General features: G+C 39.2%; 103 protein-coding genes and 2 tRNA genes (1 of these 105 cut by a window edge). 26 read left to right on the top strand and 79 right to left on the bottom strand.

All coding sequences use genetic code 11. From position 1 onward, the window contains the following. On the bottom strand, positions 1–470 hold the 5' portion of the coding sequence (locus tag EHQ43_RS16750; RefSeq protein WP_244242865.1) for a TetR/AcrR family transcriptional regulator. It extends 175 nt beyond the left edge of the window; only the first 470 of its 645 coding nucleotides appear in the window; it begins with the start codon at positions 468–470; its stop codon lies beyond the left edge, outside the window. Between the two features lie 50 nt (positions 471–520). Between EHQ43_RS16750 and EHQ43_RS16745 the strand changes: the two genes are divergently transcribed. After that, positions 521–913, top strand: a complete 393-nt coding sequence (locus EHQ43_RS16745; protein ID WP_135771781.1) for a DoxX family protein — start codon at positions 521–523, stop codon at positions 911–913. A 32-nt stretch (positions 914–945) separates the two neighbouring features. On the opposite strand, the gene EHQ43_RS16740 is transcribed toward EHQ43_RS16745, so the two are convergent. Both EHQ43_RS16740 and EHQ43_RS16735 read right to left on the bottom strand, forming a co-directional pair. Then, positions 946–1,515, bottom strand: a complete 570-nt coding sequence (locus EHQ43_RS16740; protein WP_135754899.1) for a hypothetical protein — start codon at positions 1,513–1,515, stop codon at positions 946–948. Next, on the bottom strand, positions 1,512–1,967 hold the full coding sequence (locus EHQ43_RS16735) for a MarR family winged helix-turn-helix transcriptional regulator (protein WP_135741690.1): 456 nt from the start codon (positions 1,965–1,967) through the stop codon (positions 1,512–1,514). The genes EHQ43_RS16740 and EHQ43_RS16735 overlap by 4 nt, the downstream gene beginning before the upstream one ends. Positions 1,968–2,308: 341 nt before the next feature. Here EHQ43_RS16735 and EHQ43_RS16730 point away from each other — a divergent pair, with 341 nt between their 5' ends. Then, the gene (locus EHQ43_RS16730) at positions 2,309–2,719 is read left to right on the top strand and encodes a hypothetical protein (RefSeq protein ID WP_135741689.1); all 411 of its coding nucleotides are present in this window, start codon (positions 2,309–2,311) and stop codon (positions 2,717–2,719) included. 110 nt (positions 2,720–2,829) lie between these two features. Here EHQ43_RS16730 and EHQ43_RS16725 read toward each other — a convergent pair whose 3' ends face one another. From EHQ43_RS16725 to rlmN, 11 genes are all read right to left on the bottom strand, one after another. Continuing rightward, complete coding sequence (locus EHQ43_RS16725) at positions 2,830–3,345, bottom strand: Lsa16 family lipoprotein adhesin (RefSeq protein ID WP_135771780.1); 516 nt, start codon at positions 3,343–3,345, stop codon at positions 2,830–2,832. A gap of 10 nt (positions 3,346–3,355) precedes the next feature. Beyond that, positions 3,356–4,606 carry a hypothetical protein gene (locus EHQ43_RS16720; RefSeq protein WP_135741687.1) on the bottom strand — a complete coding sequence of 417 codons (1,251 nt, stop codon included), beginning with the start codon at positions 4,604–4,606 and terminating at the stop codon, positions 3,356–3,358. A gap of 8 nt (positions 4,607–4,614) precedes the next feature. Continuing rightward, positions 4,615–5,202 (bottom strand): c-type cytochrome, encoded by a 588-nt coding sequence (locus EHQ43_RS16715; RefSeq protein WP_135771779.1) that lies wholly within the window; start codon positions 5,200–5,202, stop codon positions 4,615–4,617. After that, on the bottom strand, positions 5,199–5,765 hold the full coding sequence (locus tag EHQ43_RS16710; protein ID WP_015678821.1) for a DUF3341 domain-containing protein: 567 nt from the start codon (positions 5,763–5,765) through the stop codon (positions 5,199–5,201). The genes EHQ43_RS16715 and EHQ43_RS16710 overlap by 4 nt, the downstream gene beginning before the upstream one ends. A 1-nt stretch (position 5,766) precedes the next feature. After that, a complete protein-coding gene (nrfD, locus tag EHQ43_RS16705; protein ID WP_015678751.1) occupies positions 5,767–7,140 on the bottom strand; it encodes an NrfD/PsrC family molybdoenzyme membrane anchor subunit in 1,374 nt (457 codons plus the stop codon). A gap of 19 nt (positions 7,141–7,159) precedes the next feature. Further along, positions 7,160–10,285, bottom strand: coding sequence for a TAT-variant-translocated molybdopterin oxidoreductase (locus EHQ43_RS16700; protein WP_208731128.1), 3,126 nt, complete (start codon positions 10,283–10,285; stop codon positions 7,160–7,162). Between the two features lie 24 nt (positions 10,286–10,309). After that, the gene (locus EHQ43_RS16695) at positions 10,310–10,822 is read right to left on the bottom strand and encodes a cytochrome c3 family protein (RefSeq protein WP_135641262.1); all 513 of its coding nucleotides are present in this window, start codon (positions 10,820–10,822) and stop codon (positions 10,310–10,312) included. A 247-nt stretch (positions 10,823–11,069) separates the two neighbouring features. Next, positions 11,070–13,070 carry a methyl-accepting chemotaxis protein gene (locus EHQ43_RS16690; RefSeq protein WP_135771777.1) on the bottom strand — a complete coding sequence of 667 codons (2,001 nt, stop codon included), beginning with the start codon at positions 13,068–13,070 and terminating at the stop codon, positions 11,070–11,072. Positions 13,071–13,285: 215 nt separating this feature from the next. Then, the gene (locus EHQ43_RS16685) at positions 13,286–14,992 is read right to left on the bottom strand and encodes an ArnT family glycosyltransferase (protein WP_135771776.1); all 1,707 of its coding nucleotides are present in this window, start codon (positions 14,990–14,992) and stop codon (positions 13,286–13,288) included. Next, a complete protein-coding gene (locus EHQ43_RS16680; RefSeq protein ID WP_135741682.1) occupies positions 14,989–15,276 on the bottom strand; it encodes a Cys-rich protein in 288 nt (95 codons plus the stop codon). The genes EHQ43_RS16685 and EHQ43_RS16680 overlap by 4 nt, the downstream gene beginning before the upstream one ends. After that, a complete protein-coding gene (gene rlmN, locus EHQ43_RS16675) occupies positions 15,260–16,321 on the bottom strand; it encodes a 23S rRNA (adenine(2503)-C(2))-methyltransferase RlmN (RefSeq protein WP_135741681.1) in 1,062 nt (353 codons plus the stop codon). Before rlmN ends, EHQ43_RS16680 begins: the two co-directional genes overlap by 17 nt. Before the next feature lie 251 nt (positions 16,322–16,572). On the opposite strand from rlmN, the gene EHQ43_RS16670 reads away from it, so the two are divergent. Continuing rightward, positions 16,573–17,853, top strand: coding sequence for a sterol desaturase family protein (locus EHQ43_RS16670; RefSeq protein WP_244242864.1), 1,281 nt, complete (start codon positions 16,573–16,575; stop codon positions 17,851–17,853). On the opposite strand, the gene EHQ43_RS16665 is transcribed toward EHQ43_RS16670, so the two are convergent. After that, positions 17,837–19,831, bottom strand: coding sequence for an LTA synthase family protein (locus EHQ43_RS16665; RefSeq protein ID WP_135771774.1), 1,995 nt, complete (start codon positions 19,829–19,831; stop codon positions 17,837–17,839). The two genes, EHQ43_RS16670 and EHQ43_RS16665, sit on opposite strands and share 17 nt — an antisense overlap. Positions 19,832–19,890: 59 nt before the next feature. Further along, positions 19,891–21,135 (bottom strand): PQQ-dependent sugar dehydrogenase, encoded by a 1,245-nt coding sequence (locus EHQ43_RS16660; RefSeq protein WP_135771773.1) that lies wholly within the window; start codon positions 21,133–21,135, stop codon positions 19,891–19,893. A 70-nt stretch (positions 21,136–21,205) separates the two neighbouring features. Between EHQ43_RS16660 and EHQ43_RS16655 the strand changes: the two genes are divergently transcribed. After that, on the top strand, positions 21,206–21,508 hold the full coding sequence (locus EHQ43_RS16655; RefSeq protein ID WP_135771772.1) for a transmembrane 220 family protein: 303 nt from the start codon (positions 21,206–21,208) through the stop codon (positions 21,506–21,508). A 17-nt stretch (positions 21,509–21,525) separates the two neighbouring features. Here the strand turns inward: EHQ43_RS16655 and sufB are convergent, their stop codons facing one another. From sufB to EHQ43_RS16635, 4 genes are all read right to left on the bottom strand, one after another. Beyond that, positions 21,526–22,920: a Fe-S cluster assembly protein SufB gene (gene sufB / locus EHQ43_RS16650; protein WP_135636695.1), complete on the bottom strand. Its 1,395-nt coding sequence runs from the start codon at positions 22,918–22,920 to the stop codon at positions 21,526–21,528. Between the two features lie 33 nt (positions 22,921–22,953). Beyond that, a complete protein-coding gene (locus EHQ43_RS16645) occupies positions 22,954–23,547 on the bottom strand; it encodes a peroxiredoxin (protein ID WP_100720598.1) in 594 nt (197 codons plus the stop codon). A 35-nt stretch (positions 23,548–23,582) separates the two neighbouring features. Beyond that, positions 23,583–25,091, bottom strand: a complete 1,509-nt coding sequence (locus EHQ43_RS16640) for an ATP-binding cassette domain-containing protein (protein ID WP_135771771.1) — start codon at positions 25,089–25,091, stop codon at positions 23,583–23,585. A 243-nt stretch (positions 25,092–25,334) separates the two neighbouring features. Continuing rightward, positions 25,335–27,845, bottom strand: a complete 2,511-nt coding sequence (locus EHQ43_RS16635; RefSeq protein WP_135771770.1) for a hypothetical protein — start codon at positions 27,843–27,845, stop codon at positions 25,335–25,337. Positions 27,846–28,007: 162 nt separating this feature from the next. On the opposite strand from EHQ43_RS16635, the gene EHQ43_RS16630 reads away from it, so the two are divergent. Next, positions 28,008–28,412 carry a PaaI family thioesterase gene (locus tag EHQ43_RS16630; protein ID WP_002973585.1) on the top strand — a complete coding sequence of 135 codons (405 nt, stop codon included), beginning with the start codon at positions 28,008–28,010 and terminating at the stop codon, positions 28,410–28,412. Between the two features lie 4 nt (positions 28,413–28,416). Beyond that, positions 28,417–28,503 (top strand) — tRNA-Leu (locus EHQ43_RS16625). 4 nt (positions 28,504–28,507) lie between these two features. Here the strand turns inward: EHQ43_RS16625 and EHQ43_RS16620 are convergent. The 7 genes from EHQ43_RS16620 to EHQ43_RS16590 all read right to left on the bottom strand — a co-directional run bounded on the left by EHQ43_RS16620 (position 28,508) and on the right by EHQ43_RS16590 (position 35,943). Next, a complete protein-coding gene (locus EHQ43_RS16620; protein WP_135771769.1) occupies positions 28,508–29,284 on the bottom strand; it encodes a hypothetical protein in 777 nt (258 codons plus the stop codon). 14 nt (positions 29,285–29,298) lie between these two features. Further along, complete coding sequence (locus EHQ43_RS16615) at positions 29,299–30,630, bottom strand: N-acetylmuramoyl-L-alanine amidase CwlD (RefSeq protein ID WP_425269661.1); 1,332 nt, start codon at positions 30,628–30,630, stop codon at positions 29,299–29,301. A gap of 69 nt (positions 30,631–30,699) precedes the next feature. Continuing rightward, positions 30,700–31,446, bottom strand: a complete 747-nt coding sequence (locus tag EHQ43_RS16610; RefSeq protein WP_135771768.1) for a hypothetical protein — start codon at positions 31,444–31,446, stop codon at positions 30,700–30,702. 66 nt (positions 31,447–31,512) lie between these two features. Next, positions 31,513–32,160 (bottom strand): O-methyltransferase, encoded by a 648-nt coding sequence (locus EHQ43_RS16605; RefSeq protein ID WP_135741670.1) that lies wholly within the window; start codon positions 32,158–32,160, stop codon positions 31,513–31,515. Next, entirely contained in the window at positions 32,157–32,996 is an 840-nt protein-coding gene (locus tag EHQ43_RS16600) for an MBL fold metallo-hydrolase (RefSeq protein ID WP_135754887.1), read from the bottom strand. The genes EHQ43_RS16605 and EHQ43_RS16600 overlap by 4 nt, the downstream gene beginning before the upstream one ends. Beyond that, entirely contained in the window at positions 32,996–34,396 is a 1,401-nt protein-coding gene (locus tag EHQ43_RS16595) for a M16 family metallopeptidase (protein WP_135771767.1), read from the bottom strand. Before EHQ43_RS16595 ends, EHQ43_RS16600 begins: the two co-directional genes overlap by 1 nt. A gap of 2 nt (positions 34,397–34,398) precedes the next feature. Next, positions 34,399–35,943, bottom strand: coding sequence for a M16 family metallopeptidase (locus EHQ43_RS16590; protein WP_135771766.1), 1,545 nt, complete (start codon positions 35,941–35,943; stop codon positions 34,399–34,401). A gap of 21 nt (positions 35,944–35,964) precedes the next feature. Between EHQ43_RS16590 and EHQ43_RS16585 the strand changes: the two genes are divergently transcribed. Both EHQ43_RS16585 and EHQ43_RS16580 read left to right on the top strand, forming a co-directional pair. Next, entirely contained in the window at positions 35,965–36,660 is a 696-nt protein-coding gene (locus EHQ43_RS16585) for a hypothetical protein (RefSeq protein ID WP_135771765.1), read from the top strand. Beyond that, entirely contained in the window at positions 36,661–37,107 is a 447-nt protein-coding gene (locus tag EHQ43_RS16580) for a lipoprotein (RefSeq protein ID WP_135771764.1), read from the top strand. Positions 37,108–37,145: 38 nt separating this feature from the next. Here the strand turns inward: EHQ43_RS16580 and mpl17 are convergent, their stop codons facing one another. The 9 genes from mpl17 to EHQ43_RS16535 all read right to left on the bottom strand — a co-directional run bounded on the left by mpl17 (position 37,146) and on the right by EHQ43_RS16535 (position 46,639). After that, entirely contained in the window at positions 37,146–37,574 is a 429-nt protein-coding gene (gene mpl17 / locus EHQ43_RS16575) for a cell surface protein MPL17 (RefSeq protein WP_135771763.1), read from the bottom strand. An 11-nt stretch (positions 37,575–37,585) separates the two neighbouring features. After that, a complete protein-coding gene (locus tag EHQ43_RS16570) occupies positions 37,586–38,743 on the bottom strand; it encodes a DNA methyltransferase (protein WP_135754976.1) in 1,158 nt (385 codons plus the stop codon). Between the two features lie 76 nt (positions 38,744–38,819). Further along, a complete protein-coding gene (locus tag EHQ43_RS16565; RefSeq protein ID WP_135771762.1) occupies positions 38,820–39,776 on the bottom strand; it encodes an RluA family pseudouridine synthase in 957 nt (318 codons plus the stop codon). Then, positions 39,777–41,036 (bottom strand): PilZ domain-containing protein, encoded by a 1,260-nt coding sequence (locus tag EHQ43_RS16560; RefSeq protein WP_135754882.1) that lies wholly within the window; start codon positions 41,034–41,036, stop codon positions 39,777–39,779. A gap of 2 nt (positions 41,037–41,038) precedes the next feature. Continuing rightward, a complete protein-coding gene (locus EHQ43_RS16555) occupies positions 41,039–43,291 on the bottom strand; it encodes an alpha-hydroxy-acid oxidizing protein (protein ID WP_135771761.1) in 2,253 nt (750 codons plus the stop codon). Next, on the bottom strand, positions 43,288–44,430 hold the full coding sequence (gene mnmA, locus EHQ43_RS16550) for a tRNA 2-thiouridine(34) synthase MnmA (RefSeq protein WP_135771877.1): 1,143 nt from the start codon (positions 44,428–44,430) through the stop codon (positions 43,288–43,290). The genes EHQ43_RS16555 and mnmA overlap by 4 nt, the downstream gene beginning before the upstream one ends. Position 44,431: 1 nt before the next feature. Next, positions 44,432–45,364: a hypothetical protein gene (locus EHQ43_RS16545; RefSeq protein ID WP_135771760.1), complete on the bottom strand. Its 933-nt coding sequence runs from the start codon at positions 45,362–45,364 to the stop codon at positions 44,432–44,434. Beyond that, entirely contained in the window at positions 45,328–45,555 is a 228-nt protein-coding gene (locus EHQ43_RS16540) for a hypothetical protein (RefSeq protein WP_015678884.1), read from the bottom strand. The genes EHQ43_RS16545 and EHQ43_RS16540 overlap by 37 nt, the downstream gene beginning before the upstream one ends. Before the next feature lie 22 nt (positions 45,556–45,577). Continuing rightward, on the bottom strand, positions 45,578–46,639 hold the full coding sequence (locus tag EHQ43_RS16535) for a sensor domain-containing diguanylate cyclase (protein WP_135741658.1): 1,062 nt from the start codon (positions 46,637–46,639) through the stop codon (positions 45,578–45,580). A 167-nt stretch (positions 46,640–46,806) separates the two neighbouring features. Between EHQ43_RS16535 and EHQ43_RS16530 the strand changes: the two genes are divergently transcribed. After that, positions 46,807–46,879: transfer RNA gene (locus tag EHQ43_RS16530), tRNA-Met, on the top strand. Positions 46,880–46,885: 6 nt separating this feature from the next. Here EHQ43_RS16530 and EHQ43_RS16525 read toward each other — a convergent pair. From EHQ43_RS16525 to EHQ43_RS16515, 3 genes are read right to left on the bottom strand one after another with little or no spacing between them, the layout of a single operon-like run. Then, complete coding sequence (locus EHQ43_RS16525; RefSeq protein ID WP_135754878.1) at positions 46,886–47,677, bottom strand: pyrroline-5-carboxylate reductase family protein; 792 nt, start codon at positions 47,675–47,677, stop codon at positions 46,886–46,888. Next, positions 47,658–48,353: a YggS family pyridoxal phosphate-dependent enzyme gene (locus EHQ43_RS16520; protein WP_135771759.1), complete on the bottom strand. Its 696-nt coding sequence runs from the start codon at positions 48,351–48,353 to the stop codon at positions 47,658–47,660. The genes EHQ43_RS16525 and EHQ43_RS16520 overlap by 20 nt, the downstream gene beginning before the upstream one ends. Before the next feature lie 2 nt (positions 48,354–48,355). After that, entirely contained in the window at positions 48,356–49,162 is an 807-nt protein-coding gene (locus EHQ43_RS16515) for a hypothetical protein (protein ID WP_135771758.1), read from the bottom strand. A 69-nt stretch (positions 49,163–49,231) separates the two neighbouring features. Between EHQ43_RS16515 and EHQ43_RS16510 the strand changes: the two genes are divergently transcribed. From EHQ43_RS16510 to nadE, 3 genes are read left to right on the top strand one after another with little or no spacing between them, the layout of a single operon-like run. Next, on the top strand, positions 49,232–49,981 hold the full coding sequence (locus tag EHQ43_RS16510; RefSeq protein ID WP_135741654.1) for a flagellar filament outer layer protein FlaA: 750 nt from the start codon (positions 49,232–49,234) through the stop codon (positions 49,979–49,981). Further along, positions 49,982–51,259: a 3-deoxy-D-manno-octulosonic acid transferase gene (locus EHQ43_RS16505; protein WP_135771757.1), complete on the top strand. Its 1,278-nt coding sequence runs from the start codon at positions 49,982–49,984 to the stop codon at positions 51,257–51,259. Next, positions 51,246–53,189, top strand: coding sequence for an NAD(+) synthase (nadE, locus tag EHQ43_RS16500; RefSeq protein ID WP_135771756.1), 1,944 nt, complete (start codon positions 51,246–51,248; stop codon positions 53,187–53,189). The genes EHQ43_RS16505 and nadE overlap by 14 nt, the downstream gene beginning before the upstream one ends. Here the strand turns inward: nadE and EHQ43_RS16495 are convergent. Continuing rightward, positions 53,186–53,881, bottom strand: a complete 696-nt coding sequence (locus EHQ43_RS16495) for an LIC_20245 family lipoprotein (protein WP_135771755.1) — start codon at positions 53,879–53,881, stop codon at positions 53,186–53,188. The genes nadE and EHQ43_RS16495 overlap by 4 nt on opposite strands. A gap of 42 nt (positions 53,882–53,923) precedes the next feature. Between EHQ43_RS16495 and EHQ43_RS16490 the strand changes: the two genes are divergently transcribed. From EHQ43_RS16490 to EHQ43_RS16460, 7 genes are all read left to right on the top strand, one after another. Further along, positions 53,924–54,664 carry an LIC11073 family putative lipoprotein gene (locus tag EHQ43_RS16490; protein ID WP_135741650.1) on the top strand — a complete coding sequence of 247 codons (741 nt, stop codon included), beginning with the start codon at positions 53,924–53,926 and terminating at the stop codon, positions 54,662–54,664. Continuing rightward, complete coding sequence (gene rsmI / locus EHQ43_RS16485) at positions 54,654–55,376, top strand: 16S rRNA (cytidine(1402)-2'-O)-methyltransferase (protein WP_135754874.1); 723 nt, start codon at positions 54,654–54,656, stop codon at positions 55,374–55,376. The genes EHQ43_RS16490 and rsmI overlap by 11 nt, the downstream gene beginning before the upstream one ends. A 20-nt stretch (positions 55,377–55,396) precedes the next feature. After that, positions 55,397–55,723, top strand: coding sequence for a flagellar biosynthesis anti-sigma factor FlgM (locus EHQ43_RS16480; RefSeq protein WP_135741648.1), 327 nt, complete (start codon positions 55,397–55,399; stop codon positions 55,721–55,723). Between the two features lie 83 nt (positions 55,724–55,806). After that, on the top strand, positions 55,807–56,973 hold the full coding sequence (locus tag EHQ43_RS16475) for an iron-containing alcohol dehydrogenase (RefSeq protein WP_135754873.1): 1,167 nt from the start codon (positions 55,807–55,809) through the stop codon (positions 56,971–56,973). 7 nt (positions 56,974–56,980) lie between these two features. Continuing rightward, positions 56,981–57,226: a hypothetical protein gene (locus EHQ43_RS16470; protein WP_135741646.1), complete on the top strand. Its 246-nt coding sequence runs from the start codon at positions 56,981–56,983 to the stop codon at positions 57,224–57,226. Next, positions 57,223–58,401 carry a flagellar motor switch protein FliG gene (locus EHQ43_RS16465; RefSeq protein WP_135771754.1) on the top strand — a complete coding sequence of 393 codons (1,179 nt, stop codon included), beginning with the start codon at positions 57,223–57,225 and terminating at the stop codon, positions 58,399–58,401. Before EHQ43_RS16470 ends, EHQ43_RS16465 begins: the two co-directional genes overlap by 4 nt. Positions 58,402–58,462: 61 nt before the next feature. Beyond that, positions 58,463–59,134: a hypothetical protein gene (locus EHQ43_RS16460; protein ID WP_135771753.1), complete on the top strand. Its 672-nt coding sequence runs from the start codon at positions 58,463–58,465 to the stop codon at positions 59,132–59,134. Positions 59,135–59,160: 26 nt separating this feature from the next. On the opposite strand, the gene glpK is transcribed toward EHQ43_RS16460, so the two are convergent. After that, positions 59,161–60,657, bottom strand: coding sequence for a glycerol kinase GlpK (glpK, locus tag EHQ43_RS16455; RefSeq protein ID WP_135741643.1), 1,497 nt, complete (start codon positions 60,655–60,657; stop codon positions 59,161–59,163). Between the two features lies 1 nt (position 60,658). Next, positions 60,659–61,615, bottom strand: coding sequence for an MBL fold metallo-hydrolase (locus EHQ43_RS16450; protein ID WP_135741642.1), 957 nt, complete (start codon positions 61,613–61,615; stop codon positions 60,659–60,661). Between the two features lie 42 nt (positions 61,616–61,657). On the opposite strand from EHQ43_RS16450, the gene EHQ43_RS16445 reads away from it, so the two are divergent. Then, entirely contained in the window at positions 61,658–62,008 is a 351-nt protein-coding gene (locus EHQ43_RS16445; RefSeq protein WP_244242863.1) for an STAS domain-containing protein, read from the top strand. A gap of 1 nt (position 62,009) precedes the next feature. Here the strand turns inward: EHQ43_RS16445 and EHQ43_RS16440 are convergent, their stop codons facing one another. The 10 genes from EHQ43_RS16440 to EHQ43_RS16395 form a co-directional block, all read right to left on the bottom strand. Then, on the bottom strand, positions 62,010–62,765 hold the full coding sequence (locus tag EHQ43_RS16440) for a CDP-alcohol phosphatidyltransferase family protein (protein WP_135741641.1): 756 nt from the start codon (positions 62,763–62,765) through the stop codon (positions 62,010–62,012). Further along, positions 62,762–63,787 carry a tRNA (adenosine(37)-N6)-threonylcarbamoyltransferase complex transferase subunit TsaD gene (gene tsaD / locus EHQ43_RS16435; RefSeq protein WP_135741640.1) on the bottom strand — a complete coding sequence of 342 codons (1,026 nt, stop codon included), beginning with the start codon at positions 63,785–63,787 and terminating at the stop codon, positions 62,762–62,764. Before tsaD ends, EHQ43_RS16440 begins: the two co-directional genes overlap by 4 nt. After that, positions 63,788–65,149, bottom strand: a complete 1,362-nt coding sequence (locus tag EHQ43_RS16430) for a S41 family peptidase (RefSeq protein WP_208731108.1) — start codon at positions 65,147–65,149, stop codon at positions 63,788–63,790. A 1-nt stretch (position 65,150) separates the two neighbouring features. Beyond that, a complete protein-coding gene (locus EHQ43_RS16425; protein WP_135771751.1) occupies positions 65,151–65,441 on the bottom strand; it encodes an LA_1448 family UV-C exposure upregulated protein in 291 nt (96 codons plus the stop codon). A 36-nt stretch (positions 65,442–65,477) separates the two neighbouring features. Next, positions 65,478–66,086: a transcriptional repressor LexA gene (lexA, locus tag EHQ43_RS16420; RefSeq protein ID WP_135741637.1), complete on the bottom strand. Its 609-nt coding sequence runs from the start codon at positions 66,084–66,086 to the stop codon at positions 65,478–65,480. 50 nt (positions 66,087–66,136) lie between these two features. Then, positions 66,137–67,318, bottom strand: a complete 1,182-nt coding sequence (locus EHQ43_RS16415; RefSeq protein WP_135771750.1) for an efflux RND transporter periplasmic adaptor subunit — start codon at positions 67,316–67,318, stop codon at positions 66,137–66,139. 6 nt (positions 67,319–67,324) lie between these two features. Continuing rightward, complete coding sequence (locus tag EHQ43_RS16410) at positions 67,325–68,650, bottom strand: TolC family protein (protein WP_135741635.1); 1,326 nt, start codon at positions 68,648–68,650, stop codon at positions 67,325–67,327. Next, positions 68,647–69,270: an inorganic pyrophosphatase gene (locus tag EHQ43_RS16405; protein WP_012388304.1), complete on the bottom strand. Its 624-nt coding sequence runs from the start codon at positions 69,268–69,270 to the stop codon at positions 68,647–68,649. Before EHQ43_RS16405 ends, EHQ43_RS16410 begins: the two co-directional genes overlap by 4 nt. Next, complete coding sequence (locus EHQ43_RS16400) at positions 69,271–72,579, bottom strand: efflux RND transporter permease subunit (RefSeq protein WP_135771749.1); 3,309 nt, start codon at positions 72,577–72,579, stop codon at positions 69,271–69,273. Between the two features lie 73 nt (positions 72,580–72,652). Beyond that, entirely contained in the window at positions 72,653–72,979 is a 327-nt protein-coding gene (locus tag EHQ43_RS16395) for a hypothetical protein (RefSeq protein WP_135771748.1), read from the bottom strand. Positions 72,980–73,132: 153 nt separating this feature from the next. Here EHQ43_RS16395 and EHQ43_RS16390 point away from each other — a divergent pair, with 153 nt between their 5' ends. Next, the gene (locus EHQ43_RS16390; protein WP_039929288.1) at positions 73,133–73,453 is read left to right on the top strand and encodes a bactofilin family protein; all 321 of its coding nucleotides are present in this window, start codon (positions 73,133–73,135) and stop codon (positions 73,451–73,453) included. Continuing rightward, entirely contained in the window at positions 73,441–75,411 is a 1,971-nt protein-coding gene (recJ, locus tag EHQ43_RS16385) for a single-stranded-DNA-specific exonuclease RecJ (RefSeq protein ID WP_135771747.1), read from the top strand. The genes EHQ43_RS16390 and recJ overlap by 13 nt, the downstream gene beginning before the upstream one ends. A 149-nt stretch (positions 75,412–75,560) precedes the next feature. On the opposite strand, the gene EHQ43_RS16380 is transcribed toward recJ, so the two are convergent. From EHQ43_RS16380 to EHQ43_RS16270, 23 genes are all read right to left on the bottom strand, one after another. Next, positions 75,561–76,094, bottom strand: a complete 534-nt coding sequence (locus tag EHQ43_RS16380; RefSeq protein WP_135771746.1) for a cupin domain-containing protein — start codon at positions 76,092–76,094, stop codon at positions 75,561–75,563. A gap of 94 nt (positions 76,095–76,188) precedes the next feature. Further along, a complete protein-coding gene (locus EHQ43_RS16375) occupies positions 76,189–77,631 on the bottom strand; it encodes an NADH-quinone oxidoreductase subunit N (protein WP_135771745.1) in 1,443 nt (480 codons plus the stop codon). 1 nt (position 77,632) lies between these two features. Further along, positions 77,633–79,372, bottom strand: coding sequence for a complex I subunit 4 family protein (locus EHQ43_RS16370; protein ID WP_135771744.1), 1,740 nt, complete (start codon positions 79,370–79,372; stop codon positions 77,633–77,635). A gap of 1 nt (position 79,373) precedes the next feature. Then, on the bottom strand, positions 79,374–81,302 hold the full coding sequence (nuoL, locus tag EHQ43_RS16365) for an NADH-quinone oxidoreductase subunit L (RefSeq protein WP_135754862.1): 1,929 nt from the start codon (positions 81,300–81,302) through the stop codon (positions 79,374–79,376). Positions 81,303–81,306: 4 nt separating this feature from the next. After that, positions 81,307–81,627: an NADH-quinone oxidoreductase subunit NuoK gene (gene nuoK, locus EHQ43_RS16360; protein ID WP_135741627.1), complete on the bottom strand. Its 321-nt coding sequence runs from the start codon at positions 81,625–81,627 to the stop codon at positions 81,307–81,309. After that, positions 81,624–82,241 carry an NADH-quinone oxidoreductase subunit J family protein gene (locus tag EHQ43_RS16355; protein WP_135741626.1) on the bottom strand — a complete coding sequence of 206 codons (618 nt, stop codon included), beginning with the start codon at positions 82,239–82,241 and terminating at the stop codon, positions 81,624–81,626. The genes nuoK and EHQ43_RS16355 overlap by 4 nt, the downstream gene beginning before the upstream one ends. Beyond that, a complete protein-coding gene (gene nuoH, locus EHQ43_RS16350) occupies positions 82,220–83,290 on the bottom strand; it encodes an NADH-quinone oxidoreductase subunit NuoH (RefSeq protein ID WP_135754861.1) in 1,071 nt (356 codons plus the stop codon). Before nuoH ends, EHQ43_RS16355 begins: the two co-directional genes overlap by 22 nt. A 15-nt stretch (positions 83,291–83,305) precedes the next feature. Beyond that, positions 83,306–84,577, bottom strand: a complete 1,272-nt coding sequence (nuoF, locus tag EHQ43_RS16345; protein WP_135741625.1) for an NADH-quinone oxidoreductase subunit NuoF — start codon at positions 84,575–84,577, stop codon at positions 83,306–83,308. A 1-nt stretch (position 84,578) separates the two neighbouring features. Then, positions 84,579–85,067, bottom strand: coding sequence for an NADH-quinone oxidoreductase subunit NuoE family protein (locus tag EHQ43_RS16340; RefSeq protein WP_135636748.1), 489 nt, complete (start codon positions 85,065–85,067; stop codon positions 84,579–84,581). Next, entirely contained in the window at positions 85,067–86,287 is a 1,221-nt protein-coding gene (locus EHQ43_RS16335) for an NADH-quinone oxidoreductase subunit D (protein WP_208731106.1), read from the bottom strand. Before EHQ43_RS16335 ends, EHQ43_RS16340 begins: the two co-directional genes overlap by 1 nt. Positions 86,288–86,303: 16 nt before the next feature. Then, positions 86,304–86,819, bottom strand: a complete 516-nt coding sequence (locus EHQ43_RS16330) for an NADH-quinone oxidoreductase subunit C (RefSeq protein ID WP_135771743.1) — start codon at positions 86,817–86,819, stop codon at positions 86,304–86,306. After that, the gene (locus tag EHQ43_RS16325; RefSeq protein ID WP_135741622.1) at positions 86,816–87,376 is read right to left on the bottom strand and encodes an NADH-quinone oxidoreductase subunit B; all 561 of its coding nucleotides are present in this window, start codon (positions 87,374–87,376) and stop codon (positions 86,816–86,818) included. The genes EHQ43_RS16330 and EHQ43_RS16325 overlap by 4 nt, the downstream gene beginning before the upstream one ends. Next, entirely contained in the window at positions 87,367–87,744 is a 378-nt protein-coding gene (locus tag EHQ43_RS16320) for an NADH-quinone oxidoreductase subunit A (RefSeq protein ID WP_135741621.1), read from the bottom strand. Before EHQ43_RS16320 ends, EHQ43_RS16325 begins: the two co-directional genes overlap by 10 nt. A gap of 115 nt (positions 87,745–87,859) precedes the next feature. Next, entirely contained in the window at positions 87,860–89,119 is a 1,260-nt protein-coding gene (locus EHQ43_RS16315) for a replication-associated recombination protein A (protein WP_135771742.1), read from the bottom strand. 4 nt (positions 89,120–89,123) lie between these two features. Further along, complete coding sequence (locus EHQ43_RS16310) at positions 89,124–89,342, bottom strand: hypothetical protein (RefSeq protein WP_015678894.1); 219 nt, start codon at positions 89,340–89,342, stop codon at positions 89,124–89,126. A gap of 1 nt (position 89,343) precedes the next feature. Further along, entirely contained in the window at positions 89,344–89,928 is a 585-nt protein-coding gene (locus EHQ43_RS16305; protein ID WP_135771741.1) for a VTT domain-containing protein, read from the bottom strand. 65 nt (positions 89,929–89,993) lie between these two features. Beyond that, positions 89,994–90,560 carry an aminoacyl-tRNA hydrolase gene (pth, locus tag EHQ43_RS16300; protein ID WP_135771740.1) on the bottom strand — a complete coding sequence of 189 codons (567 nt, stop codon included), beginning with the start codon at positions 90,558–90,560 and terminating at the stop codon, positions 89,994–89,996. After that, positions 90,557–92,092 carry a (R)-citramalate synthase CimA gene (gene cimA / locus EHQ43_RS16295; protein WP_135741617.1) on the bottom strand — a complete coding sequence of 512 codons (1,536 nt, stop codon included), beginning with the start codon at positions 92,090–92,092 and terminating at the stop codon, positions 90,557–90,559. The genes pth and cimA overlap by 4 nt, the downstream gene beginning before the upstream one ends. Continuing rightward, complete coding sequence (locus EHQ43_RS16290) at positions 92,089–92,364, bottom strand: Smr/MutS family protein (RefSeq protein ID WP_135754857.1); 276 nt, start codon at positions 92,362–92,364, stop codon at positions 92,089–92,091. Before EHQ43_RS16290 ends, cimA begins: the two co-directional genes overlap by 4 nt. Before the next feature lie 21 nt (positions 92,365–92,385). Then, positions 92,386–92,802: a response regulator gene (locus EHQ43_RS16285; protein WP_135741615.1), complete on the bottom strand. Its 417-nt coding sequence runs from the start codon at positions 92,800–92,802 to the stop codon at positions 92,386–92,388. A 15-nt stretch (positions 92,803–92,817) separates the two neighbouring features. Next, positions 92,818–95,523 (bottom strand): HAMP domain-containing sensor histidine kinase, encoded by a 2,706-nt coding sequence (locus EHQ43_RS16280; RefSeq protein ID WP_135771739.1) that lies wholly within the window; start codon positions 95,521–95,523, stop codon positions 92,818–92,820. A gap of 29 nt (positions 95,524–95,552) precedes the next feature. Beyond that, on the bottom strand, positions 95,553–96,614 hold the full coding sequence (gene mutY, locus EHQ43_RS16275; RefSeq protein ID WP_135771738.1) for an A/G-specific adenine glycosylase: 1,062 nt from the start codon (positions 96,612–96,614) through the stop codon (positions 95,553–95,555). After that, positions 96,611–96,895: a hypothetical protein gene (locus EHQ43_RS16270; RefSeq protein WP_100718098.1), complete on the bottom strand. Its 285-nt coding sequence runs from the start codon at positions 96,893–96,895 to the stop codon at positions 96,611–96,613. The genes mutY and EHQ43_RS16270 overlap by 4 nt, the downstream gene beginning before the upstream one ends. A gap of 140 nt (positions 96,896–97,035) precedes the next feature. Here EHQ43_RS16270 and ispG point away from each other — a divergent pair, with 140 nt between their 5' ends. From ispG to EHQ43_RS16250, 4 genes are all read left to right on the top strand, one after another. Continuing rightward, positions 97,036–99,063, top strand: coding sequence for a (E)-4-hydroxy-3-methylbut-2-enyl-diphosphate synthase (ispG, locus tag EHQ43_RS16265; RefSeq protein ID WP_135771737.1), 2,028 nt, complete (start codon positions 97,036–97,038; stop codon positions 99,061–99,063). Positions 99,064–99,106: 43 nt separating this feature from the next. Further along, entirely contained in the window at positions 99,107–100,795 is a 1,689-nt protein-coding gene (locus EHQ43_RS16260; RefSeq protein WP_135771736.1) for a DUF2339 domain-containing protein, read from the top strand. Then, a complete protein-coding gene (locus tag EHQ43_RS16255; protein WP_135771735.1) occupies positions 100,792–102,027 on the top strand; it encodes a hypothetical protein in 1,236 nt (411 codons plus the stop codon). The genes EHQ43_RS16260 and EHQ43_RS16255 overlap by 4 nt, the downstream gene beginning before the upstream one ends. 71 nt (positions 102,028–102,098) lie before the next feature. After that, positions 102,099–102,539, top strand: a complete 441-nt coding sequence (locus EHQ43_RS16250; protein ID WP_135742452.1) for a DUF1499 domain-containing protein — start codon at positions 102,099–102,101, stop codon at positions 102,537–102,539. Positions 102,540–102,641: 102 nt separating this feature from the next. Here EHQ43_RS16250 and carB read toward each other — a convergent pair whose 3' ends face one another. From carB to EHQ43_RS16230, 4 genes are all read right to left on the bottom strand, one after another. Beyond that, positions 102,642–105,953 carry a carbamoyl-phosphate synthase large subunit gene (gene carB, locus EHQ43_RS16245; RefSeq protein WP_135741609.1) on the bottom strand — a complete coding sequence of 1,104 codons (3,312 nt, stop codon included), beginning with the start codon at positions 105,951–105,953 and terminating at the stop codon, positions 102,642–102,644. Between the two features lie 21 nt (positions 105,954–105,974). Further along, positions 105,975–108,233 carry a sulfatase-like hydrolase/transferase gene (locus tag EHQ43_RS16240; RefSeq protein ID WP_167481810.1) on the bottom strand — a complete coding sequence of 753 codons (2,259 nt, stop codon included), beginning with the start codon at positions 108,231–108,233 and terminating at the stop codon, positions 105,975–105,977. Positions 108,234–108,274: 41 nt separating this feature from the next. Then, the gene (locus EHQ43_RS16235) at positions 108,275–113,878 is read right to left on the bottom strand and encodes an alpha-2-macroglobulin family protein (protein WP_135771733.1); all 5,604 of its coding nucleotides are present in this window, start codon (positions 113,876–113,878) and stop codon (positions 108,275–108,277) included. A gap of 177 nt (positions 113,879–114,055) precedes the next feature. Continuing rightward, complete coding sequence (locus tag EHQ43_RS16230; RefSeq protein ID WP_135754850.1) at positions 114,056–115,318, bottom strand: porin; 1,263 nt, start codon at positions 115,316–115,318, stop codon at positions 114,056–114,058. Between the last annotated feature and the right edge of the window lie 25 nt (positions 115,319–115,343).

Here is a 115,343-nt window from a genome sequence, read left to right as displayed (position 1 = left end):
TCCAAGAAAGTTTTGGTGTTCTGAATCCAGGTAGACAAAAGTTCTTTGGCTTTTTTTTGGAATTCAGGATCAATCGAAGACATTTCTTGGCCTAAGTTATTGAGCGGACAACCTCTCGAAACAAATTCATCCGGCCATTCCTCAAAAGTTTTTTTAAATGTGCGAATGATCCCTTCAATAGGATTATCATATTTTTCCAAAGGCACTATCCATCGATCCATAATACCTTTTGATAAAAACTCATCAATGATAGCATAACCAACATGATTCTTGGTCGGAAAATGATAAAAAAATGCACCAATGGTTAAATTGGCTGATTGAGCAATCTCACGAACTCCCACTCCTTGAAACCCATTTTGGTAAATCAATGCAAAAGCAGATTCAATGATCAGTTTGCGAGTTTCTTCTTGTTTTCCCATTCCTAACTCGTTTTTCGATTTCTCATAAAATGAAAATGATATTGACAACATATCACTTGATATGTTTTTCTGGCGAGACCGATTTTTTTGCAGGTGATTTTATGAACGAACTCAACCAATCCCCAACCTACCTCTGGGTTGGACGAATTCTCAGTGGACTAGTGATTGCGTTTCTTCTCTTTGACGCAGGGGGAAAACTAGCAAAAATTGATCCCGTCCTCAAAAGTATGGAGGAACTTGGGCTACCAGTAGCCAGTGCTACAACCATCGGGGTCCTTCTCCTTGTGATTACGGTATTGTATGCCATTCCGCAAACCGCAGCACTCGGAGCCCTACTACTCACAGGTTATTTAGGGGGTGCCGTTGCCATTCACGTACGTGTCGATAATCCATTATGGAGCCACACCCTTTTTCCAGTTTACGTAGGGATTCTTCTTTGGGCAGGACTCACGTTACGAAATCCAAAAGTCAAAAACCTTTTCTGGAATTTTTAAAAACAGAGAATTGAATCCATAGGGTGAATGTTTTATCCATTCACCTTTAAGATTTTTATGGCGAGAGGAATCATCAATATCGAAATTCCAATATAAATAGAAACCCGAAAGTAATTCAGAATGACCCATGTCTTAATTTCATTTGTGCCTTCAAGAGAATGATAACCATCAGTCTTTGCTAAAAATTGAAAACGAATTATTTTCCCAGCAAAATAAACTACAGTCCAAACCCTTACAGCCATGTGAAGGATAAACAAAATGAGCAAACGATAACCGATTCCCTCTATTGGATAACAAAACAAGAGCGATACCAAGAAAATAATTTCATGAATCGAGTGAAACAAAATCCAAAAATATTTTAAATTGGCAGATTTGATCTCCGTATTTAAAATCCGCAAGTTTGATAAATTGCCACTAGCCCAGCGCGGAACAAAAACAAAAGTTTCAAAAATTTGTGCACCATTCATCGAAAAATAAATCAGTACATTTAATACTAAAGAATACTGGGCAATCGACAAAGAATTCTTGGATAAAAAGATCGATAGATCTTGTATCCACATCGTTACCGCAAATCCAAAATAATTTTCTAAAATTCCATTCATATCCCACTCGTTTCCTTTAAATTTTTAGTCACTTTATCCATTATCCCAATCGCGGATTCAAAGTACCGATGGACCACTTCTAACTCACGATCTGAAAAACTAGAAATCAAATGGTCTGTTTCTTTTTGTAATTTTTTAAAGATAGGGGAAAACAGTTGGTTTGCTCTCTCCAAATTAGGAACAATGATAACCTTCCTTCTATCTGATTGCAAAAATTTCCTTTTTACCAATTTCCCTTTCTCTAATCGATCGATGACTCCAGTGATTGCACCAGTTGTCAGACCTGATCGTTTTGCTAGTTCGCCTGCAGTCATCTCACCATTTTCAATCAAGTATCCTAAGTATTTATGATCTGTCCCAGATAACCCAACATTTGTCGCAATGGTTTCGTGCATAGATAGGGCAGTTTCAAAATACTGACGTGTTGTTTTTTTAAAAACTTCAATTTCCATATCAAATCTATATATTTAACCTATTCATTATCTTACTACTAATATATCTTAGATACTAAGATATATTAGTAGTGTAAATCGTAAAATTTAAATTTTTAGAACAAATTCCGGAAAAACATGGATCGACGATTGGGAAAAAATTAAAATTCTCGACGCTTCGGAAATCTCATAAAGATTTCTGAGATCAAAAGTTGGTATTTTCCAAATTAAATTGGTTACAAATAAATTTCAAATTTGTTGGATGGGGATCTATCTCTTTTAATAAAACATCGGTTTATGGGAATCAAGAGAACCACCGATGTTTTTGGCAATGAGGAGAAAACAAAAACAGGATTCAATCAATGTTACAAAGACTTTTTAAACATTTCCAACCCTATACCATTTTTTGTATCGATGCTTTCGGCGCATCTATCTCCTTACTAGTGTTATTTGCGGTAATCATTCCTTATCAGCCTATTTTTGGAATGCCCGTGGATGCCCTTTATAATCTAGGAATTTTTGGTGGGGTTTTGTTTTTTTATTCCAATACCTGCTTTATACAAAGACCAAAACAATGGAAATTATTCCTCGTAGGTGTGATCCTTGGAAACTTAGGTTATTGTGGATTCTCCCTATTCTTACTCATCAAACATTGGAACGTCATCCAAACCATTGGTGCTTTCTATTTTGTTTGGGAAAAAATTGTGATTTTGGCGATTGTTCTTTATGAAGGATTTATCCTCACAAAATCCGAAGAAAGTCTAAAAGCGTAACTGATTTACTGGGAATCATAAAAAAAGACCCTTGGTTACCCTTGGGTCTTTTCCAAAACAACTGCTAAAGAAGTATATCCACGAGCAGTTGTTTTTTTAACAAAAACATATTAGTTTTGTTTTAACATATTTTTGTTTATGTAGGTTCCTTCTTCCAAACCTTTTGTGAGTTCAGAAAGTGGGATCTTTTCTTTTGGAAGGTCCTTAAGATTTGAATACTCAGTCCCTCTCGGATAATGTGCTTTGTCAGCTGGATCATAAAACGGTTTTGAATCCGTTACGAGTCCTTTGGAATATCTCCAAACACTATTTGCAGGATCTTGCCCTACTACAAAACATCTAGGGCTCATAAAACCTTCGTTTTTTGCCGTTTGAACTTTGATAAAGTATTTAGGAGCCCATACGTTGTGGTTACGAGCCTCAAATACTTTCACTACAGTCCCTACGGGAACAAACTCTACCACCTTAGAATTCGAATCTGGTTCTGAATACAAAGGAACAGTAAAATCCAAACTAGCTTTGTTGGTTTTGGCATCACAATTTTTATGCCAAGTTACCTCTGCGTTTTTGGAACAAGCTGTTACGCTCATCCCAACGATCAAGAATGCTACTAATTTCAGTTTCAAAACAATTCTCCTATTGGTGGTGGTGAAGGCACTCATCTAAACGAGGGTCACCAACCGGAACTAAACTATGTTTTTCGAACTTTTTGAAGACAAAGAAACCAAAAAGACCAACCACTCCCACAGTGCCACCAAACGCTAACACAAAGTGAAGGATCGAGAATTTTTCAAAATTTGCAGGGAATACTAACCAAAAAAGTTCAAAGAACTGAACTGTCAGGATCCAAGCTGCCAATTTCCAAAGGAAATCAATGTTTCGTTTGTTAGGACGATTCAGTAAAAGTAGGAACGGAATGACAAACTTCACAAATGGAAGGAGTAATGTTGTATAACCCCAACCACCTGTCATACGCATTTCGTAAAAGAAAGTTTCTTCCGGGATGTTTGCATACCAAATGAGCATAAACTGTGAGAAACCCACGTAAGCCCAAAACGTTGTCATACCAAGTAAAAACTTTGCGATGTCATGATAGTGGTTTTCGTTGACTGCTTCGCCGAGGTATCCGTTTTTCTTCAAAATCGCAATGACAATCAAATACGATGCAAGAGAAGTTTGGAAAGCACCTGCAAAGGCATATACACCAAACATGGTTGAGAACCAGTGTGGGGAAAGTGACATGAGTAAGTCGAATGACATAAGGCACCATGACAATGCGAAGAAGAGGATGAATCCTCCAGAAATTTTGGCAAGAGTCTTAGTTGTATCAACTACCTTATCTTTATCTTGGCCTACAGATTTTCCATGGAAAATGTAAGCAAACACAGACCATACACCTATGAATAATACACATCGAATGATGAAAGCGGTTGGATTTAAATAACCAGCTTTGTGGTGGATGAGGTGGTCGTTTTCACGAACGCCAGCATCTGCCCACTCATACAAATCATGCATTCCAAAGATCACTCCCACAAGAAGAAGCCCTGCCACAGGAGCAAAGAGTCCGTATGTTTCGAAAATCCTTCGAACAGTCACAGACCACTGAGATCCTGTTAAGTGTTGGATCGCCGTGAAGAAAATCCCTGTGATAGAAAGTCCAATGACAAAGTATGCACCAATGAGTAAAATATGGTAACCTAAATTCGTATGGTGGAAATGACCTGCCTCATCCATATGGCGAGACGTTTCATGACCAAACCCAAAAAAGGCGATGAGAAAACTCACCACTCCTACTCCGATCATGGCAATGAGTGCATTACGAACGGACACTGGCAGTTTGAACTGCAATAATGTTTCGTCTAGTTTCGCTGCTTTTGTAGAGCTCATAATTTCCCCTAGTTCGCCTTTTTATTTTTCACTTCATATTCTTGAAGTTTACGGATGTAAGCGATGAGCTTCCATCTGTCTTCTGGTTCGATTTGGTAAGCATAACTTCCCATCAGACCTCGACCCATTGTAATGATATGGTAGATTTGTCCATCGGACCAACCGCGGATTTTATCAGAAACAACTGATGGAGGTGGTTGTTGGAACTTTGGAGCCGGTCCAACAACAGATCCATTTCCTAAACCTTGTACTCCATGGCATGGTGTACAATATGTTTGGTAACGTTTTTCTCCAATCATCAAATCTCCTAAACTTACCTTTGCGATAGGATTCTTTAATCCTTTATCCGCACCAGGAAGTGTGTCGGGAGTTGCTTCCGCTGCATATGGGTATGGAAAGTATCCGACTGGGATCGCACCTTTTGGTGGAATCCTTGAAGCAGAACCATTCGAAGCAAAAGAATCTGCTTCTTGTGATTCTCTAGCAGGAGAATCATACATGTTCGGAAAGTATTCATAAACAGGAGTTTTATAATCACAGTTTGCGAAAAAAACGACTGCTACGAGTGCGAAAACTCGAAAGATGTTTTGTTTCATTTTTGGTTCTCCGGTTTCACAACAGTTACTTCGGACCCGCCAAGGCTTTTGACAAACGAAACCACATCGGATTCGTTATACCCTTTCGCAGACTTTGGAATCCAAAGACCGAATTTATGAGACGTCAAATCCGGGTGAAGGATACGACGAGTTGCTTTGGGAATACCGCTTAAAAAACATAAAGCAGCGACTGTATAAATCCCTGCGGAGAATACAGTTAATTCAAAGATGATTGGCACATAGGCAAACCATGCATTGAGAGATTTTCCCGAAATATTGAGAGGCCAGTCATGTGCATGAGTTAGGTATTGGAATAAAATTCCAATTGTGCATCCAAAAATCCCAGCAAAGAAAGTGATCCAAGGAAGACCCGATCTAGGTGTTCCCATGGCTTCGTCAATTCCGTGCACTGGGTAAGGAAGGATACAATCGAATCCGATATAATCCTTCTCCTTCGTTTTTTCCGCAGCATGCATAATGGCTTCAGGAGTGTCGAAAATCCCGAGCACACCTTCGTCCATTTCTTTGTATTTGTGAAACTGTTCTAATTTTGGAAGATACATACTAGTGGTGTGCTCCTTCTTTTTGTGGCATCACTGTTTTTACTTCTGCAATCGCAATCACTGGCATGATTCGGCACCAGAGAAGGAAGAGAGTAAAGAAGATACCAAACGTTCCGATTAACATAGCGTAGTCGAAAAGTGTTGGCGTATACATGGCCCAACTGGATGGTAAAAAGTCACGGTTCAGTGTCATCATGATCACAAATCGTTCAAACCACATACCTACGTTTACCACAAGAGAGGCTACAAACATCACAGGGATGTTGTAACGAAGTTTGCGGAACCAGAATACCTGTGGTGACAATACGTTACAGGAAATCATAATGAAGTAAGCCCAACCATATGGTCCAAATGCTCTGTTCCAGAATGCAAATCCTTCGTATTCGTTTCCAGAATACCAAGCGATGAAAAACTCTGTTCCGTAAGCAAGACCAACGATAAGACCTGTCACCATCATGATTTTGTTCATGTTGTCCAAGTGTTTCATTGTGATGTAGTTCTTTAAGTTGAACACTTCACGTGCAATGACCATAAGAGTTACCACCATGGCAAATCCGGAGAAAATCGCACCGGCAACGAAGTATGGAGGAAAGATGGTCGTGTGCCAACCTGGGAGGATGGAAACCGCGAAGTCGAAGGATACAATTGTGTGCACCGAAAGAACGAGTGGAGTGGAAAGAGCAGCTAAAATCATGGAAACGATTTCCAGATGAGACCAAGCTCTTGCCGAACCAACCCAACCAAAGGCTAGGATGTTGTATAAGTTCTTTCTCCAAGTTTCTGTCGCACGATCTCTGAGGGTTGCAAGGTCAGGGATAAGACCCAAATACCAGAAAACCATCGAAATCGAAAGGTATGTGGAAACCGCAAATGTGTCCCAGATGAGTGGGGAACGGAAGTTCACCCAAAGTGGACCTCTTTCGTTTGGATATGGAAAGAGCCAAAATCCAAGCCATGGACGACCCACGTGGAGGATGAGGTTCGATGCCGCTACAAGAACGGCAAAGATTGTCATCGCTTCCGCAGCACGGTTAATCCCTGTTCTCCAACCTTGACGGAACAGATATAAAACGGCAGAAATCAAAGTTCCTGCGTGACCAATACCAATCCAGAATACGAAGTTAACGACGAAAAATCCCCAACCAACTGGGTTGTTGATCCCAAGGAGGTAAAGGCCTTCGTAAAACAAATAACCGATAATGGCTACGTCGATCAGGGTGATCGTAAGAACCAATAGGAAGGTATTCCACCAAAGTTTGGTTGGGAAATCTTCGTTTGGTTTTGCGATATCAACGGTTACATCTTTAAGCGATTTCCCGCCTGTTACCAGGTCGGGGATATCTAATTTATCTCTAACTGCTTGTGTTAATGACATTCCCTTTGTGTTCTCCCTGTTAAACTTCGTTTCGAACTCGGGTCAAATAATTGACAGCAGGTCCGATGTTTAGGTATTCCAGAAGTTTGTAAGACCTAGGGTCTTTCAAGAGCTTCGCTACTTTTGATTCAGGATCGTTTACGTTACCGAACACAATGGCACCAGAGGCACAAGTTTGTTCACAAGCGGCTTTCACTTCCCCATCTTTCAGAGTGCGCCCTTCGTTTTTCGCTGCGATTTTTTTCTCAGCAACTCGAGAAGCACAGAAGTTACATTTTTCCATCACCCCTCGAGAACGAACGGTTACATCTGGGTTCAGTCCCAAGTTTCTTGGAGGACGAGCTTTGAAGGTAGGAGTTGCATCACCGAGAATGCTGTGTTCATTCCAATGTTCTAACCAGTTAAAACGACGCACTTTGTACGGGCAGTTGTTTGAGCAGTAACGAGTTCCCACGCAACGGTTATAAACCATGTCGTTTGTTCCTTCCGAACTGTGAACAGTTGCTGCCACTGGACAAACTGTCTCACAAGGAGCGTTATCACAATGTTGGCACATCAGTGGTTGGTGGGCAATTTCAAGTGATTCTGGTTTTTCAGGATCCCCGATGTAGTAACGGTCAATTCGAAGCCAATGCATCTCACGACCCATTCTTACTTCGTCTCGCCCAACCATAGGCACGTTGTTTTCAATGTTACATGCGACTACACAAGCACCACAACCAGAACAAGAAGTAAGGTCCACTGCCATTCCCCATTTATATCCTGGGTATGCAAATTGGCTTCCTGGTTGGTCAGAAGGAGCGTTTGCTCCTTGTGCTCTTTGTAATTTTCCATCCACTAAGATTTTTGGGATCTCAGGTTCAGGGATCCCTGCACTTGGATTTTTAGAATAGTCTTGTAGTTTCGCAGAAATGATAAGTGGTCTTTCTTTCCATTCCACACCCATCATCACACCAGGGCTCATCATATGGTGATCCTGTGTGGTCGCGAGTTTGTATTTTTTTCCTGTTGGGGAAAGTGTGATGGATAAACCAGAGTATACTGCTGATCCGTTTACTTCTGCGGCAAGGATACTTGCATTTTTACCAACACCGTTTCCGATCTCACCCACGTTTGTTCTTCCATAACCAAGAGCAATTCCAACGGCTTCTGGATGGAGTCCTGGTTGGACAAGAGCTGGGAGTTCGAAGGACTTTCCGTTTACAGTCACCGTGACCACGTCATTGAGTTTGATCCCCGACGAACGTGAGTATTGTGGGCTGATGGCAACGTAATTGTCCCAAGTTACTTTGGATACTGGATCTGGAAGTTCTTGTAGTTGGGAGTTGTTTGCTCTTTCACCTGTTCCAATTGCTGTGCTTTCGTAAAGGGAAACGGTTAAACCAGATTTGCTAGGTGCAAGTGGTGCGATGGTTCCACGGAAAGAACGACCACCTTTGTCTGCTTTTGGATTCCCAGTAACAAGAACACCTTTGCGAAGTAAGTCTTCCCAATTGGTTTTTTTCGAGTATTTTGCTTTGAGGTATTCGTAAAGGGACTCAGATCCAAGTAACTTTCCACCAGCCCAACCAATGAGCATATCTTCGAATGCTTTGGATTGGAAAAGAGGTCGGATGGTTGGTTGTTGGATTGCCACAATCCCTGCTACAGATTCATTATCACCCCAAGACTCAAGGAAATGTGATACAGGAGCAAGCCAGTTGGAAGCAAGAGCAGTTTCATCCACACGGTCAGAAACTTGTACCACTTGAGCTGCTTCATGAAGTAGCTTTTTCCACTCATCACCGTTAGGTGCTTCGTAAACTGGATTCACACCAAAAAGAATCACCACTCCGACTTTTCTTTCTTTTAAGTCTTTTGCGAGAGATTTTAAGTTTTCAGCGTAATTGGATTTTCCTTCTTTCAAAGGATTTCCGGCATCGATCGTTTTTCCATCGTTACCGAGCATGCTATTTAACATGTTCACAGCAATTTGTAAATCCACTGCGTCTTCTGTTAATGTGTTGGAACCACCACTAACCACAAGGGATTCACCCTTAGCAGAAGCGAGAGCCTTCGCTGTGCGAACCACTACTTCTTTGGAAATTCCAAGTTCAGAAGCTGTTGTATCGACATTGATTCCAGAAACACCCGTTGCTCCACCCACTCCCAAATCAGAGAGAGCCTTTGCAATCACTAAGGCAAACTTTCTTTGGTCACCAGGTTTTAATGGAACTCTTTGGTCAGCATTCGATCCTGTCATAGACGGATGTGATTCTGCAGCGATGAAAACATTCATCGATTTAGAGTTTTTTTGTAAGTCTCTTCGTTTAGAAAAATCGTTGTGATAGTTGACTTGGTTTAAGAAATCACTATCGATCGAAAGGATCACTTTTGCTTTGTCAAAGTGGTAGTTTGGTAGAACTGCCTTTCCATATGATTTTTCTTGAGCAATGGTGATGGCATCATCAGAAGAAGCAAACGCCACTTCTAAGTGTTTTCCACCACCAACAGATCGTAAAAATTCAGAAACAAATTCTTTGGTCGCAGGTGAAGAAAGAGGTTTGGTTACAATGACCGTCTTTCCTTTGTTTGCCGCGAGTTTTTCTTTTACGTCTTTATCGAGAACAAACCAGTCACTTGATTTAGCGACACCATTCACAACTTGTTGTGGTTCTTTCGCGCGGTCTGCATCATAAAGATCAAAAATAGAAGCTTGTCCAGAAGCACATAATGCACCTTCAGAAATTGGATGGCTTGGGTTACCTTCCAGTTTTAAAGGACGGCCATCTTTTGCTTTTACCAAAACCCCACAACCAACAGAACATCCACCACATACCGAAGCATAGTGATACGAGTGTCCATGTTTTACGAAGTCGTATTGTTCTACTTCGTTATTGTCTGGATTTTTAATGGTGAGGTTCACATATGGAACAATTTTTTCAGCAGGTTTTTGGATACAACCAACAGTTGTCATCACAACTGATGCACCCATAAACTTAAGGAATGTTTTTCTATCAAAGTCACCTTTTTTGATTTTTGCAATCAAAGGGTCTGGTGATTTGTAGAACTCTTGTTTTTGGAGTTCTTTTTCGCGAGAAGTACCGCGAAGTTCATAAGACTGCCAAAGTGACTTTTTTTCTTTTTGGAAACTATCGTCTTTCATCATAAATTATTACTTGTCTCCCGATTATCTGTGGCACGTAGAACAATCGTTAGGAGCATTGTTCTCTCTATGGCAATCGACACAAAATCCCATATTGAGGGACTTGGACTGTCTAACCTTTACCATCTCTGCCATGTTGCCATGACATGTGGAACAATCAACGCCACGTTGAACGTGTCTTGAGTGGTTAAAGTATACGAAGTCTGGTTGGTCATGGACCTTCACCCAGGAAACTGGAGTGTTGCTATCGTATTGAGCTTTCAGCCATTTAACATGTTCTTGGTTTCCCGCTACGTTACCTGCTCCATGGCAGTTCATACAAGTGGAACTTGGGGGAACTGTGGCATGGGCCGAATTTTCAACGCCTGTATGGCAATACTTACAATCGATTTTATTATCGCCTGCATGTATCTTGTGGTTGAAGGGAATGGGCTGGTCGGGTGAATAGCCCACATAACGGCTAGGTGAAAAAATCAAATATGCTAACGCAGCTACCGCAACGATAGGCACAGAGATCTTGAGTATTTTTATATTCATTCGCAGATTTCCTGAATCCGTTTACACTGTCTTCTGACAAGGAAAGGTAAAATCCGAAAAAAAGCAAGTATGTAAGGGTTTTAGTTGTGAAAAAACATTAAAAGAGACATAATTTTAGATTTTTTCAGAACTTTTTTAATTGAAACTAAGTCTCAATAAAACCCGAATTGGTCAACAAACGAGCGTTATTGTCTGCTTGAGAAAAATCCAGATTTTATTTTTTTCCCTGAATCTAAGTGCCAATCTCTTAATCTTTCTTGATTTTGAACCTTGTTGTAATCTCTCTCAGGGTATTTGCAGCTTGAGTTAACCTCATCACAGAGTTTGCCACTTGGTCTGAACCATTTGCTACATTCATTGTCTCCTCATTGATACCAAAGACTGATTGGGAAATTTGCTCCATGGCTCTTTTTTGCTCTTCAATGGCCAATAAAATGGATTCGGATTCTTTCCTTACTTCCGCAGAGCGTTTGTCAACCTCTTTGTTATAGTCCAGTTGTGAAAGCGTTGTTTCGGATAATCTTTGCATAACGTTCTCAACTTTTGCGATGTCTTTGATGATTAGATTAAATAACTCAATCGTTTCACGAATCCCTTTGGCCCCTTCATCCAATTCCCGACTGTTTTTACCGATCATTTCCTCGATGGACTGGATTGAATGCGCTGTCCTTTCTGAAAGTTTTGAAATTTCTTCCGCCACAATGGCAAAACCCCTACCTGCTTCACCCGCCCGTGCAGCTTCAATGGCAGCATTTAGTGCTAATAAACTCGTTTGATCTGAAATATCGTCGATGATTCCAATGACTTCTTTCATCTCAGCAGAAGAATCTAAAATCACGCTAATCACTTCATTCATTTGGTTAAGAGCTTCACCACCTAATTTTGCCTGTTTTGAAATACTCTCAGTATTCACTAGAGCCGCTTTGGTTTCCATTTCGATTTGGGTTGCCCCTTGTGCTAACTCACTTATCTTTTCATTGAACTCTTTTATGTTTTGATGTTGTTTGATTGTAGAAGACGATGTCGTTTCCATACTTGCGGAAACTTCTTCCGTTGTAGCTGAGATTTCTTCTGCAGTTGCTGCAGTTCCTTGTGCCATTTCAGAAAAAATAGAGGTAGAAGAATTTAAAGTTTCAGAAGAAATTTTAATTTCATCAACGACAGTATGAATATCTTCAATTGACATCCGGATACTATTGATGAATCTCTCGAGTGATTGGTTTATCTTTCCTACTTCATCTTGATACGTCTGGGTAACCGATCCTGAAAGGTCACCCTCTGCCATTTTATCGAGTAAAATTGCAGAATGTTCCAAAGGTGCCAAACGTTTTCTTAAAAAAAGAAAAATGCCAAGTACAACGATAGCAGTGATTAAAAATACAACTATAATTGCAATTGTTGCAACTCGATAGAATCCAGAGCTAATATCTGATTTAGGGAGTACCACTCCAATGATCGTATTCCATTCTTCCAATCTTTTGACCAAAAATGCATAGTCTTTTCCATTCTCTGTGTATTCGAAATAAGATCCGTCCTTAGCTTCGAGGATAGGGCGTGCTTCTGGTATTTTACTTAGATCTACCTTCAAAATTTTTGATTTATCTGGACCAGCAAAAACGATTCCTTTCGTTGTGATGGCTGTGACGTGACCATTTGTACCAACATGGATTCCGTCTCGCATCCTATTGGATACATTCTCAAGATTGAGTGCAATCCACAAGATTCCAATGACAATTCCCTTATCTTGGATGGGAAACGATAACAAACTAACGGGTAAACCTGTGATTGGTGATGCTTGAACAGATCCTATCATGAATTCTTTTTTTAAGGCCACAACCACATGATCACCTGTTTTTGATTCTTCCAATTGGTAACCCACTGAACTTGGAATTCCTGCAGCAAAAATTTTAGCATTCTGCACTGGGATAGATAAAAAAATGTTTTCATATTCACCATTTGCTTCTCGCATAATTTTAACGAGATATTCAGTAGCGTTGGATGATTTAGTCGATCGAAAGGAATCAACAATCTCACTCTGTCTTGCAATCAATTCCGCAATTCGAATTTGTGATTTATAATAATTGGAAAGTTCAGCACCGGCACTTTTACCCGCATTTTCCATTTCGCCACGGTATACATTTTGTAATAATCCCCAGTTTAAATATAAAATCAGAACTGTGACTAACGTTGATAATACAAGAATGGAAAGAAAGGTATAGAATCCTAAAATGTACTTTAAACTTCTCATTTCCTAAAATCCGACGTCAAAATGGAAAAAAAAAGAAAACAAGATTTTGGGACTTAGGTTTGAAAATCGCAATTTTCAAAAAAAACAACAGATTTGAATGGAAAGAATATTTGAACCAGATTCAGAATTTTACACGAAGCGAATTCACCAAAAAAAAAGGCCCTGACTTTGACATCGAAGGGCCCTAAAAACCAGACTTACACAATTTAGCCTAGTTATACTTTCGAGTTTTTAGAAGATTTCCCCTGCATTTTTTTCACCCAAACCAAAGAAATTTTCTTCGTCACAAGGTTTCTTGTCTCTTTTTTGAGGAAAGCGATGGTAGGAGTCGCTACTTTAAAGGAATCTTTCTCTAAAACGGGTATGATTTGGTATTCGGCACCGACCATTTCCTGCAGCTGCGCCAATTTTTCGGAAGGCAAAATCATCAGACGTTCTGGTTTTTCAGACCACAATTTATCTAACTTTTCCTTATCATAGATATTGCGAAAATTTCGTTCCGCATAAAACCCATAAGACCTTTTTGAATTCGACATCCAAAATGTATATAAGACGGTATCTTCTGGTTCCAATTCTTTAATTTTAGCGCCGAATTCGCGAGAAGGTTGGAAACTTGTGAGCAGTGGATAAAACTGCAAACTGATGGCACTAAAAAACAAAGTTGCCCCAACAAGTGTGACAAGGATTTCCAATGGAATGAGTTGTGCTGATAATAGGATAAATAAAATCCCAATCGCACCAAATACATAATACAAAATTCCCACTTCAGAAACAAATACTGGGAATAAAAAATAACCCACTAAGTAGACAAGACCTGCAATGAGAAAGGATGGCCGCAGTCTTGCGACATTAGATTTAAATAAACTCTCTTCCATGATTTTGCCAAAATACAAGGCAGCCGCTGGTAATACCCAATACGTATATTGCGGGAGTGGATATCTAGAGAAAGAGATGAGAAACAAAAAGAGAAAGACCCAAAATGGTATCACAAAGTCGATCTCTTTGTATTCATTGGCTCGTATCTTCCTTATGATTTCCTTCCAACCAAGTGACTTTACATATTGGTAAGAATGGAAAATCAGATAGATGACCATGGGAACAAGCCCACTGAAGAATGCCCATGAGAAAGATTTATAAAAATAAAATGGATCAAACTTAATGTCGTACATCTCACGGTAGAAACGACCAAAGGATTGGATCCATAAAAAGAAAACAGGACCGTATGAATTGAAATTTTGGTATAAAAAGTAACACCAAAGTGCCGGCAATGAAATGAGGACAAAGATCCCAGTGGGAATTCTCATTGAGAGTAAAAGTTTCCAATCTCTCCTGAATAAAATATCTCCTCCAATGGAAATCGCAGGAATCACAACGGAAATCGGACCTTTTGTGATAAAACCCATAGACATCATAAGATACATCAGGTAAAAATAATTTGGATTTTGTTTTCTACCTAAATAATAAAAATGATAGGTGAATACTAAGTATGCTGTGAGATACACATCAATTTTGGGATCCACAATCATTGCATACACACCAGGAGCGAGTAAATATGCAATTGATGCAAGATAACCTTGTCTTTCTTTTCCACCAGTTAAAATTGTGATGCGGTAAATGGAATAAACAGATAACAAACTTAAAAAAATCGCTGGGATTCGAAAGGCTATGTTGTTTATCCCAAAAAAGAAAAATGAAGTCGCAATCGTCCAAAAGGTTAAGATGGGTTTATCCAAATACCTTCTTCCATTATCGATAAGTGTGAAAAAATCATTGGATAAAACCAATTCACGGCTGATCCCTGCATACTGTGCACTATCAATATCAATCACATCCAAAGGTAATGTGAAAAGGATTGGGAGTGATGCCAATAGTAACAAAATTCGATAAAAAATTCGTTCCGATTGAGTGAGTGAATCTTTCATTCAAAAGTACCAATTTGGACAAGGCATTGTCCGAAGCCCTTACAAGAGTTTGGTTCTTGGTCAAAACACTGTAAAATATCACTATTGTGTGTTGTACAACCATCCATACATTGGATACGTCCTGTTCGTTTCACGTCAGGTGCGAGCGTGAGTTTGAGTTCCTCTTCTGTACAAGAGACAAATTTTTCACATGCTAATTGGCATTTTTGTTCTACAATGTCTTGGCAGTTGTAGAAACTGAGAGCCAAAAACAAAACCAATATCCACTTATTTTGTTGTTTCACTTCGAATTCCTTTCAGAGCTAACATTCCACAAGCGCCATTGATATCCCTTCCAGGACTACGACGATTGAGAATGGGTGCCGTTGTTTTTGCTTTGAGATGCATTACAAATTCTTTGACTTCATCATCGGTGGGTCTGCGCCATCCCGTAAAATCCGTGTTCAGCGGGATTACATTGATCTTACATTTATTCACAGACCTTGCAATTTTTGCGAGCCTTTCCGCATTGTCTCTGCCCATATTCACATCAGGGATCATTACATATTCAAAGGTAATGGCACGATCCAGTTCTTTTGTGAAACGTTTGGCACTCTCAATGAGTTTATCCAAAGGGTGTTTATCATTTACATCCATAACAGAAGAACGTGCATTGGGGTTTGGGTGGTTGAGAGAGATTGCAAAATTAAATGGTTCTTTGTTTTCAATGAATCGATTGATTCCTGTGGTAACCCCTGCAGTTGAAATGGTGATTCGAAGACCTCCAAGTCCAAATGCATCCTTGTCTCGTAAGATATGAGCTGCCTTCATCACAGAGAAATAATTGTGCATTGGCTCGCCCATTCCCATAAATACAATGTTTGTTGCACGGTCCCCAACGAGGCGTTCCACCTGTAAAACTTGGTCTAGGATTTGCCAAGTATGTAAATTGCCTTTGTATTCCAAAAGGCCAGTGGCACAAAATTTACAATTGAGGGTACAACCAATTTGAGAGGAGATACAAATCGTTTTTCGACCACCATCTCCCGAAGGAATCCATACGGCTTCGATCTCTTTATTTTCCCCTACATAGAAGGTAAATTTCCTTGTTCCATCTTCTTTGGAAACCAAATCCCTTCCGATTTCAATTTCTGGGTATAGGGTGTGTGCTTTTAATTTTTCCCTAACTTCTTTGGAGAGAGTTGTGAACTGATCAATTGTCGTATAACGACTCTTATAAATTCCCGTATAAATTTGTGCAGCTCGGTATTTTTCTAGACCTAAGGAAACACATATCTCTTCTAGTTCTTTTTTGGTTTTCCCTTTGAGAACAGGTATTTCCTCTTTCATTGCGTAGGTCCTTTCACCATTAGCCAATCTTTTCTTTGCCACCTTACGGGACAAGAAATTACACTCTTTCTAAATGTCTTACTCCAAAAAGACCAATAGAACAAGTCTAAATTCATAGAATCGTCACAAACAAGGAAGTTTCCTTGGGGAAATGGACATTGACTTAGTGGACATGATTCAAAAGCCTAGTCACTAGTGAGGAAAATAAACGCATGAATAGCGATGCCTTTATGGAATACGCCTTTATCGTCATGGTCGCACTGATCGGGATTGAAATTTTTGTTTCTTATATGAAGGGCAAAGAGTTTTACCGTTTGAATGTTCTCATCGCTGATGTGAGCACAGGTGTGATCTTTGCACTTGTTGGAGTGGTCATCCTAATCGGAGCCCTCTATGTCTATGATATTGTCGAAAAGAATTATTCTTTATCTGCCCTTGGTTATCATTTTTTTCCATTAGAAAGTCCCTTCCAGTTTTCACCTAATTTTGTCGTGAATTGGCATGCTTTTGGTGCTTGGACATTTTCTGTGGTATTTGCTGATTTTATCTATTACTGGTTCCATAGACATTGTCATGAAATCAATTTGTTTTGGGCCACACATGTCACCCACCATTCCACACAAGAAATGAACCTTTCTGTCGCTTTCCGCGGGAACGGATTACAAAGGATTTTCGAATACATGTATTTTTTGGCGATGGCACTCCTTGGAATTCCATGGGCGATGTTTTTACTAAGCCACAGGATCTTAAAAGTATACCAATTTGTCGTCCACACTCGTTTTATCGGAAAACTTGGTTTTCTAGAAGAGTTTATGGTGACTCCATCCAACCACAGAGTCCACCACGGAACCCAAAGGAAATACCTCGATCGTAACCATGGTGGTATATTTATTATTTGGGATCGGATGTTTGGATCTTTTGAATGGGAAACCGACGAACCAATTTATGGATTAACAAAACCAGTCAATTCCTTTAACCCGATTACTGTCAACTTACACGTGTTTAAAGATATGCTCTTTCAAATCTTCAAATGTAAGTCGATTGGTGATATTTTTAAAACCATATTTGGGCCTCCGGGTTGGAAACCTACTTACTTACAAACGCCTGATGATGTATTTAAAGAACCAGCATATACGGAAAAGTATGATCCAAAACCACCAATGGGTGTGATGGTATATGTGGCGCTGCAAGCAGCAGTACTCATGGCAGTGGGACTTGTGATTTGGAAAGTAGCTAAAATCAATTTAGAACAAGACATGACAACCCTTGCCATCCTCTCAGCAGTCATTATCTTTAGTTTGTTTTCCATTGATCGGACCATGGAGATGAAACGTTGGTCAAGACGAACCGAAGTGGTGCGTAATGTTCTGTTTATTATTGCTTTTGTTTTGACACTAGTGTATTCCAATATTCCGAATATTGCAATGTTTGCCATCCCTCTCATTGGCCTTTCGTTTGTGTCCTTATTATGGATCATCCTCAAACGAAAGACTTTCTTCGATTTGACTAATATTTCTAATACTTGGTATTAGATTTTAATTCTTTAAGAGCGGACTCTGAAGGGAACAATTTGTTCGACTTCAGTAGTTCGTCTCCTAAATTCAAATATGCTTTTGTTTTCTCCGCATGTTTTTTGCATAAATTCAAATCTTTATAACAAAGTCCAAGGTCAACAAATGGTTCTTTGATGGTTTTGGTTTCCCCTTGCCCACCTGCGACAGATTGATAGTATAATAAATCATCTTCTATCCAACCAAAAATATTTCCATACGCAAAATACGCAGAAGATCCCTTTACTTTGCGAAGGTCTCGGCCCATGACACTGAAGTATACTTCCCTTTCCATAAACCCAAGGATCGTGGGGATCAGATCAAGTTGTGATGTGACGTCCTCTCTTAACTCAGGTTTGATTTTTCCTGGAGCATAAATAAGGAGTGGCACGTTTCTATCCTCATAATAATTGAGAAAGCGGTGGTGGCTATGGTCAGATACAAAAAAGAAAATAGTGTCTTTAAAGTAGGGAGCTTTTTTGGCTTTTTCCATATACTCTGCAAGTGCAAAGTCAGCATAATGTAAAACATTCAAGTATTCACTATCTTGGGTGTCTTTCCCAAACAATCTGTATTTTTCATCAGGGACTTTGTACGGATAATGCGTGGTTCCCGTATGGATCACCGAAATAATTGGTTTTTCTGGACTTACATTTAACAGGCGTTTGTGCATCGCATCCAGTGATGCTTCGTCTAAGTAACTCCATGGCCCTGTTTTATACTCTGGATTTTTTTCTAAGTCTTGTTTGCCAACAAGAGTATCAAAACCCCAATGGTACATGATACTGCCCTTGTTATTGAAGCTTAAGTCAGTACCTGTGACAAAAAGAGTTTGGTATCCGATTGTTTTTGCAATATTCCCAAGTCCCGAAAACCGGTTGAGGATTTGGGGTGTGCGAACTGCTGTAAGGCCTGGTCTGTCTGGGATTCCTCCTATAAGGGCCATTAGTCCATTGGTTGTCCTTCCCCCACTGGCAAAAAAATGTTTAAAGAACATTCCTTGGCGGATGAGTTGGTTGAAGTAAGGTGTGACCACTTTCCCTTCGACTTTTCCCGTTCCTATGATATCAATGAATTTTCCAGTCCATCCCTCGAGCACTACAACAACGATATGAGGGAGTTGTTTCCCCGAGCTAACAGTTGTTTTTCGTAGAAGTGGGTATTCTTCACTTACAAATTCGGCACCAGAATAAGCGACTTCCTTTCGAACTAAGGAGGTAGCTTCTTCTAATTTCATAAAATGGCGGTCATCCACCTTTGTCATCTTTAAGTCAGTGATGACGGTAAACCCAGGGTTTAACACCAAATCATTGATTATTGTTTCTTTTGTGATAATGGCATCACTAGTTCTGAGAGGGCTTGTTTGTACCCCTCCTCGGATTCCAAGTATAAGAAAGGCAAGGACGAGTAAAAATTGCAGACCTGCCCATTTATAATGTAGGTTCACGTGTGAGTATGGGAATTTAGATTGTATTTTATAAATTCCGAAACCAATACCTGCGATCACAAGTAAGCCGAGTAAAAACAATAATGGGTTTTGTGAGAATGCTGATCCCACAAGAGGCAACATTTCAAAACCTAGGTAAGCAAATGCCTCATATCCCAAGTGTTTGTTCCCATTCTCATAGTAGATCAAATCTGCGATGAGTAAAAACAATAAGAGGATAATAAAAACAACAGGGATTGTCCTCCAAACTGCTCTGTACCACTTGTTTCGATTTAAAAAATGGAGTGAGGAATATACTAAACTAAATCCAAGTAACACACATAATACGGAAAGGTCAAACCTTGCCCCTTTTACAAATGCTTTCAGAATGATCCAAGAGGATTTGTCATGTATACGATAGGAATACATCAAAAAGAATGCGGCACGATAGATAGTTAAAAAAACGATTCCAAGACCAGCAAGTAAGAGATGGAATCGAATGTAAAAAGGTATCTGAGAGAAGAATTTTTTCATAAATGAATCTACTTTAAAATTTGCAACAATTGAATTGGTTTGATTCCAAATGCAATTGTTTACGGTTTTCCTAATTTGTAAATGGTTCCTGTTTGGTAATCGGCAACAAAGATTTCACCGTCACTGTCCTGACCAAAACTCGGAATCAGGATGTTCCACTTTCCAAGAGAAATGATTTCCGTACTTTTGTTATTTTCTCCAGATTTTGGAAGGTCAATCGCCCATATTTTCCCCTGGATAAAATCACCAAACACGTATTTGCCTTTTAACTCTGGAATCGAAGATCCTGTGTAAACATACCCACCTGTAATTGACTGACCTTCATCCCTTCCATATTCATAAAATGGAGGTTGGTAAAGAGTAGGATTACAACCATCTGTAAAACAATGAAACCCTTCTGTTTGGTTCCATCCGTAATTTTTTCCAGATAAAATGATGTCTACTTCTTCGTAAGCATCTTGCCCTACATCAGCAGCGATCAAACGACCGTCAGGCGAGAAACTCATCTTCCAAGGATTCCGAATCCCATAGGCAAATATTTCAGGCAAAAACCCTTGTTTTCCGATGAAAGGATTGTCCTTAGGAATGGAATACGGTTTTTTCCCATTAGGATCAGGGACAGGTGATATCCTTAAAATAGAACCAAGGAGAGTGTTTGGATTTTGTCCGTTATTTTTTGGATCCGCTCGCCATCCACCGTCGCCAAGTCCAATGTACAAATGCCCATCAGGTCCAAAACTAATTTGTCCCCCGTTATGGTTCGGATAGGGTTGTTCTAACTCGAGTAACACTCGTTCGTTTTTTAAAACCATTTTCTCGAAGGAACTTGGATTTTCAACTTCCCATTCCGCAATCACTGTCATATCTCGATTTGACGAATTGATGACAGTGTGTGTATAAACCTTAGGTTCTTTGGGATACTTGGGATGGAAGGTAAAACCAAGAAGACCCTCTTCACTATCTGTGATTACCTTAAAAGACTTTAACACTCGTTTGGTCTTCTGTTCTCGATCAAACAAAATGAGGTCCCCAGCCTTTTCCAAGACAAACAAAAAGGGACTATCTCCCGGCGGGAATTGGATATCAGTTGGTTCCTTTACTTTGACTACTTCCTGAAGGGAAATTGTGAGTTGTTTCCGTTTGGCATCGGGTCCAATAAAGATTGGTTTACTGCCCAATACTTTGCCATCGGTCTCATACTTTTTGTTGAATGTTTTTAAGATCTTACGACCAAAATCATCACAGGCAAGGGAAGAAAGGGAAAAGGAAAGAAGGGAAAAAATAACAATGATTTGGATTTTCATACAACGTCTTCTTGTCATAGGATAATTCGCTTGGATTTGTACCCGCAATCAAAAAACTTTGGAAACTGTGATGAAACTTTTCTCTTTAGTCTCGATTCCTCTATTCCTTTTGTTTGCGTATCTGCAACTGAACGATCCAGATCCCTATTTATGGTTTCCGATTTATGCCATAGTCGCAATCCTTGCTGGTATTCGTTTTTTCCGTCGATTGCCAAAATGGATTGGGTATACCATTATCCCATTGTATCTTGTCCTATCTGTTTACTATGCAACAGAGGCTCCCTACTTTGGAATGGAAGTGGAGGAAGTGAGAGAATCCCTTGGGCTTCTGATTGCCGCATCCGCCGTTTGGGTTTTTGTTTTTAAAAAATAAATCGAAGTTTTGAAAACTTATGTTTCGGCGATGACTTTCCCATCTTCTAAGATCATACGGATGAGTTTTGTCATCTCCACTGAGTATTCAACATCTAAGTGTTTGGTGACACCTTCACAGAACCCATTGATAATGAGAAGTTTTGCATCGTCTTCCGACATCCCACGAGACTGTAAGTAAAACAATTGGTCATCGTCAATTTTGGAAACAGTAGCCTCGTAGTTCAGAGTTCCCTCTTCGCCAGATACATCATTATATGGATAGGCATGCGATTGGGAACGATTGTCCATCATAAGCCCATCACATTTGATATGGCTATACGATCCTTTGCTAGAAGGTTCAAACTTCACGAGACCTCGATAGGAATTGATCCCACCGTCAAGGGCTACCCCTTTTGCTAAGATATTAGATCTTGTGTTTTTACCCACGTGGATGATACGAGCTCCTGTATCTTGCACTTGGCCATTGCCCGCAAAGGCTAAGGAAAGTACATCCCCTGTGGAATGGTCCCCTTGTAAAATGATCCCTGGGTACTTGATGGTATTGGCACCGATGTTACAATCTGTCCATGTGATGTGAGCTGCTTCCTCGCAGATACCACGTTTCACGGTCCAGTTGTACATATTTTTTTTCCAGTTTTGGATGGTCGTATAAAAGATTTTAGAATTCTTTTTGGCGACTAGTTCCACAACTGCTGTATGGAAATTGGTCCCTTTATCTTGGACAGAGGTGCAACCTTCACTATATTCCAAATGGGCACCTTCATCAGCAATGAGAAGTGTTCGTTCATATTGTCCGGAACTTGCGGCTGTTACTTTAAAATATGCCTGCAGTGGCATTGGAGTTTTGACTCCTTTTGGAATGTATGCAAACGAACCACCACTAAAAACACAAGAATTAAGAGCTGAAAATTTATTATCACCAATTGTGACCACGGTTCCCAAATACTCACGGACAAGTTCTGGGTATTCACGGATGGCAGTATCAATGTCACAGAAAATGATCCCTAAATCAGTGAGTTCTTTTTTAACATTGGCATAAATGGTTTCGGAATCGTTCATGGTTTCGATTCCTGCTAAGTATTTGCGCTCGTGTTCAGGGATTCCTAATTTTTCAAAACTACGTAAAATTTCAGGATCCACTTCGTCCCAAGATTTTTTCTTTTTTTGATTGGAACCTACATAATGGACATAGTCATCAATGTTGATTTGAAACTGTGGGATAAAACCCCAAGTAGGCATTGGTTTTTGTTCATACACCTCAAATGCTTTGAGACGAAACTCAGCAAGCCAACTCGGTTCATTTTTAATATGGGAGATGGACTCTACAACCTTACGTGTCAAACCCTTGGGAAAATTATTTGCTTGGTAAAATTCGACATTCGGTTTTTCTATGTTTGTTGTAGATTCCATTGGTTCTCCCATTCTCTATTCGAGAAAGTTCAATTAATTGACAGAAGCGAAGTAAGCTTTTGATCCAGTAGGATCTGCTTTCATCGTTTTTTTACCTTCATCCCAGTTCGCAGGACAAACTTCACCGTGTTTTTCCACAAATTGGAAAGCTTTGATGAGTCTGAGTGCTTCTTCAATGTTACGTCCTACTGGAAGGTCGTTAACAGTTGCTTGGCGGATCACGCCTTGTGGGTCGATGATGAAAGTTCCGCGTAACGCAACTCCCGCATCAGGACCAGACTCAATGAGAACACCAAAAGACTTTGCGATTTCTTTTGTTTTGTCCGCGATGAGTGGGTATTTGATCTCTCCAATACCACCTTCTTTTTTAGGCGTTTTTTTCCAAGCTAAGTGTGAAAATTCGCTATCAACTGATACACCCAAAACTTCGGCTCCGATCTTTTTAAAATCTTCGAGTTTTGCGTCGTATTCAATGATCTCTGTTGGACATACAAATGTAAAATCAAGTGGATAGAAAAAGAGTACCACCCATTTTCCCTTGTAATCAGATAATTTGATTTCTTTGAAACTGTCCCCGATCACTGCGGTTGCTTTAAAATCAGGGGCATGTGATGTCACTTGTGGCATAATGTCACTCCTTAGAATTATTCTAAGTACAGTCCTTAGATTCTGTCTAGATGTTTTTGTGTGAGCCGGAAGTTTTCCAAAACCCACTCTTCACGAGCCAATGTTTTGACGAAGGTTGCATCATGACTGACAAAGACAAGTGCAGACTGAGTTCCTTGCAATGAGTGCTCTAAAGCTTCTACAGATTTTAAATCCAAATGGTTTGTTGGTTCGTCTAAGAGGATCACGTCCGCTTTGGTTTCGATTTGCATCGCAAGTGCTAATTTTTTCCCTTCTCCAGGACTTAAGGCCTCTGACTCTAAAAATCGTTTGGGATCACTTCCCAATCGATGGACAATCGCAAGTAATTCTGCTTGTTCCTTCTCAGAGAAAGATCGGAACTTTTGGAGTAAGGCAGTGAGTTCTCGTTTTGAAAATTCTTGAGGAAGATAAACCGATGTAATTTGTTTATCTTCAAAACTTTCCAAAAGATACCGTAACAAACTCGACTTCCCTGAACCGTTCGCACCTGTGATGGCAATCCTTGCATAGGATCCAATTTTTAAAGGAAACTGCAATTCTAAAGATAAAAAAGGTAAAACCAAACTTTCTGCATCATATTGAAACAAATGGTTTCGTTTTGTTAGGTGGTTATGCCATTGGATACCGATGGTTTCTTTCTCTGGCAATGTTTCCCAAGTTAGTTTTTCTTTTTCAGCACTTCTCTCAGTCCTTCGTTCGATTTGGTTTTTCAAACGGCCAGCCACACCATCCTTTCCAGAAACGCGAACTAAATCTTTTTTGGCCCTACCATCATGGTCATGGAGATCCAATCCTTTTTTAGACCTTTTCTTGTGGGAAAGACTTGCTTCTTCTCTTCTACGTTTCCATTCCTTCTCCAATTTTTTCCTTTCTACTTTAGCGGATTGCCATTCGCGAATCCTTGTTTGAGCTTCCCTATCTCTTTCCCGTTTTCCTTCCGAATAATTCCCAGGCCTCTGCTCGATAAAATTTTTTTCTAAAAAAACACAGGAAGTAGTCAGCTCATCTAACAAGGACCTGTCGTGGCTAATTAAGATTCCAATCCCTTTATATGCCAAAATGGCCTGGCGTAAAATCATTTGGCTTTTGGCATCCAGATGATTCGTCGGTTCATCAAGGATCAGAACCTCAGGTTCTTTCGATAGTATATGGGAAAGGAGAAGTTTACGTTTTTCGCCAAAACTCAATGTATGGTATTCTTCGACTGAATGTATTTTGATTTGCAATCGACTTTTCCAAAAACCTGTTTCTTTGGTATCATCGTTTAAAAATTCACTCAGTTCCTTCTGTTCCAATTCTGTGCCTTGGGCTAGATACAAAACATGGATTGCACCTTCGATTTTGCCTTGGTCTAAGCTCAGTTCACGTAAAAGGATTTTGGCAAGTGTTGTCTTACCACTACCATTTCTGCCAACGATCCCAGTCCATCCGGGTGAGAAGTGGACAGTTAAGTTTTCAAAGATTGGTGTAGATTGAGTATCGTAACGAAAGGTTCCGTTTTGGATGCGAAGGGATTTGGACATATAACTGCTCCTAAAAGTTTCCATTGGAAAACGGTAAGCAAGTCTTGTCCCAGTTTGAATAAGAGAAGTGGAAATAGTGATATTTTGTTTTTTGCTTACCTAGTATGGATTTGTAAGTCTCATCGGAGTGCCCTCTCTAGCCAATGTTAGACTGGAATGATTACCAAAGTTGTCAAGAATAAGTTAAAATTGAAACTCCTTTGAGCCATAGACAAAAGATTTAAGCATTACTTTACAAAGAGATTAGTTCCCTTTTGCCATGAGGAATTTTTCCATAAACTCAGTGATATCACGGATGTTACGGTTGATCATCTTACGTAGTTCTGGTGGGATATTTTGTGATTTGATGACGCGGTAATAATTGAGTGCATTTTTTAACATCTTTCGACGGGCAAACTCTTGTGCCTTCATGAGCATTGGTTTGTATTTATAATAAGAATATTCCATAATGGAATAATTTTTAGACAACCGAAACGCATGTGGGATTTTTCCAAAATCATATGTCAGAGTTAAAAATGGTGCATCATCGGCTTCTGGTGGTTTTAATTCCAAAACTCCGTGGATGATTTTTTCAGGCTCATCTTCTGTGGCCTTCTCTGCCATCTCATCGAGCGGCATAGGAGATTCTTCTTCTGCAATCTCTCCCAAGTCCCCATCGACAATTTCAATATCAGGCCCATCTACATCTTCGAAGGAAGGACCTTCTTTTGCCTCGGCCTCTTCTTTTAATTTCCGATCTCGGAATACTTCGTCTGCATCAGGCAAACCGATTTTGATATCATCCGCAACAAGTGGTCTGTTTGTTAACTCCACTTGGATGGGCAAATCCGTTTCAATAATTGTTTCCGACTTATGTTTATTAGGATCAACTGATTCAGGGAGTTCAACCTTAGAAGATATCAACTCATCAGTTTGTGGGTCTACTGGATCCGGGAGTTCTAATTCTTTTCGTAAGGAATCCGTTGCCTCTTGGAACCAGTTTGGTTCTTCGTCGGAAACCTTCCTTTCATTCGGATGGAGTAGAGGTTCCTTTTCATCTCGTCGAATGTCATTCGGATCTGGTAAACCAATCGATTCTAAATCCCAAGACTCTGGTAACTTTAAGTTTGGTTGTTCAGGAAAATAAGGTTTAAGTAAATCGTTAAGGGAAGCTTCTTCCCCTTTTGCTTCAAATTCTTTTGCCTTTTTTTCTAACTTTTGAAGGGCTTGGTTTTTTAAGAACTCTTCTCTTTCTTTGAATCGATCTCGTTTACGACGATCTTCACCAGAACGTCTATCCTTTCTGCCAGCTAAATTGGTCCTACGGTCAGGGTTTTTCCTTCGTTCTTCGCCAGACCTTCTATCAACAAGAGGAAGGTCTTTGAATTGTTTCCAATCATTGGAAAAAAATGTATCTTCAGGTAAATCAAGTTCCGAAACATCTTTTTTAGAGATCTGCTCCGCTAACTCTTGTAAATCGAAAGGTTTTCGTTCTTCTTCTGTCCTTTGTTTACTTTCTGGTGGGACAAAAAATGGTCCGACAATTCCAGATCCACTTGGAGGAACTTGCATTCCAGGGGCCGAGGGTGTGAGGGCACCTGCCGTCAAACCTTCGTTTAACGATTGTAAGAGTTGGTCCTGGTTTTGAATCTGCGCTGGATTTAAACTTTGTGGTGGTGGGCTTCCCTGTAAAAACTGATATACAATGGGGTGAACGAGTTGGTTTCCACCTTCCACAGTTTGGTTGATTTGAGGACCACCTGAAGATTGAGTTTCCCGATTCTCTTTTGGAAGAGGTGGTGGAGGGAAGTCACCGATATTTTGAGGTTGTGGAAACTGTGCATCTTTCTGAAGGTTTGGAAAGTTAGGTGGTTGTGAGTTTTGTGCAAATTGGATGGCACGTGCAATTGATTCTGCAAATAGTTCTGAAACCTCTTTTAAGGCATGCACCAAATCACTTAGATCTTTATCTGGTGTTTCGCCACTGCCAGGAGGTTTTGGTTTCCCTTTTGGTAGGGGATCTTTCCCTTTTTTTCCGCTATCCTTGTTCGGATCGTCAGGACTCTTTGCAGGATTGTCTTCTAAAAACTCTTCTAAATCCTGGATGTTCTTTTTGATTTTTTCTTTGATCCCAGGATCTGGGATTCGATTTCCCGTTCGTTCAAAGATTTCAATCGCTTCTTCCACTTGTTCCGCTTCCACCAGTGCTTCCGCATTGAGAAGTGGTCTTCTGTGAAATGAATACTTTGAATTTTTAGAAATGATATCATCAGCTGAAAAACTAATTTCCGGATTTTCTCTTCTTGGCCTTTGAGGAGAACTTTCAGAATCTACAGATTCTTCTCCAAAATCACCTAATGGAAGTTCGCTTAAAGATTTGGGTGGTTTTTGTTTTTCCCGTTTCCTTCGAGATGGATTTTTGGACTCTTCACCACCTAACGATGGCTCTCCATCTTCCTCATCCATTTCTGGTAACTCGGAAAGTTTATCTGATAAAGATTTTGTTTTTGTTTTAGGAGACTTTGGTTCTGTTTGGAATCCAAGTTCTTCTCCCCTTCCTTTTTTGGGACTCGGATCCCGCGAAGACCTGCCGCCGCCACCACTTCGTTTTGGTTCTGGAGGATTTGTTTCGTCACCTTGTCTTTGTTTGAGTCTACGTTTTTGTCTCTGACTTAGATCGGAAGTTGGCCCACCACTCCCTTCACCCCGGGCGATCTCATCGAGATCGGCGCCGGTTCCAGAGAGACCGAGTAACATCATAAGGGTGGTTAACATAGAAGGGTTCTACTCTTTATTTTCGAGGATTAGAGAGCTGGTATTTAAGAAATAACGAAAGAATATTCGTTTTCCAAGCTTTTTACGAAGCTTTTGGGACCAAACTGACCGCAAGTTCTTTTTCTGCTTGACACAAGAGAAATTCTTGCGTTCCATGGTGGCATGAAATCCGTTGCGAAAAAAAATCTCAGCTTTGCCTCCTCACCGGACAATGCAGACGGGTTGCAGTTAAAAATCACATTTGACGAAGACACAAAAACTGCCTTCGGTGATTACACCTGCCCCGAAAAATACCAGGGTTTACCGGATCAAATCCACCCAGGAATTATTTCTACCATCTTAGATGAGATCATGGTAAAGATCAACGAAGCGATGAATTTCGAAACCACAACAGGGGAACTCACAATCAGATTCCTACAACCTGCTAAGGTGAATGAACCTCTCCATTTACGTGGATGGTTTGTGAAAAAGAATAAAAAAATCATCGAAAACCGTGCTGAAATCGAAAATGAGATCGGCAAAATAGTGGCCCGCGGAAAAGGTAAATATATCGAAGCTGAAGACTGATAATGCCGATGTGGTGGAATTGGTAGACGCAGTGGATTCAAAATCCACCGATGGTAACATCATGCCGGTTCGATTCCGGCCATCGGTACCAAAAGTTATTTAGTTCGAAACCTCTCACAAGCAGTTTGATAAAAGTTTTCTTCAATTTTATCAATCGCTTGTAAGACGAGGGAAATTTCTTCCTTCGTCATCATATCAAAAATTTTCCTTCCCTCTTTCAAAATTGAAACCCCAAGAGAGATTCCATTTTTATCATCAGTTGTATAAAGGGAGGATTTTGATTCCATTCTCACTAAAATATCTTCCATAATGAGGATGATTTTTCGAACAAGTTCTTTGTCAGAAAAAATTCCGAAGAGAGCACCTACATCATTTCTGAATGCATCTGCTTTTGATTTTTCAACGGATGATATCAATTTCTCCATTGCTTCTCGTGATTCCAAAAACTCTTTAGGATTTTCTTTTGCATCGAGAGCCAATACCAACTCTTCTTCGAAACTATGGGCTGTCACATAAGAATGGAGAGCTGAGAGACCTGCCTTCAATGCCATGGGAAAATGTTTCCCAAATCGAAAAATGGACATAGCCAAATTTCCAAGGATCCCCCAAATTTTAGAAGGGTGATTTACGAAACCAGATAACGCGTCAAAGGCGGCATCAAGTTTTTTCCTTTTTTCATAATTTGGATATAAGTATTCTAGAAAAAAATCTAGCAGTTCGTGAATGGTCTTTTCAGGAATGGACAAAAACTCAGGGTATTGTTTTAAGTTTTCTTTAGAATACCGAAATACCAAGGACTTCTGGTACATAGAGATAAAGGCAGGGAATAAAGGATGGTTTAATACTTTGGAAGTTTCTTTTTTTGGTTTCATCTGAAATTAAATTCCTAGATCACTTCATCAAAATATGTTTCATACCGTTCCCAATTTACTTTTTTACCTTTCGGAGTATATGGTAAGTTTGAATTTTTTTTCAATTCCAACCCAACAAACAAGGAATAGATGCCAACCGCGAGCGAAATGGCAGTTTCCTTTTTGTTTTGAATGAGGTATTTCATATCACGGCTGCGGTTGACATATCCAATTTCAATAAACGCACAAAGCGCATTTGTATAGGTAGGCAAACTATAGGTGGAAATATATGGCTTTTGGATAGGTCCAAGTTCTGGGTAGGGAGACTCTTTACTTTTAAGTTGGACTGGTAACCCATACTGGACAAAACGCATGAGTTCTCTCGTCACGTAATGGTTGTCACCACCAAACCCTTCTCTTCCGCCTTCTCGCCTCCACTCTTCTTTTTTACCCATTTCCCTTTCAAAAAAACGACCGCTTGGTTCAAATTCATCATGTGATTTAGCATATGGACCTTTTTTTCCGATATTTTTTTCCCAATTGGGATCATCGGCATATTTCCAACTAATCATATTTTGGCGGTAACCTTCAAACTTAGTGAGATCCGCTTCTTTCCCATTTTTTTTGGACCAATACCCGTGGAAATAAATCCATGCATCGGCAGTTGCGTTTTCTAATTTACTCCATCCAGATTGGAATACGAGCCAATCCGACCAAGGTCCATTCAGAAAACCATTTGGTGACTTCTCTTTGTTCGAAATTTTTTTTAAGAGCGAAAAGGTTTTGTAACCTGGAGTGAGGACGGCGGCCATTCCCCCCTTTTGGCCTTTGCTTGCAGGATTTAGGTGAAGGGATAAAACCAAATGAGGTTTGATTTCATTGATTTTAGAGAGTCTACCTTTTTTTCTCACCGATGTTTTTGGATCTGGAAAATCATATAAACGGTAAGGGGCATTCGGGTCGTCCGAAGCTGGATCATCATCAAATGAAGTTTCTCTTGTTAGGTGGCTTAAAAATCTTACCCGAGTGAATTCATTTTTTTTTGAAAAAAGTTTTAAATACGCTTCGAATTCTTTCCAACCTTGTTCTGTTTCGGTTAACTTAAGAATTTTATGAACTTCTTTTGCTAGGTCAAGGACTACTTTCCGTTCTGTGATACTCCCGTGTTCGGTTCCTTGTTTGTAGGTTTCCAAATACGTTTGGGTGACACTATCATACTTATCCCCATGTTGAGTTTTCGGATCTTTTGCCACTCCGCCATGGCCTGGATCAATCACAATGCGGAAATTTGGTTCTGCCGCAAGAGAAAGTACGTTCGCACATAAACATGTGACAATAAATAAAGTAAAAAAGTTAGTTGGGATCAAAGGAAATAAAAACACGCTTCTGCCATTCTCCGCCCTTATCTGAGCGGAGAAAAGAAAAGTTTCATTCGATTATTTTGTGTTTTGGCTCACAATATGATTTTTATTATCAGCAAGATCTTTTGCATATTTATCAGTGATCGCTTTTTTGTCTGTTTCCTGTTCTTTGAAATCAGTTAAGATTTTGATTCCATAATCTTTTGCAATGCGGTAGTGAACGATTGCATCATAAAAACGATCATCTCTTGTCATGTCAGTCGCAAGACCTAATTGGCTGTAGGCTATGCGCAATTTTTGTTGTGCTTCAGCAATCTCTCTGTACGGAACTACAGGTTTTGCCCCTTCAGTGGAAGTATCCACAAGTTGTGCTTGTTCTTGGCCTGTGATGGTATCTGCACATTCTGCGAGTAAATTTTGTGTTTTGGTATCATAACTCTTCGCAAATTTTCCAAGTAAAGTGGCGATGTCTTTTTCGAGTGCTACCATCGCTTTTCCTGATGCAATGTATGCCCTTCGGTAATAATAACGTAAAACCAATTGGTAGTCTTTTTTGATTTTTTCTAAAGCTGTTTTGGAATCAGGGACTTCGTCACCAAAGTTTGCAGTAACAATGGTTAACAATTTGATCGAGTTGATTACTCGGTCTTTGTTGTTCTCAGAAATGTTTTTGTATTGTTTGCGCTCTAAGTTGGTACCTTGGTCCAATTTGTCTAATTCTTCAATGGATTCCTTTCCTTTTTCGGGAGCACCTGATTCTTGTGCTGTGATCGAGAGGCCAAACAAACAAATGGAAAGAATCAAAAAACTTTTTTTTAACACGAAACGTTTCTCCTTAAACCAAGGAGCAGAATACACCAAAAGAACCAGGTTTGACTACTATTTTTTCTACTTCCGGAAAAAGAGTAAACCGTCGCCCACAGGATACAAAGTATATTCCGAAACTTGGGATTTCACCTCATTCCAAAGTTCCATCACGGCCATATCGGAAGGTTTTTTTGGATCGGGATTTAAAACTCTGCCATGCCAAAGGACATTATCAAAAACAAAACAGGAACCTTTCTTGGCTTTCGGCCAGAGAGTACGAAAGATGGTTGGGTAGGTGATTTTATCGCAATCCACAAAGAAAAAATCCGTATCCAACCACAAATTTTCATCTAAAAGATATTCCAAAACGGATGCAGTTACTCGAGTAACATCGATTTGGTTTTCTAGTCCCATTTTTTTTGTATAAATATCTAGCGCTTTTGCTTGTTCCTCATGCCGGTCAACGGTCGTTATTTTTGAAAATTTAGATCCAATTGCCATCCAAAGAGTTGAATACCCAAGTCCTGTTCCCAATTCTAAAATGGTTTTAGGGGAGATAAAGGAAACTAATTGTGATAAAACTCCCCCTGTTGCGGCTGTTACGATGGGAATGTTTTTTTCTTTAGCATAGGATTCCATTTCCGAAAAAACAGTATTAGGTTTGTATACTAACTCCGAATCGATGAATGGTTCAAGTCCTTCCACATAAATACTAGGTCTTGGTTTCATGATTTTGGAGGTAAAAATAAAGAGATTCGATCTTTTAATATCGGAGGAACTTTTTTGCGCAATAGATCATTTAACTCACGATAGCTGTAACGTTTCGATGGATGAATGAGAACAATCGCTTCGTTTTCAAAAGAAGAAGCATGTTCTGCGATTTCATCAAAATGAGTATGGCCCCATTCCCTCGCTCGGCTAACATCCCTTTTCTCACAATAATACGTACATTCCATAAAAAGGATCTTACTTTTTCTTACGTCTTCGTTTTCCAAAACATATTCAATTTTAGAATCACCTGAAAAGGAAACCAGAGGAGATGCAATCTCTTCGGTTGGATCAATTCCTTTTTCTTTTGATTTTCGGATTTCCTCCGAACTTAAGGTTGAAAACTCTTTCTTTAACTTCCGTTTGGTTTCGTAAACTGTATACCCTTGTGATGGTACTCTGTGGAAACTTTGTAAGGGTTTAAAAAAATAACCTGGTTTTAGTTCTACACGGTCACCAAATTCAAGACCTATGAGTTCACATTCATAATCAAACTCTTCTATCTCGGAATACAGTTTTAAAATTTGTGAAAGTTTTGGCTCGAGTGCTTTAGGAACATATATCTTGGGAATCGGGAGTTTACGTAAACTTCTTTGGGACACATAATAAGGAATCCCACAGGAATGGTCTAAGTGAGCATGTGATAAAAGGATTTTACCAATGTGAATTTTGTCTGGATTGATAAACCCAAAATCAAACATAAAATCAAGTGAAGGACAGATGATCGATGTACGAATCCCTCCTTCGGATATTCCTTCAAATTTGGTTCCTTTGTATTCAAAACTTGCTGTTAACATCAATCTTCCGGTTGGATCAGTTTCACAGAACCCTTCCAAAAATTTTCTAAGGTTTTGGGACCAACAATCGTTGTGATCATTTTATCGGACTGGAAATACAGTTGTCCGACTCTCTTCAAATCGGCTAGGGTTACCTTATCAATTTCTTTACGGAAATTCTGCAAATACCCTTCAGGCATTTTGTGATCTCGCCTTCTCACTTCGCTTGCAAGTGTCCGTTTATCATCTTCAAATTGAAAAACAAACGTATTGATGATGGCATTTTTGGCTCGCACAAGTTCTTCTTCTGTTAGTGAATCGATGAGTTTTGGTTGGATGAGTTCCTTCATCAGATCCAAAACCTCTTTCGCTGATTCTGATTTTGTCATAGCAAAAAAAGTAATCGTGCCATACGTCTCTTGGAATTCGGTAAAACTCCCAGCAGAATATGCCAATCCCCTGTTATTTCGAATTTCCCTCATGTAGTATGAGTTAAAGCCTCCACCACCAATGATATAGTTAAGAACCTGAATGGCATAAAAATCAGGATGGTTGTGTTCCGGTAACACTCCTGACATTGCAATATAGGACTGTGTGACATCTTTTTCCACAAGACGGATTTGTTTTCCCACTTTGGAAACATTGGCACTTAATGTGCTTGGTGTGATCACTTCGTTTGCAGATGAATTTGTCTTTTCTAATTTGGGAAAAAACGACTCCCATGATGAAAGATCGTAATCACCCGTGATGAGTAATCGCCTTTTTGGCGCAGACAGAATTTCCTTTTGGAATCCTAAAAGTTCTTCTATTTGGATTCGATCCAAATTTGCCTTAGTCATGGAAATACCGGCAATCGTTCCCTGGAACATGACTTCTCTTATTTTTCTTTTTGCAAGGGAAGTGACATTATCATTACGACGATTGATTTCTTCAGTCAATTTTCCCTTCGTGATGGAAACAAGTCCGGCATCTAAATTTGGTTTTTCAAAAAACGATTTGAGAATGGGTAAAACAATCGGTTCGGTTTTCTTTAAGTATGCGATGGTAAAAATCGTTTTTTCATAATCAACGGATACAGAAAAGGAAGCGCCGTAAAATTCCAAAGATTCTAAAAATTTTTCTTTTGGATAAAGAGAAGATCCTGAAAGTTCCCAACTATCTTCCAATAAGCGAGCAATTTCTGTAGATCTATTTCCTAAATTCTTTTTGCCATGGTAAATTAAGATATCTGCATATACAATAGGAAACTCAGAATTTTTTAAGGAAAATATTTCCACTCCACTTGTATTTGTAGTGGAAGAAATATTCGGTACTTCAAATTCCAAAGGAGCAAACTGTATGTCTTTTACAAATTCGCCCATTTCTCTTGAAAATAATGGGTCAAGGCAAAGAAAGAGTATTACGATTAGAATGCGTTTCATTATTATTTTTTCCTTACGTCCTCGAGTACACCAATGACAACTAAATCTTTAGTGAGATACTTTGGAATTAGTGATTGGATATCACTACTTGAGGTATTCATTATTGTTTGGTATTGGTTAAAAAGGCCACTCCAGTCACCATATAACAGTTGGTAATAACTAAGCAAATCGGCAATGGCTCCATTTTGGTCTAAAGTTTTCATAAAATCGGAAACCATTTGATTTTTAACCTTTTCCAATTCTTCTTTTGGTATCCCTTGTTCTTTGATACGATAAATTTCTTCCCAGATGATGGCCTCAATTTTATTTGGGTCCACTCCTTCATTGGGATTTATAAAGAATATAAAATAGTTTTTGTATCGTTCTCCTGGGTATCCGTTCACAGCTCCAATACTTAGTACTAATTTCTCTTCCAAAACCAATCGTTTGTAAAGTCGTGACCCAGTACCAGAAGTTAAGATACTTGATAAAACATCGAAGCTTGCATTGTCTTTATGAGGGTATGGCGGTTTGATCCAACCCATCATCATTTGGCTTGCCGATGGATGTTTTACTTTGAATCGTTTTTCACCTGGGAATGATTTTTCTTCAATTTTATAGGGTGGTCTTTCTTTGCCGGCTTTCAGATCTGAAAAATATTTCCGAATGATCGCTTCCGTTTCTACCATATCAAATTGACCCACGATGGAAATCACCATACGGTTCGGTGTATAATGTTTTTGGAAAAATGCTTTTGTTTCCTCAATTTTTAAATATGGAATTTCTGCGGAATAACCAATCACTGGTTTTCTATAAGGATGGCTTTCAAATGCAGTGGAAAAAAACTTTTCGCGTAGGACTGCCCCACCTACATCATCTGTTCTCATCCTACGTTCTTCGATGACGACATCACGTTCTGTATAATACTCTCGTAAGATGGGATTTTTTAAACGATCCGATTCTATTTTTGCCCAAATTTCAATTCGATTATTGGGAAGTTGGATTTGGTAATTAGTTACATCTTGAGACGTATATGCATTAAATCCAACTTCTCCATTTTGTTCATAAATATATGAATCTTCGTTTTTTACGATGAACTCATCTTGTAATTGGATTAAGTTTTTCAACCTTCTGTTTAAGGTTTCGATTTCCTCTTCTAAGGCTTTGGGGACAACTTCTCCTCGAGTGAATAAATCCCGGCGTTTTAATTTCAAATCGTCAAGTTCTGTCCCCCACACTTCGATTTGTTTTTGGTATTTTTCTTCTTTTTGGTAATCGATCGTTCCTACCGATTTGGTTCCTTTGAATAACATGTGTTCTAAAAGATGAGCCGTACCTGCTTCTTCTGGTGTTTCATCTACAGCTCCAACTAAAAACTTGATATAAAGGGCAACTGTCGGAGAGGTGCCACGTTTCATCATCACAACGGTGAGTCCATTTTCCAAACGGATGGTTTTGATTTTTTCTCGGAATTGAGACTCGGAAGTGCCAAAAAATGCATCTTCTGAGAAGACAGGTAAAAATTGTAGGAAGAAACAAAGGAAAAAGATTCGTAATTTCGACATCATCTACTAGTCTTGAAGTTGGAAATGGTTCGTAAACTTCTAATTTTAACTCTCTTTTGTTCCTGCCGCCTCTTTACTATCGCAGATCCCAATTATGTGGAACGTGCCTTACAAAATGAAACAGACGAAGGATTTATCTCAAGAGAGTTCTTCCAAATCAAAGTAGATATCCCTGTGACCTATCGTGAAATTTCGGGAAAGGAAAGAAGAGAGGATTGTAAAAAAAGAGCCTTCGTCGAAAGGGAAAATCTTTCACTCCCCTATCTTTTAAAAATCCAAAGACAAAAGCACAAGTTTGGTGACGGAATCGATTCCTATCTTACCAGTTTGGAAGGAAAGGACAGACAAACTAGACTGATAAACAATGCGCCACAATTTCCAAGCACAATTGGAACGGGTACAACAACAACGCAGACACAAGGCACTACAACCCAGAACCCTCAAGGAACGCAAGGTATGACTACAAACCAAACAACGATTGATCCAAGTGGGTTGCCGAACCAAAAACAGAACCTAGACGAAGTTAGGGGGAATCCCCAAAACAGAAAAGAGAGTGATCGTGAAAATCTCCACAATTTTGCTTGGTTTTTCGACAATTTAATTCTCTATAAAGAAGATTATTCTGACCTAACAAAATGTGCTTTCCTATTTCGAAATATCCAACCTAAATTAATGGAACGTGTTGAGAAAACACCGATCTCAGAACCTAGGAAACCATAGATGAACAAACAACTTACCATTGCATTCTTTGCACTCTTTCTCGCTTTCACTCTAACCCAATGTAAGTCTAAGGAAATCAAAGAAACCAAAGAAGTAAAAGAAACAATCGAAACCAAACCAGAAGAAACGGAATTAGTGATTGAATTCACGAAAGCCAAAGAAGGTTTTTTATCTGAAAGTTTATTCCAAGTTGCAGTCTCAAGTGTGTTGCCCACTGAAAAAGAAAGAGAAGAAGAAGCAAAGACCATTGCCGAACAAAAATCTCTCAATCTTTTAAAAACTTATACAATTCCAAATCTATCGGATAAAGGGAAAAAAGAACTACGGGAGATATCGAAAGAAGGAAAAATTGTAAACAAAAACGTTTCCATCGGCGGTAGGTATTTTTTTCTATACCAAATCCAAAAACCCAACTTAAAACGTCTAGTGACGAAAGACTTAGAGTGATGTGTTTAAATTCATCACTCGTATGAATTTTAATTGCTCTAAATCGAAAACGACTTACTGATTTTAGCTGGAATACAAATATTCTTCACAAAATTACAGTAAAACAACTTTCCTTCCATTTGTAATTTCCCTTTCCCTTCTACTTGGAAGGTTAAGGGTTTTACATATTCAAAGTATTCTATCTTTTTTGGATGCGTCGGACCATTTAACTTTAAGTCAGCACTCGTCACTTTCAATCCATCAGAACCAGATAAAAATATTCGGTGAGGTGCCTCAATTTGGAACCCAAAATCTCTTGGTAAGTACAACTCTAATGCAAACTTTCCCTTTCCCTTTTCTTTGATTGTCACCTCAATAGGATGGGATGTAATCGACTCTCCTGCTTGGATCTCTTTGGATTCGTTACAACTGGTAAATCCTAAACCCAAAACAGAAGACAACAGAAATAAAATCAAATACGGCTTCATAATCTTTAGACTTACAAAACCTTTCTAAGAACTACACATCGATTCGAATTTGTTCCTTTTTCATTATTGGAAACTTGCCAACAATTTGAAAGTTTTGTAAAACTTTGGGTATGGACATAGGTTTTATTCCAAACAAGTCCTGTACCTTCTGCCATACGAACCACATCTTCATCCAAATAAAGAATCGAATTTCCTTTTTTCACTTCTCCAACTTCCATTACCATATACGCGCCTTTTTTTAGAACACGTGCAGACTCTTTTAATGTGGAGCGAATGAATTCATTCCAATCGTTGATATTACTAAAAATACTTAGTTTTCGATCCTTCGATTTTTTGATGTCTAAAAACCAGTGTCGTAACCAATTGTCTCCCTCATAATCCACTTTATCTAAAAATGGTGGAGACGTTACAATTAGGTCGACTGATTCAGTTTCCACATTGGGAACAGAATTAGCAGAATTTAGAGAGTAAATGTTATTCTTAGAAAACTCGTGGTAAAAAGGTGGGATAGGCAATGCCAAATCACGTTTCATCTTTTGTAAGATTCTTGGTTTGATGGGTCGGTATTCTGGTGTGACACCTCGTTTCAAGTTATTCTTAGCCTGGGCTTCAGGTGGAATTGAAACTTGAGGAAAGGTATAAACTGAAAAAAATCCAGTGCTATGACCGTGTAACCGTGACAAAGCGATGAGAGAAATAAATTTCATTTCTACCGAGTCATCAATTGCCATATAATGTTTAAGATTTTTGATTTCTTTTAACGTTCGTGGGTGAAAAAAAGGAAGTAAATATACATCAAAAGGATCATCTTCTACTTCTTTATCCAAATCCAATAAATTTAGCTTCTTTTCTAAATCCACAAATTTCGGAACATATTGCCTTGCACTCGCAAGAAAAATCGATAATGGATGAATGTCATTGTGAATTGCAGCATGACCTTCAATATTTGCTTGAATTGCAGTTGTCCCACGACCACCAAACGGATCATAAACGACTCGATTTTTCTTTTTTAAAAATTCCTTCATAAAAAAAGAAGGAAGCTCTGGTTTGAATGATGCTCTATAACTAACGGTATGATGGATTGGATGGCCTTGTCTTTGTTTCGCCGTCCAAAATTCACCAAATACGATTTTATCGGAATCCTTAAGTAATCTGCCTGCTCCTGCCATCCTTTGCAAAAGCCTCCTCTTTCTTTCTTAAAAGATCGGAGGAAAGGTGATTCTTACATTGGATTTTTATTAAAAGCTATGGGACATAGTTTTTCCAATTGGGGAAGTAAAGTTCCATTTCTTTAAACGTATTAGAATGAACGTGTACCATTTGATTCACCCTTTCGTCCACAAAACGAATGCTATATGCATGTAATAATTGCCTATCAAAACCTAGTTCTTCCTTCAAAGAATCAGTCATACCCATATTGACGAAATCCAAAAAGATAGATTCCCGTGAACCATACATTTTATCTCCAAGAATCGGAAACCCTAAATACAATAAACTAGCACGGATTTGGTGAATTCTACCTGTAATTGGCCTCACAAGCACTAAACTTATATTTTTGTCATGATTAAATAGGATTGGGTAAAACTGTGTATGACAAGTTTTGGATTCAAAAAACTCATCGGCGGAATAAACCATTTTTTTCCGAATCGCAGAATGTATATCTTTTCCGATATAACCATTTAACGTTCGTTCTTCTCTAAAATCCCCCGATACAATTGCAAAATATTCTTTGTATACTTCCCTAGTCTCAAATTTTTTCTGAAGCCATTTTCGACTTTCTTCAGACTTAGCAAAAACAACAATGCCGGAAGTTTCTCGGTCTAACCTGTGGACTGGAATGATTTTCGGATACTTTGTTTCCAAAAAACTAAGGAGAGTTTTGGTTCTATATCTTCCGGCAGGGTGCATTGGAAGATTCCCTGGTTTATCCACAAATAACAACTCATCTGTTTCTAATAAAATCGTATAATTCCCGTCAACCTCTGGTTCTTTAATTCTTCCAGGAATTGGATTGTATTCGACTATTTCTCCATTATGTAATTTTACATCAGAAGCGACAAGTTTCCCAGAAACCGTGATTCGTCCTTCTGTTATCAGAAAGTTCCATTCTTCAAAACTATGGTAGGGAAATTTTTGCGAAAGATAATCAATCACCGTTTTACCCACATAAGGGGGACGAATGACCGATTGATAACTTGTCATTTATTTAGGTTCTTCTGTGGTATCTGTAAACTCATCATTCAATTGATTGGCGAATGGATCTTCTATACTATTTTCATCCATTGCTGCTTCAGATAACCCTTCATCAAAATCATTTGGTGTGGATTCAATTCCTTCGTGTCCATCGTTTGTTTCACTTTCTGATGTGGATTCATTTTCCGATGTCGGTACTTCCGTTTTTGACTCTTCTTCTTTTCCAACATTCAAAAAATCTTCTAATGTTTGAGTGTCTTTTTCAGTTAGGTTATAGAACTGACACCCCACACGAAAGTTTGTTTCTTGGTTTCGAATATTTTTGATAATACCTCGAATGGTGACTTTTTTTCCTGCTTCAAGATTTAAGTCAAAAAGGATAGTGCCATTAAGTGTCACAGAGCGAGAAAAAGACCTTGAGGGAGCATGGATAAAACTGATACCACCCATACTTAAATCCATCACTTGGCAAACATCTCTTGATTCTTGGAACACACCTGTATTGATGATGTCTCGACTCACGGCACCCGCAAAGGTTTGAATTTGTTTATAAACTTCGAAATCAAGTGGTTTTTCAGATAACACCTGAACGTATCCCAAATGAACATACCCTTTGTATTTAATGGGAACACAAATCTCTGATATAAAGTTGTCCGGTATTTTAGAATTTTCGAAAATACGAAGGTACTCATCAAAGGGAAAAAACTCAGGTGATGCGGTTGATTTTTCTTTTCTGTCTACAATAAATATATCTTTGTCGTAATGGTGCATCAAACGAAGTCGGTTATCCATTCGTCCAGCAAAAAAGATAGAAGATAAAGGAAAGGCTTTAGCGAGTTTTGTACGATACGCAAGTAAAATCGTATCTACTTTTTTATCATCAAAACCAATTGCTTTTGAAACATCATTCACGTTGATGATGTTGTTAACAATCATTCCTGTTTGGATTTGGCTAACTTCTACCCTTGCACCTTGTCTCGAAGCCGCTGTGATTTGAATTTTGACAGGTGTTAAAATTTCGATTCCGTTTCCATCTCCACCAGCCAAGTTAAAGTGTGCTAAAAATTTGCTTCCATTATGGACAACGGTAAGGATTCGATCTCTTGTTGGAAACTTTAAACTTGTATTAATGATAAGAGCTTTGTTTTTAAGAGCGATGATTTTGACAGGAAATTCTTTTTCTGAGTTTACGATGTATGCAGGTAATTTTCCAAACAAAGCGGTAATTACCTTCAAAATACCTTCAGGGTCTTTGATTTCTTTATCCATACTCAACCGTGTTGTTTATGAAGCAACATCGATCGCTTGATGTCTACTAAAGTTTTGGCTCCAGTCACACTCATTGACTGTTTTAGTTCTTCCGAATATTTTTGTAAAAGAAATCGAATCCCAGCATCTTCTCCACCCACAAGAGAAATTGCCACAGGACGACCCACAAGTACAGCATCTGCACCAAGTGCTATCATTTTAAATACATCCATTCCAGATCGAATCCCCCCATCAACAAGGAGTGGGATTTTCCCTTTTACGACTTCTGCTATTTTAGGCAATACTCTTGCGGTTCCAGGCATTCCATCAAGCACCCTTCCCCCATGATTGGACACAACAATTGCGGAGAAACCTCCCTCCACAGCTAATTTTGCATCTTCCGGGTTCATGATCCCTTTTAGAATGAATGGGAGTTTCGTTTTTTCTTTTAGTTTGATCAGGGCATCAAGTGGTCTTGTGACACTTGAAAGATTTTTTTGCACCATCGTCTTGAAATTAACCGCATCAATGTCCATTCCAATAGCGAACACTCCGTCCGCCTCGGCTTGTTTGAATCTTTCCAGTAAAAGTGATTCATCTTCTCTTGGTTTACAAATCAGAATCCCTTTTCCAGAAACTTTTTTCAAAGCTTCTAACATGATTTTGTATTTTTCTGGAGAGGCACCATCTCCAAGCCATGCAAGACTTCCATTTTGAGAAAAGGAACGAACTACATTATGTGCATAATCTGCATCAGTCATAACAAAGTTCATATTCGTTCCAACCCCTGTCATCGGAGCTGCCATAATCGGAGTTTTTAAATCATAACCTAAAAATTTGGTTTGGATATTTGGTGATACATGTTCTCTGATATACCCTGGTAAGATTTTATATTCCGAGAGAGATTCGTGGTTGTCTTGAAAGGTTTCCATAAGACCCACACCACCCATTCCAGGAATCCCTGAAGCACAATTGTTCCCATCACATACCTTACAAACCCAACAAATATCTTTTCCAAATCGAATCCGAGCTTGGTCTGCAATTTCTTTTTCTGTGATCGAAAATTGTTCATCTACCTCAAATCGTATGGTTTGTTTGACTTTTTCAAAAACTTGTTCTGCTTCTTTTAATGTATCGGAAACGATGATGACATGACCCGACTTATCAATGTTATTTGTAGGTTCCTTAATGATATCACCAGGTTTGGACTGCAAAAAAACTTCTGAAACACCTTCAATTTTTTTGATTTCCTCTACACCACTAATCGAAATGAGTTTTCCTGGTTTTGACAATAACGACCGTTCAATGGAAACACGATTGACTACAGGTTCTAAATTGTCTGGTGTTTCCCCAAGAGAGATAAGAAGTGCAGCCCGGTTTAAGTTCACACCAGTTGACAATGGATAGGTGAAGGCAGACATAAAACCACCGGACAACCTGGCCGCAATTTCACCAATTTTCACACCATCTTTTGTGACCTTAATGTCCCCTTTTCCTGCACCCAAATGGATGCCTAGGGCTCTCATTCCACCTGCCATCACACGTTCCACTTCATCCAAAACATCTTTTGGTAAGGCAGAAGGCATATTATGACCCACCTCAATGAAGTAAGGTTCTCTTTCAATGATTCGATCCGCAATCCCTGTCATTCGGATTTGTCCTTGGAAGGCAAGGGCATCCACTGATAGTTCTGGTCCTTCCATATACTCTTCCAAAATCAATTCGCCTGTGGGACAGAATCGTTTGGCATGGCGAAAGGCAACTTGTAAATCATCACGGTTTGTGACTTTGATCACACCCCGAGCTCCCATATTGTCTGCAGGTTTCATCACAAGGGGAAATGTAAGTTCATCCAAAGCGTCCTTTGCATCTTGCATGGACCAAACAGGTGCAAAACGAGGGATGGGAAGTCCAAATTCTTTAAGACGTTTTCGCATCTTCACTTTATTGGAAGCAGCTTCGGCGTCCACAAACCGAATCCCTGGAAGCTGTAAGGCGGAAGCAACGGCCGCCACGGTCATACTGGCATCCGTTCCTGCAGTGATCACTCCATGGATGGTTGTTTTTTGTGAAAACTTTTTTGCCTCACGAACCATTCCCTCCACATCCTTTGTGGACATGAGGATGGTTTCATCGGCAATTTGGAATCCAATCGAAGTGGGATTCATGTCGGCAACAACTGTATGCAGACGCATCGTTTTTGCTGTTTGGATGATGGGAACTTGTAACAATCCACCACCGATGATGAGGATTGTTTTTCCTTCAACTGATTTCAAATGGGAACACTCTCCCTTGAAACTTCCACGTTTGGTTTAACTTTACGAGTGATGGATCCTTTTTGAATGATTCCACCAGCTAACAAATAATCTCCGTTTGCCGGGTAAAAAGTTGCGGATTGGCCAGGTGTCACACTTTTTACGTCTTCTAAAAATGTAACCTTCCAATTGTCTCCAAGAGAGGTCACCTGACAAAGAACAGGTGCACTTCGGTAACGGATTTGGACTTTCATCACCATGGATTGGTTCAGACTGAGGGGCGCCAAACCTTGGTAAGTAATTTCTTCCAATACAAAAGACTCAGAAACAGTTTCTTCTTCTTCCCCAAGAATGACCGTTCCATCATCCTCAATGGAGAGGACATACAATGGATTTTTCCAAGCAATGCCGAGACCCTTCCTTTGTCCGATCGTAAATCCTTCTTTTCCTTGGTGTTTGCCGATGATTTGACCGGAAGCCAATTTAAAAAAACCAGGTGTGAATTCCATACCTTTCTTTTTGAGAAACGATCTATAATCATTTTCTGGGATAAAACATATCTCTTGCGATTCCGGTTTTTCAGCAACGGGTAAACCCATTCGTTTCGCAATCTCTCTTACTTGGGATTTGTCCATCTCACCCAAAGGAAAAACTGTATTTTTGATATTGTCTTGGCTTAGTCCGTACAAATAGTACGCTTGATTTTTTTTCATGTCGACGGCATTACGAATTGCATAGCGACCATCCACTTCGATGACACGTGCATAATGACCTGTGGCAATTTTATCAATTCCTAATTTTTTAGCCTGCTCAAAAAGAGCACCAAACTTTACAAAGGTGTTACATTCCACACAAGGGTTTGGGGTCCTTCCATCTTTATAATCGCTGATAAAACGATCGATCACTCGTTCCCCAAATACCTTTTCCATTTTGATCACATAAAAAGGAATGTTAAGTGAGAGGCCTACATCACGGGCATCTCGGATATCTTCAGGTGAACAACAGGATTTTTTAGTGGTATCACAAGCAGGAGCTTCGTATTCCCAAGTTCTAAGGTTTACACCAATGACATCGTATCCTGCTTCCATGAGGAGGCCTGCCGCAACTGCGCTGTCCACTCCACCACTCATCGCCACTATGATTTTTTCTTTATCTTTCACCTTAGTTCTCTTGGTGGATGATGCCAATTCGTTTCCTGGAAAAATCCCAATACAAGGGACGTGTCCGTAAAACACCAAGTCCGATCACCCAAACCTCTTCCTTATCCTTGTCCCCCGACAAATGGAAATTCTCAAGTGAAATTCCTGTGAGAAACTCAACGTTCGGATATTCTTCACGAAACCCAGATTTGCTCATGAGTATCAGAGTTTCCTTCGCTAGCCAATGGTCTAGGGTTAAGATGGTTCCACCTGGACGGAACACTCTCTTTTCACCCAAGTAATCTTCTCCTCCCCCTTTGGGCAAAATTGATAACGAAGCCCCCGTATCCAAATGAGCATATGATGGAAAGGATTTTGGGTATTCAAATTGAACATAGGAATGTTCACCCTTTTGTTTTGTGGTGAGGAATTTCAATTGGGTGCCAAGATAGGCATCCGGGTGGTCACAGAATGGAGATTCACTCGGAAACCAATACAAAAGATCCTGATCCCAAAACACACAGGTTCCGCGAAAGGCATCAAGACCAAGGAGACCTTGAATGCCATCGGGTAAAATCCCTTCTCCGCTTCGGAGTCTGAGTTTTTTTTCACCAATTTGAAAATCTTTTGCCTCCAAAGAATCTGACCCTTCATAAAAACTAATGTCAGAACCTGTATCCCACAAAAACGAAACCTTCTCCCCTGTTGTCGTTTGGAAACCAAGTAATAATAAAGAGATACCAGTATCTAACACTTGTACTTTGGTGTGAGGAGGGAGTGTTCGTGGAAACAAGAAGTTTTTAGAAGACTGGTTTCGATGCGATGGAGATGGTTTAAGGAATTGAGACGTTTGATCGTTTAGAGAAATGTTTCGTGTTGGGTGTGGCAAACACATCCCAACACTGAGGCAGAGGAAAACTAAACCAATTTTTTGATGCAACGAGAATGTGGGCATCTGGAATAATCTACCGTACAATCTCTATATTCAATCCCTGTGTTGGCATCTTTTGATTTGTATTCAATGAAACACGAGTAAGGTTGGAAATTGAAAGAAGAAAGTCCAAGGGCTCGGTTACGAATTGATTCATACACATCTGAGGGAACAGAAGGTGAAAGGTCTTTGAGTAGGTATGCAGGTTCTGCCATACTCTACCCATCGGCAAATTTCCTAATCTTTATAACAAATTGTGCGGTTTCTGCCGGAATGTTTGGCTTGGTATAGTGCCTTATCCGCACGTTCGATAAGATCTTTGTTATTTCTATCGGTGGATCGAAAGCTCGAAACTCCTACCGAGAGTGTGACTTTTAGATCCGAGTCGTCATTGGGATTTTTGACCACCATGGCTTCCACAGCCTTTCGGATCTCTTCCCCTTTGGCAATGGCTTCCTCTTCTGTGGCTCCTGGCATCACGAGGCAAAACTCTTCCCCACCATACCGCGCAGGGATGTGGTGGCGTTGTGCTTTTTGGATGAGTTGTTTTGCTACTTCAATCAGGACAACGTCCCCTGCTTGGTGACCATAGGTATCATTGAAGGTTTTGAATTTGTCCACGTCTGTAAAAAGAAGGGACAACTTAGTACCTTTTTTACGGCAACGTTCCATCTCTTCTTTGAGTTTCGTTTGGAAGTAGTGGTGGATTTTTAAACCCGTCATCATATCCACAGTGGCAAGCTCATATAAACGTGCGTTGTCCACGGCAATCCCTGCCAGATTTGCGAGAGTGGTCATAAATTCTTTTTCATCTTCCAAAAATTCTTCAGAAGTCATTTTGTCACCAAGGACAAGTAACCCATTCACCTTCCCTTTGGCGTTGAGGGGAACGAGGATCTCTGCTCCCATTTTTCGAAGGTACACAATATCAGGGATTTTGTTTAAAACTTCCATTTGGAGGATTTGGTCCATCGTAATGGCTTTTGGTTTTTCCTCAAAATAATGGATCAGTGGGCTATCAATTTTGATTTCGTAGTTTTGTTCTTCTGTGCTTAACTCAAATCCTTTGATGGACTGTGGTTCTAATTTAAAAAGACCCAAATCAATTTCTGGTTCAAGGTACATGGCAGCGTGAAGCGTTTGTAACTGCGCCAAACAAATGTTAAGAATTGCATCAATTAAATACTTATAGTCTAACGTGGAATTTAATGCACGGGAGATTTCCAGTAGTTGTTTTTGGTCGTAGATTTTTTTTTCGTAATGCTCAAAAACGATATCAGTGTTTTCTTTAAAAGACAAAACGCACCGCCAGAATTCTATATAAGATAGGAATCATTCGCTCTATTTGACACCTGTAAAGTAAGATTTTGGCGGAAACCGATAAATTTACGGAAGGTTTTCCATTTGAAAGTTTCTTCTTTCATTGTGTTGACAATAAACGAATCTTAAAAAGAATGGTCGTATACCGCGCGGTGGAGCAGCTGGTAGCTCGTTGGGCTCATAACCCAAAGGCCACAGGTTCGAATCCTGTCCGCGCAACCGTTATTATCCCTTCCCTAATTCTTTACTTCTCTCGGTTGCCTTACGAATGGCATCCCGCACTGCGGTGGAAAACCCACCTCGCTCCAGAGCATCCAGTCCATGAATGGTAGTCCCTCCAGGGGAAGTCACCCAGTTTCGTACTTCCATCGGATGCAGGGTATGGTCTTTCATTCGTAGTTCCCGGAAATAAACAAGTGTCCCTTCAATTGTTTCCATCGCAAGCCCTAAGGCTTCCTCATAACTAAGACCTTCTTGTAACGCACCCTCCGCCATCGCTTGGAGAAATGTTAGGACATAGGCAGGCCCCGAACCGGAAAGACCCGTGACAACATCCATCAGCGACTCTTTGGATATACGAACACAATCTCCCATCCCATAAAACAGTCGTTCTACATGTGATACAGCCTCATCGGAACAGTAATAGCCCATGGCACCACGATTGGAAACGAGGGGAAGGTTTGGCATCACTCTCACACAAGTAGAGCCCTTGGGAGAAAAAGAAACCAGTTGTTCATAAGAAATCCCAGCAGCAATGGAAACTATCACTGATGGTTTTTTTAATTCGGAAAGCACTGGTCCCACTAAATTTGGTTTCACGGCAATGACAAAAAGGCCAACCTCTTCTTCCAATCGTTCCAAAGTAGAAACAAGTGTAACTCCTTCTACAGGAGAAATTTTTAAGTTTGGATCAAAGGCAAAAACCTTCGTCCCTTGGTTTACGAGTGCCTTTGCCACAGCACCCCCCATTTTACCAAGACCAACCATCCCAACTGTTTTAAACGGAGTGTGTGCCATAATCTCTTTCTCCAAAAATTTTTGATCCGATCCTTACAAAGTTGGATCCTAGTTCGACTGCCATTGTATAATCACCACTCATCCCCATCGATAATTGCAACGTAGGAAAATGTTCCTTACGAAAATTAGATAACTTCGTAAAAGCAAGTTTCGTTTCCAACAAATCTCCAGAAGAAGGTCCCATACCCATGAAACCTTCCCAAATACAAAATTCATTTTGGTATTTGGACAATGTGTTTTTGTTTTCCAAGAGTGTTTCCAAACTGAATCCATGTTTGGTATTTTCTCCTGTCAGATTAGTTTGTAAAAAATACCGTATTAATTTTTTTTCTTTTTCGGCACGTTTTGCCAATTCACCAAGACTTGAAAACGATCCCACTCCATGAGTATAGGAAAATACACCAAATAACTTACGTAAGGTCCCAGATTGCACAGGTCCGATATGATGTACATTCACGTTGCCATTGGCTTCTGGGAATTCTTCTCTTAACCTTGTAAACTTTTCGATCGCTTCCGGGATATAGTTTTCACCAAACTCACGAATGCCTTGTATGTAAGCTTCCCTAACCACTTCATAAGGTTTCGTTTTGGAAACGGCAATGAGCGTTGTGTTTTCCTTGGAAAGGGATTTCAGTTCGTTTTCAATAGCCTTGTAAATTGAGATGTAATCAGACACGATTACTTTGCTAACGATTTTTCTAAACTTTCAATACGACGTTCGATTTCGATAAACCGCTTTTCGTTCCGTTCATTTTGTGAGGTAAGCTTCTGTTCCACTTCTTTCATTCGAACTTCTAAATTAGAATTGGCACCATTTTGTTTCGGTGAAGTTTTTTTACTGATCTTTGTTTCCTTCACGTTTGAATACTGAGATTTTGAATACGAAGTGTTCGTATTTTTATTACGTTTTTGTTTGGTATTCACATAAGAGGATTCTTTTTGAACTTTTGACTTTTTGGATTTGGTTTGTGGTTTCGATTCCACAATGGATTCCACTTTCTCTTTTGGAACAGATTCAGTTTTTTCCTCAGTCTGTTTTTTCACATTCTCTTTGATCGCAGGTTTGATTTGCGAAGATTCTTTTTCTTTTGGTGAAAATTGTTCTTCCACTTGGTCCAGTTTTTCTTGGAGACGTGAACTACTCTCTTTTCCTTCTTTTGTTTTGGCACCAGAAGCAACAGACACAGAACGTGGTCGTCCCGAATCAGGTTCCATGTCTTCAAGGCTTGGCAATTCAGGTAACTTTGTGCGGTCTTCCATCGATTCCCGATTGTCTCGGTCGTTCAAATTGTCAGATAGTGGAGGGATTGTTTCCGGGGATTTTGCAATTTCACGGTCAACCATCTCAACTTCTTTGTTTTTTCCGATGGTTTGGAGCTTTTGGTAAATTTCGTTTCTATAGATAAATGCAAAAATGAACGATGAAAGAAGTAGGACCACTAGAATGGCAGTTGTGAGTATTTTCAAATTGTCGCGGCGGCCCATGACGTGCGGATTCCTTTCCTTTGATAAGGATAGAGTACACGTTTTTGGACTTTCGCAAAGTGAGAAATCATGTTTAACATAAAAAAAATCACATTCTGTTTAGGTTTCTACCTGAGTTTTTCCAGTCTTTTGTCTCTTCCGAGGCCTCATAACCCGGATGAATTGGGTAGTGTTCAAATTTTAAAATCAGCTCTCTCGATCGACACCCACTACCTTCTGTATTTAGTCGATGATTTTGAAGGGGAAAGGCCTTGGGATTTTTACCGAGTGGATTCCTTTTTGACCCACACTCAATTTGCAGCATCCATTCCCAAATCAGAAGCATTTTTAGAAGAATCAAAATTGCTCAAAGAATCTGGTTATCCCAACCTTGAAAACCAAACGAGTTTTCTAGTCCAAAGTTATGTGGAAAATCCAAGGCTTGACCATTGGGAGATCCGTCCGAAAGAACCAATTCTCCTCCCACTGGGAATGCCCATCCAAGGGATCTTGTGGGTGTATTCAGAAGGCCACCATATCAATTTGAGTATGGGACTTTCACAAAAAAAATCGAAGGACCTATATTTTGATTTGGGAACCTTAAATTTTGTAGGATGGCGCAGATTAGAATTTAAAATCAATTTACCGAGAGAAAATACAAGGCTTATCCAATCCATGTCATTTCCAATTTCATTTGCATCTTTTCGATTGAAAAGTCTAACTTCGCAAAAAAAAGGTGAGTTTCATTTGTACTTTGATAATTTGTGTTTTGTGATTGATAAACGTACTTTCAGTTACCCTGGATCAGAAGTGAATGATACTTGGGGTAACAAACGCTAAATGGTGTATTTTTTCTATAACACACTGATCCTTAAGATTTGGGTTTTACTCAAATTTCTATCTCTATTTTCTAAAAAAATAAGAACTGAAATCCAAAAACGAAATCTCTCGTTTCAAAATTTATTCTTACATTCACCAAATGGCAAAACGGTCATTTGGTTCCATTCCGCCAGTGTAGGTGAACTCGACCAAGCAAAGGCGTTAGCAGAAACTGTCCGAAGGCATAGACCAAATTTATTCATCATCCAATCTGTATTCTCATCTTCCGTAAAAGAAGGAGCCTTTTCTGACCCACTAGCGGATGTTTATTTTTTCCTTCCGTTTGACCTACCCTTTGCCTATGATAAAATCTTTCGATTTTTTAAACCTAAATATTTATTCATTATGGCTTGGGATACTTGGCCTAATCTTTTGAAGAATGCATCCCGGTTTAAAACAAAATCGTATCTTTGTTGTGCAAGTTTATCATCTCAGTCTTCTCGAAAAAATCCATTGGTACGAATTCTCACCAAATCCTCCTTCCGGTACCTTTCAGGAATTTACCCGAGTCATTCTCTTATGGCAAAAGAATTTGTTGGGCTTGTGTCGGAAGGAACAGAATTTGAAGTCTTGGGAGACACTCGATTTGAATCGGTATGGAATAAATTGGAAACAAAATCTCCCCATCCGTTGTTTTCAGAGTTTGTAACAAAACAAAATGAATTTTTAAAGACTCACAAACCAGTGATCCTTGGATCTACATATCCAATTTGCGAATCCTATTTTTTAAAGTATCTAGAATCCAATCAAGATGATGCTTTTTATTGGATTTTTCCACACAAATGGGAAACAGACAGGATGTTGGATTTAAAAACCAAATTGGAAACATTTGGATCTGTCTCGATCTTTTCTGAATTTAAAAACAAAAACCCACATCCTAAATTTTTACTCTTTGATGTTTTAGGGATCCTCGCCTTTGCTTACAAGTTTGGCAGTATTGCATATGTTGGTGGAGCTTTCCACAACCGAATCCACAATACGATCGAACCTGCAGCCCTAGGTCTACCCATCATCACAGGGCCGAGGATCCAAAATGCTCCAGAAGCAATCGTCATGCAAGAGTTAGGTGGTCTTATAAAGACTGAAACGGTGGCTAATTTTGTGACCAATTTCCAAAAACTTGTGCAGAACAAAGAGTTAAGAGAAAAGATGGGATCTACCAATCGAAACTTTGTTGTAGAAAACAGAGGTGCGTCGGAAAAGATTTATAACAGAGTTTTTCCGTATGATAAAATATAAAATTGCCGCTGTTTCGCTTAATACCACTCCTCTTGATTTCCAAGGCAATTTTGAAAACATTCGATCGGCAATCCAATCACCGGATTCCAGAGATGCCAACATCATCTTATTCCCTGAACTTTGTATTTCAGGTTATGGATGTGAGGATGCTTTTTATAGGCCAAGTCTCTGGGAAAAAGCAGCAGAAAACTTAGACAAAATCAAAATCATTTCTCCAAATCAGGTAGTTGTTGTAGGACTTCCAGTCTTCGTCGAATCCTACCTTTACAATTGTATGGCGGTTCTTTCTCACGGAAAAGTCCAAGCAATTGTTCCCAAACTGAATTTGGCAAATACAGGTGTACATTATGAAAGAAGGTGGTTCCACTCACCACAATCGTTTCAAAATAAAACCATCTCTCTTAACAAACAGAAAGTTCCCTTTGGAAATTTTATCTTTCTCGACCAAAGTATCCGTTTTGCAATTGAGATTTGTGAAGACAGTTGGTCGGCACTGAAACCATCTCAATTTTATAATTTATCAGGTGTAGACGTATTACTTTCACCAGGCGCTTCTCATTTTGCTCTGGGAAAACAAAAGATCCGAAGGCAAATTTTTGCAGAAACCAGTCGTAACCAAAACAATTTACAAGTGTTTACAAACTTATGTGGGAACGAATCGGGAAGGATTATCTTTGAGGGAGGGGCCTTTTTTGCTTCCTGTGGGAATTTGGTAAGCGAGGGCCAAAGGCTCCATTTCACGCCCTATGCCATCACTACCCACTCCTTTCACCCAAGTGAAATCCGTGCGGCAAAGGCACGTAACTTAAGAGAGCCACATCCAAAAACAAATTCCGAGGAAGTCCCTACCATCACACTTGGCGAAGTGATTCCGAGTGAAAAATCTGATCAGACTCGTTTGTTGGTTTTAGACAAACGTGAAGAAACAAATTCAAAATCACTTCCTACTACAATCGATCTAAGTCCTTTTGAAGAATTTACAAAAGCAGTTTGCCTTGGGTTATTTGATTACTTACGAAAATCAAAAACGAAAGGATATACACTTTCTTTATCTGGTGGTGCTGATAGTGCTACTTGTGCTATCCTTGTTTCAACCTTTGTCACCATCGCAAAAGAAGAAAATGGAGAAGGAATCTTATCTAAACTTGGTTGGAATGAAAAAAATCTCCTAGTGACTTTATACCAAAAAACTAAAAACAATTCCCCTATCACGGAAGAAATTGCAAAAACCTTAAGTGAAGAATTGGACTGTGAATTCCATTCCATCTCAATTGATGAAATTGTTTCCTCATCTGTTTCTCTCATTGAATCAGTGAAGGGTATAAATCTCAACTGGAAAGAACACGACCTTGCCTTACAAAACATACAAGCACGGGTCAGGTCACCTCTCATTTGGTTACTAGCAAATTTGAATGGGCACCTTCTTTTATCCACAGGGAATCGTAGTGAAGCGGCCGTAGGGTACACAACCATGGATGGAGATTCTTCGGGTTCCATTGCGCCACTGGCAGGTGTGAGTAAGGAATTTTTATTAGATTGGCTTGATGACATCCAAAAAGGAAACAATCGTTATATCACTCCAAAACATTCTATCCAAATGTTACGGAATACAAAACCCACAGCTGAACTCAAACCCCTCGCAGAACACCAAGAAGACGAAAAGGATCTAATGCCATACCCAATTCTAAATTCAATCGAACATAAGATTGTGTTTTTGGCAATGACCGAAATGGATGTATTGGATGGACTCAGTAAAGAATTCCCTTGGGAATCGAAAGAACAACTGTTTGGTTACATTCAAAAATTTAAAAAATTATTTGGTATCTCCCAATGGAAAAGAGAAAGGCTTCCCCCCTCTTTCCATTTGGACGAATACGGACTCGATCCAAAATCGAGTTACCGCTTCCCCATCCTCTCAAATGAAACTTAAGGAGGGGGTTGTAGTCCCGCTTTTGTAAAAGCGTTTGCTGCTTCTTTTTCAATTTGTTCGTTTTGGAATTGGATGTTCTTTAAAATCTCTTGGAATTTTTTATCCATCTCAGGATCGTCTCCACCTTGGGATTCAATCAGATAGTTTATGATTTCAAGTCGGTCCTTTCCTTGTTTTCGAACGTGGCCATAGTATGTCGTTAAATCGGTTGCATTTGGATTTCCACCAAACACAGAGTTTGTGGCCCTTGTGAGTTTTTGATTGAACTCGGATTGTTTCTTTTTGTCTTCAGCTGTCATCCGTTTTGGGATCAAATCATTGTCAGGGAACTGTTCCCTAAGTTCCTCAAAGGCTTGCATTGCTTCCGGAGGATATGGTTTTCCAGTCTGAGGGTTGATCGGAATTTCGCCTGATTCACCAGAAGCGATATTTGGGTCGTCTTCATAACGCATCCCACCCGCATTGTAATAATCTGAATCAAAGATTGAACCAGAATCTTCACCTCGGACACCCAAACGATTGGTTCCTTTTGGGTTCCCTGTCCCACCACCAAATAGAGCGAGCGCCTGTGAACTTTTTTCTTTTTTACGACGAATTTCATCTTCATCCTCTCCTCCGAGCATGAGCAGGATGAGAAAAAATAGTCCGATGAGTGAAATGGATACAAATAGTAATTTTTTTTGGATTCCCATAGATTGAATTCCTGAAAACTTGGAAGAGAAACGAGAAATAGAATGCGTTTTCCTTCTTTACATCCAATTTACTATATCGGCGTATCTTTTCTCTCTTTTTTTCATTGTGGAGTGAACACAGACACTCCCGTGGCACCTTTTGTATTTCTCGTCCCACCAAGTGTTCCTCAAATCCTTTCTGTGGTGGCAGTGAATAGTAATATCACAAACGATTACCAAACAGATGTACTCAATTATAACCCAGACCCAAGACCAGAATATATCCTTCGTTACTATGTTACCAACAGGGAACCGCAGTTTGTTGGTTACAATTTATATGTGACCACAGCCTTCCCTGGGATCATCCAAACGATCCAAGGGGAATGGTTGGAAGATGGGGTACAACCCAGTTTCCCTCACCTTCCATATGAGGCGTCCACCTCTTCCGCAAGGGTCATCACCAAACGAATTCGGTTTGCTGTCCCTCCACCAGGGACTGAGTTTTTCCAAAAATGCCAAATTTATAATTTTACGATCCGGTCAATGCTCACAGGGGGACTCATTTCGAACCCATCGACAGCGGTGAGCACTTGTGCGATTCCCAATCGAGTCAATGACATCCAGACACTTTGTGCCGTTGGAACGGGATGTAATACCACCACTTGTTCCAATCCTTCCTGCACCACTCCGAGTGCTTGTGCCTTAGGAACTGCTTGTAACCCTTGTACCAAAGGGAATAATGAGTTAGGTTGCACCTGCCCTGCAGGGCAAGTCCCTCCGGGGTGCCAATCCGTTGGCCCATAAACGAGAAACAGGGACTCTCTATGTTGTGGCGACTCCCATCGGCAATATGGGTGACATCACTCTCCGCGCCATTGAGATCTTAAAAGAAGTCGACCTTGTCTTATGTGAATCAACAAAAGAAACCAAATCTCTTTTCCACAAATTAGGGATCGTCACCCAGGTTCTAGCTCTCTACAGAGACCATTCCGAAACCCCTTTTGCAAATGTATTAGAACAATTAAAACAAGGAAAGTCAATGGCTCTTGTTTCCGATGCCGGGACACCGGGTGTTTCAGACCCGGGAAGCCAAATGGTTCGGACAGCAAGGGAAAACGGGATCTCCATTATCCCAGTCCCTGGTGCATCGGCACTGACAGCACTTCTATCAGTGTCAGGATTCCAAGTGAATCCTACGTATTTTTTAGGATTTCTCTCTGAAAAACCGAGTAAAAAACGCCGAGAATTAGAAAGAGCAAAGGAAATCGATGGACTCATTGTTTTTTATGAATCCGTCCACAAACTCCCTAGATTGTATCCGATGCTTGAGGAATTGTACCCCGAAACAGAAGTTCTTGTGGGAAGGGAGTTGACAAAGGCCTTCGAAGAGGTACTTTACTATGCAAATCCTAGGGAATTGGCTGAAAACCCTCCCAATGCCAAGGGTGAATTTGTATTTCTCTTGAATCATCGAAAAAAATCACTTAAGGGAAATTCAGAATCCACCGATATGTGATGTAGGAAGAGGACTAGAATATGAATATCGATAAAGTAGGTCGTGTTGGTGGTTATGGTTATGAACCAAAAAAACCACAAGGACCAAAAGAAACAGAATCACAAGCTCCAGTGGACACAATCTCCATCTCTGATGCTGCTAAAAAAATTGCATCGGAAGCGAGATTACAAGCAGAAGTAAAACAAATTGCGAAACAAATCGTCCAAGCTCCTCCAGAAGAGGATCGCACTGAAAAAATCAAAGCGATTAAGGAACGATTGAAAAACGGAGACTATGACACTCTTTCACCAGAGATGTTAGATAAAATTTCCGATCAAATTGCAACGTCTTTCCTCGGACAACAGTAATAAGGACAGGTGGTGAGGGATCCTTTGTTATTGTCCTCTCCGAGGATTTCTCATTCGCCGTACATTCATAGTTAGGGGATCATATGCCAGTTCTCCCCGAATGGATCAATTTTCAATTTCCTCCCAAAATACATTTCGAAATCGATTGTGGATATAAACTCGGGTCTTTTGTTAAAAACATTGGATCGAGAGTTGTACTCATCACGACTCAAAAAGAGTTAGAGAATTCAGAAGAACTCTCCATCATAAAAACAAGTTTAGAAAAACATGCCGAAGGTGTGATCATTTATGATGACATTGTCGACCGTGTGCATTTTAAAGACTTAGATACATGTGCTCATTTTTTAAGAATTTCCAATGCTGATTGTGTTGTGGCATACGGCTCATTTGAGTCGATGAATGCTGGTAAGGCGGCATCTCTTCTGGCTACCAATGATATGTTTGCTGAAGAACTTTTGATTGGCAGAAAACAACCGAAAAAAAAAGGACTACCGCTTGTTGTGGTTCCAACAAAACCCCTACTCGGCAATGAATGTTCTCCCTTCTTTTCGATTGTAGACGACAAAGACAAAAACAGAAAGTATTTTGCACATGAATGGGCATTCCCAGAACTGGTTGTATCTGATCCCAAAATAGGGGCTGGTATGTCGAGTTCTGAAACAGCCAAAACAGGTATTTCGATTTTATCAGCGGCAGTAGATAGCATACTCTCGAAATATGCAAACGAAATCACTTCTTCAACAGCATTACGTTCCATTGAACTTATCTCCAAAAACATAGTACCTGCCATTCGGGAACCAAGAAATTTAGGACCCAAAAACTCTATTTATGCCGCCAGTTTACTAGCAGGAATTGCACAATCCACAAGTAGCCTTGGATTATGTTATGCATTGTCACTTGCAGTCACAACTGTCACCAACTTAGATATTTTCCAAAGTATGTCGATTCTACTCCCACATGTTATGGAATACAACCTAACTTCATCTGCTGGTAAATATGTAATGATCGCAAGGGCCCTTGACGAAGACGTAACAAACATCTCAGTCATTGAAGCTGCAATCAAAGCAGTGGAAGGGATTCGTAAAATTTATTTAGAACTTCGGATTCCTCAAAGGCTCTCCGAATATGAAGTGAAAAAAATCGATCTTCCTGGAATCGCGACACTGGCGGCAACGTATTCTTTTCTTGATTGTCTTCCAAGAGAACTTCCAAAAAATGAAATCGAAACCATTCTAGTGGCTGCGTTTTAGGAACATTTTGATCCACCTCACTGAATTTGAACAAAAACTCTTAGAGACATTTGCTTTAAGTGACAGAGATGCGAGAAGGTTACAACGCGTGATCCAGGATTTATCGATCGTTGTGGGAATGGAACACGAAGAGATCTTTGATTTTATGCGGTTCGGTGTGGACAATGAATTGGAAATTTTAAAACAAGATTATAATTGGGAACACTTTCGCATTAGAATCCAAAAGAAATTAAAAAAATCTCCACCTGTTTGATTTACACCCAAGGAAATAATTACCACTTTTTTCTCGCAGATATGGATTCCGTCGCTCGTTTTGTAGCGACACCCCTTCCCTTTTACCCAATTCCATTAAAAGAAATTCCCAGTTTACCTTCTGTATCCACAAATCCGATTGTATTCCCACGTTTTTTATATTCGCTTTCGTACAATAGACAAAGTTTTGAACCAGTCCCAATCTCGACTCCTCCATACTTTCAAAGTCCAATCCAAAAGTCAGAATGGTTTCAAAAACCAAAACCAGGATTTTCACTTACCAAACGTATTGTAGGTGGACAAAAACAAAATCCAACAAATTTGTATCGAAGTAAACGTGAAAAGTTTAACCAAACTAAATACTTATCACTTCGTGACATCGTCAATCCAGAGTTTGATGAAAAAAAAGTCCTAGAAACGATTGATTCCCTTTATGTAGACAAAAAAAGTAAATTGTATCTAAACCGGCTGGTGGCAATTTTATTTTCCGGAACAAAAGAAGAAGAATTAAAAATTATCACAAACCTCTTTCGCTTTGAAACAGACTTTGCCCAATTCCTAAACCACCAAATGTTCACTGTGGAACTGATCCCACTCATTCATGGAATCTTCCTTCAGGAAATATTAAGAAACCATGATGAACGATTCTTCCGTTACATATTACCAAGACTATCTCCTCCCGTTTTGGACGTAGTTCGTAAATCTATTTCAAAAAACAAAATGAACCAAATTGAGAAGGCACCGTCACAAAAACCACCTGAAGGGGAAGACCTTATCTCTATCATTGAATCTGAACTTTACAAACGTTTTGCAAGGAACCTCTATTATGAAGAAGGCCAAATTTATACCTTTCGTGAATATGGTGAAGCCGAATCGAAAGAATTAATTCCGTTCGAATCTTCTGAAAAATTTGATTTTTGTATGAACGGAGATTTTTTATCATTTTTTGGTAAAACGAAAACAAAACTTTTTTTCAAGACAAGTGAGTGGATTGATTCCATTCGTTTTGATTTGTTCCTAACTCGTAAAGAATTAGAAACGAATGAATTCCACCGATTGCCAAAAGATTTGATATTAGAAATTCCCTATTATGAAACAGGATTGTTTCTAGTGGGAGCGGGAATTACAAAAGACAAAAAACCATTTGAATTCTCACTGTTATGGTTTGATTACTAATCTTAGATCCATTTTTTTTTATTTCAGTAGACTTAAAAATATTCTTAATAAACTAATCAACATGAATGAGATCGTTAACAAATCTTATACCCTAAAGGGACTTCCTTTTTTTATCGCAAGTTTGTTATTTGCAATATACTATTCACTTCTTTATATCGTTCCACCACCACCTAGTGAAACTTCACATTTACATTTATGGATTATGGAATGGAAGTTTTACCTTCAAATTGCCGATGAGATTTTGATTTTTGCCACAATCTCTTTACTTCCAGCGATTTATACCCTAACTAATGTGAGACTAATTATTGAATCAAAACTTTCCTTATTTGCTTCTGGATTGTTTTATTTATTCATTATTCCTTTGTTTGTTCTAGTTGATTTACTTTTAGGACGACTTGTCTATCCCGTAAATGTTTATCCTCTCACCGCCGATACGATTGTTTTCATTTTAAGTTTCATCACAGGCATTATGCATATGATCTCTATCATGTTAGCCCTAGCAATATTATTGTATGGAGTTTCGTATCGGAAAAATACTTTGGGAAGTTTGATTTTAGTTACAGCAATACTTGGATTTGGATTCCAAATGATAGCCAGTTATCCCTGGTTACTAACACCAGGGATTCTCTTAGTATGCCAATTAAGTTTTCCGATTTGGTTATTTCTGATTGGACTTTACCTTATCAAAGTCGAATACAGAATTCCAAATAAGAACCAAACCGATCTTAACTAATGACAACTCTACAATTTAAATTTTGTTTAGTTTTCCGTTTTCACCCTTGCAATTGCCAGATTCCACTTATCAATTTCTTCCTTTCGCTCTGCTTCTTTCATTTTAGGAGTGAATTGTGTGGTTTTTGTTTCCTCTTTTCGCAAGTGTGCTACTGATTTAAAAAATCCTCTTTCAAGCCCTGCGAGATACGCGGCCCCAAGCACCGTAGTATCAACGTTTTGTGGTCGGATCACTTTGGTACCCAAAATATCAGCTTGGAATTGCATAAGCCATGCGTTAGAAGTGGCACCACCATCCACTCTTAAAAATTTAAGTGGTTTTCCCGTTTCTTTTTCCATGGCATTGGCCAGTTCATAGGACTGCAAGGCAATGGCTTTTAGGGCGGCTCTTGTAATCTGCGCAGGTGTTGTATCACGTGAAAGTCCAAAGATTGCACCACGCGCTTCTTGGTCCCAATGCGGAGCACCTAGGCCAGCGAAGGCTGGGACAAACACCACATCATCTTTTGTTTTGATCGACTTCACTAATTTTTCCGAGTCTTTGGAGTATTTAAAAAATTCTAAATTGTCCCTTAAAAATTGGACAACAGCTCCTCCAATGAATACGGATCCTTCTAAACAATATACTGTTTTACCCTCTGGACCCAAAGCAAGTGTGGTGATGAGCCCTTGGTTTGAGATTCTAAATTCATCTCCCACATTAAAGAGTAAAAAACAACCTGTTCCATACGTGTTCTTTGCTTCGCCAGGTTCAGTACATAACTGACCAAAAAGAGCACCCTGTTGGTCACCCACAAGCGAAGAGATTGGAATCCCATCAGGGATGGACTTTACATTCGAAGTAAATCCAAATAGATTTTTGGAATTATATGCCTTAGGCAACATTGACATTGGCACTTTTAAAATTTTACAAAGTTCTTCATCCCATTCTTTTGTTTGGATGTTGAAGAGTAATGTACGAGATGCGTTGGTATGGTCTGTTTTATGTTCTTTATGTCCTGTTAGTTTGTATAATAACCAAGTATCGATAGTTCCAAATAACAAATCGCCTTTTTCAGCACGTTCCCTTGCACCTTTCACATTGTCTAAAATCCATTGGATTTTGGTTCCAGAGAAATAAGCATCTAACACAAGTCCTGTTTTGTTTCGAAAGTTAGAATCTAAACTCTGTTTTTTTAGATCCTTACAAATATCCGATGTTCGTCGGCACTGCCAAACAATCGCATTATACACTGGTTTTCCAGTTTTTTTATCCCATACAACAGATGTTTCTCTTTGGTTTGTAATCCCTATGGCAACGGCATCTTTTGGATTGAGATTTCCATTTTTAATGGCAGCTGAAATGAGTTTTTGTGTTTTTTGCCAGATTTCTTCTGGGTCATGTTCCACCCAACCTGGTTTGGGATAGTATTGTTTGAACTCTTGGTAAGCTGACGAAATCACTTTCCCTTTGTCGTTAAAACAAAATGTTCGAATTCCAGTAGTACCTGCATCAATCCCAATGATGTAATTTTTTTTTGCCATTTTATACCTCTATTTCCAAACCTTCATAAGCCATAATAATTTCTAATTTACCATGTGGATCAAACATCTCTTTATACTTTAACGCTCGTAAGTAAACGAGATCTAATTTTTCATCATCATATGATGGGTCATGGTGAAACATGACAAGTTTTTTTACTTTTGCCCTAAGGGCAATGTCAGTGGCAATAGATGCGGAACTATGACCCCAATCTATTTTTTGTAAAGATTCTTCGAATGTATATTGTGTATCAAAAACGAGAACATCAGCATCTCGAAAATAATCTATGTATGTATCGATATTTTCCATTTCTTCTAAATTGAATTCTGCATCAGAGGCAAATATAATCGATTTACCATCTTCCGTAAATCGATAGGAAAAACTTCCACCAGGATGGCGGACCGCTTTGCTAAATGCTTGGATATTGGGCCCAAGAGAAATGACTTCCCCTTCTTCAATGAATCGGAATGTTTTGTTGGCAGCATAATGATCAAAAGAAACGGGGAAATGGGTGAACACAAATTGGTGTTCTAACCTTTTTTCAGTATCACTCATCGACGAAATGAACTCAAAATGATTACCAGGCAAAAACAATGGAATGAAAAAAGGAATCCCCTGGATGTGGTCCCAATGTGTATGTGTGAGTACCCAATATGCGTGTCCAACTCCCTTTCCGAAATCGGAAGACATCATCTGGTTTCCAAGTTCCCGAAGTCCAGTCCCTCCATCAATAATAACCAAATTCCCTTCTTTGTCACGAATTTCAACACACGTCGTATTACCACCGTAAGTTGATGAAGATGAAAAACTAAGGGAATTTAAAAAACTATGAATACTTTGTTCGTTTTGGATGTCGGTAGGACTTGCCAAAGAAAGAATCTTTTCAATTTTATGTTTTACGTTTTCAGGCCGAATGGGTGAACCTATGGATCCTCGAACACCCCAAAACTTAATTTTCATTGCTCTTTTTCTAAAGTCCTTTTTGGAAAAATCAAACGTTTTTTGATTGTATTTCCTCATTCAGATGTTGTCTTAACTAAAGTTATGTTTCAGTATGAAGTCAAACGTGAGAATGAGAAAGCCATTATATATTTGAATGGTTCCATGTCACTTCGGGACACTCCCAAATTAAAAAACGAAATCAAAGAACTCATTGATTCCGAATCTGTAATGGAATTGGTTTTAGACCTTAAACACCTTTCGTATTTGGATTCGTCCGGGATTGGAATCCTCCTTCATACTTATAGCTGGACAAAGGAAAAAAACAAAAAGGTAAAAATGGTCCATCTTTCAAATGAAATCAAAACCATTTTTAGCGTAGCAAATTTATTAGAAATTTTCGAAATAGAATGATTTAAACGCGATAGTCTTGGATGGTTTGGATGAGGAAAGAAACGATCCCAGAAAATACGTAAAATCCAACGGCTCCATACATAACATATGGCCAACGATAAAATCCGATCGCAAACAAAATGAGTCCAAGTCCCACTAGACTAATCCCCAATTTTTTCCATGAAAATAACCCGCGCATTGCCACTTGTGGTTTGCTGTAACGAAGAGTTGACACCATAAGAAGCGCTGTGATCACAAAAAAAGTGACCGCTGTCCATAAAGGAACTTGGGAAACAGAAAACACAAGTGGGAAAATCCCAATCACAACTCCAGCAACAGGTGACGGAAGTCCATTAAACGATTTAGGATCATGTGCTACGTTAAAACGTGCCAAACGGTAAGCTGCACAAATCGGATACAAGGCAGCAATGAACATACCAAGTGGAAAGTAATCTGGTTTGTCAAAAATATCCAATTTGATATCATAAAAGAACATTTTGTATGACAAAAATCCAGGTGCAATCCCAAAGGTAGTCAAATCAGCAAGGCTATCCAAGTCCGCACCAAGTTCACTTGTACAATTAAGAGCCCTTGCAGCCATTCCATCAAAACCGTCGAATAACGCAGCCAAGATGATGAAAACTCCAGCAAGCGTAAACAACTCATGTGAATTGGGTTGCGAAGGGTTAGTTTCTGAGACGAGTAACATGGAAACAAACCCTAAAGTAAGGTTTCCAAGTGTTAAAGTATTCGGGATCCAAGTTAATTTCAGTTTCATATTATTTGTTCAAAGTTTCGTTTTGGACTCACTTTAAAATCGAGTCCTACAATTTTATTTTCTTTCCAAAGATAGTATCCAAGACATGCCACCATCGCTCCATTATCTGTGCAGTAAATTTTTTTTTGGGGATAATATAGCTGCAAAGAATGTGTTTTTGCTTCTAAGGAAAGTTGGGAACGGAGTGTTTCATTGGCGAGTACTCCCCCTGCGGCCACAATGGTTCTGATTTTTGTTTTTTCTACAGCTTTCCCAATATTACGTACCACAAGTTCGAATGCCGTTTTTTGGAAGTAATATGAGATTTTTTCGACAGGAGGAGCTTCTATGAAGGTTTTTAAATAATATAAAACGGCAGTTTTTAAACCACTATAGGAAAATCGGATTTTGTCAGGACCATCTTCCTTTAACAATTTGGGAAAAGGGCTCTTTTCTCCTGCTGGTCTCTCGTAGGAAGAAGCTCTTTTTTCGATGACAGGACCTCCAGGGTAAGGAAGGTCGAGAACAGCACTTACTTTATCAAAGGCTTCCCCTAAGGAATCGTCTTGAGTGTCCGCAAGTAACTCCAAATTCCCAAAGCCTTTATATATATAAATCGATGAATTCCCACCTGACAACAAAACACCTAACCAAGGAAAGGCGGGAAGTTCATTTTCAAGAGCGATCACAGCAAGGTGAGCTTCCAAATGATTCACAACGACAATGGGAATGGAGTAAACAAGTGAGATACACCTTGCTAGTTGTGCCCCAATCATGAGAGAACCTACAAGGCCTGGGTAACCTGTAACTGCTATATATTTTAAGTCTGAAAATTGGAGTTTAGATTCCTGCAAACAAACAGCGAGTAAGGAATTAATTTTTTCTAAATGGGCACGGGAGGCAATTTCTGGAACCACACCCCTATAAGGAGAATGGGTTTCAATTTGGCTATATACTTTTAATGAAACCAATTCCTTACCATCTTTAACAATTGCAATGGAAGTTTCATCACAGCTCGATTCAATGCCTAATCCGTAGACCATTTATTTTAAGAGGTTGATTGCCTCTGATAATTGGATGTCTAAATCTAATCTAGGTTTCGATTGTGAAGTTCCCATTCTCAATTCGTTAAATAAAAAAACTTTCACAACGGAATCAGAAATCTTCAAATTTTCTTTTTTCAGTAAATCCTTAAAATCAGAAATGGAAGATTCATTAAACTCAGAATGAGTTTCAAGAAATGGTCGAATTAAGTTTTTCTTAAAAAGTTTTTCCAAAGCATATTTTTCGTCTTCATTCGCAGAGACAGGATTGATCACATGATCTGGAGTGATTCCCTTTCCATGAATGGAGATACCGGAAGGTGTGTAGTATTTTTGAATGGTAATCGCAACACCTGCTCCAAACGAAAGTGGAATGATCGATTGTACACTTCCTTTCCCAAAACTTTGTGTTCCTACAATTAAAGCACGATTGTTGTCCTTGAGTGCACCAGCTAAAATTTCCGAAGCACTAGCAGACCCTCCATTCACTAAAATAGCAACGGGAAGATCTAAATATTTTAAATCCCTAGTTTCGGATTTAAAACTTTTGATTAGGACTCCCCCTCTTCCTTTCACTGACACTATGTCTGCATTTGGGGGTAAAAATAAATCGGCAAGTTCGATAGCTAAGTCAAGGAGTCCACCAGGGTTCATACGCAAATCGATGATGAGTTTTTTGGCCCCAGATTCTTTTAGGTTTTTAACTGCACTAGCAAATTCCTTACCCGTGTCTTTTCCCATAAATTGCACAAGTTTGATATAACCAGTTTCTTTTTCAGGAAGGTAAAAAGATCTGAGGAATCGAATTTGAATGAGTTCACGGATTAAGTTAACGACAAAGGGTTCTTTTGTTCCCTTTCTTTCTATTTTCATTGAAATCGATGTTCCCACTTCTCCCCGCATCATAGCAAATGACTCTGCTTGGGAAAGTGATTTGACTGATTTTCCATTGATTTCAATGATTTTGTCTTGTGGGAGTAAACCTGCTTTCCAAGCAGGAGTGCCTTCAATAGGAGCAACAATCACAAAGGCATTTTCTTGGTAATTGAGTTCGACACCAATTCCACCAAAACTCCCCTTGGTTTCATTTTGTAGTTCTTTGAATTCATCTACATCTATGAACCTTGTGTGAGGATCACCTAAACTTTGTAAGGCTCCTTGGATCGCTCCGATATAAATTTTCTTTTCTTCTTGTGGCTCTACAAAATCATTTTCAATATAGGCAACCACTTCATGTAAAATCTGAAGGTATTTTTCTCCATCTGTGGAGATTGCTTTTACTTTATCAACGCTGAGAACAAATACCAAACCTAGTAAAGATAAGGTGACACTGGCCCAAAGATAACGTTCCGAAAATTTCACTTTATTCATTTCCATAAATTGACTCAAACAATGCTTTGTTGTCTTTTTTTAACATTTCTTTTGCCTCAGGGATTGACAATCGATACACATCACAAGCCTCTTCGAAGAGTTGGATATCGGAAGGTGTTGGTCTTTTGGTATCAGCCATAACTCCAGTTTGGATCCGATTTTGAGCAAATCGTTCCAAAACTCGCCTTAGATCATAGGCATTGATTTCTTGTTTTTTGGGAGCACAACTTACGAGGAAAATGGAGAGAACGAGACTGGCAAATAAGAAGAGATGTTTCGACATCCCTTCTAAGATCAAAGGAAACCTACTCTTGGTCAATCAGTAAATGCGATAGAGGCCAATGAGTTTTCCGATAATGGTGGCTTTCTTTGTACGGATGGGCTTGAGTTTAGAGTTTCTAGGTTCCAAACGTATCATGTCAGGTTCCTTAAAGAAAACTTTGAGAGTGGCTTCATTGTCTATCAGGGCCACAACTATCTCCCCATTCCGAGCAGTATCTTTTTTTTGGATGATGGCAATGTCCCCGTCACTGATCCCTGCTTCGATCATGGAATCACCCTTGACCTTTAAGGCAAAAGTCCCAGGTTTTGTAGCCAAATCGTCGGGGACGGCAATGTATTCTTCAATGTTTTCTTCGGCAAGGATGGGTGCACCGGCAGCCACTTGTCCCAGGAGGGGGATTCCAGAGGCTCGGACAAGGAGCGCCTCATCCGCATTGCCTTTTAGGAGTTCTATCGCTCGACTTTGGTTTTTGGAAGTACGGATATATCCCTTCTTTTCAATTGCCTTGAGGTGGTCGTATGCACCTTTTGCTGTGATCCCAAACTGGTCTCCAATCTCACGGATGGTGGGAGGAAACCCTTTTTCCCGGACCGTGTCCGAGATGTATTGTAAAACAAATTCTTGTTTTTCCGTGAGGTCTTTCATACTAAACAGATAACTAGGAAATAGGCGTTATGTCAACAAAAAACTAGTTGTTATAGCTTTAAATATTCACTTTTTAAAACAAAACTTCCTTCTTCGACAATGGCCTCTCCCGATCCCACTCCTTCCGTTACTTCTACCCAATTGTCATAGAGTTTTCCAATTCCAATTTTTTTAGCAGAAAATGATCCGTCTGGATTACGAATGAAGATAAAATTTTCGCCTTCAATTTTGTGAATACAATCGGAAGGGATCACCTTTGCTTTGTTCACTGAGGAGGCTACCATAGCACCAACCACTGTTGCTGTCACACTTTGTCCTGGTCGTAATTTACCTTTTGAATTTCGAACTTCCAATCGAATCTCAGCAGTTTTTTTGATCGGGTCAATCACATCCCCAACATGGGAGACCACCGCCCTTAACGATTCATCCTTTGATCCAATAGGAATTACTTTTGCTTCATTGCCCATGCGTATTGACGCTAAATCTTTCTCATACACTTCTAAATTAATCCATAACACTGATAGATCTGCCACAGTGAAAAGATTATCACGAGCATTCACTGCTTGGCCAATGATAGCTTCTCTTTCTGTGACAGTACCTGAAATTGGAGTTCTAATATATAGGTTTTTTGAATTATACTTACCAGCTTCTAGATTTGCAATTTCAGTTTCGTTAAGCCCTAAGTTTTCCAAAGCGTTCCTTGAAGTTTCCATTTCCGCTTTAACAGACTTATAGTCCATAAGTGACATTTCATATTCTTTGGCAGAGGTCACTTTTCTTTCGTATAAATCCTTAGCACGATCAGCTTGTACTTTGAGTGCTTCCAAACGGGCTCTTGCTTTTAAGTAGTTGGCTTCCGTTGTTCCCAAATCAACAGATTGGATAGAAGCAATCGCAGTACCTTTTTTTACATACTCTCCTTCTTTGACGAAGACTTGTAAAATTCGACCATTCACTCTTGATCCAACTTTTGCTACATTATTCATGTCATATGATACTGTACCGGGAAGTTGCAACTCTTCTTCCAAAGCTCTTTCTTGTAAGTAAACAACAGAGAATGGGTGATTTTTTTGGATTTCTTGTGAGATGATAAACTTCGATTTATCTTCTGTTAAGGCTTCCGTTTTTTTACCTGATCCAAAAAATTTGGAATAGCCAAAATACAATAAACTTCCAAGTAAAACAAGGATACTTATATTTCTAATTTTTTTTAAATTCAATTCATTTAACATATGATATCAATACTCCGAACTATCCATTTTTCCAATGGATGCTTTATATCCTTCCAAAGCGTTGTAATAAAGGTATATGATCTCATAATAACTCCTTAAAACACTAAGATAGTTTTTTTCAGCTTCCAAAAATGTAACTAAATTGGAAGCTCCACGAATGTAGGCAAGCCTTGACTTCTCTTGGACTTCTTTGTTTTTTTCAAGCAGTCCCATTTTTTGATAATCTAGGAGTTGAGATTCCCTAGCTTGTAATTCCTTTATGGCAGCGGAAATTTCCGAAAGAATTTCATTTCGTTTTGCATCGACATCAAATCCTAATTTTTTATAAGATTCTTCCGATTTTAAAATCTCACCTTGTTTGCGATCAAAAAGAGGGAGAGGAGTTGCCGCATAAATACCCGCAACATTTTCATTACCTTTATTTAAAAATTCAACTCCAAGTGTGAGCGGAGGAATGATCTCTCGTTTCTTTAATTCGATATTCATTCGTTCCCTTTGTTGTCTAATCTTTAATGCGACAAGGTCAGGTCTTTCCTCGATATCAAAATCATTCAAATCAATTCCAAAATCTTTTGTAGAAATAAACTCTAACCTTCCTTTGATGTTGAGAGGTGAATTGATATCAGAGATCCCAATTAACACACGCAAGTTTTTTACTACTTGTGCCCGAAGGATCCTTGCATTGCGATACTCTCTTTCAATTTGCACTCGCTCCAATGCCAATCGGTCGTATTCTAAAAATGAAATATCACCTTTTTCAGCGCGTAATTTCGTTAAATCCAATAAGTCTTGGTAGTTCTCCAAAAACTCTTTTTGGTAGTTGATTTGTTCTGTGACATACAAATAAGTCCAAAAATTTTGCCTAAGCCGCAATCTGAACAAACGATCAAAGTCACGAAAACTAGCAATTGTTGCCAAAAATTCTTGTTTGGCTACCTTTTCTCTTTGAGGGATCACTCCACTCATATCAAATGGTTGGTTATAGATAACGGAAGTTTCTGGCAGACCAGTTGCAGCCTTTGATGAAGCACCCATAAACTGTTGTTGCATGTTTAAAATTGGATTGTAATACAAACTAGCGGTGATCACATCCCCACGAGCCATTCCAATATTTTGTTTTTCACGCAGATACAATGGGTTACTAGTAACTGCAAAATCTTCCAATTCATCTAAATTCCACTTTTCTTTTGCATCCTGTGCTCTGGAATCTTCTCCCAAAAAAAACAACTCATCTTTAGAATGAAGTTCATACACAGCTTTTTCTTTCGATGAAATGTTGGTTGTTAAGAAACCTAATATAAAAATGAAAAGAGATCTAATTAAATACTTCATACAGTTACGAACTTTTTGATGTAATCCTCAATTCCAAATTGAATGACCTTAATCGCTTCCACTCGATCATACACTTCTGTAATTTCGACTGTTCCAGTGGATGGAGAGTTCGGATCTAATTTATAAGTGAGAAAATAATGATGTAGTTTGTTAATCAATGCCTTTGGAACTTCTGAAATATCTTTCATTTGCCCAAACACTTCATCCCCTTTGAGCACAGCCACTATCTTATCATCAGCCTCACCTTTATCGATCATACGAAGCCCTCCAATCGGAATGACTGTTAGGATCATATTTCCGTGAGTGATTGGGTTTACACTTAAGACACAAATGTCGATAGGATCTCCATCACCAAGAATATCAGGTCTACCGACTACTTCCGAACAATGTTTTCCGGATGCTTCTCCTGAAAAAGTCCTAGGTATAAAACCATATAAAGTAGGAGAACGGTTACTGTATTTTTGAGGTCTGTCTACTCGTATAAATCCAGATGCTTTATCAATTTCATACTTCACTGTATCTTGAGGTGTGAGTTCAATAAAAACATCCAATTCATCTGGTGCTTTTGGTCCAAGTTCAAGTCCATGCCAAGGGTGTGCTACGTAATAATTCGGTTTCATTTAAGTCCTCTTCCGTTTTGATTTTTGATTTTGTTTTGTTTGTTTTGAATCATCTTCATAATGACTTTTATTTTGTTCTATTTCTTCACCATGTGCATGCCCATGACCATGAGAAGAAGAATGGATCAAATCAGATGTTTTATACTTTTTCATTTCTTCCACAAAGTAATCATTCATCTTTCTTTCTCTTTCCATTTGTCTGATTTCTTGTCTTTGTGCTAGTTTTACTAAAAACTCAAAGGCAATTGGTAAAAGGAATCTTGATAATATGGTCGCTACAAGAACTCCACCCATTACCACGGTGGCAAGTGGTCTTTGTACTTCCGCGCCAGCACTCGAGGCAATTGCCATTGGTAAAAATCCAATGATCGCCACAAGTTCAGTCGTGGCAACTGCTCTTAATGTATATACAGCGGCATCCACAACCGCAACAGATGGATCCCTTGTGATTTTTAATTGGTCTTTTAAGGCAGATGCGTAGACAACTCCGTTTAACACTGATATACCAGCAGCAGCAATAAAACCAACACCCGCAGGGATCGAAAACGGTAATCCACGTATAACAAGAGATAAGATACCACCCGAAAGTGATAATGGAACGAGTATAAATACACCTAAAGCATAATAAACACTACCAAAGGCTATGAATAACATCCCAAAGATAATGGCTCCAGCAATGGGGATCACAATTGCCAATCGGTTTTTAGCGCGAGTAAAGTTTTCAAACTGTCCACCCCAATCAACGTAATAACCTTGTGGTAAACTAGTTTCAATCGATTCTGTTGCTGCTTGAACATCATTTACAAATCCAATCATATCCCGACCACGAACGTTTACTTCCACAAGGATCCTTCGTTTTAGACCTTCATGATACAAAGCAGCTGGTCCTTCTGTCATCACAATGTCTGTTACTTGACCTAGAGGAACTGTTCCACCTAACTCCGTCATTACGGGAACATTGGAAATTACACCTAAATCGGTGACATCCGCATCTAAACGAACAATCAGATCAAATCGTTTGTATCCTTCATACACTTTGCCTGCATTAAAACCAACCCGTAAGGTTTCTATGGTTGTGAGGACTTCTTCGGCTCTCACACCATACCTTGCCATATTCCCTCTGTTCATTTTGATTTCCAATAATGGAAGTCCCAAAAGTTTTTGAACTCGTAAGTCAGCCGCACCTTGAATCTTTTTGATTTTGGATGCATAGTTATCTGCGATTGCTTTTAAGGATTTTAGATCATCACCATAAATTTTAATGACAATATCAGCTTTTGATCCAGACAACAAAGCATTCACTCGGTTTTCGATCGGTTGCGACAAACTGATATAAGATGATGGAACATTTTGATTGATGGAATTTTTCATCTTCTCCATCAGCTCTTCTCTATCTTTGGCTGTGACCCATTCTTTTTTGGGTCTCAGCTTTACCATCATTTCCCCTTCTTCCGATCCGATAGGTTCTGCCGCAGATTCGCCACGCCCCTGTCGTGAAACTACACTCACAGCTTCCGGGAATTTTAAAATGACCTTTTCCATTTCCAAATTGAGGTCACGCGAATGGTTGATGGCAGTTGAAGGAAGGCGTTTGATATCAATTGCAATTTCCCCTTCATCTATCCTTGGCAAAAATTCAGAACCAAGAGTAGACGCCAACATAAAGGACAAAATCACAACACCAATCCCGGCATAGGTAAACTGGCGTTTGAATTTCATCCCATAGGTAAGGATTTCTGCGTATTTGTTTTGGAATTTTTCCCAAAATGCTGACTCATGTAAAATTGGTTTTTTATAAATATAAGACATGAGGGCTGGGAAAGTTGTGATCGAATAAAGGAGTGCAGCACCTAATGCGAAAGCTACGGTGATGGCCATCGGACGAAACATTCGCCCTTCCACTCCTTCCAGTGTCATCAGTGGCAAATACACAAGCAGAATAATGCCCACACTAAATGCAGAAGCCCGCACCACTTTGATACAGGATTCCATAATCACTTCTTCCATCCCATCTTCCATGTCTTGGGCAGAAGTTTTAGAGAGTAAAAAACTTTTCCGTATCAAAAAACCATGCAGAGTGGACTCTAACATCACAATCGATCCATCCACAAGGAGTCCAAAGTCCAAGGCCCCAAGTGACATGAGGTTTCCGACAATTCCAAATGCATTCATAAGGATTGTGGCGATCATCATGGAAACAGGAATCGCTAATGCAACAGCAAACGCACCTTTGACGGTGCCGAGTGTGAGGATCAAACAAACGAGTACAATAATGGCAGCTTCCACTAGATTTGTAAATACAGTAGAGAGAGTGCGACCAATGAATTCTGATCTGTCGTAATATACTTGAATCTTCATCCCTTGTGGGAGTCTTGATTCAATTTCTTTCATCTTTTCTTTGACACGGCCCACTACTTGTAATGAGTTACTACCAAGTAACATCATGGCAGTTCCACCGACTACTTCCCTTTTGCCATTCATGGTGCTCAAACCAAAACGAAGCGCAGGTCCCGTTTCAACACGAGCAATTTGACCAAGTGTAAGCGGAATTCCATCTCGAGAAGTTCTTACGGAGAGCCTTGCAATGTCATCAATGGATTTAAATTGGCTTTCCCCTCGAATGACAAATTGTTCTTCCCCTTTTTGGATGTAACCACCACCAAGGTTTACGTTTGCCCCTTGTAATGCTTCTGTGATATGAGATAATGTTAGGTTGTGAGATAACAATCGTTTGGGGTCAATTTTGATTTGGAACTGTTTGGCATCTCCTCCCACTACGTTTACATCAATGATCCCTTTGACCGAACGAAGTTGTCTTGCCACTTCCCATTCCATCACAGTTCGTAGTTCTTCTGGAGTGTGGCTTTCGGATACAAGTGCAAATTCGTAAATATCACCAAGTCCCGTTGCAATGGGTGATAACTCTGGTTTGCCGTAGGATTTAGGGATAAAATTTTCTGCTTGTTTGAGTCTTTCATTCACAAGTTGCCTTGCAAAATAAATATCTGTGCCATCTTCAAAGATAACTGTCACAGAACTTACGCCTGTTCTTGAAATGGAACGAATTTCTGTCACTTTTGGCATCCCGTTGAACTCAAGTTCGATGGGATAGGTGATAAATTGTTCTACTTCTAGAGGCGATAATCCGGGAACAGAGGTTACGGCTGATACTTGGACGTTTGTCACATCCGGAATCGCATCAATCGACAAATTGAGTGCATTGTAAAAACCCACAATGGTGAAGGCCGCGGTGATCACAAGAACGGCTGCTCTTTTGTGAATGGAAAATTGAATGATTTTTTCTAACATAATACCTATTTCAAATATGGTTTCACCCTACATAAAGATTTGGTAGGGGAAGAACTTAAATTACATGCAACGATTACGCCAAAGTAGGCGGAGGGAGGTAGAGAAAGAAAAATAAAATAGAGATTTCAGTAAAAAATTCAGTTTCAGTCGTGAGAATCGAAAAACGATTTAAAGTGATGTTGACTAGGGATTGTTCCCTTTTTGTGGGGACAAGTTTGAGAACCTGGTTGGATTCCTTTGAGGAGGAAAGCACACGAGTCGTTTCTTCCAACTCGTAGGATTGGTATTGAAAGTCCAAATCTTCGAGAGGAGATACAAACCGGTCGTCGACCAGATTTAGATTGATGAAAACCGCCAGAAGCAGAATGAACCCCGACTTCCAGAAGCGCCTAATTTTCACGACTATTTCCTATTCTTGAGACCCAGTTTCAGAGATGGAAGGGATGCGACAAGAGAATTCCCTACGAAATATGAACTTTTTTCCATTTATTACAAAAGGGAGAAAACGATAGAGTTGCCAAAACTCACTATTAGAACAACACTATCCCTACTGATGAAAGACGAATCGATAGACACTATTATAAGCGATGACATCACGTTTCGCGGAACACTTTCCTTTAACCAAACATTAAAAATCAAAGGCCAATTCAAAGGCACCATTACTTCTCATGGCAAACTCATCATCGACGAAACAGGTGATGTCGAAGCAGATGTGGAAGTGGGAAGTCTAGTGGTACATGGTAATCTCAAAGGCAATGTTGATGCGAAAGAAAAAGTGGAACTAAAAAAGAATGGAAAAGTGGTAGGAGATATCAAAACTCCTGGACTTGAAGTGGAATTTGGTTCCAAAATCATTGGCAATTGCATCATGTAACAAAGGTTCACTTTGGACCTTATTTGTCCGAAGTTCGAACCAAAGTTGATTCCAAAAGACCCATCCTTCGTTACCTAGTAGACAGAAGGGAGGGACTTAAAAACACCCATCCAAAAGAACTGCTTGTTTCTGATTTTTCTTGTCTTCATTCTCCTTTTTCCCTTCCGGATATCGATCTTGCCATTTCACTGCTTCTCTCTTATGCTAAATCAAACCAAAAAATTCTTCTCTATGGAGACCGCGACTCAGATGGAGTGAGTTCAACTTGTTTACTTGCTTTTTTCTTACGGTCACATCCGGAATTTATCAATGCCAACTTAGAAGTATTGGTTTCATCAGAAAGTGATCCTTATGGACTTTGCAAAGAAGCCATTACCAAAATCAAAAAATCCAAACCGGATTTACTTGTGACTCTAGACTTTGGTTCTAGCCAAGCTGATGAAATTGATTCACTGACAAAAGAAGGGATCCAAGTGATCGTACTTGACCACCATGAAGTGCCGGTGCGTATTCCTAAAAACTGTGCCCTCGTAAATCCAAGGCGTTTGGATTCCAATTACCCTGAGAAAAAAATCTGTACTGCGGTATTATCCTTCAAACTGGTTTCGGCCATTCTCTTTCGACTGAGTTCAGAATGGAACCAGATTTACTCCAAAACAATGATCGATGAAAATGGAACCACAGAAACTCAATACTTTCAAAATGGAATCAAATGTTCCAAAGAACAATTGGATTCCTACCAGAATCAAAAGAACTCTGAATCCCTTGATATTTCAAAAACCCTTCCTTATCCAGAAGATTTTACCACCAACATTCCGTTAGATGATGAAAGGAAATTATTTTTTTACCAATGCCAAAAAATTCCAAATTTTTTTAATCAATTAGAAGAAGAAACAGATCTAGCAGGGATAGGTACCATCACCGACATGATGCCACTCATTGGTGAAAATAGACATTTTGTCAAATTGGCATTGGATTCCCTCACAAAACTTTACATTGGTGACAAAAAGAGAAAAGGATTAAAAGAACTATTAAAGGAACTCAAACTTAACCCCAATGGCATCACTACAAAAGATTTGGGTTGGTCCATTGGCCCTGTTGTGAATGCCGCAGGTCGGATGGGAAAAACAGAAGAAGCTGTATCCTTACTTTTGTCAGAGTCAGAAACCGAGGCCAAAACACGGGCAAAACTACTCCTTTCCATCAACGAAGAACGAAAGGAAAGGACCAAACGAAATATGGACCGAGTGGAACGTTATTTCGCAAGAAAACAGGAACGAACAACCCATGAAGTGCTTTATTGTTATGAACCTGATATGGAGCCGGGTGTGAGTGGGATTGTAGCTACAAGAATGGTGGATACGTATAAAAAACCTGCCATCTTCATAGCACCTGACAATGGTGATGCGAGGGGTAGTATCAGATCTTATGGACCAGAAAACGTCCTAATCTTACTTGAATCACTATCAGAATATTTTTTGCATTTTGGCGGTCATCCTGAAGCAGGTGGATTTTCTATCTCTATCGACCAAATCCCAAAATTTGAAGCTGCATTATATGAAAAGGCAAAACTTTGGTTAGACGAAGACAAAGATAGGCCAACTGAACATTTAATACAAACCGATTTTACAGTTTTACCCGAAGAAATGGGAGACAAACTATTAAAAGAATGGAAAGACTTAGAACCCTTTGGCCAAGGTAATCCCGATATCAAACTGGGAATTAAAAATGCAAAGGCTATTCACCTAACACCACTCAGTGGAGGCAAACATGTCAGGTTCCATATTGTGGGGAGTGGTTCGTTAAAATATATGATTTGGAACAAAGGAGAAGAATTCCAATCATTTATGTCAAAACAAGGGAGTTTCGATTTGGTGGGAAGTTTAGAAGAAAACTTTTTCCAAGGAAGAACCAGTTTGCAGTTTATCGTAGAATGGTTTGGAAAATCTGAGATTTAAAATCAAAAGTATCACTTGGTCCAAGTGTTCCTTAAAATTTCGATTCCTTCACTCGTCCTGCTGCAAGTGTCAAGGTTGTAACAAAACCAAATTGGTTTCTATCAGTTGATGTCTGATAGAAACTGTAATGGTTTCTTTTAATGTTTTGGTTAGGCGTTGATTAAAACTTTTGACTCATCTACGTATACGGGAGTCCAACCAGAATTGTCTTTGAAGTAACGAACCGCTTTGATGCGAACGTTTTGGTCCAAAGTGAACCAGTGGTTCGTGTTAGCAGGGATGGAGATAAAATCACCTTTTCCAACATGGACTTCAAAACGTTCCCCATTGATGATGAATCCAAAAATTCCACTCCCATCGATGATATAACGAACTTCTTCATCTGTATGAATGTGGAGTTTGTCAAATTTGGCGAGCATTTCATTGATTCCTGGGACTTCGTCATGTAGAACCACGAGGTCGTTTGCTTTGTAACCATGCTCTTTTTTCAATTGGTCAAAACGGTATTCCAAACCAGAAAGTACTTCTTCTTTTTCCGCATCGGATAAACCTTTTTGGCCAAGGATTAAATCCAAGGATTCAGGAGTTTTAAAAGACTCGTACACAAGGCCTTTTTTGGTAAGGAATTCCTTCACTTGGTCTTTGTCCTGGATCGTTTCTTGTTTTCTCACTATCGTTGCCATACGAATTTACCTACTTAGGAACAAACCTTTTCCTATGGCTACGAGAATCAACTTGTTTTTTCGCTATCCTAGAAGTATTTCTGTTATAGCAGAATCACAAAAGGGTTCCCGGTTGGAAGAAAATCCAACCCGCAGTGAAAAACAGACAAAGCAAAAACACAAGAAACCCTAGGGTTGGCATACTTGGGATGTCACGAACTCCCGCCACGACCCCAGTCTCTTGTTTCATATAGGATTGGATTGTAATTTTCATGTAGTAATAAAAAGCAATGCAAGAGTTCGCAACTGCCCCAAAGAGGAGGATACGATTGAATAGTAGGTCAGACTCTGCAATTTTTTGTAAAAGGAAAAGTTTTGTCCAAAAACCAATGAGTGGAGGAAATCCTGCAAAAGATAAAAAAATCACACTGAGTGCGAGTGCCGTTAACGGGTGTTCACCGCTTAAGTGAGATATCCCATTCACTGTCACCTCATGTTTCCCTTGTTCTAAATATGAGATTATGGCAAAGGCAGCTAAATTCAGTAGCGAATAAGAAAAAAGATAATACAATGCTTCAAGACCTGCCCCACAGGATATCCCTGCAACAATATACCCTGCATGGGAAATTGATGAATAAGCTAACATCCGTTTCAGATTTTCTTGTTTTAAAGCGACAATATTACCCCAAGTCATGGAAACTAGAGCAATTGTTCCCATAAGGAATTTCCAAACATTACCAATCTCCCCGATGGGAACATGATTAAAAAGGATAATGAAAAGTCCAAGGGCAGAGGCTTTTCCCGCACTCGCCATAAAACCAGTGATCGGTGTTTGAGCTCCTTCGTACACATCAGGAGTCCACGAGTGAAATGGTACAAGTGCTGCCTTAAATGAAACTCCCACTAAAAAAAGCCCAAGTCCAAGTTTAGAAAAATTTGATTCGTATCCTTTTAAAAATATTCCTCGGAGTGCACCATCTAAGTTCGTAGTACCGGAACCACCATACAAAAAAGCAATTCCAAGTAACATAAAACCAGAACTAAAGGTTCCCAGTAAAAAGTATTTCATTGCACTTTCCAATGACGAAACGGAAGTCCGAGCCATCCCAATCATCACATACAATGCCAAGGAAAGGATTTCCAATCCCACAAAGATCACGATCAAGTCATAACCTGATGTTAAAAACATCATACCTGACAAACAAAACAAGAGTAAGGGAAAAAACTCTGGGAATAAAGTTTTGTGTTGGGATAAAAATGGCGGCGCAATGAGTAAAGTAATAAGTCCTGCCAAGAGGTAGATGGCACTGAGCCAAACTGTTAGTGGGCTAATCGAAACTTGCGAACCAAAAAATTTACCATAACCGGGAGAATTTGTTGTGTGATAGAGAGCATACATCGCGACAAGGATGCCAAGGACGGAAAGGACCCAAAGTGGTTTTCCTTCCTCTTCTTTTGGAATCAAAAACTGAACCACAAGAGAAAGTAAAGCCACCCCACATAAAATGAGCATGGGTGATATTGCAATTAAGTCATTCGATGAGGGAGTATATGACATGTTAATTTCCTTTATTCTCTTTTGGAGTTACTTCCAAATCAAAATCAGATTCGATGGAGTTTTCTAAATTCTCCAAATTGTCTTCCGGTATCGGAATTGTTTCTTTTTTGGAAACCAAATTAGGAAGTGCAAACTTTGATTGAAACGAACCTAGTCTTTCTTCATAAGACTTCGGTTCTCTTCCCAAACTAAGATAGTCAGGATATAACCTTTGTTCGCCTGTTCCTAAAAAATCTTTTTGGATTTGTTTGCGTTCCGAAATAGATTCGGTCGTTGCTGCATTCAAAAACACATTGGAAGATAAATTTAAAATTTCTAAAAAAGGTTTTGGGTAAAGTCCAATCCAAAAGATAAAAATCACGAGTGGACTTAAGATTCCGATTTCCCGGAAGGTTAAGTCTTTGTAAGGTTTTGCTTGGATGGTTTTACTCACTCCAAATAGAAATCGTTTTACAAACCATAATAAATACAAGGCACCGAGTACAACGCCTGTTGCCGCTAACCCACCTATCCAAACATTCGATTTGATGGCACCAATTAAGATGAGAAACTCACCTACAAATCCATTTGTTCCTGGTAGTCCAATCGATGATAAAACAGCGATGAGAAAAAAAGTGGAAAAAACTGGCATCTGGCCTGCTAGACCACCAAACTCAGATATGTTTCTAGTATGAGCTCTCTCATAGATCATCCCAATCATTAGAAAGATCATACCCGTGGAAACTCCGTGGGAAATCATTTGTAACATCCCACCCACTACACCTTCTGTCGTAAAAGAAAAAATCCCAAGGATACAAAACCCAAGGTGAGATAAAGAACTATAGGCAATGATACGTTTGATATCAGTTTGCACAAGGGCTGCCATTGATCCGTATACAATCCCAATCACGGCAAGGAGTTGTACACCTGTCTGGGAAAACAAACTTTGTTCTGGGAAAAATGGAATACAAAACCGAATGAATCCGTAAGCTCCAATTTTTAATAAAACACCTGCAAGATCCACCGAACCAACCGTAGGTGCTTGAGTATGGACATCCGGCATCCAAGTGTGGAAAGGGAAAAGTGGAATTTTGATCGCAAAAGCTAGAAAAAAGCTAAAAAACAAAAACCATTGTAATGGTTCTGAATACATGGCAAGGCTTGCCGTTGATAATGATTCAATGGAAGTTTTTCCTGTTTTAAAATAAAGAGTAAGGATTCCACCTAACATAAACAAGGAACCAGCCATGGAAAACAAAAAGTATTTGAGAGCAGCTTTTGTTCGATCTTCACCACCCCAAATCCCAATCATCAGAACCATCGGGAGCACCATCAATTCCCAAAATACGTAAAATAAAACGAGGTTCCCCGCAGCAAAAACTCCGAGGACCGCTGTTTCTAATACAAGCAAACAGATATGGAACTCTTTGATTTTTTTGGGAATATTAGACCAAGAGGCAATACTCGACAAAAAAAACATAAATGCTGTGAGAGCAAATAAAAGAAGAGATACTCCATCAAGTCCCACATGATAATCGACACTTAATTTTCCAGAAAGGATCCAATCAGGAATCCAATGGACAAACTGTAATCCTGCTTTGGATGTATCATAAAAGAAAAAGAGTCCAACTGACAAAATTGTCGTGAAGGCTGAAGATAGAGCAGATATCACAACCACTGCCCCTACTCGTTTTTGGATTACAATGAGAAGTGAGGAAACAATTGGTAAAAAGATAATGATGGATAAAATTTGTTCCGGCACCTTACACCCCCCTAGTTAACAAATACACCAAGATACAAAACGTACCGAGAACTACATACAATGCATAATCTCCAATAAACCCTGATTGTAATCTTCTCAGTCCATTTGCGATCACACCAAAACTTCCACCAATCCCAATGAAAAAACGATCTAAGATTTTTGTATCAATTGTATATGCGATCAGCTTTGAAACAAATACATATGGTTTTACAAAAAACAAATCATAGAGCTCATCAATGTAGTATTTGTGAAAAAGGATTTTTCGAAACCCAGTGTGTTCTTCGAGAACCTGACTTTGTTTCTTTTGGTAGACCCAATATGCTATAATAAGACCAACACTTGCAACTCCAAGAGAAAACATTGCCAATGTAAACTCAACGTCATGAGTGAGTTCCATATGTTTGACGAGAGTTCCATTTTCGGTCGCTAACTCTAAACCACTACGTAACACAGGAGCAAAATATTGTTCCAAGGAATCAATATGTAGGAAAAAATGTGGAGTTTGCAAGAATCCAACAAACACAGCGCCTATCGCAAGGATCACAAGTGGAAAGGTCATGGTCCATGGGGATTCATGGATTTTATGGTGTGAGTCAGTATTGTCTTTTCCAAAAAATACAACAAACACAAGACGGAACATATAAAACGAAGTGAAAAAAGCAGCAACCACTCCGACAGTCCAAAGCACAGAACCAAACGCTCCATAGCTGTATGTTTTTTCTAAAATCAAATCTTTTGAGAAAAATCCAGAGAAAGGAAAAAACCCAGCGATGGCCAAAGTTCCAAGTAAAAATGTGATCGATGTGACTTTGATTTTACCAAATAACTTTCCCATATGTTTGATATTTTGTTCATGGTGGAGGGCGTGGATCACGGAACCTGCACCGAGGAAGAGTAATGCCTTAAAAAAAGCATGTGTCATCAAATGGAAAAGACCTGCTACATAACTCATACTTCCCATCGCAAGGAACATAAAACCTAACTGGGATACGGTGGAATACGCTAAGATTTTTTTAATATCGTTTTGTAAAAGTCCAATGGTTGCAGCAAATAGTGCCGTTGATGCTCCAATACAAGCAATGAAAAAAGAAGTATCGGGAGCAAGGTAAAATACAAAATTAAGTCGGACAATGAGAAAAACTCCAGCTGTCACCATCGTTGCCGCATGGATAAGCGCCGAAACAGGAGTAGGACCGGCCATCGCATCCGGCAACCAAACATAAAGTGGGATTTGTGCTGATTTTCCCATAGCAGCAATGAAAAAAAATAGTGCAATGAGATTAGCATACTCAGAGAAAATACCAAGCCCATTCAAGTTGGTTTGTAAGGTTAGGTATTGCAAACTACCACCTAACCAAAAAAGAAATCCAGTTCCTAAAATAAAACCAACATCTCCAATCCGATTGAGGATAAAAGCTTTCATCCCTGCTTCGGCAGCTGATGCTTTGTCAAAATCAAAACCAATGAGTAAGTAGGAAGCAAGCCCTACTCCTTCCCAGCCAAGAAAGGTTAACACTAAATTGTCACTAAGGACAAGGTTTAACATACAAAAGATAAAAAGATTAAGATAAGCGAAAAATCGATTGTATCCTTTGTTTCCCTTCATATACCCCATCGAATACAAATGGATAAGGGATCCAATGCCTGTGATAATAAGGGTCATGTACAAAGATAGTTGGTCTATTTGATAACCAAAGGAGGATTTAAAATTTCCAATCACAATCCAATCAAACACTGGAACTAAATGAGGTGCAGTTCGTTCTATTGGATTAAACTCATTAAACGCACCTAAGGTGATGAGAAATGGGATGAAAACTGCCAAGGTTCCGATGGCACCTGCAAATCGATGTGGGATCTTATCTTTTAATAGACCATTATGCAAAAAACCAAGGAGAGGGAGAAGGACAACAATTGGAAATAAATCTAACATAGGATTACCATCTCATCGATTGGAGTTCATCCACATTGGTGGATTTTTTATGCCGAAAAATCGCGATCACAAGGGCTAACCCCACCGCAGCTTCTGCAGCAGCAATTGCCATCACAAAGAAAACAATGGTTTCCCCATTGATATGTGATAAGGCTTTGGAAAAGGTAACAAAGACTAAATTCACGGAGTTTAAGATGAGTTCCACTGACATAAAAATAATCACAATATTACGTCTGATGAGAACTCCGAGCACCCCGATGGAGAAAAGAATTCCGGCTAGGCCTAGAAGGTATTGAACGGGGATTCCGCCGATAACTGGATTCATAAAACTGTATCCTTTGTTTGGTCCACTTCCGTGAGTTTCTTTTTGGCAAGGATCACTGCCCCAAGGACTGCCACGAGTAACAAAATTGATATCATCTCAAATGGCAAAAGGTAATCCAAATACGTTGATGCCCCAACAGTTGCAACGTTTCCTTTCGCATTCACTGTGGATGTTCCTTGTATGGGAAATGAGTACTCTGCATTCTCATAACCTTTTCCCATTTGTTCCGTATGGGGTACACCTGTAGTGAGTGCCGAATATAGTAGGAAAAAAAATCCAAGCACAAAAACAGAGAGTAATACCAAACGAATCGGGTGTTTGCGATAACGCGACATTGTTTCTGCCCTTTGGGAAAGTAACATGAGAACAAAAACAACAAGCACCATAATGGCACCTGCATACACTAACACCTGCATGGTGGCAATAAACAACGCACCCATGATACCATAAATTCCAGCGAGAGAAAAAAAAGTAAACACTAGGGAAACTGCTGATACCACAGGGTTTTTTTGGAAGATCACACTAAGAGCCGTGATTACAGTCACAGTTCCAAAAAATACAAATAATAAAAGTGATGGTGAGGTTTCTAGATTCATATAAATAATTTCATCCATCCTTCTTTCCAATACACTGTGTAAATGGATGCAAACATCACAACAAAAAGCCCCCAAGGGATCATTTTTTTCCAACCGAGTTTCATTAACTGGTCATAACGAAACCGAGGAAGAGTCCAACGCACCCAAATGAACAAAAAGGCAAAAAACAAAACTTTTACGATAAAAAACCCGAGACCAATAAATGCTTGGTATTTCGAACCAGCCCCTATTTGGAAGGGAACATTGTAGCCACCAAAAAATAGTAAGGTGGTAAGGCAGGACATGGTAATCATATTCATGTATTCTGCCAAAAAGAAAAGGGCAAACTTAAAAGCTCCATACTCTGTATGAAACCCAACCACAAGTTCCGATTCAGCTTCCGCCAAATCAAAAGGTAACCGGTTGGTTTCTGCAAACATAGCCGTTACATAGATAAAAAACGCAACAAAACCTGGAGGTGAAAGGATATTCCACATTTCTTTTTGGGAGTCACTGATATCAGTGAGTTTTAATGAACCAGTCATAATCACAATCGCAACAATCGAAAGCCCCATCGGAAGTTCATAACTGATCATCTGTGCTGTGGAACGAACACCACCGAGTAACGAATATTTGTTGTTACTTGACCAACCAGCAATCATAATTCCATAAACGGAAAGAGAAGAAATCGCAAGCATGTACAATACCCCAGAATCTGGGTTTGCAATTTGTAAGTCGATGGTAGCAACACCAGTGAGTGTCGTAAGCCACTCTGGTGCAGGAAGTGTTCCACCAAATGGAATCACAGCCCAAGCCATAATCGCACATGTCATGGAGATAGTAGGTGCAAGAAGATACATCCCTTTGGAAACATTTTTAGGGAAAATTTCTTCTTTGGCGATAAACTTTATCCCATCTGCTAATGGTTGAAAAATTCCAAAAGGGCCAGCTCGGTTTGGGCCGGGTCTATCTTGGATAAATCCAGCAAACTTCCGTTCTGCGAGAGTGTAATATGCCACACCCGTAAGAATTACAAAAAATAATGAGAGGATTTTGATCCCCCAAGCAAGAATTAAAGCCCAGTCCATATGTTTTGGTGACCTTTAGTGAGAAACACTCACTTCCTTTTTCAATCGAAGAGAAAACTCTTCCTTAAATTTCGTCATGGTTGGCCGAACTGCCATCACACATGCATCCGCTAACGGACAAATGGTGGTGCCACCTTCCATATTCCTTGAGAGGGAAAAGATGAGTTCTACATCTTTTTCTGTTCCTTCTCCCTTTTTGATTTTGTGAAGGAGGTCTTTGACCCAATGTGTTCCTTCGCGACAAGGAGTACACTGCCCACAAGATTCATGTGAATAAAATTCAGCTAATCTGTATGTCGTTTCCACAAGGTCTGCTTCTTCTGAAAGGATGATCACTGCTCCCGAACCTAACATGGATTTGAGGGAAGCAATGGATTCATAATCCATCGTTGCAGTCATGGCTTCCTCAGATGTAAGGATCGGAGACGAACTTCCCCCAGGGATCACTGCTTTTAATGACTTATCGTTTTTGATTCCACCACAGATGTCGAAAATGAGCTCCTTCATCGGAGTTCCCATTTCCACTTCATAAATCCCTGGTTTTTTAACGTGCCCACTCACAGCAAAGAGCCTTGTGCCAGGAGATTTTTCTGTTCCAATTTTTTTGTATTCTTCTCCCGTCATACGGATGATATGTGGGACGTTACAAAATGTTTCGACATTGTTCACAACAGTTGGGCAAGCATAAAGTCCTGAAACTGCAGGAAAAGGAGGTTTCAAACGTGGGTGGCCCCTCCGGCCTTCGAGTGAATTGATAAGAGCCGACTCTTCCCCGCAGATATAAGCACCCGCACCCGAATACACAGCTAAATCAAAATCATACCCAAGGCCCAAAATATTTTTGCCAAGAAGTCCTGCTTTGTAAGCTTCTTCCACTGCTGTTTCCACAATCCGGATTCCTTTGTGGAATTCACCTCGGATGTAAATATACCCTTGGTGGGAGTCAATCGCCTTTGCCGCAATCGCCATCCCTTCGATGAGCATATGCGGGAAACGTTCGATGAGCATCCGGTCTTTGAATGTACCTGGTTCCCCTTCGTCCCCATTACAAATTAAATACTTTGGTTTGTCAGTTTTTGGAATGAATCCCCATTTGTTACCTGTTGGAAACCCTGCCCCACCTCGTCCTCGAAGGCCAGAATTTTTAACGTCGTTTACAATTTGTTCGGCGGTCATTTCCGAGAGGACCTTTTTTAAACTCTCATATCCACCCACAGATTGGTAATGTTTCAAAGTGTGTGAATCAGTTGCATTGATATGTGTTGTGAGTAAAGTTTTAAGTCCCATGTTATCCTTCTTTTTCCAATTCAGAAAGAATCTTTTCGATGGATTCTGGAGTTAAATTTTCATAGTATTTGTCATTGATTTGTGCCACAGGACCAAAACCACAAGCGCCAAGACACTGCACTTCATCCACAGTGTACTTTTTGTCTTTTGTGGTTTCTCCTTTTTCAATACCCAATTTGGAACAAACATGTTCGGTAATGGAATCGGAGCCTGCCAAGTAACAAGAAATATTCGCACAGATTTGGATATGAAATTTCCCAACTGGTTTTTTGTTGTACATGGTATAAAACGTTGCCACACCATGTACATGAGCAAGGGATACTGGCTCACCAATCCGATCGGCGATGTACTGCATCCCTTCTGTGTCCACAAAACCTTTGTCAGCTTGCAATAAAAACAAACAAGGAAGGATAAGGGAACGTTTACTTGGGAATTGTGGGATAAGCCTTTGGAATCTTTTTTCTGATTCTTGTGAAAATTGATACGCCATTAACAATCAAGCTCCCCTGCAATGACATTAAGTGATGACATGGTAGCAATAGTATCAGCCAAAAGTCCACCTTTCACCATTTCCGGGAAGGCTTGGTAGTACCAAAAACAAGGCCGCCTCACATGCACCCGCCAAGGTGATTTTTCCCCTTCAGAAACTACATAAAATCCTAGTTCCCCATTGGCAGCTTCTGTGGCATGGTAGTATTCCCCTGGAGGAACTTTCACACCATGCATGATGATTTTAAAATGGTAAATAAGTTCTTCCATATTGTTGTAGACACGGTCTTTTGGAGGAAGGAATGCATGAGGAACATCCGCATGGTATGGTCCTTCTGGTATCCCATCAATCAGTTGTTCGATGATCCGCATGGACTGGCGCATCTCTTCCATTCGCACGAGAGTTCGGTCAAGAGCTGATCCGTCTTCTCCTACGGGGATGTCAAAGTTTACTTGATCGTAAAACATATAAGGATCGTCTTTTCTCACGTCCCAAGGAACACCAGCTGCGCGTAAATTGGGACCCGAAAATCCATAAGCAATGGCACGTTCCGCTGAGATCCCACCTATGCCTTTTGTCCTTTCATTGAAGATTTTGTTACGGATCAGCAGTTCTTCGAATTCATCTAACGCTGGTTTTAAGCCTTTTAAAATGATTTTGATTTCGGATTGGAACTCTGGATAAATATCACGTTCCATTCCCCCCACACGGCAAAACGTTGTCGTGAGGCGCGCCCCAGTTAGTTTTTCTAAAATTTGATAAATGTTTTCGCGGTGGTGAAATAAATGTAAAAGACCAGAAAAAGCCCCAAGATCCACACCCATAATTCCGTTACAAATGATATGGTCCATAATCCGAGACAGTTCGGAAATAATCATACGCACATAAGTGACGCGATCCGGAACTTGGATTTGCATCATTTTTTCAACGGTTAGGATCCATCCAATGTTGTTCAGAGGAGTGGATACATAGTTCATCCGATCGGTACAAACCAAAAACTGATTGTAGTCGTACCGTTCGCCTAACTTTTCAAAACAACGGTGCACATACCCTATCACAGACTCGGTATCCACCACACGTTCCCCATCAATTTGGATTACGTTTTGTAAAATTCCATGAGTGGCAGGATGACTTGGCCCTAAGTTGACAAGTAAATGGCCTTCTGGGAGGTCTTTGAATTTTTGGCCGAAATGTTCGGCTGTTTTTTCGTACATTACCATAATGATTGTTAACCGGTTACTCGGTAATATCCTCTTTCACGTGAATGGTCAGTAGATCTTCGATGAGGTAATCTTGGCCTGGGCCTTCGAGTGGATAGTCTTTTCGGAGAGGGTGTCCTACAAAGTTATCAGGCATGATAAGTCGTTCCATTCTCGGGTGTCCTGAAAATGGGATTCCCATCAGATCGAATACTTCACGTTCGGGCCAATTGGCCGCAGGGAAAATGTTAGAAAGACTCGGAACGGATTCCCCTTCCCCTACTGGAACCCTTAACTGCACTCGGAAATGTCCATGTTTGGGTGAACGCAATAAGTATAAGACTTCAAACCTAGGCTCTCGTTTCCCAAGCCAATCAACAGACGTTAGGTCATTTAAAAAGTGAAATCCTAACTCTTCTTTTAATGCCAGTACAACGTCTGGTAGTTTCTCCTTGCGAATACTAAAGAAAAGTAAATTTGTGTTTATGTCCCTTTGCGGGAGTAAACTATCAGGAAATCTGGAATTAAGGAATTGGGTAATCGTTTCGTTCATGCCACTACGAGGGGTTTGTTTCGTTCATTGATCTCTTGGATCTTTTTCATGACTTCTTGGCGGCGAGCTTCCAAACCTTGGGTTTGGACTTTTTTTTGTAATTTCACAAGGGCATCAAGGATTGCTTCTGGTCTTGGTGGGCAACCAGGAACGTACACATCTACAGGTAAAATTCGATCAACACCTTGTAACACACCATAGGTGTGAAACATTCCACCTGAGGAAGCGCAAGCCCCCACAGAGATCACAAATTTTGGTTCCGCTAATTGGTCGTATATCTGGCGTAATACGGGAGCCATTTTATAAGTAATGGTTCCGAGTACTAAAATCATATCCGCTTGGCGTGGAGAAAAAGAAGGTCTTTCGGCACCAAATCGAGCAATGTCATAATCTGCACAAGCAGTGCTCATGTATTCAATTCCACAACAAGCGGTGGCAAAAGGATACGGCCACAAAGAAAAACTTTGCCCCCACTGAACCACATTGTCGAGTGTGGCAACTTGGAACATGTCACCAAACATTTCACCGGGTTTGGAGAGTGTTTCTGTTAATCCCATTCCAGTGCTCCTTTTTTCCAGATATAATATAGACCCACCACAAGGATGAGTAAAAAGAAAAACATTTCGAAAAGAAAAAACGTTCCGAGTCCCGCTTCCTTAAACCCAATTAAATTCACAGCCCATGGGTAAAGGAAAACTGCCTCTATATCAAACAGGATAAAAAGGACTGCCACTAAGTAAAACTTGATGTTAAAAAGCCCTCTCGCATCTCCATAATACGTCACACCACATTCAAAGGTATCTTGTGGTTTTGATTTTTTCTTTGGGTTTAAAAGAAAGGCAAGTGATAAGATCAGAGCGGAGAAACCGACTCCGAGCATAAGTTGTAAGAGGATTGGTGCAAAACTATCCGGTGCGGATCCCATGTATGAAAATGCTCTCACGAAAGGGTTTAGTTGTCAAGATGAGAAAGAATTTCCCCTTTGTTTTCGCGTATTTTTCTAGATTTGAGGCAGGAAGTCCAATTTTTGAGATAAACTCTCAATACCGGTCCCCCCACAATCTTTCCAATTGTTCCTTTAACATTTTTTCCATCCCTTGGTTTGTGGGTTCGTAGAAGGATGGTGGGTTAGGATAAAAGGACTCAGGGAAATATCGTTCTTTCAGGAAATGTCCTGGGAAATCATGAGGGTATTTGTAACCAACACCAGCACCTTCATTTTTATGAGTGGCAGTGGGTGCATTCCTTATGTGATTTGGGATCTGAAACGTCTTATTCCTTGCCTTTACGAAAGCCAATGCTTCATTAATTGCCACATAACTTGCGTTTGATTTAGGTGCGGAGGCCAAAAACGTGGTACATTGTCCGAGGGGAATCCTACCTTCTGGCATACCCACCCGTTCCACGGCTTGCCAAGTGGCAATGGCAAGGGGGAGTGCATGGACGCTGGCATTTCCTACATCTTCACTGGCAAAAATCACAAGCCTCCTTGCGATAAACAGTGGATCCTCTCCTCCCTCGAGCATCAATGCCAAATAAAATAAAGCCGCATCTGGATCACTACCCCGCAGTGACTTAATAAAGGCTGAGATGATATCGTAATGGCTTTCACTGTTTTTATCGTATGTGACAAGAGTGTCCCCAAGAATGACGGACAATTTTTCTTCCGTGACTTCATCTCCTTCACCAGTAGCACTTAAAATTCGTTCCAAATACCCCAGGAGTTTTCGTGCATCCCCTGCACTTCGCCGAAAGAGTTCCCTTTTCACGACCTCTGGGATAGTTCGTTTGGAGTTTTGTTTTTCCAAACAAGAAGTGAAAATTGTTTCCTCTTCTTCTTCAGTAAGAGTGGTGAGTCGATACACAAACATCCGGGAGAGGAGTGCTTTATTCACTCGAAAACTTGGGTTTTCTGTCGTCGCAGCAATGAGGATGATTTCGCCCTCTTCCACCGAAGAGAGTAAGGCATCTTGTTGGGAAGAAGAGAATCTGTGGATCTCATCTAAAAAAAGGACAATGGTACCGAGGCGTTTTCCTTCTTCCAAAACCTCGCGCACTTCTTTCACGCCACTTGTCACACAACTCAAATATCTTTTTTCTAATTTCCAAGACTCTGCCAGGAGATGGGCAAGTGTTGTTTTCCCTGTGCCTGGTGGACCATAAAATAAAATGGAAGTTGGTTTTTGGATGGAACGAAGGGCAGATACCACCTTTGTTTGCCCCACAAATTCGGACCAAGTTTTTGGTCGCACTTGGTGTGCAAGTGGCACTTGTTTCGTATTTGCAAAAAGCGAATCCAAATGATTATAAATCCAATTCTTTTTTCACAGCCACATAACAGTTGTATATTGTTTCATTACAAACATCACAGCCAGAATTGCAACAGATAAGCGATCTTTCAGAAACCTTACCATCGATGAGATTTTTCACAAAGGCAGCTGTTCGATCAGGTAAAAAGAAAAACCTTACCTTTTCCAAAATCACTTCATCCACTGACTTAGGAAACAATCGATTTTCGGACATTTTAACCTCCAGTGATCCAACCAATGTACATCGCATAAAAGTAAACAGAGACTCTTACAAAACGAAAAAGAGAACCAAGTAAAAACAATCGAAACGGCATCTTAAACGTTCCGACTGTGTAGGCCATCCAAGAATAGGGAATAGGAGTGAGGGCACTGAGAACCACTGCACCGAATCCATATTTGCGTATGTAGGGTAGAAGTTTGTCTTCATAATGGAGTACCATTTGGCGCCCCAAGTGGAAACGTGGGATAAGGTATAAACCAATCCAATAAGCGATACTCCCACCAATGATACTTCCTATAGACATCGAAAGGATGGTCGGTATTGGATCCATTTCCCCAGAGATGGCGAGTACTAAAAATGCATCTGGTGGTACAAAAGCAGGCAAACTATCCGAAAGGATCATTCCAAAAAATAAACCTAAATAACCAAAGATCCGAACAAAATGTTCGCTAAATCCGAGTAACTCAGCTCTAAAGAAATAAGCGAGCCCAAACACGATCACAAGCACGAGGACAATTGAGCCTACAGTTTGAATGATGAGACGTTTCAAATTGATCGATGGATCATTTTCTTTGGTCATGACTTGGATCCTGATTGGAATAGATGTAAATTTCCATTCGATTGTGCAAAGATTAGAACTTTCATTTAGGATTTGGATTCCTTTTGGATGAGGATACGATTTGTTTTCACCCAATCTTCGATTTTAGAAATAGATTCTCCCATCAATGTGGGAAGTTGGGAACGTTCCTCTGCATTAAAATTTTGCAAAACAAAATCAGCCACTTCCATTCCCCCCTTTTCCGGTTTGCCAACACCAAAACGCAACCGATGGAAGTCTTGTGATCCAAGTTTTGCCACGATGTCTTTTAGACCATTGTGACCTGCCGTTCCTCCGCCGATTTTATTTTTGATTTTTCCAAAAGGTAAGTCCACTTCATCTTGCACCACAAGGATTTGAGAGGGTGGGATTTTGTAGAGTTTGGCAAGGGTTTGTGTGGCTTTTCCCGAAAGGTTCATAAACTCCAATGGTTTTAATAAATGGATTTTATCCCCTTCCCAAGTATGTGTTGTCTCAGCATATTTTTTGACATCTTTGAATGTTACACCAAATTGATTCGCTAAAACATCTAAGATCATAAAACCAATGTTATGACGAGTGTTTTTGTATTTCTCTCCAGGGTTTCCGAGCCCTACGACTAAAAAATGAATCATAATTTCCCAAGCACAATATGTAACATACGTTCGGTTGCCTTTACTGCAGCTACTTGTTGGTCAGAGTCGATCCCAATGGAACGTATAGGATGAATATCTCCCTCTTTTTTCCAAGTGATGACCGTCTCCACAAGTGCATTGGTATTTCCACCAGGAGGAATTCTGACTTCGTAATCATAAAGTTTAGGAATTTGGATGTTGAGAGTTTCTAAGATTTTCCCAAGAGCATTCATAAATGCATCGTATCCACCATCCCCTTCTCCAGTTGCTTCATAAAGATACCCTTGGAATTTGACCTTTACTTCTGCTTTTGGTTTCACACCGATTCCACTTGTCACAGTGCAAAACTCAATGTGGAAACTTGATTCTAAATTTTCACCTGAGATATCAGATATGATGTATGGCAAATCTTCTTTGGTAACAGTTTTGTTTTGGTCTCCGAGTTCAATCACTCGAGCGAGAACTTTTTTTTCAATTTCAGGCGATAAAACCATTCCAAGTTGTTTTAAATTTTCAGTGATGCTTGCTTTGCCAGCTAACTTGCCTAATGCGTAGACTCGACTTCGCCCAAACCGTTCGGGAAGGATAGGATTGGCATATAAATTTCCTTTTTTGTCTCCATCTGCATGAACTCCGGCTGTTTGGGTAAACACATCTTCTCCCACAATAGGTCTGTTATCCGAGATACGTTTGCCAGAAAAAACTTCCACAAGCCTTGAGGCATTCGTGATTTCTTTTTCTACGATGGAGGTTCTAAATTTGGTTTTGTCATGAAGGGATGTGACCACGGCTTCAAGTGGCGAATTGCCAGCTCGTTCACCGAGTCCATTGACAGCAACGTGAAGCCCACGTGCTCCTGCTTTCACCGCTTCCAAACAATTAGCAACTGCTAGGTCATAATCATTGTGTCCATGAAACTCAAACCAAAGGTTTGGAAATAATGATACCAAATCAGTGACTGCTGTTTTTACTTCTTCAGGAGACATGACGCCAAGTGTATCAGCTAAATAAAAACGTTTGATTGGATACTTTGATATTGTTTGTAAATACTGGAGAACATAATCTCTAGAATGTAAGTATCCATTAGACCAGTCTTCTAAATAGACATTCACTGTGATCCCTGCTTCCGTCGCAAAATCTACAGTCTGTTTGATATCAGAAAAATGTTCTTCAGGAGTTTTTCGCAATTGGTTTGTTAGGTGGTTTAGGGACCCTTTAGTTAAAAGGTTTAAAACTTTAACACCTGTCCCTTTCATCCACTCAACGGTTTTATCAAAATCAACAAAACCTAAAATTTCAATTCGGTCTTGAAGGCCTTCCCCTTTTGCCCATTCGATGATTTTTTGGACAGCTTCAAATTCACCAGGGGATACACGAGCACTTGCGATTTCGACTCTGTCCGCCTTAAGATCTTTTAATAAATGTTTGGTGATATTTAATTTTTGCTGCCAAGAAAAGGAAACACCATTCGTTTGTTCACCGTCACGTAAGGTTACGTCTAAAATTTCTATTTTGGTATTTGGTTCTGTCATGCTTTCAATCGATTGATGTATTCTTTGGAAGGAGCGAGGATTTCGACAAGGGTAGCACCAGGATTTTTGCGAAACATAGGATCTGATTCCACTAATTTCAAAAATCCACAAGTAGCCACGTAGTCAATCGCCATCTGGCGGAGGATCCCTTCTCCGATCCCGTGTAGGATTTCCACATAGGTTTCCCCATCCATAAAGGCATCATGGATTTCCCTCTCAAGTTTGGTCCGAGCTTCCTCGAACCTGAGTTTGCGGATGTAGATGGTACGCACCTTAAGTCCAAAAAAATGGACTTAGGTCAAATTGCAACAGAAACGAACTGCATCCAAAAGTTCCTTGGTGTTCCAAGGTTTGGAAAAAATTGCGTAGGTTTTGGCTTCTTCTTTGACACGGTTGATCGCATCCCTGTCGGCATGACCAGAAATGAGAATCGATTTGATATGAGGGTATTTTTGGTGGACTTTGATGAGAAATTCGTCGCCACGCATTCCTGGCATCAGCCAATCGGAAAGAATGAGAATGACTTCTACACCTGATTGGCAAAGGTCATCGATCACTTCCATCGCTTCCTCTGGATTTTGGGCAGTTTCATAAGTATAACCACCTCCAATTTCTCGTTTTAGTTCTTGCACGAGAGAAAGAAGAAGTATGGGTTCGTCATCAACACATAAAATCGCATTTTTCTCAGTTTTGATTTGTGATGAATTCAAACTTTTTCCTCTACTTTAGACTTTTGGTATGTACACACGAAATTCCGTTCCAGAAGGACCGGATATAAAATCAATTTTTCCATTCATTTTTTCCACGATTTGTTTACAAATGTCAAGTCCAAGCCCAATCCCTTCTCCATGTTTTTTTGTGGTAAAGAAAGGCAAAAATACCTTATCTTGGATTTCTGGATCAATTCCTTTTCCACTATCCTTAATTGATGTTAGAATAAACTCTGATTCTGTCGTGACGGAGATCTTAATCTTACCTTTATAGTCCATTGCTTGTAAAGCATTATTGATTAAATTAATCCAAACTTGATTGAGTTTGTCTCTATCCGCCAAACAAGAATCAGATGTAAAATAATTCTTAATGATTTCGACGTCTTTTTTAATTTTAGCTTGGTATAGTGTTAAAATAGAATCAAGTTCTGTTGGAATATTCACTTTTTGGGAGTTAGAATCAGAAACAGATTGGTCAGTATACAAATAATGTTTGAGTGCATTCACGACATGTGAGGCTTTTTCCGTAGCAGATTGGACGACATACACCAGTCGGTATAAACTTCCTAATGTGACAACATTCTGAAGGATGAGGTGTACACCTGGTTTCTGAAGGATGCCAAAGATTTTCGAATCCAAATGAGTGACTCCAATCGACGTCAGATGGTCTAGTACCTCATCCGGGTATTCAACATTTTTATCCCGAAGCATAGCCAATCTTTCCTTTTTTTCAGCCCGACTCATAAGTCCTGAACTTCGATCTCCAAAACTAAGACTTAACATCAATAACGCTTGGAAATCATCTAACTGGTCTTTGTTTAATGTGACTAAAAAATTAGGTAAATTAGCTATATCTTTTTTTAAAATCTCAGACATGGCGCGAACACTAGAAGCAATGGCACCAAGTGGTGTATTCAATTCATGTGTAATCCCCGCAGCAAATTGGCCAAGGGCAGCTAATTTTTCGCTGAGTAATAATTGGTTTTGAGTATTATGGAGATCGAGTAAAATCCGTTCTTTGGTTTCAATGGTATCAAGCAGATTCCGATTACTCTCCATCAAAGCAACAGTTCTATCGTTGACTATTTTTTCCAAATTGGTGTTTGTTTCCATCACCATTCTTTGGCTTTCACTCACTCTTTCAAAACTAGACTTAAGTTCTTGCGACATAAAACGAAACGCATCTGAAAGCCCTCGGAGTTCCGCAATCATACTTTCACCAACGGGAAAATCCCAATCACCCTTTGCCAGTGATTTCGATGCGCTTGAAAATCGTAGTATCGGCCTCGTGACAAGTTCTGCCAGTAACACAGCTAAGACCAAACTGAGTAAAATCGCCCAAGCAAATACCATCGCCGACTCACTATTTCCCGTATATACACCATTCAAATAAAAGGAATAAGGGAAAAGAGTCACTAGGTAAATGGTTTCCTTGGTTTTGGAAACATCATATCTCGATACATAAGCATTCCAATTTTCTCTAGAGAGTGGTTTTTTAGTTACTACAGAAAAACTCAATCGAGTTTCGAGAAACTGCATATCACTCGATTGTTTTCTTAATTCTACACGTAGTGTTTCCAGTAATCTCGATGATTTGGGTTCGTTCGATAAACTAGATATAAGAGACAGGTTGTGATCGAATAAAAATACACGGCCTTGTGTGTTAACAATCGATGCATCTAAAACTTGGCCTAGTATTGATGGATCTGAATTGATATTTTCAACATTTGTTTCTAAGTCAAATAATTGCAAACGAATGTTCTTTGACCATTGTTTGTGTAAGATTTCTACCATTTGGTAGGCAGACTGTTCTGCATTTTTTAAGGTAACATAGGAAGTGATCCCTACTAATATAAGTACCAAACATACAAACGGTGCTACAATGAAAAGTTGTAGAGAAATTCCTGTTCGGTCTTCCGACATGGGGTCTTTTGGGTCAATGTTTTTGAATGCAGAATTCCAAACCAACCTAGGTTCTGTTATACTAACTTCTTTAACTTGAAAAGGAATATCTGCCCAGAAATATCCGATTCGTTTTGCAAAAGGGAATAATAAAAATGTAACAAGTGGCGCAAGGATCCAAGTGATACCCGTTGTAAATATCAACGCAGAACTAATTGTATGATAAGAAATCTCAGGACCAAATTGTTTGGAACATAAAAATCCCCATAAAAAGGGTTCTAAAATTAAAAACAGAAACACAAAAATCAGATAATATACCCATACTCTCGGCTTACTAAAGTTTGGTGACTTCCCTATCATTTGATAAGATATCCAAAATAGAGATGGGTTGATAAAATAACCTGGCAACCAGTCCCATAAAAAATCGGGTGGCACTCCTTCAATCAAATCACTAAGACCGTAAGCAAACGGTACTGCAAGTAATGCAGGGTATCCAAAAAAATTGAGACAGAGAAATACAGATAAATCTTTAAGGCTTTCTAAAGTTTGAGCGCCAGGGATAAGGACGATCGAACTCCCCAAATACCCACTGATGAAAATTGAAACAAATGTGATGAGAAAAAAATAGAAACTTTTCAGATTCCAAGTCCAAACTTCTCTCGAAATCCGAAATTGTTTCCCGTTCCGAAACGTAAAACCTGTAAAGGCAAAGATTGCAACCATTGAACCAAGTAAAAATGCAAACCTTCCCCAAACTTCTAAAATTGGCAGTGGGATTTTAGAAATGACTAATTCTAACCATATGATGATTTCTGCCATAGCCCAAAAATCGTAGGTGAAATTTTAAATTAGTAAAGCAAAAACTTTTTTACTTTCTTTGCAAGTGAGGAAGGGAACTCTGATTCTAATTCTGCTCGTTTCACCCATTTAGAATCCATTTGAAAAGATTCCAAAACGGATTCGATTTTTTTTGTGTCCTTTAGAATTACGTGATGTACATAATATTCTAATCTATGGTGGGTGATGGTATGTTTGAATTTACCGATGGATTGATTTTCCTTCCATTCGGAACGAATGAATGTTTGGAATTCGGATGGTTTGTATTCTTCGTTCGGAAGTTCACCGATAAAACCATATGGCAAATGAAACATTCCTTTTAAAAATCTATTTTTGGTTTCTTTGATGAGAAGATAGTTTTGGTCCTTTTCAATCACCCATATCTCACCGATTAAATCGACTTGTTTTTGATTTTTCTCACGGATCGGAATTTCTTTTGTTTTGCTATGGATCCTTGCAAAACACCCTTCCATCAATGGACATACCAAACATTTTGGTGTTTCCGGTAAACAAATGATTGCTCCAAGTTCCATCACGGCTTGGTTGTGGTCACCAGGAAATTCTATATTTAAAAACTCATCTGCTTTGTTTTGTAATTCTTTATCTGCTTGTGGACCTAGAATATTCTTCGTATAACCGAAATAACGTGAGAGAACTCGTTTTACATTTCCATCTAAAACGGCAAACGGTAAATCATACGCTATAGATAAGATGGCACGTGCTGTGTAGTTTCCAATCCCTGGAAGTTTTAATACCATTTCCAGATCTTTAGGGAATGCTCCATTGTATTGGTTTACAAGTTGGATGGCCGCTTTTCGGATATTACGTGCTCGACTATAATACCCAAGTCCCTTCCAATACGAAAGTACTTCTTCTTCAGATGCTTTCGCAAGCGATTCTGGATTTGGAAATCTTTCCAAAAAAACTTCAAACAAAGGTAACATGGCAGTAACCCTAGTTTGTTGTAACATCACCTCTGATATCCAAATGGGATAGGCTTGTTTTTTTTTACGAAATGGTAGGTCCCGTTTGTGTAAAAGATACCAATCGTGAAGTTTTTTTTGTGGGTTCAAATGTCCGAATCTTGGATGCTATATCGGAGATAAGTATTACAACTTCCCTCTTCCGTATACCTGACCAAATCGTAGTCCAAACGAGTGGATCGGAAGAATTTGGAATGAGCCAAACGTTCGCGAATTTCTTGGCGGATATGGTCACGCGCTTCTTGCCTTTTATCATAATACGCAGGGGATAAAATTTCACTTTTATAGGACAAATTTCCTTCGCGGTATATTGCCACAGTCACCTGTACTCGGTATTTGCGTTGTAATCCTTGTTTTACTTCCGTATTCATTGGTTAAAAAAGTCCAGGTTTTCTTCCTAAATAGATTTTCGGTTTTAGAAAGAGTGAAATTGAAAGTTACAGATTTTTTTCATACTGCTTGCCCAAAATTTCGAATTTAATTTCCTAGATAATGAGAACATAAGATTCAAATGAGCACCAAATATAACGAATCACCATTTTTCTACAAAAGACGACTTACTCGGGAAGTGAAGGTGGGAGATGTCGGAATTGGAGGAAAAAATCCAATCCGCGTGCAATCCATGATTACATCTAACACAAGAGATACGGAAGCGAGTATCCAACAAATTCTAGAGTTAGAAAAAGTTGGATCCGAAATTGTTCGCCTAACAGTACCAAGTCAGGCAGATGCAGATAATTTACCAAATATCCGAAAACGAATGAAGGAACTTGGCCTCAAAGTTCCTCTAGTTGCTGACATTCACTTCACTCCTCAAGTTGCTTTAAAATGTGTGGAATGGGTAGAAAAGGTGCGAATCAACCCAGGTAACTTTGCCGACAAAAAAAAATTTGAAATCATCGAATATACAGACAAAGACTATAACGAAGAACTCGAAAGAATCGAAGAAGTATTTACTCCTCTAGTGCTTCGGGCAAAAGAACTTGGTGTAGCCATGCGAATTGGAACCAATCATGGAAGTTTATCCGATCGGATCATGAACCGATTTGGGGACACACCACTTGGGATGGTTGAGTCTGCATTAGAATTCATTCGGATCGCAGAAAAAAATTCTTACCGTGATATCGTCGTTTCTATGAAAGCATCCAACCCACAAGTAATGATTCAGGCCTATCGCATGTTAGTTGCTAGATTTTACGATTTAGGAATGGATTACCCATTACATTTAGGTGTGACAGAAGCAGGTGATGGCAAAGATGGTAGGATCAAATCTGCGATTGGAATTGGTAGTTTACTGGAAGATGGTCTCGGAGATACAATACGAGTCTCCCTCACCGAAGATGCTATCCATGAGATCCCTGTCGCAAAAGAACTGGTTCGCAAATATAATGAGTTATTTTTAGCATCACTCACGAGACAAGACCTTCCTGATAAAAAAGAAAAAGAAACGATTTATTCAGAATTTAGGGACCCATACCAATATGCTAAGTTCTATTCCAAAGAAATCAACATTGGAGGAGTTTCGATTGGCGATACAAATCCTGTCCGTATCGAATCATGTTTTCCTTTTTTTGGCGAAGGAACTGCGGAAGAAGTTCTCCACCTCCTCCAAAGAGGATCCAAATCAGGTCGAGTTCCAGAACTTTTGCATTTTGAAATTAATTCTGAATTGGATTTGTTATCGTTAGGGACCATGGTCAGACGAGGATCTTTTCCATTACCCGTATCGGTCTCACTCTCAGAAGAACTATTATATGATTATGACACACTTGCTGAAGAACTTTATAAATTTCAAAAATGGGTAATCTCTCCTACACTTTTCTTAAAAGAATCAGAAGAATCATGGGATGATCTTTTACAGTTTGTCACAAGGTTTGCAAAAGACAAACGATCGGTTGAATGGACGTTTTCATCTTCAAACATTGAACAGGTGGCAGTTGTATTAAAGGAATGTAAAAAAAGAAGAATAGAAAACATCTTATTTTCTCTCAGTGATGGAAACCTTCTCACAGTCCGAAAACTTGCATTTTTATTAAAGGAATCGGATTACCCTATTGTTTTACAAGTCTCCGGCAAAAACAAAGACCAATTGATGTATGACGCTTCTATCCAAGCTGGAGGGAGTTTATTGGATGGAATTGGTGATGTGATTCGACTTTCTTATGGAGATGGAGAAGCCGATGAATGTTTGCATTTGAGTTTTGATATTTTACAAGCAACTCGACTTCGTCTGACAAAAACTGAATACATCTCTTGTCCTTCCTGTGGGCGGACGATGTTTGATTTACAATCCACTACAGCAAAAATCAAAGAAAAAACTGGGCACTTAAAAGGAGTAAAAATTGCCGTGATGGGTTGTATTGTCAATGGACCAGGTGAGATGGCAGATGCTGATTTTGGTTATGTAGGTGCAGGTGTAGGTAAGGTTCATCTCTACAAAGGAAAGGAAATTGTCAAAAAAGGGGTTTCGGAAGCGGAAGCACCAGACCAACTCATTGATCTCATTCGTGAAAATGGAATGTGGAACGATCCAGAATAAAAAATAGTTTCCATTCGTTTCTTCCATCTGTAATCTCATCCAGGTGGAAGAAAAAGAAAAAAGAGAAATTTTATCCAAAATCCAATCAATGGAGAAAGAACTTTTTTTCTTAAAAGAAAAAGTCCTCTCTCTGGGAGAAACAGAAGTTTCCTCCAAAACTCAGTCCATAGATTTACCAAAACAAACATCTGTTAAAGAAGAAAAGGAATATGTATCTTTAGAAGAGGGACCAAATTGGTTTATCCAATGGATTGGCCAAAACCTTTTTGTTAAACTTGGTGTATTTTCACTGGTCCTTGCTTCCATATGGTTTTTTTATTTGGCCATCGAAGAATATTGGATCAATGAATCGGTTCGCATTTGGATTGGGATTCTTTCCTCACTACCAATCTTATGGTATGGTTACAAAACTCGAGAAACTCGACCTTATCTTTCGCCGAGTTTACTCGGACTCGGTGTTGCCGTTCTCTTCTCTGCATATTATTCAGGGTATGTTTGGTATGATTTGTATGGAACAGAAACATGTTTTGTTGGATTAATACTTTTAAGTCTAACGGCGGTCGGTGTTTCGTATTCTGAAAAAAGCGAAGTTTTGTTTGGATTCGCAAGTCTTGGAGTATTTTTGTCTCCGATTTTGGTATCCACTGGCCAAAACTCGTATCCATTTTTATTCACCTACCTGCTAATTTGGAATTTGCTTTTCTTTTGGATCCGAAAAGAAATGCCGTGGAAAGTTGTCCCACTTTTGATCTTATTTGCCAACCACCTAATTTTTGTAACATGGGCAGAAAGTAAACTTTCAGAAGCAAAAATATTTTTCCCTTTGGTATTTCAGTTAGGTGTGTATCTCCTATTTTTATTTAGAGAATTTCAAATCCTAAAGGATACAAAAGAATCAAATCCGATTCTCACATTAGTGAGCATTGGTTTTACGTTAGGACTTGGTTTTCTACAATCGTTTTGGATCTTTGGAATCTTCTACCCAACTCTCAAACCATTTTTACTCACATTGGTTCTCATTGTTTTCTATGGAATATACCAAAGATCCTTAAAAGAAACCACTCTCACAGTGGAATCAAAAAAACTCTACGATATAATCGGGTTATTTGGGTTACCACTCATCATCAGTGTGATTGTGATGGGTATGACAGGAAAAGCATTAGCATTTAGCTTGATTAGCTTTGCATTTATAGTAACTATTGCTGCGACTTATTCCAAACAGATGTACATGTATTTGGCAACCTTCCCTGTTTGGTTTTTTGCTTTGGTCTTCATATTTTCCTTCACTTACCGTTCGTTTAATGAAATCCCATTTCTTAACGGAAGGTTTTTTATATTTTTTACAGGAAGTTTGTATTTAGTATTTTCTTACTTTTATAGTAAGAATTTCTCTCCATTTTCCAAATTATTTTTATACGCTGCTTATCCTTACTTTCTATTGGGAAACTTCGTAGAAATTTATTTGGGATTTGCACCTGAAAAAAGACTATTTTTATACTCCATCAATTTGATTTTTTACGGACTGATCACTCTCGTCATAGGATTCCAGAAACACATACAATCATTAAAAGTAGCTGGTTTTGTGTCTCTTGCACTAGTCGTTGCAAAATTCTATTTATATGACTTTTGGAATTTATCACTTGGATATCGTATCCTGGCAGGATTATTTTTAGGAATCACACTCATTGTCACAGGAACATTCTACAATCGAATTAAAAAGGAAACCACATGAACAAGTTCTACCAATTCACAATTTTACTTTTCCTACTTTCTCAATCATCACTCATTGCACGGCCATTGCCTGTTGAAAATTTTAAGTACAAAAAAGAGATTTCAATCTCACAAAAAAATTCTGAAAACAAAATCATCAAAGTATTACTCGATGAAGAGTTTTACAAACATTCGTTTTATGGGGACCTTCGTTTGACAAAAAATGGAGAAATTGTCCCATACAAAATTCGAAATGCAGAAGAGATCAGCAAATACACAGAAAAACTAAAACCTGAATTACTATTCACCAAAAAAGATGAGTTGGAAATATATGTATTAGAACTTCCGAAACTCCCAGAAGGTATGAGTTATTCAAAATTAACTGTTTCGAGTGCCTATGATTATGAAACATCCATCACCTTAAAACTTGGAGACAACCCAGATAAATTTTCTGAAACGAAAAATGTATTTTTGTATAAGTATGGGACACAAAGTTCTGGAGAAATTGATTTAGGAAATACAAAATTTCGTTATGTTCGCTTAGAAGTAGAAACTGGCTCAAATCTCAAATTCCCTTCCGTTACAAGAACCAAAGAAAATAAAAATCTGTATTTTGAAAGGACTCACCAAGTAACAAGCCCTACTCTCGAGGAAAGTTCTGTCCTTTTTTCTTTTCCAAATGAAAATCAATCTAGCTTTCAAACTTTGAAGTTATCCTTTGAAGAAAAAAACTGGGAACGATACATCACCGTCCGAGGGAAAGTGAACAAAAAAGAATGGGACACTGTCTTCCAAGGAACAATCAACCATACAGAAAAAGATGGGCTTTTTACAGAAATTCCTATGTCTAGTACATTGAGTTCTGAATTTACAGTCCAAATCGAAGATGGAGAAAATGAAACCCTTCATCTAAAAGATGTTGTCACCATACAACCGCTAGAAGAGATATTATTTTTTGCAGACAATCTTTCGAATGATACGAATTATACTTTGTATTATGGAAATCCATACCAATGGGCTGCAAACTTTGACCCTTATACCTATCCATCTGAAGATGATCTAAGAGAGATTACTCCAACATATGCAAAGTTAGAGAAAGAAGTGGAAAATCCAAACTTTGGATACAACTTAATCTATCCACCAATTTCAGGTTATATCACTACGGCTCTATTTTATTTAGGTATTTTCACTTTACTATTCTTTATTTTTTCAATTCTGAAATCAAAAAGACTCGTAGTTAAAGAAACAGTCTAAATGGAAAAATAAAAACAGGATTAAATTCAATTAAGAAGGACCCAATGAGAAAACAAGATTCAAACAAATTCATGAGTATATTCACTTGTATGGCATTCACCATATTATTTATGGCAAACTGTACCGGCACTAGACCAGACAATTTAGGGATTCGATCTGGGAAGTTATTAGAATGTCCGAAAACTCCGAATTGTATCAGTAGTTATTCTGATCCAGCTGACAAAGAACATTTCCGTTCTCCTGCACCTTACACAAAATCTACGAGTGATGCACTTCTTCTTTTGAAAAAAAGGATTCTTGACTCACCTAGAACAAAGATTGTAAAAGAAGAGAACAATTATTTATACATTGAATTTACATCATTACTCATGCGATATGTTGATGATGTTGAATTCTATTTTGATGAAAAAACAAAACTCTTACACTTTCGATCCGCATCGAGACTTGGCAAATCAGATTTTGGTGTGAACCGAAAACGAATCGAAACACTCCTTAAGGACATTGAAATTTAATAGTTGGGAATCTTCCCCCTTTATCAAATTTTTTAACCAAGTATCAATCTAGCGAATCCTGATTTGAAAAGGATTCGCTTCTTGTGATCTAATTGATTCTAGTTATTTTTTCTTATGAATTTCCTGAAGGGAGTTCACAGAATATCCTTTATCCTTCATTTCCACAAGTCCATGGATTAGAGCCTTTGCTGCTTGAGAAGTGGTGAGACAAGGAACTTTGTATTTAATAGCCGCTTGTCTGATCGTAAACGCGTTCTCGCGTGTTACCCTTGAAAGCGGAGTATTGATGATGAGATGTATTTTTTTCTCTTTGATGTAATCAATTACGTTTGGAAAATACCCATCATAGATCTTATTGATTTTACTCGATAAAATTCCATTGTCTGATAAAAACTTATGGGTTCCTTCTGTTGCTATGATATTATAACCAAGGTTCGAAAGAGATCTCACTGATTCCAATAATTCTTTTTTTGTTTTATCATTGATTGTAACAAAAACAGTTCCGTGTTTTGGCGGCTCTTCACCAGCCATAATTTGAGCTTTGACAAATGCTTCACCTTTTGTTGCTGCAACACCCATCACTTCGCCTGTTGATCTCATTTCTGGACCAAGAATAGTATCTACACCAGGGAACTTACTAAAAGGAAGCACTGCTTCTTTGACAGTGATCATTGGTGCAGAATAACGTTTCCCCAATTTAAAAGATGAAAGTGGTTCACCGAGCATCAATCGTACAGCAATTTTCACGATTGGGATTCCAATTGATTTTGCAACAAACGGAACTGTCCTTGAAGCTCTTGGGTTTACTTCTAATACATATAATGTTTCATCTTTAATGGCATACTGGACATTGATAAGTCCTTTTACATCTAATTCCAAAGCTAGACGATAAGTTGCCTCTTCAATCTCTAGGATCATTTTTTGTGAAATACTTTGAGGTGGTAATACACATGCTGAGTCACCAGAATGGATTCCTGCTTCTTCAATATGTTCCATAACTCCTGCAATAAAAACATCCTTTCCATCACAAAGTGCGTCCACATCAACTTCCGTTGCATCTTGTAAAAAGGAATCCACAAGTAGAGGTCTGTCTTCTGAAACTTCTTCTGCTTCTTCCATGTACTTGTCTAATTCTGTTTCTTCATTGACAATTAGCATTGCTCGACCACCTAACACATATGATGGTCTTACTAGGACTGGGTAACCTATTTTTCTGGCAATTTCTCTCGCTTTGTCTTTGGAAGATGCAATTCCATTTTCAGGAGATTTAAGATTTAATTTTTCTAACACTTCAGCAAATCGTTTTCTGTCTTCTGCACGGTCGATTGAATCGGGACTTGTTCCCAAAATAGGAACTCCTCTTTTTTCCAAAGATTTTGCGAGTTTCAATGGAGTTTGACCACCTAATTGAACAATGACTCCATCCGGTCTTTCTTTTTTGAAAATTGCCATCACATCTTCTAAACTGAGTGGCTCAAAGTACAATCTGTCCGAAGTATCATAATCGGTAGAAACCGTTTCTGGATTTGAATTGACCATGATGGATTCAACACCTGCTTCTTGTAAGGAAAAAGATGCATGGCAACAGCAATAATCGAATTCAATCCCTTGTCCAATTCGGTTTGGTCCCCCACCAAGAATCATAACTTTTTTCTTTGAGGTGACATCTGATTCATCTTCATCATCATAGGTTGAATACATGTAAGGAGTAAAGGCTTCAAACTCACCTGCACAAGTATCAATTCGTTTGTAAACTGGTTGGATGTTTTTTTCTTCTAAGTAAGATTCAATTTTTTCTTCTTCTTCCCTAAGAGTTTTGTCCACTTTCGCTTTTGTGATGTCAATGGCAGCACCACTTCTTACCTGCGCTAAAATTTGTTCTTCTTTAGAAAGGAAGGCTAGTTGGCGATTCGAAAAACCAGCTTGTTTCATTTCCTCGATGATTGTATTCCCTTCTTTACGGTATTTGTTTTCCAGTTGGAAAAGTTCCTCAAATTGATATAAAAACCAAGGATCAATTTTACAAATTTCATGGATTTCTTCCACGCTCATTCCAAAATCAAACGCCATCTTTACATAAAAAATTCGTTTGTCGGTTGGGCGTTTTACTTTAGCAGTTAACCATTCTTTTCTTTGTTCGATTGGAACGGCTTCCCATTCCATAAGCTCTTTTAAATAACCGTCACTTCCAAATCCAAATCTGTCTGTCTCTAACGATCGTAAGGCTTTTTGAAAACTTTCTTTGAAGTTTCGTCCGATGGCCATTGCTTCCCCAACAGCTTTCATTTGAACGCCTAATGTATTGTCAGATCCCGGGAATTTTTCAAATGCAAACCTCGGAATTTTTGTAACTACGTAATCAATTGATGGTTCAAAACTAGCAGGAGTTACGCGAGTTATATCATTTCGGATTTCATCTAAAGTATAACCTATCGAAAGCAGTGCTGCGATTTTTGCGATTGGGAATCCTGTCGCTTTTGAAGCTAGTGCTGAGGAACGAGAAACCCTTGGATTCATTTCAATCACAATCACATCACCGTTCTCCGGGTTCACTGCAAATTGGATATTGGATCCACCTGTTTCCACACCAATCTCACGAATGATATCAATCGACATATCTCGTAATCTTTGGTATTCTTTATCACTTAATGTTTGTTGTGGGGCGACAGTAATTGAATCTCCTGTATGGACTCCCATTGGGTCCAAGTTTTCGATTGAACAAATGATAACCACATTATCATTCAAATCTCGCATTACTTCTAATTCGAATTCTTTCCATCCCATGACAGATTCTTCGACTAATACTTGAGAAATTGGCGATGCAGATAAACCTTTTTGAGCGATCTCTTCAAATTCAGATTCGTCGTAACAAGTTCCACCTCCCGTCCCACCTAAAGTGAAGGCAGGACGAATGATAATTGGAAATCCAATTTCATCTTTTGCTTTCCTTGCAGCTTCCATATCAGAAACCATAAAAGACTTCGCCACCCGAATTCCAAGTTTTTCCATTGCGAGTTTGAATAACTCACGATCTTCTGCTTTCCGAATGGCTTCTACTTTGGCACCGATCAACTCCACATTATATTTTTCTAATATTCCTTCTCGGTGTAAGGCTAGTGCTAGGTTAAGTGCGGTTTGTCCTCCGACAGTTGGTAAGATGGCATCAGGCTTTTCTTTTTTAATGATTTTCTCAAGGACAGGAACCGTAAGAGGTTCAATATAAGTGGCATCGGCTAGATCGGGATCGGTCATGATGGTTGCTGGATTCGAATTTACCAATATGACTCGAATTCCTTTTTCCCGAAGCGCCTTTGTTGCTTGGGTTCCAGAATAGTCAAACTCACATGCCTGCCCGATTACGATAGGTCCGGATCCGATGATCAAAATTGATTTTAAGTCGTTACGTTGCGGCATAGTTTCCTCTTATTTTTCTTCTTAGTTTTCATTTATATCAGATAAAGAACTTGGGATCAAATATTCACCAGCTAATGAGGCACTTTCCCACCTCATTACGGTTTGGTACAAGGTTTCCTTCATTTTGGAAGCCATTGGATGATTGGGATATAAATTATTCTTGTTGAGTGGATCTTTTTTACGATCGTATAACTCAAACTTCACTCCTTCCCGAGTCGGTATGTAAATGAGTTTGAAATCAGAATTTTGGATGCTTCTGTGTTTAGAGAACGCAATGGTTTCTCTATAAATTGGATCGGTGATCATAATTTGGTAGTCCTCTTCTGGGACTACTTGATGTAATGTTAATATATTTGGATATGGGATTCTTTGTTTTTGGAAAAAATGATTCCCAACATCGGAAAACCAAATACCAGTCTCCGCATATACGAAGCGATTTTCTTTCCAATCCTTTTCTCCAAGAACAGCTAACAGTGATTTACCGGGGTATTCTTTTTGTAATGGAATTTCAAAATAGTCAAGGAGAGTTGGAACCAAATCTATACTTGATGTGATCCCATAAAAATCTTTTTCCTTTGTTTGGTTTTGGTAAAATTTTGGAAACTTGATCATTAGGGGAACATGAGTGACAGATTCTCCACGTAAATGTTCCCCATGGCCTTGTCCGTGGACATCCTCATAAAGTGCCTCCCCATGGTCAGCAGTAAGAATGATGATTGCATCATCATAAATTCCTTTCTCTTTTAAAAAACCAACCATTTCACCAAATTCTTGATCAAAGGCAAATACAGCGCTATCAAATAAGCTACGAATTTGTAAGATTTCCTCTGAGTTGGGAAGATTTGCATCCGTAGGATCGACAAATTTGAGATACTTGTATTTACCATAATAGTTGGGATTTGTGAATTGTTTGTAATAAGGGTATGCTGGTGTATAAGGAAAGTGGATCACACTGGAAAAATATGTTATTGAATATGGAGATTGTTTCCGTTCGTTGACTAGACTACGAAACCGACCTAGTAACCTTTCGCCATCCCCCCAAGTGGACAGACCATCAAGTTCTTCTAAATACATCCCTCCAGAAAACCAGGAACCTACAAGGAATGGTAATAAAAGGATTTGAGTTTCCGCCGTCCGTTGCACTGTCATGATCCTTGCATTGAAGTTAGGTGCATATACCTCATCAAATCCAAAATTCGCACGTGGGAATATATCCGCTGCGAAACTACCAATAGCAAAGTGATCATAATTTAATTTTTTTAAAATTTGTTGAAGGGTAGGAAATGATGCAGAACCAATCCTTTGTTTTTCATCTGGTGAAGGAAACATATCCCTAACTTTGTGTTCCATCGCATATTTACCAGTCAGAGTATCTGCCCAACTTGGAAATGTTCGCGGAATCGTTGTATGGTGGTCATGGAATACAAAACTATCTTCTTTAAATAAATCTATGTTTGGTGTGATCGATTTTCCATTTATCTGAGTTCCAATTTTATCATATCTGAGAGAATCTGCAGATAAAATGAAAATTGGGGGTTTTCCTTCTGTTCCCGAATAACGAAAAGAAGATATCAATATCCAAAGGTTTGGTAAAAGATACAAAAACAAAATGAAAAGAATTAATATTCCATATGTTTTGATATGGATATTTTGGTATTTCTTACCTTGCCATAAGATAAGGGCTAAATACAAAATCCCAATCACATACAATCCATGGATATGGAAAAAAACTAATAGCAAAACATGAAGGATAACAAAAAAACTTTCTTTGTTTTTATGAAAGTATACTTGTCTTAATAAAGTTCCCAACAAAACAAAAAGCAGAACTAACAAACAAACGCTAGGTACAATCGGCGAGATAAAATCAGTTAAAAAATATAAAAAAGGTGCAAAACTTGGATACCGAAAGAAAAAGAATTCTCCATAAATTTGTGGGAATTTAACCATCGACTGACAAAGTGCCAAACATTCAATTCCAAACACAATCAAAGCTAAGAGATACCACTTGGTTTCCGGTTTTTTAAAAAAATAAAAAACAAGGTAAACCAAGGAAAATAAACTTGAGTTGAGAAACAAAGAGACGGAAAAAACCTTTAAGGTCGTGGATAAATAAACACCAAAAAAGGCACCTAAGTATTGTTTTAGGAAGTCGCCGACATCAACTCCCATAATAGTAAAACTAGTATTAAAGACTAGGAAAAATAGATAAAAAAAAACCGAATAGAATAGGGATATTTTAAAAACTCGGATTGGGAAAAGAGGGGCTTGGATCGGACCCATTAGAGTCATCATTCCAAACCCTCTTTATCCGTAAACTTTTCCTATTCCTTATTTTCCGAAATCCTCACGATTTCGTTAGGCCATTCGGCATGGGTTTCCGGCGAATACATCGCCTCTATTCGAGTCGATGGCATCACAAACGTACCAACATGGTTCAGACGGTAACTATGTTCAATGGTATGTTTACCTTTTGGCAAATACTCAAAATAGGCACGGTAAAGTGAGAGGGTTTTCTCTTCAAAACTGAGGTAATAGGAAGTATCCCCCGGTTTGTCTTGCCCAATTTGACTTTCACGCCCGAATCCACGCCCAAGTGGGAGGGAACCTGGTGGGATTGGGTCTTCCACAACCACCCAAGTTTTATCAGAATCGGCATCGATTTCAATTTTCACTTTGATGGTATCCCCTTTGGACAATACCCCAGATTTTGCCACTTGGATTGGTTCCCAACTTCGTTTCAAACGATACCCACTCGCGATTGGTTCCTTGAGAGGGAGAATACTTTGCACCGACCATTCGATCCAAGGTTTTCCTTTTCCTTCATAGGAGACAGTTACGAATTGTGGACTAGTATCAAGTGTTTGTGTGACAGTTTGTTTTCCATTCGGTTCTAACAACAAATTCTCTTTCTCCGTTTGGACCTTAACTTTCCCTCCTGTCACCTTTTCCCCTTCCAAAAGTTTACTCACACGATCAAACACAAGAACTGAATAAGCATTTCCTAATGTACTGTCATACCTACCTTGTTTTTGCATTTTGACAAAGGCTTTGATGATACGAGGTAGATCTTTTTTATAAGATGGTTCCGAAATCACCCAAAGTAAAAACTTTGACATCGTATAATCACGACTTCCTAAAATCCACCAAGGATTAGTAAATCCCGAATCGGCAATGATTAACTCTGATCCTTGAAGGTTTAATCTTGATCGCAAAACACTATAAAGTCGATTTTTTACTTTCGGATCGGCTCCATTCACCCTACCATAAATATCTGACAAATCAATGAGTGACGCCGTTGGTAAAAATTCGATCCCTTCAAAAATCGGACGAACCTGCTCCCAATCATATGTTTGGTAACGAGTGAGTGCCTCCCAAACGATAATCTTTCGAACCACAAGGTCTGCACCAAATCGATACCTTTCGCCATACACCCTTCCATCCAAAAATCCTTGTAAACCAGCTAACATCCGAGATAGAGTTTCTTCGGGAATGGTTTTGTTAGTTAATTTAGCAGATGTTAATACATATGAAGTTAGAATTTCACTTCCATGTTCCATCCTTGCAAAGTATTTAACCAATCCATCATAATCCAAAAATGAATTTAAATCTCCAATCACTTCATTCCATAAAGTATCTGATCGTAAACCGATTGCTTTGGAAACTCGTTGTTCCATACACGAATATGGATAGGTTTGGAAATATTTCTGGATCCCTCCGATGCTAGTGAGAATAGTTGGAGAAGCCTTCCAAACCATCTTACCTGAATTTTCTTTGGATCCAGGTGGTGTCTGAACGGATTCTTTGAACGGAGATTCATATAAAAAGAGACCAGCTTGGTAGACTCGTTCTGTAAAGGCAGGAATAACAGTTTGTTCTACTGATAGTGAATCCATAACAGTTCCATTCGGTGAAGACACTTCGAGAGAAAACTTTCGTTTGGTGCTATCTTCAGGAACCGTCAAATCCCAAGTAATTTGTTTTGTTTCCCCTGGAGAAAGAAATGCCGACTTTGTTTCTAATTCAGATTTTACTTCTGCTCCATTTTTTATGTCTACAACACTCATACGGACACGGAGTTGTTCTTTCATATCCCCAGCATTGCGAAGGTTTACTTCATGTTGCAATGTATCACCTAATCGTACAACAGGTGGTATTCCAGAAAAAGTCTGGATTTTTTGTGAGGTTTGGATTTTGGCCATCCCTGTCCCAAACTCTCTCGCTCCTGAAGTGGCTATGGCAACGATTCGAAAGGTGGTAAGTGAATCATTCAAAGGAAAACTAAATTTGAATTTCCCTTCTTTTCCAACAATGGCTTTTCCTTTCCAATATAATAAAGTTTCAAACAAGGAACGTGTAGATTGTTTCCCACCGCCCCCTCCTTCGGGTTTTGCTTTCAAACCAAAATGCCGTTTCCCAATAATTTGGGATTGGGCAGTGGAAGTTACCACTTGGTGAGGCCTTGACCCCATCATAACATCAAGTAAATTCCAGGTATGATTCGGAGAAAGTTCAAGGAGTGCTTCGTCCACAACGGCGAGAGTCACTTCCGTCCCTTCTGTTGGTATTTTCCCATCTGATGTTTTGATTTCTAGTTCTACGTCTGCAGTCTCTCGCACTTGGTATTGTTTTTTGTTGGGAGTGACTGATACGGACAAACTGTACGGTTTGTATCCTACTTTTAACATCGAAAGACCCAAACGGTAACTTGGTTTGGCTAAATCCACAAGGCCTGTTGGTTTTGGATCTCCCATTCGACCTCGAACAAGAAATACTGAAATATAAACATTAGGTGCATATTCTTTTTTTATTGGAACACTTATGAATGGATCTTTTCCACTGACCGGAGTGACAAAGTAATCTATCACACCTTCTCTTTCCATACTAACAAGTGCAGTCGCTTCTCGAAAGGGAGACTTGATTTGAACCTTTATCGTCTCACCTGGTTCCACAGAACGTTTTTCAGGTAAGATATCCATTCGGTTGTGGTCACTTACATCAAACCAAACTTCTTCCTTGGCACTGACCCAAACATTATAACTCGAATTTGTTAGATTTCCATTTTTATCTTTTGTTTCTGCAAGAAAAACAATATCTCCTGTTGAAGGAGATTTGCCTTCACATATCAAGATACCTTTGTTATCTGTTTTCCCTTCACAAAACTCACCTAGTTTGTTTACTTCCTCATAATGTTCGTAAGCATAAAATCCTCCAACAAGGCGTTTTCTGTTCGAATAAAATTCTTTTTTATAAGCATTCACTTTTATTTTTTGTGAAGGTACGGGTTTGTCTTTGGCATCCAGAACGATCAATTGTAATTTTACTTTGTCTTCAGTGAAATACCATCCGTCTGGCAAAACGCCTAAATGAAGTTCTGCGGGAGATACGGGAAAACTACGTGAAATTGTATGGATCTCACCAGTTGGATCAGAGTATTCCATTTCCACTTGGAAATTTCCATACCCAGGTATTGATTTTAGGTCTTGGAATTTATGTTCAAAAAATCCCTTGGCATCGGTTTTAGCAATAGTAGAAATAACTTTTGGTTTTATTTCTTCAACTTCCTCTTCCTCATACCCACTTACTTTCCACTTCCCTTCTTTTATGTTGTCTGGTGAAAAACTAAATGTAGAGTATTCTTCCTTTGCCGTATAATAACTTGGGACAACTTGTGAACGAACCTTAACAGGAACAAGCGAAGCTCCTCCTCCAGAAAGATATTCCAATCCAAAAAGGACCTTGGCTTCTTTTGGTGAAACAAGGTTTTGTGAATCACCACTCAATTGAATATTCCCTTTGAGAACAGGCAGACGAAACTCTTCAACACGAAATTGTGTGACAGTGCGGCCATAACTCTCATCTTCATTGTTATATGGATACGTTACAAGATACACACCATGTTTAGCATTTTTCGGTATTTTAAATTCTGATTCGGCATGACCAGGAAAAGACCAAACAAGTGGAGTAGAAAAACTCTCACCAGATCCTTCGTGTTTGATCACAACTGTCGATGGATAATCTTTTGAATCAGCAGGTTGTAAACCTTTGTTTCCAAAACTACGACGAATATGTTTTAGGTGAACAGTTTCCCCCTTTTTAAAAAGAGTGCGGTCAAGTACAATTGACTCTAAATAATTAGAATACCCGGTGTTTGCTTGTGGGAGTTGGTAACGCCAACTTTCGATCCCTTTTTCCCAAGTGCTCGATGTAAAACTAATATCATCATTTTTTTGTGCAAATATGGTTAATCCAGAACCTAACTCATGATAACCACAATATGGTACTTCTTGGAAATTGATGTTACCAAAAAGCATAGTTCCATCTTTTCCAGTGATACCTGCTCCCCTCACATTCCCTTGGCAATCTAAGATTTTGATTTGTACTCCTGCTTCAGGAAGTCCTGTATTTAAACTTGTGACCCATACAAGGCTTGTGTCTTTCCCCCATTTGAAATGAGGGGAAAGGTTAGTCACAAGGGCCGCACTCGAAACATACATTTTTTTTCCTTCCCCTTCGGCAAAGAGATGGTTTGCAAGTACTTCACTTGCAATTTCCACCACATAAAACCCAGGAGTCTCCAAAGGAATGCCAACTACTTCCATTGGTTTTTTCCCATTGGGTTTTGGCATTTGGAAAGAATTTATTTTTGCATTCGAGATTGGTGTTTGGAAAACAGATTGGTTCCGTTCTACTTTTGATAATGTTTGGAACCATTTTTGGATTTCCAAAATATCCAATGTTTTTTGACTTTTTCCATCCAAACCAAGGGAAGTGGATTTAACAGGCAAGTTTGCCTCTAAGTTCCGTAAGGTGACTGGAAGTGCTGGATTTGCTTTCGATTCTAAGATTCCAAACTTTGCGCTAAATTTGGCAAGAGGGGGAAATTCATCTGTTTTAAACTTCAAAGGAAAAGCGGCAACATTTGCCAAACTTCTATTGGCATCATCGACAAGGTCTGGTATTTTGATTGTGAATTCTGCATTTTCAGGAAACGGCCCAGGAAAACTCACCCAATCCGAAAATTCATTCCCCTTTCCAGTTACTTTGTTTTTTGGGTATTCCTTACCGTCCTTTCCAACCAGAGTTATTTTATCAAGTAACTCTTGTGATACGAGAGAGTTAAAAGACAAACTGACAGGAAGTATTGGAATACAGTTGGCATCGGCTGTTGTCCGTTCACAACTAAACCTTGCAGAAAAAACTGGCCTGACTGTAAAAGATAAAACTTCATCTTCTGGAATCTCTCCACCCCACACAGATTTAAAACCTTTACCAAGAACTAATTGGATTTGCCGATCGGGTAAAAACGTTTGTTTTGCTTTGATTACTATGGTTTCTTCTTTGTCTTTTTTACCAATTGTTTGTAAAAAGGTTTTCCTTTCAGATCCTGTTACTAAAATCACAGGGATTCTGTTTCCTAATTCTTCTGAACGAAAATATACAAATTTTTGAAAGCTGGAAAGGTCTGGTTTCCCATCCAAATGTAATAAAAAAACTTGGTCTTCTGAAATCGAACTACCGTTATATGGTGAAGAATACTTTACAGAGGGTCCACCTGTATGGAAGGAAAAATTCTTTTCCCCTTGAATCTTTTCTCCGCTAAAAGATTTGATCCCATCTTTTAAAACAAAGGAACAATGAACCCCACCAGGGATTTGATTTTCAAATTCATATACCCAAGTTGTTGAATCGATAAAGCGGCTTGTCCCTGGGAATGGACATTTTACTTGGAAAATATCTGTTTCTGGGCGAATGTCTCCGAGTGCCACCATCGGTTTTGTGAACCGAGCAGTCACTTGTTTGGGTTCTTTGACAAAACCATTCGGAGTGAAAAATTCAATACTCGGTGGAGCACTTTGGGTAAAATCAGACTGTACCAAAACAAGGGAAAGGAAAAGAAGGACAAGGACTTGGAAACGAAAGTGCATGGAAGGAAATTAGAAAGAGGAATGGGATTGAAAAGAAAAAAAAGAAAATCAGGGATATTGGCCCCTCCCTGCGGGTCTCATAAGGAGAAACATCTATGAACAATTTTTAGACCAAAAGTCCTTCCAAAAAGTTTCTATTTTACTTGAAAACAATTAGGACCATTCCTGTAAATTAGCTTAAAACTTCATGGAAAACGCTACAACAAAGAAGTCTTCTTTTTTTGAGGTTTGGGCATCCCGGTAGGCAAACAATGAGTCGGCAGACCTACGGTAAACGTATTCAAAACGAAGTAAAGCAGGTTCAAAACTAAGAATATCAAATGTGGTAGTGTATCCATTACTCATAAAACCATTCGGAGTTCCAGTTGAAACCATCACTTGTTTTGGATCGTAAAATCGTTCCACACGAAAACTCAATCGGTATTCTGGAGCCAAAAGAAAACTCGCCCAGATAGTTCCATGATACCAATGTCTAAAAGCTTTCGATGCTGTTTCTCGATACACACCTAAACTCGGATCATATTCAGCTAACCAAGGTTCGTAAACAAAACTTTGTTTTTCTTTTTGAGCACCAACATCAAATTGTCCAACTAACTTGACTCTATCTGTTACAATCCATTCCAAAATGGTATTGTTATAGTATCGCATTTGTTTCCTTTCTGAATTCGGTGCCTCATTTCCGGCAAATTGATTGAGGGTTAGAATAAGATGTTCACTAAAATTATACTTTAATTGACTACCAAAAGATTTATCCTTATTGTTATCAGTTATATTTTGCCAACCATTCAAAATTTGTAATTGGGCACTCAATTTGTCGGTGAATTGATGTGATAACCTAACTCCCGAAGAATAATAAGGAACGTAATCTAGCGCATATGCCCTAGTGTAATTCACATTATTGTGTGAAATCCAAGATTCGTACCCTATGTTACCAAAAAAGATTCCCCCATCAATCCAAGTATCACGACCAATCTTAAAACCTGCGTAAGCCTCTTGGATATTTTTCACAGAGTTTTGATTTGAATATCTTTCAGTTGTCAGTTCTGCCGCATAATTTGTGTTTACTGATGTCCCCCACTGGAATGCAATTCTACCTCTATATTTATTTTCCTCAACTCTGGCATCCAAATATGCAAGATTGATATTAAACTCTCCGTTTCGAACTGCTTGTGTTGTATAATTTCGTTCTGTATCTTTTGGAAGATTGTGATTGTAAAGATAATACGAATCGATCATACCCCCAAATTGAAATGAATTTGGTAAAGGTATCGATTTTTGGTTTTCCGCTTGTTTGTTTTCTTCCTGTCCTAAAACTTTCTCTTCCGAATAAATGGAAGAAGTAGTAAATAATCCGACTAACCAAAGAAGTAAGAAAAAACCATATTGTCTAATTTTCTCTATAACTCGTTGCAACGAATAAATAAAATTTTGATTCAACATAATAGAATCAAATTATCATAAAAAA

Source organism: Leptospira bouyouniensis (genome assembly GCF_004769525.1).
GTDB classification, from domain to species: Bacteria; Spirochaetota; Leptospiria; order Leptospirales; family Leptospiraceae; genus Leptospira_A; species Leptospira_A bouyouniensis.
The sequence above is the reverse complement of the archived record's forward strand: the minus strand, read 5'-3'. Positions and strand labels throughout refer to the sequence as shown.

What these genes read in the sequence shown, in the direction of transcription:
- EHQ43_RS16640 (WP_135771771.1), bottom strand. Translation starts at nt 25,091, where the DNA reads ATGTCCAAATCCCTTCGCATCCAAAACGGAACCTTTCGTTACGATACT.
- EHQ43_RS16490 (WP_135741650.1), top strand. Translation starts at nt 53,924, where the DNA reads ATGCGTTTTCCTTCTTTACATCCAATTTACTATATCGGCGTATCTTTT.
- glpK (WP_135741643.1), bottom strand. Translation starts at nt 60,657, where the DNA reads ATGGCAAAAAAAAATTACATCATTGGGATTGATGCAGGTACTACTGGA.
- EHQ43_RS16545 (WP_135771760.1), bottom strand. Translation starts at nt 45,364, where the DNA reads ATGCCCACATTCTCGTTGCATCAAAAAATTGGTTTAGTTTTCCTCTGC.
- EHQ43_RS16580 (WP_135771764.1), top strand. Translation starts at nt 36,661, where the DNA reads ATGAACAAACAACTTACCATTGCATTCTTTGCACTCTTTCTCGCTTTC.
- nuoL (WP_135754862.1), bottom strand. Translation starts at nt 81,302, where the DNA reads ATGTTAGATTTATTTCCAATTGTTGTCCTTCTCCCTCTCCTTGGTTTT.
- EHQ43_RS16250 (WP_135742452.1), top strand. Translation starts at nt 102,099, where the DNA reads ATGAGTATATTCACTTGTATGGCATTCACCATATTATTTATGGCAAAC.
- EHQ43_RS16460 (WP_135771753.1), top strand. Translation starts at nt 58,463, where the DNA reads ATGAATGAGATCGTTAACAAATCTTATACCCTAAAGGGACTTCCTTTT.
- EHQ43_RS16255 (WP_135771735.1), top strand. Translation starts at nt 100,792, where the DNA reads ATGAACAAGTTCTACCAATTCACAATTTTACTTTTCCTACTTTCTCAA.
- EHQ43_RS16310 (WP_015678894.1), bottom strand. Translation starts at nt 89,342, where the DNA reads ATGTCCGAAAATCGATTGTTTCCTAAGTCAGTGGATGAAGTGATTTTG.
- EHQ43_RS16595 (WP_135771767.1), bottom strand. Translation starts at nt 34,396, where the DNA reads ATGAAACGCATTCTAATCGTAATACTCTTTCTTTGCCTTGACCCATTA.
- EHQ43_RS16340 (WP_135636748.1), bottom strand. Translation starts at nt 85,067, where the DNA reads ATGGCGTATCAATTTTCACAAGAATCAGAAAAAAGATTCCAAAGGCTT.
- nuoF (WP_135741625.1), bottom strand. Translation starts at nt 84,577, where the DNA reads ATGGGACTTAAAACTTTACTCACAACACATATCAATGCAACTGATTCA.
- EHQ43_RS16280 (WP_135771739.1), bottom strand. Translation starts at nt 95,523, where the DNA reads ATGGCAGAAATCATCATATGGTTAGAATTAGTCATTTCTAAAATCCCA.
- EHQ43_RS16735 (WP_135741690.1), bottom strand. Translation starts at nt 1,967, where the DNA reads ATGGAAATTGAAGTTTTTAAAAAAACAACACGTCAGTATTTTGAAACT.
- EHQ43_RS16450 (WP_135741642.1), bottom strand. Translation starts at nt 61,615, where the DNA reads ATGAAAATTAAGTTTTGGGGTGTTCGAGGATCCATAGGTTCACCCATT.
- EHQ43_RS16355 (WP_135741626.1), bottom strand. Translation starts at nt 82,241, where the DNA reads ATGGATGAAATTATTTATATGAATCTAGAAACCTCACCATCACTTTTA.
- nuoH (WP_135754861.1), bottom strand. Translation starts at nt 83,290, where the DNA reads ATGGACTGGGCTTTAATTCTTGCTTGGGGGATCAAAATCCTCTCATTA.
- EHQ43_RS16695 (WP_135641262.1), bottom strand. Translation starts at nt 10,822, where the DNA reads ATGAATATAAAAATACTCAAGATCTCTGTGCCTATCGTTGCGGTAGCT.
- EHQ43_RS16235 (WP_135771733.1), bottom strand. Translation starts at nt 113,878, where the DNA reads ATGCACTTTCGTTTCCAAGTCCTTGTCCTTCTTTTCCTTTCCCTTGTT.
- EHQ43_RS16685 (WP_135771776.1), bottom strand. Translation starts at nt 14,992, where the DNA reads ATGAAAGATTCACTCACTCAATCGGAACGAATTTTTTATCGAATTTTG.
- EHQ43_RS16270 (WP_100718098.1), bottom strand. Translation starts at nt 96,895, where the DNA reads ATGAATACGGAAGTAAAACAAGGATTACAACGCAAATACCGAGTACAG.
- EHQ43_RS16510 (WP_135741654.1), top strand. Translation starts at nt 49,232, where the DNA reads ATGTTTAACATAAAAAAAATCACATTCTGTTTAGGTTTCTACCTGAGT.
- EHQ43_RS16590 (WP_135771766.1), bottom strand. Translation starts at nt 35,943, where the DNA reads ATGATGTCGAAATTACGAATCTTTTTCCTTTGTTTCTTCCTACAATTT.
- pth (WP_135771740.1), bottom strand. Translation starts at nt 90,560, where the DNA reads ATGATTCATTTTTTAGTCGTAGGGCTCGGAAACCCTGGAGAGAAATAC.
- EHQ43_RS16745 (WP_135771781.1), top strand. Translation starts at nt 521, where the DNA reads ATGAACGAACTCAACCAATCCCCAACCTACCTCTGGGTTGGACGAATT.
- EHQ43_RS16305 (WP_135771741.1), bottom strand. Translation starts at nt 89,928, where the DNA reads ATGACCAAAGAAAATGATCCATCGATCAATTTGAAACGTCTCATCATT.
- nuoK (WP_135741627.1), bottom strand. Translation starts at nt 81,627, where the DNA reads ATGAATCCAGTTATCGGCGGAATCCCCGTTCAATACCTTCTAGGCCTA.
- EHQ43_RS16320 (WP_135741621.1), bottom strand. Translation starts at nt 87,744, where the DNA reads ATGGGATCCGCACCGGATAGTTTTGCACCAATCCTCTTACAACTTATG.
- EHQ43_RS16560 (WP_135754882.1), bottom strand. Translation starts at nt 41,036, where the DNA reads ATGGATAAAGAAATCAAAGACCCTGAAGGTATTTTGAAGGTAATTACC.
- EHQ43_RS16645 (WP_100720598.1), bottom strand. Translation starts at nt 23,547, where the DNA reads ATGCCACAAGTGACATCACATGCCCCTGATTTTAAAGCAACCGCAGTG.
- EHQ43_RS16440 (WP_135741641.1), bottom strand. Translation starts at nt 62,765, where the DNA reads ATGAAACTGAAATTAACTTGGATCCCGAATACTTTAACACTTGGAAAC.
- EHQ43_RS16620 (WP_135771769.1), bottom strand. Translation starts at nt 29,284, where the DNA reads ATGAAACCAAAAAAAGAAACTTCCAAAGTATTAAACCATCCTTTATTC.
- EHQ43_RS16425 (WP_135771751.1), bottom strand. Translation starts at nt 65,441, where the DNA reads ATGTCGAAACATCTCTTCTTATTTGCCAGTCTCGTTCTCTCCATTTTC.
- nrfD (WP_015678751.1), bottom strand. Translation starts at nt 7,140, where the DNA reads ATGTCATTAACACAAGCAGTTAGAGATAAATTAGATATCCCCGACCTG.
- EHQ43_RS16410 (WP_135741635.1), bottom strand. Translation starts at nt 68,650, where the DNA reads ATGAAGTATTTAATTAGATCTCTTTTCATTTTTATATTAGGTTTCTTA.
- EHQ43_RS16690 (WP_135771777.1), bottom strand. Translation starts at nt 13,070, where the DNA reads ATGAGAAGTTTAAAGTACATTTTAGGATTCTATACCTTTCTTTCCATT.
- EHQ43_RS16480 (WP_135741648.1), top strand. Translation starts at nt 55,397, where the DNA reads ATGAATATCGATAAAGTAGGTCGTGTTGGTGGTTATGGTTATGAACCA.
- EHQ43_RS16540 (WP_015678884.1), bottom strand. Translation starts at nt 45,555, where the DNA reads ATGGCAGAACCTGCATACCTACTCAAAGACCTTTCACCTTCTGTTCCC.
- ispG (WP_135771737.1), top strand. Translation starts at nt 97,036, where the DNA reads ATGAGCACCAAATATAACGAATCACCATTTTTCTACAAAAGACGACTT.
- EHQ43_RS16400 (WP_135771749.1), bottom strand. Translation starts at nt 72,579, where the DNA reads ATGTTAGAAAAAATCATTCAATTTTCCATTCACAAAAGAGCAGCCGTT.
- sufB (WP_135636695.1), bottom strand. Translation starts at nt 22,920, where the DNA reads ATGGAATCTACAACAAACATAGAAAAACCGAATGTCGAATTTTACCAA.
- EHQ43_RS16570 (WP_135754976.1), bottom strand. Translation starts at nt 38,743, where the DNA reads ATGGCAGGAGCAGGCAGATTACTTAAGGATTCCGATAAAATCGTATTT.
- carB (WP_135741609.1), bottom strand. Translation starts at nt 105,953, where the DNA reads ATGCCGCAACGTAACGACTTAAAATCAATTTTGATCATCGGATCCGGA.
- EHQ43_RS16715 (WP_135771779.1), bottom strand. Translation starts at nt 5,202, where the DNA reads ATGAAACAAAACATCTTTCGAGTTTTCGCACTCGTAGCAGTCGTTTTT.
- EHQ43_RS16670 (WP_244242864.1), top strand. Translation starts at nt 16,573, where the DNA reads ATGGTCGCACTGATCGGGATTGAAATTTTTGTTTCTTATATGAAGGGC.
- EHQ43_RS16390 (WP_039929288.1), top strand. Translation starts at nt 73,133, where the DNA reads ATGAAAGACGAATCGATAGACACTATTATAAGCGATGACATCACGTTT.
- EHQ43_RS16710 (WP_015678821.1), bottom strand. Translation starts at nt 5,765, where the DNA reads ATGTATCTTCCAAAATTAGAACAGTTTCACAAATACAAAGAAATGGAC.
- EHQ43_RS16565 (WP_135771762.1), bottom strand. Translation starts at nt 39,776, where the DNA reads ATGACAAGTTATCAATCGGTCATTCGTCCCCCTTATGTGGGTAAAACG.
- EHQ43_RS16380 (WP_135771746.1), bottom strand. Translation starts at nt 76,094, where the DNA reads ATGGCAACGATAGTGAGAAAACAAGAAACGATCCAGGACAAAGACCAA.
- nadE (WP_135771756.1), top strand. Translation starts at nt 51,246, where the DNA reads ATGATAAAATATAAAATTGCCGCTGTTTCGCTTAATACCACTCCTCTT.
- EHQ43_RS16240 (WP_167481810.1), bottom strand. Translation starts at nt 108,233, where the DNA reads ATGGGTCCGATCCAAGCCCCTCTTTTCCCAATCCGAGTTTTTAAAATA.
- tsaD (WP_135741640.1), bottom strand. Translation starts at nt 63,787, where the DNA reads ATGGTCTACGGATTAGGCATTGAATCGAGCTGTGATGAAACTTCCATT.
- EHQ43_RS16720 (WP_135741687.1), bottom strand. Translation starts at nt 4,606, where the DNA reads ATGAGCTCTACAAAAGCAGCGAAACTAGACGAAACATTATTGCAGTTC.
- EHQ43_RS16585 (WP_135771765.1), top strand. Translation starts at nt 35,965, where the DNA reads ATGGTTCGTAAACTTCTAATTTTAACTCTCTTTTGTTCCTGCCGCCTC.
- EHQ43_RS16600 (WP_135754887.1), bottom strand. Translation starts at nt 32,996, where the DNA reads ATGTTAACAGCAAGTTTTGAATACAAAGGAACCAAATTTGAAGGAATA.
- EHQ43_RS16375 (WP_135771745.1), bottom strand. Translation starts at nt 77,631, where the DNA reads ATGTCATATACTCCCTCATCGAATGACTTAATTGCAATATCACCCATG.
- EHQ43_RS16730 (WP_135741689.1), top strand. Translation starts at nt 2,309, where the DNA reads ATGTTACAAAGACTTTTTAAACATTTCCAACCCTATACCATTTTTTGT.
- EHQ43_RS16630 (WP_002973585.1), top strand. Translation starts at nt 28,008, where the DNA reads ATGAAATCCGTTGCGAAAAAAAATCTCAGCTTTGCCTCCTCACCGGAC.
- rlmN (WP_135741681.1), bottom strand. Translation starts at nt 16,321, where the DNA reads ATGAAAGAGGAAATACCTGTTCTCAAAGGGAAAACCAAAAAAGAACTA.
- EHQ43_RS16665 (WP_135771774.1), bottom strand. Translation starts at nt 19,831, where the DNA reads ATGAAAAAATTCTTCTCTCAGATACCTTTTTACATTCGATTCCATCTC.
- EHQ43_RS16505 (WP_135771757.1), top strand. Translation starts at nt 49,982, where the DNA reads ATGGTGTATTTTTTCTATAACACACTGATCCTTAAGATTTGGGTTTTA.
- lexA (WP_135741637.1), bottom strand. Translation starts at nt 66,086, where the DNA reads ATGAAAGACCTCACGGAAAAACAAGAATTTGTTTTACAATACATCTCG.
- EHQ43_RS16525 (WP_135754878.1), bottom strand. Translation starts at nt 47,677, where the DNA reads ATGGCACACACTCCGTTTAAAACAGTTGGGATGGTTGGTCTTGGTAAA.
- EHQ43_RS16660 (WP_135771773.1), bottom strand. Translation starts at nt 21,135, where the DNA reads ATGAAAATCCAAATCATTGTTATTTTTTCCCTTCTTTCCTTTTCCCTT.
- EHQ43_RS16475 (WP_135754873.1), top strand. Translation starts at nt 55,807, where the DNA reads ATGCCAGTTCTCCCCGAATGGATCAATTTTCAATTTCCTCCCAAAATA.
- EHQ43_RS16605 (WP_135741670.1), bottom strand. Translation starts at nt 32,160, where the DNA reads ATGAAACCAAGACCTAGTATTTATGTGGAAGGACTTGAACCATTCATC.
- EHQ43_RS16330 (WP_135771743.1), bottom strand. Translation starts at nt 86,819, where the DNA reads ATGAACGAAACGATTACCCAATTCCTTAATTCCAGATTTCCTGATAGT.
- EHQ43_RS16405 (WP_012388304.1), bottom strand. Translation starts at nt 69,270, where the DNA reads ATGAAACCGAATTATTACGTAGCACACCCTTGGCATGGACTTGAACTT.
- EHQ43_RS16515 (WP_135771758.1), bottom strand. Translation starts at nt 49,162, where the DNA reads ATGGGCCGCCGCGACAATTTGAAAATACTCACAACTGCCATTCTAGTG.
- EHQ43_RS16655 (WP_135771772.1), top strand. Translation starts at nt 21,206, where the DNA reads ATGAAACTTTTCTCTTTAGTCTCGATTCCTCTATTCCTTTTGTTTGCG.
- mpl17 (WP_135771763.1), bottom strand. Translation starts at nt 37,574, where the DNA reads ATGAAGCCGTATTTGATTTTATTTCTGTTGTCTTCTGTTTTGGGTTTA.
- EHQ43_RS16325 (WP_135741622.1), bottom strand. Translation starts at nt 87,376, where the DNA reads ATGGGATTAACAGAAACACTCTCCAAACCCGGTGAAATGTTTGGTGAC.
- EHQ43_RS16415 (WP_135771750.1), bottom strand. Translation starts at nt 67,318, where the DNA reads ATGTTAAATGAATTGAATTTAAAAAAAATTAGAAATATAAGTATCCTT.
- EHQ43_RS16700 (WP_208731128.1), bottom strand. Translation starts at nt 10,285, where the DNA reads ATGAAAGACGATAGTTTCCAAAAAGAAAAAAAGTCACTTTGGCAGTCT.
- EHQ43_RS16230 (WP_135754850.1), bottom strand. Translation starts at nt 115,318, where the DNA reads ATGTTGAATCAAAATTTTATTTATTCGTTGCAACGAGTTATAGAGAAA.
- cimA (WP_135741617.1), bottom strand. Translation starts at nt 92,092, where the DNA reads ATGACAGAACCAAATACCAAAATAGAAATTTTAGACGTAACCTTACGT.
- EHQ43_RS16635 (WP_135771770.1), bottom strand. Translation starts at nt 27,845, where the DNA reads ATGTTAACCACCCTTATGATGTTACTCGGTCTCTCTGGAACCGGCGCC.
- EHQ43_RS16740 (WP_135754899.1), bottom strand. Translation starts at nt 1,515, where the DNA reads ATGAATGGAATTTTAGAAAATTATTTTGGATTTGCGGTAACGATGTGG.
- EHQ43_RS16495 (WP_135771755.1), bottom strand. Translation starts at nt 53,881, where the DNA reads ATGGGAATCCAAAAAAAATTACTATTTGTATCCATTTCACTCATCGGA.
- EHQ43_RS16335 (WP_208731106.1), bottom strand. Translation starts at nt 86,287, where the DNA reads ATGGTAATGTACGAAAAAACAGCCGAACATTTCGGCCAAAAATTCAAA.